The organism is Chryseobacterium sp. CS2K3 (genome assembly GCF_059515185.1).
Genome location: NZ_JCAKRW010000003.1, coordinates 346,029 through 448,327, shown reverse-complemented (window position 1 = coordinate 448,327; position 102,299 = coordinate 346,029). Strand labels below are relative to the sequence as shown.

General features: G+C 35.1%; 89 protein-coding genes and 5 tRNA genes. 59 read left to right on the top strand and 35 right to left on the bottom strand.

Features of this window, described 5'->3' with window-relative positions:
* Window positions 1–445: 445 nt before the first annotated feature.
* Window positions 446–1,666 carry a TCR/Tet family MFS transporter gene (locus tag AC5YGG_RS07355; protein WP_496143873.1) on the top strand — a complete coding sequence of 407 codons (1,221 nt, stop codon included), beginning with the start codon at window positions 446–448 and terminating at the stop codon, window positions 1,664–1,666.
* A 79-nt stretch (window positions 1,667–1,745) separates the two neighbouring features.
* Here AC5YGG_RS07355 and AC5YGG_RS07350 read toward each other — a convergent pair whose 3' ends face one another.
* On the bottom strand, window positions 1,746–2,696 hold the full coding sequence (locus AC5YGG_RS07350) for a hypothetical protein (RefSeq protein ID WP_496143872.1): 951 nt from the start codon (window positions 2,694–2,696) through the stop codon (window positions 1,746–1,748).
* Between the two features lie 340 nt (window positions 2,697–3,036).
* Here AC5YGG_RS07350 and AC5YGG_RS07345 point away from each other — a divergent pair, with 340 nt between their 5' ends.
* From AC5YGG_RS07345 to AC5YGG_RS07330, 4 genes are all read left to right on the top strand, one after another.
* The gene (locus AC5YGG_RS07345; RefSeq protein WP_065393969.1) at window positions 3,037–3,381 is read left to right on the top strand and encodes a Sec-independent protein translocase subunit TatA/TatB; all 345 of its coding nucleotides are present in this window, start codon (window positions 3,037–3,039) and stop codon (window positions 3,379–3,381) included.
* A gap of 1 nt (window position 3,382) precedes the next feature.
* Window positions 3,383–3,949 carry a phosphatase PAP2 family protein gene (locus AC5YGG_RS07340; RefSeq protein WP_496143869.1) on the top strand — a complete coding sequence of 189 codons (567 nt, stop codon included), beginning with the start codon at window positions 3,383–3,385 and terminating at the stop codon, window positions 3,947–3,949.
* Window positions 3,946–4,758, top strand: a complete 813-nt coding sequence (locus tag AC5YGG_RS07335) for a tetratricopeptide repeat protein (protein WP_496143867.1) — start codon at window positions 3,946–3,948, stop codon at window positions 4,756–4,758. The genes AC5YGG_RS07340 and AC5YGG_RS07335 overlap by 4 nt, the downstream gene beginning before the upstream one ends.
* Window positions 4,759–4,880: 122 nt before the next feature.
* Window positions 4,881–5,336, top strand: coding sequence for a tRNA (cytidine(34)-2'-O)-methyltransferase (locus AC5YGG_RS07330; RefSeq protein WP_496143865.1), 456 nt, complete (start codon window positions 4,881–4,883; stop codon window positions 5,334–5,336).
* Between the two features lie 58 nt (window positions 5,337–5,394).
* Here AC5YGG_RS07330 and AC5YGG_RS07325 read toward each other — a convergent pair whose 3' ends face one another.
* Window positions 5,395–5,868, bottom strand: coding sequence for a 23S rRNA (pseudouridine(1915)-N(3))-methyltransferase RlmH (locus AC5YGG_RS07325; RefSeq protein ID WP_496143864.1), 474 nt, complete (start codon window positions 5,866–5,868; stop codon window positions 5,395–5,397).
* A gap of 134 nt (window positions 5,869–6,002) precedes the next feature.
* Between AC5YGG_RS07325 and AC5YGG_RS07320 the strand changes: the two genes are divergently transcribed.
* Window positions 6,003–7,016, top strand: a complete 1,014-nt coding sequence (locus AC5YGG_RS07320; RefSeq protein WP_496143862.1) for a YihY/virulence factor BrkB family protein — start codon at window positions 6,003–6,005, stop codon at window positions 7,014–7,016.
* Window positions 7,017–7,113: 97 nt separating this feature from the next.
* Here the strand turns inward: AC5YGG_RS07320 and nhaA are convergent, their stop codons facing one another.
* The 12 genes from nhaA to AC5YGG_RS07260 all read right to left on the bottom strand — a co-directional run bounded on the left by nhaA (window position 7,114) and on the right by AC5YGG_RS07260 (window position 22,609).
* Window positions 7,114–8,292, bottom strand: coding sequence for a Na+/H+ antiporter NhaA (nhaA, locus tag AC5YGG_RS07315; RefSeq protein WP_496143860.1), 1,179 nt, complete (start codon window positions 8,290–8,292; stop codon window positions 7,114–7,116).
* 2 nt (window positions 8,293–8,294) lie between these two features.
* Window positions 8,295–10,505, bottom strand: a complete 2,211-nt coding sequence (locus AC5YGG_RS07310) for a RelA/SpoT family protein (RefSeq protein WP_496143859.1) — start codon at window positions 10,503–10,505, stop codon at window positions 8,295–8,297.
* Between the two features lie 107 nt (window positions 10,506–10,612).
* Entirely contained in the window at window positions 10,613–10,978 is a 366-nt protein-coding gene (locus tag AC5YGG_RS07305; RefSeq protein ID WP_496143858.1) for a hypothetical protein, read from the bottom strand.
* Window positions 10,979–11,358: 380 nt separating this feature from the next.
* Window positions 11,359–13,299 carry an acetate--CoA ligase gene (gene acs, locus AC5YGG_RS07300; RefSeq protein ID WP_496143882.1) on the bottom strand — a complete coding sequence of 647 codons (1,941 nt, stop codon included), beginning with the start codon at window positions 13,297–13,299 and terminating at the stop codon, window positions 11,359–11,361.
* A gap of 126 nt (window positions 13,300–13,425) precedes the next feature.
* Complete coding sequence (locus AC5YGG_RS07295) at window positions 13,426–15,312, bottom strand: AMP-binding protein (protein WP_496143856.1); 1,887 nt, start codon at window positions 15,310–15,312, stop codon at window positions 13,426–13,428.
* A 36-nt stretch (window positions 15,313–15,348) separates the two neighbouring features.
* On the bottom strand, window positions 15,349–15,708 hold the full coding sequence (locus AC5YGG_RS07290) for a response regulator transcription factor (protein ID WP_496143855.1): 360 nt from the start codon (window positions 15,706–15,708) through the stop codon (window positions 15,349–15,351).
* A 9-nt stretch (window positions 15,709–15,717) separates the two neighbouring features.
* Entirely contained in the window at window positions 15,718–18,420 is a 2,703-nt protein-coding gene (locus AC5YGG_RS07285; protein WP_496143880.1) for an ATP-binding protein, read from the bottom strand.
* Window positions 18,413–18,607 (bottom strand): hypothetical protein, encoded by a 195-nt coding sequence (locus tag AC5YGG_RS07280; RefSeq protein WP_496143854.1) that lies wholly within the window; start codon window positions 18,605–18,607, stop codon window positions 18,413–18,415. Before AC5YGG_RS07280 ends, AC5YGG_RS07285 begins: the two co-directional genes overlap by 8 nt.
* Before the next feature lie 73 nt (window positions 18,608–18,680).
* Window positions 18,681–18,908, bottom strand: a complete 228-nt coding sequence (locus tag AC5YGG_RS07275; protein ID WP_496143853.1) for a DUF6814 family protein — start codon at window positions 18,906–18,908, stop codon at window positions 18,681–18,683.
* 43 nt (window positions 18,909–18,951) lie between these two features.
* Window positions 18,952–20,532 carry an MFS transporter gene (locus AC5YGG_RS07270; RefSeq protein ID WP_496143852.1) on the bottom strand — a complete coding sequence of 527 codons (1,581 nt, stop codon included), beginning with the start codon at window positions 20,530–20,532 and terminating at the stop codon, window positions 18,952–18,954.
* A gap of 109 nt (window positions 20,533–20,641) precedes the next feature.
* A complete protein-coding gene (locus tag AC5YGG_RS07265) occupies window positions 20,642–22,021 on the bottom strand; it encodes a porin (protein WP_496143851.1) in 1,380 nt (459 codons plus the stop codon).
* 171 nt (window positions 22,022–22,192) lie between these two features.
* The gene (locus AC5YGG_RS07260; protein WP_496143850.1) at window positions 22,193–22,609 is read right to left on the bottom strand and encodes an IS1/IS1595 family N-terminal zinc-binding domain-containing protein; all 417 of its coding nucleotides are present in this window, start codon (window positions 22,607–22,609) and stop codon (window positions 22,193–22,195) included.
* Between the two features lie 160 nt (window positions 22,610–22,769).
* Here AC5YGG_RS07260 and AC5YGG_RS07255 point away from each other — a divergent pair, with 160 nt between their 5' ends.
* The 8 genes from AC5YGG_RS07255 (at window position 22,770) to argH (ending at window position 31,598) form a co-directional block, all read left to right on the top strand.
* On the top strand, window positions 22,770–23,366 hold the full coding sequence (locus AC5YGG_RS07255; RefSeq protein WP_496143848.1) for a GNAT family N-acetyltransferase: 597 nt from the start codon (window positions 22,770–22,772) through the stop codon (window positions 23,364–23,366).
* On the top strand, window positions 23,338–24,534 hold the full coding sequence (locus tag AC5YGG_RS07250; protein WP_496143846.1) for an argininosuccinate synthase: 1,197 nt from the start codon (window positions 23,338–23,340) through the stop codon (window positions 24,532–24,534). Before AC5YGG_RS07255 ends, AC5YGG_RS07250 begins: the two co-directional genes overlap by 29 nt.
* Before the next feature lie 55 nt (window positions 24,535–24,589).
* Complete coding sequence (argC, locus tag AC5YGG_RS07245) at window positions 24,590–25,555, top strand: N-acetyl-gamma-glutamyl-phosphate reductase (protein WP_496143844.1); 966 nt, start codon at window positions 24,590–24,592, stop codon at window positions 25,553–25,555.
* A gap of 84 nt (window positions 25,556–25,639) precedes the next feature.
* The gene (locus AC5YGG_RS07240; protein WP_496143842.1) at window positions 25,640–26,779 is read left to right on the top strand and encodes an aspartate aminotransferase family protein; all 1,140 of its coding nucleotides are present in this window, start codon (window positions 25,640–25,642) and stop codon (window positions 26,777–26,779) included.
* A gap of 263 nt (window positions 26,780–27,042) precedes the next feature.
* Entirely contained in the window at window positions 27,043–28,002 is a 960-nt protein-coding gene (locus AC5YGG_RS07235) for an N-acetylornithine carbamoyltransferase (protein ID WP_496143840.1), read from the top strand.
* 119 nt (window positions 28,003–28,121) lie between these two features.
* Window positions 28,122–28,916, top strand: a complete 795-nt coding sequence (argB, locus tag AC5YGG_RS07230; RefSeq protein ID WP_496143839.1) for an acetylglutamate kinase — start codon at window positions 28,122–28,124, stop codon at window positions 28,914–28,916.
* On the top strand, window positions 28,891–29,973 hold the full coding sequence (locus tag AC5YGG_RS07225) for a M20 family metallo-hydrolase (RefSeq protein ID WP_496143838.1): 1,083 nt from the start codon (window positions 28,891–28,893) through the stop codon (window positions 29,971–29,973). The genes argB and AC5YGG_RS07225 overlap by 26 nt, the downstream gene beginning before the upstream one ends.
* 320 nt (window positions 29,974–30,293) lie before the next feature.
* Window positions 30,294–31,598, top strand: coding sequence for an argininosuccinate lyase (gene argH / locus AC5YGG_RS07220; protein ID WP_496143836.1), 1,305 nt, complete (start codon window positions 30,294–30,296; stop codon window positions 31,596–31,598).
* A gap of 299 nt (window positions 31,599–31,897) precedes the next feature.
* Here argH and AC5YGG_RS07215 read toward each other — a convergent pair whose 3' ends face one another.
* Entirely contained in the window at window positions 31,898–32,359 is a 462-nt protein-coding gene (locus AC5YGG_RS07215; protein ID WP_065393995.1) for an Lrp/AsnC family transcriptional regulator, read from the bottom strand.
* Between the two features lie 239 nt (window positions 32,360–32,598).
* Between AC5YGG_RS07215 and AC5YGG_RS07210 the strand changes: the two genes are divergently transcribed.
* The 10 genes from AC5YGG_RS07210 to AC5YGG_RS07165 all read left to right on the top strand — a co-directional run bounded on the left by AC5YGG_RS07210 (window position 32,599) and on the right by AC5YGG_RS07165 (window position 45,639).
* A complete protein-coding gene (locus AC5YGG_RS07210; RefSeq protein WP_496143835.1) occupies window positions 32,599–33,489 on the top strand; it encodes an aspartate carbamoyltransferase catalytic subunit in 891 nt (296 codons plus the stop codon).
* A 189-nt stretch (window positions 33,490–33,678) separates the two neighbouring features.
* Window positions 33,679–34,752, top strand: a complete 1,074-nt coding sequence (locus AC5YGG_RS07205) for a carbamoyl phosphate synthase small subunit (protein WP_496143834.1) — start codon at window positions 33,679–33,681, stop codon at window positions 34,750–34,752.
* 54 nt (window positions 34,753–34,806) lie between these two features.
* Window positions 34,807–35,157 (top strand): four helix bundle protein, encoded by a 351-nt coding sequence (locus AC5YGG_RS07200; protein ID WP_496143833.1) that lies wholly within the window; start codon window positions 34,807–34,809, stop codon window positions 35,155–35,157.
* 54 nt (window positions 35,158–35,211) lie between these two features.
* Window positions 35,212–38,394: a carbamoyl-phosphate synthase large subunit gene (carB, locus tag AC5YGG_RS07195; protein ID WP_496143832.1), complete on the top strand. Its 3,183-nt coding sequence runs from the start codon at window positions 35,212–35,214 to the stop codon at window positions 38,392–38,394.
* A 117-nt stretch (window positions 38,395–38,511) separates the two neighbouring features.
* Window positions 38,512–38,955 carry a hypothetical protein gene (locus tag AC5YGG_RS07190; RefSeq protein ID WP_496143831.1) on the top strand — a complete coding sequence of 148 codons (444 nt, stop codon included), beginning with the start codon at window positions 38,512–38,514 and terminating at the stop codon, window positions 38,953–38,955.
* Window positions 38,956–39,042: 87 nt separating this feature from the next.
* Window positions 39,043–39,879 carry a hypothetical protein gene (locus tag AC5YGG_RS07185; RefSeq protein WP_496143830.1) on the top strand — a complete coding sequence of 279 codons (837 nt, stop codon included), beginning with the start codon at window positions 39,043–39,045 and terminating at the stop codon, window positions 39,877–39,879.
* Between the two features lie 112 nt (window positions 39,880–39,991).
* Window positions 39,992–40,486, top strand: a complete 495-nt coding sequence (locus AC5YGG_RS07180) for a hypothetical protein (protein ID WP_496143828.1) — start codon at window positions 39,992–39,994, stop codon at window positions 40,484–40,486.
* A 212-nt stretch (window positions 40,487–40,698) separates the two neighbouring features.
* On the top strand, window positions 40,699–42,873 hold the full coding sequence (locus tag AC5YGG_RS07175) for a TonB-dependent siderophore receptor (RefSeq protein ID WP_496143826.1): 2,175 nt from the start codon (window positions 40,699–40,701) through the stop codon (window positions 42,871–42,873).
* 452 nt (window positions 42,874–43,325) lie between these two features.
* A complete protein-coding gene (locus AC5YGG_RS07170) occupies window positions 43,326–44,600 on the top strand; it encodes a PepSY-associated TM helix domain-containing protein (RefSeq protein WP_496143825.1) in 1,275 nt (424 codons plus the stop codon).
* On the top strand, window positions 44,584–45,639 hold the full coding sequence (locus tag AC5YGG_RS07165; RefSeq protein ID WP_496143823.1) for an alpha/beta hydrolase: 1,056 nt from the start codon (window positions 44,584–44,586) through the stop codon (window positions 45,637–45,639). Before AC5YGG_RS07170 ends, AC5YGG_RS07165 begins: the two co-directional genes overlap by 17 nt.
* 152 nt (window positions 45,640–45,791) lie before the next feature.
* Here AC5YGG_RS07165 and AC5YGG_RS07160 read toward each other — a convergent pair whose 3' ends face one another.
* Both AC5YGG_RS07160 and AC5YGG_RS07155 read right to left on the bottom strand, forming a co-directional pair.
* Window positions 45,792–46,796, bottom strand: a complete 1,005-nt coding sequence (locus AC5YGG_RS07160; protein ID WP_496143822.1) for a hypothetical protein — start codon at window positions 46,794–46,796, stop codon at window positions 45,792–45,794.
* Between the two features lie 31 nt (window positions 46,797–46,827).
* Window positions 46,828–47,682 carry a hypothetical protein gene (locus AC5YGG_RS07155; protein ID WP_496143821.1) on the bottom strand — a complete coding sequence of 285 codons (855 nt, stop codon included), beginning with the start codon at window positions 47,680–47,682 and terminating at the stop codon, window positions 46,828–46,830.
* A gap of 66 nt (window positions 47,683–47,748) precedes the next feature.
* On the opposite strand from AC5YGG_RS07155, the gene AC5YGG_RS07150 reads away from it, so the two are divergent.
* From AC5YGG_RS07150 to AC5YGG_RS07120, 7 genes are all read left to right on the top strand, one after another.
* Window positions 47,749–48,267, top strand: a complete 519-nt coding sequence (locus tag AC5YGG_RS07150; RefSeq protein WP_496143820.1) for a Crp/Fnr family transcriptional regulator — start codon at window positions 47,749–47,751, stop codon at window positions 48,265–48,267.
* Window positions 48,268–48,320: 53 nt separating this feature from the next.
* Complete coding sequence (locus AC5YGG_RS07145; protein WP_496143819.1) at window positions 48,321–48,869, top strand: DinB family protein; 549 nt, start codon at window positions 48,321–48,323, stop codon at window positions 48,867–48,869.
* A gap of 42 nt (window positions 48,870–48,911) precedes the next feature.
* Window positions 48,912–49,424, top strand: coding sequence for a methylated-DNA--[protein]-cysteine S-methyltransferase (locus AC5YGG_RS07140; RefSeq protein ID WP_496143817.1), 513 nt, complete (start codon window positions 48,912–48,914; stop codon window positions 49,422–49,424).
* Between the two features lie 29 nt (window positions 49,425–49,453).
* Window positions 49,454–50,056 (top strand): DUF2911 domain-containing protein, encoded by a 603-nt coding sequence (locus AC5YGG_RS07135; RefSeq protein WP_496143815.1) that lies wholly within the window; start codon window positions 49,454–49,456, stop codon window positions 50,054–50,056.
* Window positions 50,057–50,059: 3 nt separating this feature from the next.
* Entirely contained in the window at window positions 50,060–50,587 is a 528-nt protein-coding gene (locus AC5YGG_RS07130) for a GNAT family N-acetyltransferase (RefSeq protein ID WP_496143814.1), read from the top strand.
* On the top strand, window positions 50,584–50,955 hold the full coding sequence (locus AC5YGG_RS07125; protein WP_496143813.1) for a cupin domain-containing protein: 372 nt from the start codon (window positions 50,584–50,586) through the stop codon (window positions 50,953–50,955). Before AC5YGG_RS07130 ends, AC5YGG_RS07125 begins: the two co-directional genes overlap by 4 nt.
* Before the next feature lie 234 nt (window positions 50,956–51,189).
* Window positions 51,190–51,567, top strand: coding sequence for a PEGA domain-containing protein (locus AC5YGG_RS07120; RefSeq protein WP_496143812.1), 378 nt, complete (start codon window positions 51,190–51,192; stop codon window positions 51,565–51,567).
* A gap of 90 nt (window positions 51,568–51,657) precedes the next feature.
* Here AC5YGG_RS07120 and AC5YGG_RS07115 read toward each other — a convergent pair whose 3' ends face one another.
* The 4 genes from AC5YGG_RS07115 to AC5YGG_RS07100 all read right to left on the bottom strand — a co-directional run bounded on the left by AC5YGG_RS07115 (window position 51,658) and on the right by AC5YGG_RS07100 (window position 54,413).
* Window positions 51,658–52,443 carry a dienelactone hydrolase family protein gene (locus AC5YGG_RS07115; protein WP_496143810.1) on the bottom strand — a complete coding sequence of 262 codons (786 nt, stop codon included), beginning with the start codon at window positions 52,441–52,443 and terminating at the stop codon, window positions 51,658–51,660.
* Window positions 52,406–53,269 (bottom strand): thrombospondin type 3 repeat-containing protein, encoded by an 864-nt coding sequence (locus tag AC5YGG_RS07110; protein WP_496143809.1) that lies wholly within the window; start codon window positions 53,267–53,269, stop codon window positions 52,406–52,408. The genes AC5YGG_RS07115 and AC5YGG_RS07110 overlap by 38 nt, the downstream gene beginning before the upstream one ends.
* Window positions 53,270–53,343: 74 nt before the next feature.
* Window positions 53,344–53,955, bottom strand: coding sequence for an HAD family hydrolase (locus AC5YGG_RS07105; RefSeq protein ID WP_496143807.1), 612 nt, complete (start codon window positions 53,953–53,955; stop codon window positions 53,344–53,346).
* Window positions 53,956–53,981: 26 nt separating this feature from the next.
* Entirely contained in the window at window positions 53,982–54,413 is a 432-nt protein-coding gene (locus AC5YGG_RS07100) for a type I restriction enzyme HsdR N-terminal domain-containing protein (RefSeq protein WP_496143806.1), read from the bottom strand.
* A gap of 7 nt (window positions 54,414–54,420) precedes the next feature.
* Here AC5YGG_RS07100 and holA point away from each other — a divergent pair, with 7 nt between their 5' ends.
* The 4 genes from holA (at window position 54,421) to AC5YGG_RS07080 (ending at window position 60,445) form a co-directional block, all read left to right on the top strand.
* Complete coding sequence (holA, locus tag AC5YGG_RS07095; protein WP_496143805.1) at window positions 54,421–55,458, top strand: DNA polymerase III subunit delta; 1,038 nt, start codon at window positions 54,421–54,423, stop codon at window positions 55,456–55,458.
* A 306-nt stretch (window positions 55,459–55,764) separates the two neighbouring features.
* Window positions 55,765–56,706 carry a thioredoxin-disulfide reductase gene (gene trxB, locus AC5YGG_RS07090; RefSeq protein WP_065394018.1) on the top strand — a complete coding sequence of 314 codons (942 nt, stop codon included), beginning with the start codon at window positions 55,765–55,767 and terminating at the stop codon, window positions 56,704–56,706.
* A gap of 1,559 nt (window positions 56,707–58,265) precedes the next feature.
* A complete protein-coding gene (locus AC5YGG_RS07085; protein WP_496143804.1) occupies window positions 58,266–58,643 on the top strand; it encodes a VOC family protein in 378 nt (125 codons plus the stop codon).
* Window positions 58,644–58,771: 128 nt separating this feature from the next.
* The gene (locus AC5YGG_RS07080; protein WP_496143803.1) at window positions 58,772–60,445 is read left to right on the top strand and encodes an alpha/beta hydrolase-fold protein; all 1,674 of its coding nucleotides are present in this window, start codon (window positions 58,772–58,774) and stop codon (window positions 60,443–60,445) included.
* A gap of 80 nt (window positions 60,446–60,525) precedes the next feature.
* Here the strand turns inward: AC5YGG_RS07080 and AC5YGG_RS07075 are convergent, their stop codons facing one another.
* Window positions 60,526–61,374 carry a pepsin/retropepsin-like aspartic protease family protein gene (locus tag AC5YGG_RS07075; protein WP_496143802.1) on the bottom strand — a complete coding sequence of 283 codons (849 nt, stop codon included), beginning with the start codon at window positions 61,372–61,374 and terminating at the stop codon, window positions 60,526–60,528.
* 402 nt (window positions 61,375–61,776) lie between these two features.
* A complete protein-coding gene (locus AC5YGG_RS07070; protein WP_496143800.1) occupies window positions 61,777–62,151 on the bottom strand; it encodes a helix-turn-helix domain-containing protein in 375 nt (124 codons plus the stop codon).
* Between the two features lie 223 nt (window positions 62,152–62,374).
* Between AC5YGG_RS07070 and AC5YGG_RS07065 the strand changes: the two genes are divergently transcribed.
* Window positions 62,375–62,593, top strand: coding sequence for a glyceraldehyde-3-phosphate dehydrogenase (locus AC5YGG_RS07065; RefSeq protein ID WP_496143799.1), 219 nt, complete (start codon window positions 62,375–62,377; stop codon window positions 62,591–62,593).
* A 137-nt stretch (window positions 62,594–62,730) separates the two neighbouring features.
* Window positions 62,731–62,815: transfer RNA gene (locus AC5YGG_RS07060), tRNA-Ser, on the top strand.
* 587 nt (window positions 62,816–63,402) lie between these two features.
* On the opposite strand, the gene AC5YGG_RS07055 is transcribed toward AC5YGG_RS07060, so the two are convergent.
* From AC5YGG_RS07055 to AC5YGG_RS07025, 7 genes are all read right to left on the bottom strand, one after another.
* The gene (locus AC5YGG_RS07055) at window positions 63,403–63,765 is read right to left on the bottom strand and encodes a hypothetical protein (protein ID WP_496143798.1); all 363 of its coding nucleotides are present in this window, start codon (window positions 63,763–63,765) and stop codon (window positions 63,403–63,405) included.
* 232 nt (window positions 63,766–63,997) lie between these two features.
* On the bottom strand, window positions 63,998–64,516 hold the full coding sequence (locus tag AC5YGG_RS07050) for a hypothetical protein (protein WP_496143797.1): 519 nt from the start codon (window positions 64,514–64,516) through the stop codon (window positions 63,998–64,000).
* Between the two features lie 32 nt (window positions 64,517–64,548).
* Entirely contained in the window at window positions 64,549–64,833 is a 285-nt protein-coding gene (locus AC5YGG_RS07045; protein ID WP_496143796.1) for a hypothetical protein, read from the bottom strand.
* Between the two features lie 306 nt (window positions 64,834–65,139).
* Entirely contained in the window at window positions 65,140–65,697 is a 558-nt protein-coding gene (locus AC5YGG_RS07040) for a DUF6705 family protein (RefSeq protein ID WP_496143795.1), read from the bottom strand.
* A 20-nt stretch (window positions 65,698–65,717) separates the two neighbouring features.
* Window positions 65,718–66,818 carry a hypothetical protein gene (locus tag AC5YGG_RS07035; RefSeq protein ID WP_496143794.1) on the bottom strand — a complete coding sequence of 367 codons (1,101 nt, stop codon included), beginning with the start codon at window positions 66,816–66,818 and terminating at the stop codon, window positions 65,718–65,720.
* A 20-nt stretch (window positions 66,819–66,838) separates the two neighbouring features.
* Window positions 66,839–67,015, bottom strand: coding sequence for a hypothetical protein (locus AC5YGG_RS07030; protein ID WP_496143792.1), 177 nt, complete (start codon window positions 67,013–67,015; stop codon window positions 66,839–66,841).
* A gap of 364 nt (window positions 67,016–67,379) precedes the next feature.
* Window positions 67,380–68,867, bottom strand: coding sequence for a serine hydrolase (locus AC5YGG_RS07025; protein ID WP_496143790.1), 1,488 nt, complete (start codon window positions 68,865–68,867; stop codon window positions 67,380–67,382).
* 635 nt (window positions 68,868–69,502) lie between these two features.
* On the opposite strand from AC5YGG_RS07025, the gene AC5YGG_RS07020 reads away from it, so the two are divergent.
* The 8 genes from AC5YGG_RS07020 (at window position 69,503) to AC5YGG_RS06985 (ending at window position 80,924) form a co-directional block, all read left to right on the top strand.
* A complete protein-coding gene (locus AC5YGG_RS07020; protein WP_496143789.1) occupies window positions 69,503–70,342 on the top strand; it encodes a hypothetical protein in 840 nt (279 codons plus the stop codon).
* 13 nt (window positions 70,343–70,355) lie between these two features.
* Window positions 70,356–71,375: a hypothetical protein gene (locus AC5YGG_RS07015; protein ID WP_496143788.1), complete on the top strand. Its 1,020-nt coding sequence runs from the start codon at window positions 70,356–70,358 to the stop codon at window positions 71,373–71,375.
* On the top strand, window positions 71,375–75,715 hold the full coding sequence (locus AC5YGG_RS07010) for a hypothetical protein (RefSeq protein ID WP_496143786.1): 4,341 nt from the start codon (window positions 71,375–71,377) through the stop codon (window positions 75,713–75,715). The genes AC5YGG_RS07015 and AC5YGG_RS07010 overlap by 1 nt, the downstream gene beginning before the upstream one ends.
* A 354-nt stretch (window positions 75,716–76,069) precedes the next feature.
* Window positions 76,070–76,154 (top strand) — tRNA-Ser (locus AC5YGG_RS07005).
* Window positions 76,155–76,212: 58 nt separating this feature from the next.
* Window positions 76,213–77,157, top strand: coding sequence for a 3',5'-cyclic-nucleotide phosphodiesterase (locus AC5YGG_RS07000; RefSeq protein WP_496143785.1), 945 nt, complete (start codon window positions 76,213–76,215; stop codon window positions 77,155–77,157).
* 212 nt (window positions 77,158–77,369) lie between these two features.
* Complete coding sequence (locus tag AC5YGG_RS06995; protein WP_496143784.1) at window positions 77,370–77,954, top strand: YdeI/OmpD-associated family protein; 585 nt, start codon at window positions 77,370–77,372, stop codon at window positions 77,952–77,954.
* Window positions 77,955–78,633: 679 nt separating this feature from the next.
* Window positions 78,634–80,271 carry a sensor histidine kinase gene (locus AC5YGG_RS06990; protein WP_496143783.1) on the top strand — a complete coding sequence of 546 codons (1,638 nt, stop codon included), beginning with the start codon at window positions 78,634–78,636 and terminating at the stop codon, window positions 80,269–80,271.
* Entirely contained in the window at window positions 80,271–80,924 is a 654-nt protein-coding gene (locus tag AC5YGG_RS06985; protein ID WP_496143782.1) for a response regulator, read from the top strand. Before AC5YGG_RS06990 ends, AC5YGG_RS06985 begins: the two co-directional genes overlap by 1 nt.
* Before the next feature lie 756 nt (window positions 80,925–81,680).
* Here AC5YGG_RS06985 and AC5YGG_RS06980 read toward each other — a convergent pair.
* The 3 genes from AC5YGG_RS06980 to AC5YGG_RS06970 form a co-directional block, all read right to left on the bottom strand.
* Entirely contained in the window at window positions 81,681–82,079 is a 399-nt protein-coding gene (locus AC5YGG_RS06980) for a VOC family protein (RefSeq protein WP_496143781.1), read from the bottom strand.
* 124 nt (window positions 82,080–82,203) lie between these two features.
* Window positions 82,204–83,016, bottom strand: a complete 813-nt coding sequence (locus AC5YGG_RS06975; protein ID WP_496143780.1) for a DUF4249 domain-containing protein — start codon at window positions 83,014–83,016, stop codon at window positions 82,204–82,206.
* 3 nt (window positions 83,017–83,019) lie between these two features.
* Window positions 83,020–85,350 (bottom strand): TonB-dependent receptor, encoded by a 2,331-nt coding sequence (locus AC5YGG_RS06970; RefSeq protein WP_496143779.1) that lies wholly within the window; start codon window positions 85,348–85,350, stop codon window positions 83,020–83,022.
* A gap of 283 nt (window positions 85,351–85,633) precedes the next feature.
* Here AC5YGG_RS06970 and AC5YGG_RS06965 point away from each other — a divergent pair, with 283 nt between their 5' ends.
* The 6 genes from AC5YGG_RS06965 (at window position 85,634) to AC5YGG_RS06940 (ending at window position 92,889) form a co-directional block, all read left to right on the top strand.
* Window positions 85,634–86,215: a TlpA family protein disulfide reductase gene (locus tag AC5YGG_RS06965; RefSeq protein WP_496143778.1), complete on the top strand. Its 582-nt coding sequence runs from the start codon at window positions 85,634–85,636 to the stop codon at window positions 86,213–86,215.
* 25 nt (window positions 86,216–86,240) lie between these two features.
* The gene (locus AC5YGG_RS06960) at window positions 86,241–86,789 is read left to right on the top strand and encodes a hypothetical protein (protein ID WP_496143777.1); all 549 of its coding nucleotides are present in this window, start codon (window positions 86,241–86,243) and stop codon (window positions 86,787–86,789) included.
* Between the two features lie 63 nt (window positions 86,790–86,852).
* Complete coding sequence (locus AC5YGG_RS06955; RefSeq protein WP_496143776.1) at window positions 86,853–87,341, top strand: SMI1/KNR4 family protein; 489 nt, start codon at window positions 86,853–86,855, stop codon at window positions 87,339–87,341.
* Between the two features lie 236 nt (window positions 87,342–87,577).
* Complete coding sequence (locus AC5YGG_RS06950; protein WP_496143775.1) at window positions 87,578–88,291, top strand: SMI1/KNR4 family protein; 714 nt, start codon at window positions 87,578–87,580, stop codon at window positions 88,289–88,291.
* A 103-nt stretch (window positions 88,292–88,394) separates the two neighbouring features.
* Window positions 88,395–89,183, top strand: a complete 789-nt coding sequence (locus tag AC5YGG_RS06945) for an SDR family oxidoreductase (RefSeq protein WP_496143774.1) — start codon at window positions 88,395–88,397, stop codon at window positions 89,181–89,183.
* A 220-nt stretch (window positions 89,184–89,403) separates the two neighbouring features.
* Window positions 89,404–92,889, top strand: coding sequence for a glycosyltransferase family 117 protein (locus AC5YGG_RS06940; protein WP_496143773.1), 3,486 nt, complete (start codon window positions 89,404–89,406; stop codon window positions 92,887–92,889).
* Between the two features lie 306 nt (window positions 92,890–93,195).
* Here AC5YGG_RS06940 and AC5YGG_RS06935 read toward each other — a convergent pair whose 3' ends face one another.
* The gene (locus tag AC5YGG_RS06935; RefSeq protein WP_496143772.1) at window positions 93,196–94,008 is read right to left on the bottom strand and encodes an AraC family transcriptional regulator; all 813 of its coding nucleotides are present in this window, start codon (window positions 94,006–94,008) and stop codon (window positions 93,196–93,198) included.
* Window positions 94,009–94,139: 131 nt separating this feature from the next.
* Here AC5YGG_RS06935 and AC5YGG_RS06930 point away from each other — a divergent pair, with 131 nt between their 5' ends.
* From AC5YGG_RS06930 to AC5YGG_RS06910, 5 genes are all read left to right on the top strand, one after another.
* On the top strand, window positions 94,140–95,462 hold the full coding sequence (locus AC5YGG_RS06930) for a TolC family protein (protein ID WP_496143771.1): 1,323 nt from the start codon (window positions 94,140–94,142) through the stop codon (window positions 95,460–95,462).
* A gap of 4 nt (window positions 95,463–95,466) precedes the next feature.
* Window positions 95,467–96,525: an HlyD family secretion protein gene (locus AC5YGG_RS06925; protein ID WP_496143770.1), complete on the top strand. Its 1,059-nt coding sequence runs from the start codon at window positions 95,467–95,469 to the stop codon at window positions 96,523–96,525.
* Complete coding sequence (locus tag AC5YGG_RS06920; RefSeq protein WP_496143769.1) at window positions 96,525–98,117, top strand: MFS transporter; 1,593 nt, start codon at window positions 96,525–96,527, stop codon at window positions 98,115–98,117. Before AC5YGG_RS06925 ends, AC5YGG_RS06920 begins: the two co-directional genes overlap by 1 nt.
* Before the next feature lie 215 nt (window positions 98,118–98,332).
* Entirely contained in the window at window positions 98,333–99,319 is a 987-nt protein-coding gene (locus AC5YGG_RS06915) for a GlxA family transcriptional regulator (protein ID WP_496143767.1), read from the top strand.
* A gap of 96 nt (window positions 99,320–99,415) precedes the next feature.
* The gene (locus AC5YGG_RS06910) at window positions 99,416–100,042 is read left to right on the top strand and encodes a DJ-1/PfpI family protein (protein ID WP_496143766.1); all 627 of its coding nucleotides are present in this window, start codon (window positions 99,416–99,418) and stop codon (window positions 100,040–100,042) included.
* Between the two features lie 146 nt (window positions 100,043–100,188).
* Here the strand turns inward: AC5YGG_RS06910 and AC5YGG_RS06905 are convergent, their stop codons facing one another.
* On the bottom strand, window positions 100,189–101,223 hold the full coding sequence (locus AC5YGG_RS06905; RefSeq protein WP_496143764.1) for a S66 family peptidase: 1,035 nt from the start codon (window positions 101,221–101,223) through the stop codon (window positions 100,189–100,191).
* A 411-nt stretch (window positions 101,224–101,634) separates the two neighbouring features.
* Here AC5YGG_RS06905 and AC5YGG_RS06900 point away from each other — a divergent pair.
* The 3 genes from AC5YGG_RS06900 (at window position 101,635) to AC5YGG_RS06890 (ending at window position 101,998) form a co-directional block, all read left to right on the top strand.
* Window positions 101,635–101,707: transfer RNA gene (locus AC5YGG_RS06900), tRNA-Lys, on the top strand.
* A gap of 76 nt (window positions 101,708–101,783) precedes the next feature.
* Window positions 101,784–101,856 (top strand) — tRNA-Lys (locus AC5YGG_RS06895).
* Window positions 101,857–101,925: 69 nt separating this feature from the next.
* Window positions 101,926–101,998: transfer RNA gene (locus AC5YGG_RS06890), tRNA-Lys, on the top strand.
* The last annotated feature ends 301 nt before the right edge of the window (window positions 101,999–102,299 follow it).

Sequence of the window (102,299 nt, the reverse complement as noted above, 5' to 3'; positions counted from 1 at the left end):
TTGATGATGGAATATACAATTTCATTCCCTGAACAATATCTCCCTCAAAACGTTCAGACAAAGAGCAATTTTGATTATGATACTCTTTTAAATACTCAGGGTTTTCAAGCTGTATTTCATTACAGAGATCAGCAAGGGATTGCCCTGATTTGGTGTAATAAATTATCATTGAATTTGTGTTTTTTATGATTACAAGTATACTTAAAATTGTTTAAAAGTTATATAGGTATTTTCCCCATATTTTGAATTATGTTTACAGTAATATATCCGTAAAGCAATAAAACCTATTGTATTATAACTTTTTGTCCACAATTAATTGGATGAATTGTTTTAAATATATAAAAAGAACATCTTTTATTATGAATCTGTTGCTCAATATTATATATGTTTAATGTAATAAAATTTAGAACCATTATTTTTAAGATTTGATTAATTTTGTACCATCATGGAAAATTCAAAGAAAAAAGCAGCTATAGGCTTTATATTTATTACCTTACTTATTGATATTACAGGGTGGGGAATCATTATCCCCGTTGTTCCTAAATTAATTGAAGAGTTGATTCATGCAGATATCAGTGAAGCTGCAAAATATGGCGGCTGGCTGGGATTTGCTTATGCATTTACTCAGTTTATCTTTTCTCCGCTTGTTGGAAACCTTAGTGATAAATACGGACGTAGACCCATTATTCTTATTTCTCTTTTCGGATTTGCTGTAGATTATATTTTTTTAGCATTGGCTCCCACGATCTGGTGGCTGTTCCTGGGAAGAGTTATAGCAGGAATTACCGGGGCGAGTGTCACCACTGCGAGTGCGTATATCGCTGATATTTCTACCGATGAAGACCGTGCTAAGAATTTTGGGCTGATTGGGGCTGCATTTGGTCTTGGATTCATTATTGGACCTGTTCTTGGTGGAGTTCTTGGGCATTATGGAGCAAGAGTGCCTTTCTATGCAGCAGCAGGGTTATGTTTGTTGAATTTCCTTTACGGGTACTTCATTCTTCCTGAAAGTTTGGATAAAGACAAAAGGAGAGAGTTTGACTGGAAACGTGCAAATCCTGTAGGTTCATTTAAATTTTTAGGAAAGCATCCGGAAATTTCAGGGCTTATTGTTTCTCTGATCCTGATTTATATTGCAGGGCACGCAGTACAAAGCAACTGGAGCTTCTTTACAATGTATAAATTCAACTGGTCAGAAAGAATGGTTGGAATCTCTTTAGGGGTCGTAGGATTATTGGTAGGATTGGTGCAGGGGCTTCTTATCAGATGGACAACTCCGAAATTGGGTGAGCAGAAAAGTATCTATTACGGGTTAGCTCTTTATGCAATAGGAATGCTGCTGTTTGCTTTTGCTTCTGAAGGATGGATGATGTTTGCCTTTTTGGTTCCTTACTGCTTAGGAGGAATCTGCGGTCCGGCTTTACAATCTGTAATCACTAAAAGCGTTCCTTCGAATGAGCAGGGAGAGCTTCAGGGAGCATTAACGAGTTTAATGAGTGCAACTTCCATTATCGGACCTCCGATGATGACGAATCTGTTTTACTTTTTCACGCATGATGAAGCGCCGTTTAAGTTCTCAGGAGCACCGTTCTTTCTTGCATTTATATTAATGTCATTAAGTGTGGTGATCACATATTCTGCATTTAAAAAGAAAGGAAAAATTTAAACAAATAATTACTCATACAATATATAAAGGGAAGCTACTAGCTTCCCTTTACTTCTTTGAAAAATCAATATTTAAAAAATTAAGGATACAATGATTTTACACCATTATTAACGATATTACTTCCTAATCCTGAAAATGATACAGAAAAATTGCTGGAATTAAAGCTTAGAGAACCTGTAGGAGTACAAAGCCCTAAAGCATATCGGCATTGCCCGTAAGCACCCGTTCTTTTTGTTATCTTACTTTCGCTTTTTGCTTTTCCAAGGCTGATATAAGCCCAGTCATTTACATCAGTATTGGAAACAGTAGACCCTGTATAATAAACTGTGATCTGGTATCCCATTTCACCTCTTTTAGAACCCCAAAGCCAGCTTGCAGTCCACCATTGTTTGTACCATTTAGAAGCTACTCTTGCAGCTGCCTGTCCTGATGAGGAATCTTCAGTAGCTCCTCTTATATCCATAATAACTAATCCTCCAAGAACGTTATCCCAAACAATCCCCGAGTCATTATAAAAACAAAGAGTGGTAAATTTTCCGGTTTTACTAGTCCAGATAATTTCCATTACATTGAGTCCGGTTTTGATTTCTTCCGTTGCCATTTCCTTTAGACCATTTTGTGCAAGGGTAAGGTCATCGCCTGTGTATACATCACCAATTCTTCCCATTTTTACGGATGAAGCCTCCGTTACATTTCCGGATGCAATAAACTGATCTTTATCTGTAATAAGGCTTTTGGAGATCTCAACCCCTTTTTGAGTAGAGATTTTTCCTATTACATTTACCCCTGAAATCTGTAAATCGCTTTTTAAATACTTTTCAAGACTTTTTTGAGATTCATCCAGTTGGGTCTGCACAATTCCCGGAACCGCCTGAGAGATAGGAGTTGTTTCTTTTTTCAGATCTGAAGTTGTAATTTTAGACTGAATAGTTTCCTGTTGAGAAAATTCATCGCTTTCATTACTACAGCTGTGGAATGTAAGTACCGATAGTACGGCTAGAACTTTAAAGCCGGTAATAAGTTTTTTCATAATAAATATTTTAATTAGGTTGTGTGTAGTAAATATACTTAATTGTTGTGTAATTCTCAATGTTTTGAATTAATTATTTGTTAATTAGTTTTTTAAGTGCTATATGTTTGTATTTAAGAATAGATAAAAACATAGGGATATACTAAGTTTTATATTGATAATTGTAATGAAAAAACTTCGGTTATAACATCCTTTGATGGGGTTCAATGTAAATCGTCAACTAGCTTATATTCATTGGGTTGATGCAATATATTGTGTTCTTACAACCATAAAATCTTAAAATTTGTTTAAATTTTTAGTTTACAGTAAATAAATGTATAATCTTTCGTAATTTTACAGCATGGAATTAAGCATTGGAGAAATGGCATTGATTGCAGTGGCAATCGTTGTATTATTCGGTCCGGATAAATTACCTCAGATAGCACGTGACTTAGGCGCAGGTGTGAGAAAAATGCGTGGGGCAGTAGAGGACATTAAAACTGAAATCATGAAAGAAACAGATAATCCTGTTTCCGAGATTAAGCGCGAGATTGAAAAGGTAAAGGATGCAGCCAAAGACTTTAATCCAATGAAGGACATCGAAAAAGATATTCTTACAGAACCTAATAACTCTGTGGCTTCTAACGAACCTCCTAAACCAAAACCTGTAGATGACGAAACCTACGAGGGACCTGTAAGCAGATAATATGGAGGAGATCATTCAGGAAGATAAACAGGTATTTCTGTACCTGAACAATTTAGGGGATCCAACTTTTGATCAGCTATGGATGCTAATTTCCAGTACCTGGATCTGGGTTCCTCTTTATATTATATTCCTTTATTTTTTATACAAAAATTATAAACTAAGATCTTTAGTTTTTATTCTTATATTTATTGCACTTGGAGCAACGGTTTCAGATCAGCTGGCTAGTGTTTTCAAATATGGGGTGGCAAGATTACGACCTTGTCATGATCCTACCTTGGAGCATCATATGAGAATTGTGAAATGTGGCGGGCAATTCGGATTTTATTCCGCTCATGCTTCCAATACATTCTTTTTAGCAGCCTTTTTAAGTATCGTACTGAAAAATAAGGTTAAATGGTTTCCATATGCTATATTTGTGTGGGCTATAGTGGTTTCCTACAGCCGAATATATTTAGGAGTGCATTTCCCGATTGATATTTTGGTGGGGGCGTTTGTTGGATCTTTATTGGGAGTGATATTTGGTGCACTCGCCAAAAAAGTAATCAACAAACAAAATATACCTTCATGAAAAAATCTTTATTACTTTTAGTTTCCCTTGGATTTTCGCTAAACATTTACGCTCAGGATAAAATAAAAGCAGAAGAATGCTTTAAAAAAGCCGATTATAAATGTGCAGAAGAACAATATTCCAAATTGGCGGAAAAAGAACAGATTCAGAAATTTCAATCTGAATATTATAACAATCTGGGAACAGCGCAAAGAAGATTAGGAAAAACAGAACTTGCCTTTAAATCCTATGAATCAGCTTTAAAAGCAAACCCTTTATCAGCTCCTGTATATGCAAATATTGCCTCATTACACAGTCAAAAAGGGAATAAAGTAAAAGCGCTGGAGTATATTGAAAAAGGACTTCAGGTTGATGATAAAAATCCTGATTTCTATCTTACCCGTTCCAAAATCTATGACAGTCAAGGAAAAAAAGACCTTGCAATTAAAGACCTCAATCAGATTCTGACCTTTGCGCCGGATCATTTATTTGCACAAACCGGATTGGCAAATCTGAAAAAAAATAACGGGGATCTTGAAGGTGCTTTGAAAGATTATAATCGACTTATTGCTGAGAAGCCAGAGTCATTGCTGTACAATGGTCGTGCTGATGTTTATCTGAAAATGAAAAAATATAAAGAAGCACTTACAGATGTCAATAAAGCCATATCGATTGATGCAAAGTTTTCCCAATCTTATGTAACCAAAGCATTGATTTTATTTGATACCGCCAAACCTAAAGAAGCTTGTGAATATTTAGATAAAGCAGTCGGATTAGGCTATGAAAAAGCCGTGCTTGCTAACTTTTATGCTAAATGTACCAAGAAGTAATAAATAAATGACAGAAGGAAATTTACTTCCTTAAAAGTCATTTTTTAACCATCAATAAAAGCAGCTGAATAAGACAGATCGTTACATTCTGCTGTTTTTTTAATTCAGTAAAGTAAATAGACATGTTGAATATTGTTCTTGTAGAACCTGAAATTCCTAACAATACGGGAAATATTGGAAGATTATGTGTAGGAACTGAGAGTAAGTTACATTTAATTCATCCGTTTGGATTTGTGATTAATGATAAAAATCTAAAGCGGTCCGGATTAGATTATTGGGTGCATCTTGATGTCACTGAATATGCCAATGTAGAGGAGTGGGTGAAAAGTATTCCTGATCCGTCACGTGTTTTCCTGATGAGTTCTCATGCAGAAAAGTCTTATCTTGAAAATAATTTTCAGGAAGGTGACTGGCTGGTATTTGGAAAGGAAAGTGTAGGATTGAGCAAAGAAGTGCTGGATCAGTTTGAAAATCATTTAACCATTCCGATGTCTAACCTTATCAGAAGTTTTAATATTGCAAACTCTGTCGCTTTTGTAGTGGGAGAAGCAAAAAGACAAATAGGTTTAAAGAACTAATTTTAATACCATTATCCTGTGAATTTTAGTCAATTAAGCCGGATAATGGTATTTCCTGTTAATCATTATGGTATGGTTTCCCCTGTAGAATCTGATCCGCTCTGTAAAGTTGTTCAACGATAAATAATCTGATCATCTGATGAGTGAATGTCATTTTAGAGAGCGACATCTTTTCATTAGCTCTGCTGTACATATCCTCTGAAAAGCCGTAAGCTCCACCGATAAGAATGTGTATTTTTTTTACAGAAGAATTCATCCAGGTATCTATTTTCTGAGAGAATTCACGGCTGGTAAACTGTTTCCCTTTTTCATCAAGAATGACCACAAGGTCGTTTTTATCAATGTGATTCATAAATAACTTAGCCTCCTCTTTTTTGAGAAGGTCCGGAGACAGATTTTTAGCATTTTTTACATCAGGAATTTCCGTAATTTCAAAATTCCAGTGTTTGGGAAGACGGTTAAGGTAATAATTGATCAAAGATGTAATTTCCTTATCATCTGTTTTGCCGATACAAAGTAAACTGATTCGCATTGTGAAAAATTTCAGGTGGCAAAGATAAGGGTTTTAAAGTTTAATATTCCCATTCAATCCCTGCTACCTATCATTGGTAATCTGTGGTCTATTTAATTTAATTCCCCTACCTTTGTAAAAAGACAAGCAAATAGATGGGTGTAAAGGTTCCTAATTTTATTTTGAAGATTCAAGATTTTTTTGATGACATTCATATTCCTGTATTGGGGATATCGCTTTGGCAGATGTTTCAAATCTATATTTCGGGTATTTTCAAAGGGAAAATCGGTAGAAAGGCAGCGGCTATTTCATGGAGCTTTACCATAAGTTTATTCCCTTTTCTTCTTTTCCTTCTTTCCGTATTGCCATATATGCCTCACTATGACAAGTTGCAGTTTTATATCTTTGATGTATTGATGCATAATGTATTCCCATCCAATATGGAAGGGGATGTAAGAGGGTATATTGAGACCAATATCATCCCGAATATGAAGGGGATCAGTAATCTTACCATTGTTTTGGCGCTTATATTTGCGACAAACGGTACTTTTTCTTTAATTAATGGGTTCAATGAAAATACAGAAGAAAAGCTGAGTGATGTAAAGGAATTTATTCTTTCATTCTTTATTACTATAGGATTTATTACGATTGTATTTCTGGCGCTTTTCGGCATCTATTATTCTGAGGTGGTAATGAAGCTATTTACCCCTGCTTATGATGTTTCATGGCTGGTAGACAACCTTTCCAGTATTATTGGATTTGTATCCTTTCCGTTGTTTTATTTCATTCTTTTGACCTTATTTTATTGGCTGGGAACCGTGAAGATTATCAGATTCAGACAAGCTATTCCGGGCGCTATACTTACCACGATATTATTTGTGGTTACTACCTATATTTTTGCAATTTATGTAAAAGATATTGCCCGATATAACGTTCTTTACGGGTCTATTGGAAGTATGATCCTGTTGATGGTTTGGGTGAATGTCAATGTGTATCTTCTGTTATTTGGAAACGAATTGAATATGGCGATCCGAAAGCTCAGAATAGAGAAATTACTTTCAGATGAGATTCAAAAGGAAACAACAGGGTATCATGCTCAAATCACGGAACCTGATTTTAACAGTGGTGAAGAGCACCAAAGAAAACTTGAAAACAATAAAAAAGATTAGTCTTAATAATAGATTATTGTTAAAAATAAATCGGGGAATCAATACAATTGATTCCCCGATTCTTATGTTATTCTTTAAGTTTAAAATTAAATGGACCTTAGTCCTCTTCTGGTTCAGCATTTCCTTTTGAGCTTACACTTAAGATGCTATATCCTAAAATAGCTGCAATAAAAGAGGCGATCAGAATAGCAAATTTAGCTTCATCCTGAATAAGAATTTCTCCTTTAAAGGAAAGTAATGCGATGAAAATAGACATGGTAAATCCAATCCCGGCAAGTAAACCTACACCAATCATTTGAGTCCAGTTACTGTTTTGGGGTAAAGAACTAAGCTTTAATTTAATAGCAATTAAAGAGAATAAATTAATTCCGATAAGTTTTCCGAGAACTAGCCCGCAGATGATTCCCAATCCTAATGTGCTTGTAATTCCCGCCGCCATTTCACCTGAAAAAGTAATGTTGGTATTCGTTAAAGCAAAAATAGGCATGATTAAAAAGCTTACAGGAATATGAAGCTGATGTTCCAGTTTTTCCAATGGTGAAACTTCTACATTAGAGGTATTTGTCGGAATGGAAAAAGCAAGTAAAACACCTGCTATTGTCGCATGAATACCTGAATGATGCAGAAAATACCATAGGAATAGCCCCGGGATAATGTAAAATATTGTTTTGGTTACTTTTAAAAAGTTTAAAATAAACAGAAGTGCTGTTACTGCAAAAGATAATAAAAGATAGGTCCAATGGATCTGATCTGTATAAAAAATCGCAATTACAAGAATAGCTCCTAAATCATCTACAATAGCTAAGGCAGCAAGGAATATTTTAATGGAGTTAGGGATTTTCTTTCCCAGCATGGAAATGATCGCCAGTGAGAAGGCGATATCTGTCGCCATAGGAATCCCCCAGCCATTGCTGTATTCTGTTCCTGTGTTGAAAATACTGTAAATTACTGCAGGAACAAGCATTCCGCCCACTGCTGCAAAAATAGGTAAGGAAGCATTTTTAAAAGATGAAAGCTCACCTTCTACAAGCTCTCTTTTAATCTCAAGACCCACCAGAAGAAAGAATACTGCCATAAGACCATCATTGATCCAGATGCTGACAGGATATTCAAGTCCAAACAGATGGGTTCCAACTTCTTTATCTAAAAAGTGCTGAAAGCTTTCTGCGGCTGATGAGTTTGCAATAAGTAATGAAATAAGCACACAGAAAATAAGTATGATTCCTGATGCCTGACTGTTATTGAAAAAATTTTTAAAATATTGTGATAAATTCATATTTATGATTGTACTCGTCTCACCCTGGAGACTCCATTAATACTTTTAAGTTTTTTAAAGGTTTCTTCTAACTGACCTTTATTTTTAACTTCAAGATTGATGTTTCCGGTGAAAACGCCATTATTGGATTCTATGGACATGCTTTTCATATCCATTCCCATACTTCCGCTGATGACGGTGGTAATATCATTGATCATACCCATTCTGTCAAGCCCCTCAATTTCAATTTTTACTCTGTTTTTGAAGCTTTCTGCGTTGACCCATTTTGCAGGAATGACACGATAGTCATACTGTGCTCTAAGGTTGATGGCATTAGGGCAGTTGTCGCTGTGAACTTTAATTCCGTCAGAAATAGTAATGAATCCGAAGATTTTATCTCCGGGAATTACAGTACAGCATTTTGCATATGTATAATTCAGCTTTTCCTCATCTTTCCCAAAGACAATCATGTCTAGGTTTTGTTCCTTCGGTTCCTCGAATTGAACATTTTTGGAAGGAGATTTTCTGAATCTTGAAAGTAAATTGTTGAATACGTTCTTACTTTCAATGTATTTTCTTAAACTGCTTGCATCCAGTTCATTACTTTGGAATTTCAGGAATAGTTCCTGTGATGATTTTAAATTGAAGAACTTCTGTAATTTATTGATCTCTTCATCATTGAAATTGATTTTCGCATGACGAAGCTTTCTTTGTAAAGTTTCTTTTCCTTCTTCTACCAGCTGGTTTTTCTGTGAATTCAGGTAACTTTTAATCTTAGACTTTGCTTTTGAAGTAACAACAAATTCAAGCCAGTCGGACTTAGGTTTTTGATTCTGAGAAGAAAGAATGTCTATCTGATCTCCATTCTGAAGAACATAAGAAATAGGAACCAGTTTTCCATTGATTTTAGCTCCTAAACACTTCATTCCCAAATCGGAGTGAACGGAGAAGGCGAAATCTAAAGCGGTTGCATTGGTTGGTAAAATTTTAATTTCTCCCTTCGGCGTAAATACAAATACTTCTTTTGAATAAAGATTAAGCTTAATATTATCCAAAAGTTCAGATGTAGAAAGATTCTGCTGCTGTTCTAATACTTCACGGATTTCCGTAACCCATTTTTCAAAATTACGGTCATCGGAACTTTGTTTGTAGCCTTCTTTATATTTATAATGTGCTGCAACTCCTTTTTCAGCAATCTCATCCATTCGTTCTGAACGAATCTGTACCTCAATCCACTTTTTATCAGGACCTAAAACCGTTAAATGTAAACTCTCATATCCTGTAGAACGAGGTTGGGTGATCCAGTCACGCATTCTGGATGGGTTACTGTGATAAACATCTGTAACTATGGAGTAGATCTTCCACGCCAGAAATTTTTCATTTTTAGCATCAGATTTATAAATAATTCTGATCGCATAGTTGTCAAAGACTTCTTCAAATGAAACTCCCTGTTTAAGCATTTTCCTGTAAATGGAAGAAATAGCCTTAGCACGACCTTTGATTTTAAAGTTTAATCCTTCTTCACGAAGTCTCTCAGAAACTTCTGTTTTGAATTCTTCGATATATCTTTCACGGCTTTCCTTGGCGAGTTCCAATTTCTCCGTGATCTCATTATAAACTTCGGGATTATTATACTTTAGAGAAAGGTCTTCAAGCTCAGATTTGATATTATACAACCCAAGACGGTGCGCCATTGGAGCATAGATATACACCGTTTCTGAAGCAATTTTTTTCTGCTTGTCCGGAGCCATGCTTTCCAGCGTTCTCATATTGTGAAGACGGTCTGCAATTTTGATCAGAATCACTCTGAAATCTTCAGATAATGTCAATAACAGTTTTCTGTAATTTTCAGACTGAACAGAAATATTCTGATGATTCATGATGGAGATTTTCGTCAATCCATTCACAATATTGGCAATCTTATCCCCGAAGATTTTTTTAAGATCTTCGTACGTATAATCGGAGTCTTCAATAACATCGTGCAAAAGTGCACAGGCAATGGAAGTAGCACCCAAGCCAATTTCTGTCGCTACAATTTTGGCTACAGCGATAGGGTGGTAGATGTAAGGTTCTCCAGACTTTCTCCTTTGATCTTTATGAGCATCCAACGCAATGTCAAATGCTTTTCGGATGAGCTTATTGTTTTCCTCATCCAAAGTCCTGTATGTATTAGAAATCAGATCCTTATATCTGGCAAGGATCTCCTTGTTTTCTTGTTCTAAATCGTAACTCATTTGTGCAGATGCCTATATTTAGACGAAAATACGAAATTTTTTGCTTTTTTCAAACATAAAAATCCGTAGCGCCCGCTACGGATTTCGGTTATCAGATTTTATATCGATTAGAATTTTACCTCTGAATTCATACCATCACTTGAAGTTTTAATCTTAATATCCGGGCTGTTGTGGATTTCAGCCCTGTTTCTGGCATCAATGTACTTTTTAAGAGTGTCATAATTTGCCTGATCGATACTCATATTTTCAAATAGATAGGTTTTTATTACCGTATTCTGCAAAAAAATGCTCCGGGCACTTTCTGCCTGGCTATTATCTTTTACTGCAACGCTAGCCAGGTACTGAGCGTTGTGTGGGTCACTGCTAAGGTATATAATATAATCTGAACTTGGGAATCCTGAGTTTTCCAGATCATTTTCCAGCTTTTTGTAATCGCTATGGTGCTCAAATAGCCCAGCTAATATATTTGACATAATTAATGGGTTTTAAAGTTCTGATTAAAGTTAGTAATAATTTTTCTATTTTTTAGTATTAATCTAATAAAATTCACTTATTGATGTTTTATCTATAAAGTAATGTTAAAGTGTTTAATAATATCTATTGAACGTGTGTTTGATTTTGAAAATTAAATAATTTTAATGTGTTTTTGATGGCTTTGTAAATTGTCTCTAATGAACGTAGAATGAAAGCAATTACTGTCTGTTAACTCTAATTTGGCTTCATAATTTTAGAGCTTAATTGCGTATTTCTTTAGGATTATTTTTGATTATAATGTCATAGAATTTAATTTCCCAAAAAAATAAAAAGACCGTTTCTATTGTGAAACGGTCTTTATTTACTATTTAATTTTTAATTAAATTCTTTCGTTTTTAATTTCTTCTACAATTTCCGGGTTCAATAATGTACTGATGTCTCCAAAGTTACTGAAATCACCTTCAGCAATTTTTCTCAGGATTCTACGCATAATTTTACCTGAACGTGTTTTCGGAAGCCCTGAAACAAACTGTATTTTGTCGAGTTTCGCAATAGGACCTATCTGGTCGGAAATCAATTGATTGATCTCTTTTTTAAGATTTTCCTTATCACGCCCTTCTCCGGTTTCTTTAAGCATTACGTAACCATACAATGCATTTCCTTTAATGTCATGCGGATATCCTACGATTGCAGATTCTGCTACGGCAGGGTGTTGGTTGATACTATCTTCAATAGGTGCAGTTCCTAAATTGTGTCCGGAAACGATAATTACATCATCCACACGTCCGGTAATTCTATAATAGCCTACCTCATCTCTTAAAGCTCCGTCGCCGGTAAAATATTTACCCGGGAAAGCTGTAAAGTAAGTTTCTTTGTATCTCTGATGGTCGCCCCAGATTGTTCTTGCAATTCCTGGCCATGGAAAACGGATGCATAGGTTTCCTGTTACCTGATTTCCTGTAATTTCATTGCGTTTATCATCCATTAAAACAGGTTGTATTCCTGGTAAAGGTAATGTAGCGTAGGTTGGTTTTGTTGGAGTAACAAAAGGGAGAGGGGAGATCATAATTCCTCCGGTTTCGGTTTGCCACCATGTATCTACAATCGGGCATTTTTTCTTTCCTACATGATCATTGAACCAGTGCCATGCCTCATCATTGATGGGTTCTCCTACAGATCCAATGACCTTTAGTGAGCTCAGATCGTGCTTGTCTACCCATTCTGCGCTTTCCTTTGCTAAAGAACGTATCGCAGTTGGTGCAGTATAGAACTGAGTAATTTTATGTTTTTCGATTACTTCCCAGAAACGATCCGGCTCCGGATAAGTAGGTACACCTTCGAAGATTACTGTGGTAGCACCATTCAACAATGGACCGTAAAGAATGTAGGAGTGTCCTGTGATCCATCCGATGTCTGCAGTACACCAGTAAATGTCATTTTCTTTATAATTGAATACGTTTTTAAAAGTATACGCAGTGTAAACCATGTAGCCTGCGCAGGTGTGAAGCATCCCTTTAGGCTTTCCGGTAGAACCTGAAGTATAAAGGATGAAAAGAGGATCTTCAGAATCCATGATTACCGTAACGAAATCCGGTGAAGCTTTTTCGTAAAGGTCGGCTAGCCAGTAGTCTCTTCCTTCTTTCATTTTAATTTCGTTGTGAGTTCTCTTTACAACAAGCACTTTTTCAACAGTAGGTGTTTTTTCCAGGGCTTCATCTACGATACTTTTTAAGTCTAAAACTTTACTTCCTCTGTAGCTTCCATCTGAGGTAATAACCATTTTAGCTTCACAGTCATTCACTCTTGAAGAAACGGCAGAAGCTGAGAATCCTGCGAAAATAACAGAATGTACAGCTCCTAATTTAGCACAGGCAAGCATAGTAACTGCCAATTCAGGAATCATAGGAAGGTAAATACACACTCTGTCTCCTTTTTCGATTCCCATATCGCGTAGAACATTGGCTGTTTTGTTGACACGGGTATATAATTCGTTGTAGGAAATATGTTGTGCTTCTTCTTTCGGATCGTTCGGTTCCCAAATAATGGCTGTTTTTTCTCCTCTTACGGTAAGGTGTCTATCGATACAGTTTTTGGTGATATTAAGCTTGGCGTTTTTGAACCAGGTGATCTTTGCTTCATTCATGTCATACTTAACGACCTTACTCCATCTCTGGTACCACACAAAGTTTTGATCTGCTACTTTATCCCAGAATTTCTTCGGGTTTTTAATAGACTTTTTATATTCTTCAAAATAATGCGGTAAATCTTCTATTAAGTAATTTCTCATATCCTTTTTCGTTTTTTGAAATTTGAATTGTATTGTTAATTTGTTAATCTTTTGCTTGATTTTAATTTTCAGACATTCTTTTAACAGTAGGTCTCAAAATTTTAGATTGGTAATCTTTAAGCTCAGAAATGATACTTAAATATATGTTTAATTTTTTGGTTAACCCCTATATTCCCTGATTTTCTCTTGAATTTCTTCAATGATTTTTTCATCATCAATAGTGGACGGAACCTGAAAATCTTTACCGTCCAGTAATGTTCTGATAAGTTTACGGAGTATCTTTCCCGATCTTGTTTTAGGTAAGCGTTTGACAACCATTGCGTTTTTAAGAAAAGCTACCGCGCCTATCTTTTCACGAACCATCTGAATAATTTCCTTTTCAACATCTGCTTCCGAAATAGTGGTTCCGTTTTTTAAAACAATGGCTGCAAAAGGTACTTGTCCTTTCAGCTCATCGTCAATACCTACAACAGCGCATTCTGCAACATCAGGATGTGATGAAACGATTTCTTCCATCTCAGAAGTAGAGAGTCTGTGTCCTGCAACATTAATGACATCATCCACTCGTCCCGTAATGAAAATATAGCCGTCTTCATCCTGTATCGCACCGTCGCCGGAGAAGTAATATCCTTTGTATTGGGATAGGTAACTCTTTTCAAAACGGTCATAGTCTTTCCAGATTCCAAGCAAGGCACCTGGGGGAAGAGGAAGTTTGATCACTAAATAACCTTCATGATGCGGATCAAGTTCCAGCCCGTTTTCGTCAAAGATTTTAATGTCATATCCCGGAATTGGTTTTCCGGCAGAGGCTCTTTTAATGATATAATTTTCATCAAAGGTCAATAATCCCAGCATAGGCGATCCCGATTCTGTCTGCCACCAGTGATCAATAGCAGGAACTCCGATGTGTTCTGCAAACCAATCCAAAGTAGCAACATCACATCGTTCACCTGCTAAAAACTGTTTTTTGAAATGTGACAGATCATATTTTTTAACCAATTCTCCATGAGGATCTTCTTTCTTTATTGCTCTTATGGCGGTAGGAGCCGTAAACATGGCAGACACTTTATATTCCGAGATTATTCTCCAGAAAGTTCCTGCATCTGGTGTCATAATGGGTTTTCCTTCAAATACTATAGTTGTATTTCTGTTGAGTAAAGGTCCGTAGACAGAATAACTATGTCCCACTGCCCATCCGAAATCAGAAGCCGCCCAATAGGTTTCACCAGGCTCAATACCATACATGTATTTCATAGAGAACTTTAAAGCGGTTGCATAACCACCTGTATCACGTACGATGCCTTTTGGTTTTCCGGTAGTTTCCGAAGTATAAAGCAAATAGAGCGGGTGAGTGGATTCTACGGGTATGAAGTCGGCAGGTTCGGAATTTTGAACCAGTTCTTCGTAATCGAGAAGTCCTTCAAACATTTCATGTTGATTATCTACCAGTTTTCTGTTGTAAACAATGATATTGTCTACTTTATCCTGTGCCAGCTCAATCGCTTTTTCTACTAATGGGAGGTAGGGAATCCTTTTGGCGATTTCTATTCCTGCCGTTGCAGTGATTAAAACCTTAGGCTTACAGTCATCAATTCTTACTACCAATTCATGAGGGGCAAAACCTCCAAACACCACATTATGGATAACTCCAATTCTTGCACAGGCTAGCATAGCAAAAAGCGTCTGCGGAATCATTGGCATGTAAATAACAGCGGTATCGCCTTTTTTCAACCCTAGGGAAGCTAATCCTCCTGCAAATCTGGCAATTTCCTCTTTTGCCTGGTGGAATGTATAGCTTTTCTTTTGTCCGGTAACCGGGGAATCATACACAACGGCAACCTGATCTCCAAATCCGTCTTCAATATGTTTGTCAATGCATAAGTAGCACATGTTCAACTTGCCATCAGAAAACCATTGAGGGTAATCATTATCATCTTTTGAAAGGATCTTTTGTGGGAATTCAAACCAGTGGATTGCTTCAGCCTGTTCCTTCCAGAAATTTTCTTTGTTTTCTATGCTCTGTTTAAATAAAATATCGGTTTTCATATCAATAATTGTGTATTTGGAGGGTAACGTTTTCATTTAAAACATCTCTTCAATCTGCTGCATCAGCTTTTTAATTGAGTAAGGTTTAGTTACATAAGCATCAGCGCCCATTTCTATTCCTTTTTCAATATCTCTGGGATTATTTTTGGCACTCAGGAAAATTACTTTAGTATCTTTCAGTTTATCATTTTGTCTGATGATATCTAAAGTGCTGTATCCATCCAGATTAGGCATCATGATATCCAGAAGTATAACATCAGGAATCATGGTCTTTAAGAATTCAAGAACTTCTGTTCCGTCGCGGGCAATGAAAACATCATAGCCGTTTTTCCTGAAGCTGTATTCCAGCGACATTAGTATTTTATGCTCATCATCTGCAATAATTATCTTTTTCATAAAGGCTTTTTAAAGGTGTTCAACTTCATTTTTACTCTCGTGTATTATCTTTTCAGGAAGGCTGATGGTAAAGGTGACTCCAAGTCCGCTGTTTTCAGCTTTTATACTTCCCTGGTGTGCCTGTACTATTTTTTTTGAAATGGCTAATCCAAGTCCGCTTCCTGTTGGTTTTAAAATGTTTTGATTTTTAGACTGATAAAACTTATCAAAAATCATTTCAAGATCCTCTTCGGGAATATGTTTTCCCGTATTGAAAATAGTGATCATTAGCTGATGGTCTTTTTCAAACAGCTTAGTCTGTATTGTTCCTTGCTCATCTGTGAATTTTAGAGCATTTCCCCAAATATTCTGAAATAACTGGATCATTCTTGCTTCATCATATTCAAATATAAAATGATTCAAAAGATTAACCTCACTTAAATGAATGTTTTTCTGCTGTATCAGATGGAGTAGAGGATTTAAAGCCTTTTTGTAGGTTTCAATAATATTATTCTGTTGAATATGTAATGAAATCTCACCGTGTTGCAGCTTATCAAGATAAAGAATGTCGTTAATAATTTCACTCAGCCTATCAGATTCTGTAATAATATTATTTAAAAACTCTCTTTTGATATCCAATGGAATATCGTCATCATCTGCTAATATTTCCCCTGCCGAACGAATCGCCGTAATGGGAGTTCTCAATTCATGAGCAACAGAATCTAGGAAATCGTCTTTCTGACGGTCTTTCACAATAAGGTTTTCATTGGCTGTTCTCAGGTCATCTGATAGTTTTTGTAATTCTTCAGATTGTTCCGTAAGTCTTTTGTTTAAGCTGATGTTTTCTTTTGATTCTTCCAGGATATTTAAAACTTCTTTTAAAGATATTTTATCTTCTTTCGTTACCCCTTCGATTAGAATTTTGGCAGATGCCGTTCCGATTCTTCCTGCTAACAGATTTTCTGAGAATTTAATAAACCTCGAATCAGCAGTTTCGGTTTTAGAATCAATATTATATTTTAAATTAAAAATCCTGAGTGCCTGCTCAGTTTTATTTTTACCTAAAAAACGTTCCAGGATGTTCTGAATATCAGAAATATAAGCGGTTCCTCTCCAGATAAATGCATTCTCATGATTTTGAATATATTTGTCAATGTCTACATAAAGCTCGGCAAAGTTTCTTTCACGGTAATTTCCTTTAGTACTTACAGAAATAATCGTAAACAAACCCGTATTCACTAAAAGTGACCAGAAGAAAATCTGTGGAATCCTTGCCAGATAAGGAATGGTAAAGAAATCAAAAGAATCATACATATCTCTTAATACCCCTTTGAATTCTTGGTTGTAAGAGAAATAATACTGTGGAATAATCAATCCGAAATAACAGATGGCAAGTCCTGCTGCCAGTCCGATCACGGCACCTTTATAACTTCCTCTTCTCCAGAATAAGGCTCCGAAAAATGCTGGTGCCAATTGGGCAATTACCACAAAAGACATTAATCCTACAGAGTCCAGCGATTTTCTGATGATAAAGTATTTATAGAAAACAAAAGCCATGATGATCAAAGCGAAAATACTGAACTTTCTGATATTGGTAATGCTTCTTGTATTTTGTTCCTCATTCTCGGATTTAAACTTTCCAAGCAATCCGTATGGAATGATCAGGTTGTTGGAAAGCATGATAGATAGAGTGATGGCAGAAATAATAATCATGGAAATACACGAACTCAGCCCACCAAGAAAAACCAAAACCGTGATTAATGTATTATCAAAATGCTGAGGGATTAAAATAGAGTAGAATTCAGGATTGACTTTTTGTCCGTCAAAAATTAATCTTCCACCCCACGCAATCGGAAATATAAATATCGTGAAAATCAATAAATAAAGCGGAAAAAACCAGATCGCTGTTTTAATGTGTTTCTCCTGTCTGTTTTCAACAATCGCAGTATGGAATTGTCGCGGAAGAATACAGATTGCAGTGGCAGAGATCATACATAAAACCATCCAGTTCATGGCTCCTTCAATACCGTTGAAAGTGTTTTTTTCTTTAAAATCTTCAAACTGGCTCGCCTTCTGGTAAATGTCTGTGAATCCGTCAAAAACATAATAGATCACAAATAACCCAAGAATAATAATGAAAAACAGTTTCAAAAAACTTTCCAGCGCAATGGCTGAAATGATTCCCAAACGCTTTTCCGAAGCATCTACATAACGTGTTCCGTAATAAGATGAAAAAAGAGCAATAAGAATAACAACGAAAGTCGCATTATCCGTCAGAATATCCTGTGACATTGGAGTTTCCGTTACCAAATGAAAGGTTTCAGAAATTGCTTTGATCTGTAACCCAATGTAAGGAACTATAGCAAGAAGGCAGACAATTGTAATGATAGCACTGAATTTTCTGCTGTTTCCGTATCGTAAGGATATAAAATCCGCAAGACTACTGATTTTATTGACTCTGGAAATCCTTACAATTCTCGTATTTATATAAATCCATGCAGGAATAATCATGATGGGACCAATGTAGATAGGAAGGTAATTTAATCCACTGGTAGCCGCTACGCCAATGCTTCCGTAATACGTCCATGCCGTACAATACACAGCTAATGACAGTGCATAAATATAAGGATTGTTGATCCAAAGCTTACTTCTTTTCTTCTCTGCCAGGTGAGCAACTAAGAAAAGGAGAGCCAGATAAAACAGAACCACGAAAAATAAAGCGAAACTACTCATCATGTTTTTTTACGATTACAAAGGAAATCACGATGGAAATCATCCAGACAACGAACAGATAAATCAGAATCATAGGATAGCCTAAAACTTCCCGGTCACTATTGAAAAGGAGCGAAATAGGAATGCTGAAGGCAATCATCAGTCCGATGCTCAGAATAATCAGCTTTTGTTCGTGTCTTTTTTTCATAAATGATGATTCGTAAAAGATAATTGATGAACAAGCATCTTTGCCGTTCATCAATTATCCTGTAGCTTTTTAATTAAATTTTGTCGTCAGAATATTCCCCCGTTATAGCATAATATCCGAAAACAGCCATTCCGCCAGAGATAATCGGCATCAGTACAAATAAGATAATAATACCGAAAACCAGATCTTCCTGTTTTCCCGAAGCTATCTTGGGGATTCCCATTACAGTAATTCCGAAATATCCCACGATCACTGCTATTGCGATCCAGAGAATACCTAATATTTTTTTTAGTCCGTTCATTTTAGTAGTTTTAAAATTAATAAAAATTTGAGTGAATCAGTGATTAATCGTGAAGATTATTGTTCTTATTTTTAAGATAAATTAATCCGATGATGAAACATACCGCTGCAACCCCAATCGGATACCAAAGCCCTTCCAGATACCAGGTAGCATGTCCCGCATCTTTTCCTGTGGTAACCAGATAAGTTGCTACAGCCGGTAGAAGTCCCCCGAATACCCCGTTTCCAATATGGTAAGGTAAAGACATTGAAGTGTATCGGATTCTTACCGGGAACATTTCAACAAGGAATGCAGCAATAGGACCGTAAACCATTGTTACAAATATCACCTGTACAAATACCAGGAAGACTAAGTACCATTTTGTGTCATCACTTACTTTTACAGATTGAGAAACCTTTGCTTCTTCAGCCTTTCCGTCTTTTATTACCGGACCGCTTGGAGACCAGTGAACAATACTGTCTTTCTTGATTAAAGTTCCGTCCGTGAAAAGAGTTTCTTTGTGGAAAGTAACAAGGCTGTCTGTTGCAATATTATTGTGAATTTTGGCTGTTCTTTTTTCTGTAATTCCGTTGGATGCAATCACTTTATTTTCAAGATTTACACTTTTGAACATGCTGTCATAAATAGGTCTGTATGCTAAAATTGCAATAAGCATTCCCGTCATCATTACAGCTTTTCTACCGATTTTATCAGAAAGCCAACCGAAAAACACAAAGAAAGGAGTTCCTAAAAACAAAGCTGTAGCCATCAGATAATCTACCTGGGTAGAATCTATGTTCATTACTTTTTGCATGAAACTCATCGCATAAAACTGTCCTGTATACCAGATTACCCCTTGTCCCATTGCCGCTCCGAAAAGAGCAAGAAGAACAAATTTGAAGTTATATTTATTTCCGAAACTTTCCTTTAATGGATTTTTGGAAGTTTTTCCCTCACTCTTAGCTTTAGCGAAAAGCGGAGATTCTTTCATATTCTTTCTGATGATATAAGATACAGCAACCATTAAAATTGAGATCCAGAACGGAATTCTCCATCCCCAGCCATCAAACTCTTCAGGAGAAAGTGTGGTTTTGGTAATTAAAATAACAATTAGTGAAATGAAAAGCCCTGCTGTAGCAGTAGTTTGAATCCATGAAGTCCAGTAGCCTCTTCGATGAGGTTGTGCGTATTCAGCAACATAGGTTGCGGCACCTCCGTATTCCCCACCAAGTGCTAAACCTTGTAATAGTCTAAGAATTAAAACGAGCACAGGAGCCATAAATCCAATCGTTTCATAGCTTGGGATACATCCTATCAGAAACGTAGAAAATCCCATGATCAGTAAAGTAACAAGGAAAGTGTATTTTCTCCCGATAAGGTCTCCCAGTCTTCCAAAGAATAGAGCTCCGAAAGGTCTTACTACAAATCCTGCCGCAAAAGTAGCAAGCGTAGATAAAAATGCAGCTGTAGGATTATCCGCAGGGAAAAATTTAGTTGCTAAAACAACCGCTAAACTTCCGAAAATGTAGAAGTCATACCATTCTATAAGTGTTCCGAGAGAAGACGCAGTGATCACGCTCCATATGGTGCGGTTTTTCTGCTTATCAGTCATATTCTCGTAGCTTTCGTGATGATTTTCGCTCATATTGATTCGTTTTTGATGTTATTGGAATAGGATTTTGATTTGAATTTTTTTGAACTGTTAAGAGGTTTTAAGTAATTAAAATTCTTCATTATTCTTAATGGTTCAGATTTTACAGGTAGATTTGGAACTGTACAATGAATTCTCCTTTAGAAGATGGTTTTTCAGTAGGATTAGTATAAACAGGTCTCGTTGAATATTGTGTGGTAATTTTTGCATGATGCCCATCAATAAACCAATTGGCTCCTACATCAAACTGGGATGAAGATTTTTCGAATGCTTCAAAATTTTTGTGAGTATAAGCCGCGAAAGGCTGTATTCTGATTTTGGGCTTTTCTGCCTGACTTGGTAATAGTAAACCAGCTTGTGCGTAGATAATATTACCTGTTCCGATAGTCGGCTGTAGATTTCCCGGACCAGCAATGGCTTTATTACCTATGAAATTAGGATCTGTAGCCGCAATATTCATTGTTCCGAGATTTCTTACATAATTAGGACCAAAATTATAATTGTAATATCCGGCATACGCTGAAACTGCCATTTTGTTTTTAGCCTCTCCTAAAGGAATATCTGCAAATGCATCTACGGCAAAAAGGCTGATGTCATGCTTTTCAATATTAGAATTAACAGAAGTTCTCGTTCCGTCTTTCTGGTGATAAAAACCTGCGCCTACATTGAAAACTTTCTTCGTTCCCAGATACGAACCTACTTTGAAAGGTAATGTATTGGATTCTTCATCAAGGAATTGATATTCAACATAACCAGCCTTTGAAAAATTAGGGTTTCCGTTGTTATCTACTGCTACAGCCTTTGAAGGATCTGTTGTATTTACCGGAGTAAGATCTGTTGCAAAAGGTTTATTTAAGCTAAAACGATATTCAAGCTTGCCGTATTTTCCTTTGGCAAACATTCCGATTTGTCTTGCAAACTGATCCGAATTGTCAATTAATGGCCACGAGAAAACGGGTGAGTCAACGGTAAGGAAATTCAAAGTAGAAGCCATTGTCATACGGGAAAGTCCCATGTAATAATGAAGTCCCGCCCCTAAAGATAAACTGAATTTTCCTGCTTCTCCAGGTAAAATAACTGCGTACTCATTCCAGGCATCATGAAAAAATAACTGTGTTTTCTTTCCGTTTCCATAACCTCCTGTACCTGTGGTTCCTGTAGCGCCGCCATTAATGAAGGTTTGGTTATTGATCCCGAAATGTAAGAGGATCATATATCTTTTAGAGATTTGTGCGTATGTTAAAGCACGTAATCGCCTGTTTCCCATGTTCCAGGTATTGTCTGTAGCTTCACCACCAACCATACTTCCTGGATTCATCTGGCTGTTTCTCAACCAAAGCTGATCCCATAAAATAAATCTGATGAATTTGTCTCCCTCAGGATTGAGGTTTACTTTGAGTCCACTGCCATAATCAGGAGAGCCTTGTGAATATACAGAACTGCTGATTAAGGCTATTCCAATGAATGTAAGTAATTTCTTCATAAATTATTAATTTTTGGCGTTGTTTTTTGTGAAAGCCAAATTGGAATTAATAATTTATTTACGAAAATTTAATATATATTACTGCTAATAATATAGTTATATAAGGAAAAATAAAATTAAATACTCTGCAAAGTCTATTATCTGTCTGTCTATTATCTATTTATATATCTCTTATTTCTTAAACCTTTCCCACTTAATCAACATATATTTATCTGCAAACTGAGTGATAATAATACCCGAATTTTTAATATTCTCTTCCTTTGCAATGTATTCTATTAATTCATTTTGTTTCAGGATTTTATATACAGGATGAAATTCTGAATGAGGGGGACGGGTAATATTATATTTTTTGATCCATGCGCTGATGGTTACATGAGAAACACCGATAATTCTCTCGATTTCGCGATAGCTTAAGCCTTCCAGATAAAGTTGTAAAGCTTTAGTGACATAATAATCATCAATCTGTTTTCCAAGTTTTTTAACCGTAAAATAATAGTTGCAATTCTTACAATGAAACCTTTGCTTCTCATTGATAATTCCGCTTTTAACGATCTTATTGCTCTTGCATTTTGGACAGGTATTTTCCATAGCTATATTATTTTAGCAAATATATAATAAATTAGCAAAAATATATTTTCGAATAAAGATAATTTTACCTGTTTAAATTTTTAAAACAAAAAAAATATCTTTTTAATTTGGTTTTTATAGAAATTATATTTTAAATTTGCCAAAAAATTTAGATAAATAAATGGAAATAGAAATTTCCTCATGCGAACATCTAGTGTATGTGAGTGAAATACAGCAGGAAATGTATGATTCTGCACAGCGTAGAGGAACGGGAATCGCAAAACGTTCCATAGAATATTTGAGTAAAAAGATTTCAGAAGGCAATGCTGTGGTTGCTACTGAAAACGGTGAGTGGGTAGGCTTCTGCTATATAGAAACCTGGTCACATGGGAAATTTGTGGCAAATTCGGGATTGATTGTATCTCCCAAATTCAGGAACGGTGGAGTAGCGACTCAGATCAAACATAAAGTTTTCCAATTATCTAGAGAAAAATATCCTGAAGCGAAAGTATTTGGGTTAACAACAGGTCTTGCGGTAATGAAAATAAACAGTGATCTGGGATATAAACCGGTGATCTATTCTGAACTGACTCAGGATGAAGAGTTCTGGAACGGTTGTAAGAACTGTGTGAACTATGATATATTAATGAAAAAGGAACGCAAAAACTGTCTTTGTACAGCAATGTTATTTGTTCCTGAAAATGAAAAAAAAAATGAGGTTGTAAACAATCAGCCTGAAAATAAATATTATGAAGAAAAAAGTCATCTTAGCGTTTAGTGGAGGTTTAGATACTTCTTACTGTGCTAAATATCTTAGTGAAACACTGGGGTATGATGTGTATGCAGTCACTGTAAATACCGGAGGTTTTTCTAAGGAAGAGGAGAAAGAGTTGGAAAGAAAAGCTTTAAATCTTGGGGTAAAAGAATACAGGTGCGTAGACGCTCAGGAAGATTATTATAATTCTTGCGTGAAGTATTTGATTTTCGGGAATGTATTGAAAAATAATACCTATCCTCTTTCTGTGAGCGCTGAACGTACAATTCAGGCACAGGAAATTGCAAAATATGCAATTGAAGTATCAGCAGATGCCATTGCTCACGGAAGTACGGGAGCAGGGAATGATCAGGTTCGTTTTGATTTGATTTTCCAGGTGATGTGTCCGAATATTGAGATCATCACGCCAATCCGCGATATGGCTTTGTCTCGTGAAGAAGAAATTGATTTTCTAAAAGCACATGGCTATGAAATGGAATTCCATAAAGCACAATATTCAGTGAATAAAGGACTTTGGGGAACCTCTGTAGGAGGAAAAGAAACTTTAACATCGAGAAATTATCTTCCGGAAGAAGCATTTCCATCCCAAGTTCAGGAAACTCAACCTTCAGAATTGGAGATCGAATTTAAAAATGGAGAAGTAATAGCAGTGAATGGAGAAAACTTTGAACATTCTGTATATGCTATTCAAAAGATAGAAAAACTGGCTTCTGCTTACGGAATTGGACGTGATATTCATGTGGGAGACACAATTGTAGGAATTAAAGGAAGAGTTGGATTTGAGGCAGCGGCAGCATCAGTAATTATTAAAGCGCACCATTTATTGGAAAAACATACGCTTTCAAAATATCAGCAAATGATGAAGTCTCAATTGTCTGACTGGTATGGAAACTGGCTGCATGAAGCGCTTTTCTTAGATCCTGTGATGAGAAATATTGAATCTTTCTTAACGGACTCTCAGAAAACGGTAAGTGGAAAAGTATTTGTAACCCTTCATCCTTACAGATTTGTTTTAAACGGAATTGAATCCGATCATGATTTAATGTCTGATAAATTCGGAAGCTATGGAGAAGCAAACAGAGCCTGGACGGGAGATGATGTAAAAGGATACACAAAAATTGTGAGCAATTCCCTAAACATTTATCACCAGATCAATAAAAATATCAACTAAAGTTCCGAAGGAACGATTTAATACCAAGATAGGACGCAGTCCTATTAGTTTAAATATGAAAAAAACAGTAGGAATAGTTGGTGCCAACGGTTATACAGGAAGTGAGTTAATACGCTTACTGGCTTTTCATCCCCATGTGACATTGAGTTTTTTATATAGTCGTTCGAATTCGGGGACAAAAATTTCGGATCTGTACCCGGATTTAACGACGGTTTGTGAAATGGTTCTGACCAACCAGACAGAAGAAGTAGATATTATTTTTCTATGTCTTCCTCATAAAGAAAGTCAGAATTGGTTAACTCAAAATTCGGTACATGAAGAAACGCTGGTAATTGATTTGGGAAATGATTTCCGTCTGGATGGAAATTTTGGAAACAGAAATTTTATCTACGGCTTACCGGAAATCAATAAAAAACAACTTTCGGGTTCAAAAAGTATTGCCAATCCGGGATGTTTTGCCACTGCGATTCAATTGGCATTATTACCATTATCAGAAAAAGGATTGTTGAGCGATGTTTTTACCACAGGAATTACAGGTTCCACGGGAGCCGGACAATCTTTGCAGGCAACAACTCATTTTACATGGAGAAATGATAATGTATCAGCCTATAAAACTTTGACGCATCAGCATGTAGATGAGATTTTACAACAGTTGATTTCATTTAATAATAAAGAAGTAAACCTGAATTTTGTTCCATGGAGAGGAGATTTCGCGAGAGGGATTTTTACAAGTTCTACCGTGAAAACTGATTTGGAATTGAAAGAGATAGAGCAATTATATCAGGATTTTTATGCAGAGGAGCCTTTTGTTACAGTAAGTGAAAGGGCGATTGATTTAAAGCAGGTTGTCAATACCAATCGCTGTGTGATTCAGATTGAGAAGAATGGGACTGTTGCCGTTATTCATTCAGCGATTGACAATTTGTTAAAAGGAGCTTCAGGACAGGCGGTGCAAAATATGAATATTGCGATGGGCTGGGAAGAAAATATAGGTTTGAATTTAAAGCCAATAGCATTTTAATACAGTAATGTACCAACTGATATTACGGGGAAAACTCGAAACTCGAATCCCGTATCATTAATCAATTATCATTTATAAAAAGACATGAATTTATTCAACGTATATCCATTATTTAATATAAACCCGGTTAAAGCTCAGGGATCTTTTCTTTGGGATGATAAAGGCGAAAAATATCTTGACTTCTACGGAGGGCATGCAGTAATTTCTATTGGTCACAATCATCCGCATTATCAGAGCAAATTAAAAGAGCAATTAGAAAAAATTTCTTTCTATTCAAACTCTGTTCAGAATGAATTGCAGGTGGAGCTGGCTGATAAACTGGGAAAACTTTCAGGATATGAAGATTACAATCTTTTCTTATGTAATTCAGGAGCAGAAGCGAATGAGAACGCATTAAAACTGGCTTCTTTTCACAATGGAAAAAGCAAAGTGCTTTATTTTTCAGGATCATTTCACGGAAGAACTTCTGCAGCGGTTTCTGTAACGGATAACCCTAAAATTGTTGCTCCGGTAAACTTTTCAGAGCGATTCATTAAATCGGAATGGAATAATATCCAGCAGCTTGAGGAAACTTTTGCGGTACACGGAAATGAAATTTCTTCCGTAATTATTGAAGGAATCCAAGGAGTAGGAGGGATTATGATTCCAACAGCAGAATTTTTATCTAAAATTAAAGAACTGTGTGAGAAATATGATGCTGTTTTAATTCTGGATGAAGTACAATCAGGATATGGAAGAAGCGGATACTTCTTTGCGCATCAGGAATTTGGAATTCAAGCAGATATTATTACTACAGCGAAAGGAATGGGAAATGGATTTCCGGTTGGCGGAGTCTTAATCAGTCCTAAGTTTCAGGCGAGTAATGGATTGCTGGGAACAACATTTGGGGGAAATCACTTAGCTTGTGTCGCTTCAATTGCCGTTCTGGATGTAATGAAAGATGAAAATCTTATCGAAAATACTCAGCAAATGGGCGAGTATATTGAAAATGAAATTAAAGATTTACCACATATTAAAGCAATCCGAAGGAAAGGATTGATGATCGGAATAGAATTCGACAGAGACTGTTCAGAAGTAAGGAAAAGCTTACTTTTTGATCATCACATCTTCACCGGAAACTCTAATGATAAAAGTGTTTTAAGGATTCTTCCGGCACTCAATATCAAAAAAGAGGAAACGGATCTTTTTATCAATGCCTTGAAAGAGGTATTAGAAGGTATCTAAATAAAGTAGTTGACCTTCAAAATTTTTAAACCACAAAAGTCACAAAAGATTTTAAACACTTAAGTGATTGTAAGAGACTACTAAACGTTTAAGAAGTACACTTAAGTTTTCGAAAATATTTGATTTTCTTCTTATGTGAACTTTGATATGCTGTTTCATTTTAAACTAGCTTAAGTGTTCTAAAGTGTTTAAATAAAAACTTTTTCCCTTTGTGGTTGAATTAACAATTAATAGGTAAAGGAAATCTTTAAAATCAATACAAAATGAAAAAATTCACAGCTGTAAGTGATGTAGAAAACTTACAGGAAATCATAAAAAAGGCTTTAGAAATAAAAGCAGAACCACTTTCTGAAACAGAAAAGGGAAAAGGAAAAACAATTGGTCTTGTCTTTTTAAATTCAAGCTTAAGAACCCGTTTAAGCAGCCAGATTGCAGCACAGAACCTTGGTTTGAACGTTTTAACACTAAATGCAGCACAGGAAGCATGGAATCTAGAATTTTCCGATGGAGCAGTGATGAACGGAGACACCGTAGAGCACATCAAGGATGCTATTGAAGTGTTAAACCAATATTGCGATATCATTGCTGTGCGTTGTTTTGCAGGAATGAAAAGTAAGGAAGACGACGTGAATGAAAGTATACTGAGTCAATTTGAGCAGCATGCAAAAGTTCCTGTTGTTTCATTGGAATCGGCTACCCGTCACCCATTACAAAGTCTGGCAGACTGTATTACGATTACAGAAAACTGGAAAAAAGATCATAAGCCAAAAGTTGTATTAACCTGGGCGCCGCACATCAAACCGATTGCTCATGCTGTAGGAAATTCTTTTGCAGAATGGATGCAGGAAATGGATGTAGAGCTGGTAATCACTAATCCGGAAGGATATGATTTAGATCCTGCTTTCACAAAAAATACAACAGTTATTCATGATCAGGAGGAAGCATTGAAGGATGCTGATTTTATCTATGTGAAAAACTGGTCTTCGTTTGATGATTATGCAGCAATGCCAGAAGTAAAAGAAGATTGGATGCTTACAAACGAAAAGCTGGCAAATACTAATAATGCTAAAGTAATGCATTGTCTTCCTGTTCGTCGTAATGTTGAATTGAGTGATGAAGTAATGGACGGAGAAAACTCTATCATTTATCAGCAGGCAAAGAATCGTATTTTCTCAGCACAAGCAGTATTCAGTGAGATTTTAAATGAATTAAATGCTGACTAGCTGTTCCTGAACCATTTGACAGGGATAGAAAACCCAACCAGATAAAATAAATCCAATGAGTCCTAAAGGGACGATTTAACCTAAGATAGGAATTCATTCCTAACAATTAAATGAAAAAAATGAAACAGAAAATATACATCATAAAAATAGGCGGTGCGCTCATTGATGATGAACGATTGCTGGATCAGTTTTTAGATCAGTTTTCCGATATTAAAGAAAAAAAGATCCTTGTGCATGGCGGAGGTAAGTTAGCAAATACGCTCGCAGATAAACTCGGCATAGAGCAGAAGATGGTCAATGGAAGGCGGATTACAGATAAAGAAACATTGGATATTGTAACGATGGTATATGCGGGGGGAATCAATAAAAATATCGTTGAGAAATTACAGCAGAAAAAATGTAATGCTATTGGATTTTCCGGAGCTGACGGAAATCTGATTAAAGCTAAGAAAAGAGAACATCCTGAAATCGACTTTGGATTTGTGGGGGATATCACTAAGAAAAGTGTGAATAAAAAGCTGGTTTCAAAATTGATAAAGCTAGATCTTATTCCTGTGTTTTCTGCAATCACTCACGATAGAAAAGGAAATCTTTTCAATACCAATGCAGATACGATTGCTTCTGTGATTGCTCAGGCTTTGTCTGAAAAATATGAAGTGGAATTACTGTATTGTTTTGATAAACAGGGAGTGTTGGAAAATGTAGATGATCCGGATTCTCTTATCAAAAGCATTTCTGAAGAAGATTTTACAACATTGAAAGAAGAAGGAAAGCTTCATAAAGGGATTTTGCCCAAACTAGAAAACGCTCTCGGAGCAATAAAAAATAATGTAAATAAGGTATTTCTGATTAAAGAAACCGAATTAAAAAATCATATAGAGAATCATCATGCAGGAACTGAAATCTGTTTATAATAAAGAAGAATTGTTGAATAACGCAGTCGGATTGCTTAAGAATTTGATTGAAATTCCTTCATTCAGTAAAGATGAATTCAATACGTCGGTAGAGATTGAAAACTTTTTCAAGAAACATCAGATTCCTACAAAACGTTTTAAGAACAATATCTGGGCGGTGAATAAGCATTTTGATGTATTCAAACCATCTGTATTGCTGAATACCCATCATGATACTGTAAAACCCAATAAAGCTTATACGCTTGATCCGTTTGTACCCATTGAAAAAGATGGAAAGCTTTTCGGATTGGGAAGCAATGATGCCGGAGCGTCTCTGGTTTCCATGGCACAGGTTTTTTTGCATTTTTATGAAAAAGAAGATTTAAAATATAATTTAGTGATTGCATTGACAGCGGAGGAGGAGATTTCAGGTTTTGACGGAGTCGAGGCTCTGTTTCCACAGTTACCCAATATCGAATTTGCCATTGTAGGAGAGCCCACGCAGATGAACCTGGCAATTGCCGAAAAAGGACTGTTGGTAATTGACGGAGAGATGAAAGGAACTCCTTCTCATGCTGCTCATCCCAATGATGATAACTCGATTGTGAAATGTATGCAGGATCTGCAGGGAATTTTAAACTTTAAATTTCCCAAAGTATCAGATTATCTGGGAGAGGTTAAGGTAACCCTGTCGGGAATCCATGCCGGAGTACAGCATAATGTAGTACCAGAGTCCTGTAATTTCACACTGGATGTAAGGGTTACAGATGAATATTCCAATAAAGAAGCCTTCGAAATCATCCAGTCACAGATGAAATCAACACTTACGGCAAGATCATTCAGATTGAATTCTTCAAAAATTGAAATGGATCATCCGTTCGTAAAAGCAGGGATAGAAATAGGAAGGACAACCTATGGATCACCCACCTCATCAGATCAGGCAATTATTCCATGCACTTCTGTGAAAATGGGACCTGGTGACAGTAGGCGCTCACACACAGCGGATGAATTTATCTATATCAGTGAAATTGAAGAAGGAATTGATATTTACATCCAGGTTTTGGAAAAAGTGTTATAAGAAGGGATGGGAGAAGGATGGATGAAAGGAAGTTATTATTGTTTACAATTAACTTCCAGCCTTTAGTTTCATGCTTCCAGCTTACAATATATTTTGACTAACGCTCAGCAGGCATTTAAAGTTTACGTTTTTAATAAGGATTTATGCAAACAATACGATTAAAAATAGTGGCTTTATATAATAAGGAAATGTTTTTTTATAGTTAATAGTAATTTAAGGAAAGTCTTGCTGGGCTTGTCAAAATCAATCAAATATTTTAAATCAGATCATTTTAGAATCGGGTCACGATAATATATGATCGTAGAAAACCAATACTCATTATGAAAAAGATATGGCAAAAGGACGACCTCGCCACCAATATATTAGTCAATAATTTTACCGTAGGAAAAGACCTTGACTTTGATGAACGTTTAGCGAAATATGATGTTAAAGGTTCTATGGCACACTGTAAGATGCTTGCAGAAACAGGAATTATTTCCAACGAAGAATCAGTACAGATGCTTTCCGTATTGAACGATATTTTAAATAAAATAGAAGATGGAAGTTTTGAAATTGATAAAGATGCTGAGGATATCCATTCTCAGGTAGAAGCGATCCTGATTGCAGAATTAGGCGATACAGGAAAGAAAATCCATACGGCACGATCAAGAAATGATCAGGTTTTACTGGATATTAAACTGTATTTATTGGACGAAATTCGTGAGATTACGGCACTTACTGATGATTTTTTCCAGATTTTAATTCAGCTGGCAGATCAGCATAAAAATATTCTGCTTCCGGGGTATACCCATTTACAGATAGCAATGCCCTCATCATTCGGACTATGGTTTGGTGCGTATGCAGAAGCACTTTTGGATGATGTTGAGATGTTGTTTTCAGTAAAAAATATCATTAATAAAAACCCATTAGGTTCAGCAGCTGGTTATGGTTCTTCATTCCCGATTAATCGTGAGAGTACAACTTATAATTTAGGATTTCAATCAATGAATTATAACTCTGTATATGCTCAGATGACTCGTGGAAAGTCGGAAAAATTATTGGCAATGTCAATGGCTACTTTAGCAGGAACCCTTGGGAAGTTTGCGTATGATGTTTGTCTCTATTTAAATCAGAACTTTGATTTTATCAGCTTTCCTAAAGAATTTACGACAGGCAGCAGCATTATGCCTCATAAAAAGAACCCGGATATCTTTGAGCTGGTTCGTGCACGATGTAACAGAATTCAATCATTACCTAATGAACTGATTCTGTTGACTAATAATCTTCCATCCGGATATCATCGAGATGTACAGCTAACAAAGGAAATTCTTTTCCCTGCAATTGATTCCTTGAAAGAATGTCTGGAGATCTTAAGCTATACTTTACCGAATATTCAGGTTAAAGATGGGATTTTGGAAGATGAAAAATATAAATATCTTTTCAGTGTAGAAAAGATTAATGAAGAAGTAAAAAGTGGCGGCTCTTTCCGAGATGCCTATGTAAAAGTGGGGCAGGAGATTGAAAATAATGAATTTGATTTTGAAATCGGAGATTTGGATCATACCCATCAGGGAAGTATTGGCAATCTTTGTCTTGATAAAATAGAATACCAGTTCAATAAACTGAAGAATAAATTATTGGGTTAAATCTGAACCATTAAGATCATAAAACTTAAGCTGACATAAAAATCTAAAATTACTTTTAGAATACGCCTTATGTTTTATCGTTTGTAAATCCTTAAATCTTATTTGCTTAAGTGGTCTTAATGGTTGGATTTTACTTCGTTCTTTGAATTTGATGATTGATTTTTTGAAAACTACTCAGTTGTAAATTTATCGAAGATAAAATCTTTGCGCCTTTATAACAAAACAAGCTATTTGAAAACGCAAAGGCGCAAAATGATAATGATATATATTATTTTCAGCAAGTTTAAAATAAAAAAGACCTATTCCAGATCAATTTTAAACTTGGTAGATTTTTTTACCTCATGGAGAACGATGGAGCTGTGGTATTGCCCAATATTGGGAAGGTTTGAAATAACGCTTACCGCAAAGTCATTATAAGAATTAATATCTTTTGCGATAATTTTCAACATATAATCATATTCTCCGGAAAGACTGATGATCTCCTGTACCTCGTCATATTTTATGATGTTCTTCTCAAAGGTTTCCAATACTTTCTTGGATTGCTCCTTAAGACGAACATTACAGTAAACGACGATATTTAAACCCAATTTTTCACGGTTTAAGAGACCTACATACTTTTCAATGATCCCCTGTTTCTCCAATTGTTTGATTCTTTCGTACGTTGGAGTAAAGGTAAGACCTATCTTTTCCGAAATTTCTTTAACAGATAAGGTGGAGTCTTCCTGTATTATGCTGAGAATCATTTTGTCTTTTAAATCCATAAACTAAATTTGAGTTTTAACAAAAATATTAATTTTAAATGAGAATAAGGAATTCGTAAGTTTTTAATTTATTTTAAACTTTATTTTTGTGGGTTCATAAAATTGTTGTATCTTTGCACCTAATGAATAAAAAAGCATTTATATCATTAGATTTACCGGGCGAAAGCGCCCTTTACGATATTTATTGTTATTAGCGAAGATTGTTGTCTTCGCTTTTTTTATGCCCAAAAATAAGAATTATGTTTACGATTACAGAACTAAGTACCGAGAGAATCAACAGTATACTGACAGAAGCAATGGCTTTTGCAAATGGTAAAACTGCCAAAATTGAAGGAGAAGTTTTTTGCTCAAACCTTTTCTTCGAAGATAGTACAAGAACAAAAACAAGTTTTGATATTGCAGAAAGAAAATTAGGACTTCAGGTTGTTCCTTTTGATGCTTCACACAGCTCAGTCAATAAAGGAGAGAGTCTTTATGACACGGTAAAGACCATTGAAAGTCTGGGAGTAAATTTAGTTGTGATCCGTGACAAGAAAGACCGATATTTTGAGGAATTAAAAAATATTAAAATCCCTGTGATCAATGGGGGAGACGGAACAGGAAACCACCCGTCACAATGTATGCTGGACCTATTAACAATCTATCAGGAGTTTGGGAAATTTGAAGGGTTAAAAGTAGGAATTGTAGGAGATGTAAAACACAGTCGTGTGGCAAATTCAAATGCCGAAGCTTTAAGAAGATTAGGAGCTAAGGTATACTTCTCAGGACCAGAGCAATGGTTTGATGAAGGAGCATTAATCAATGGAACCTATCTTTCAGTAGATGAGCTGATCGCTGAAGTAGATGTGCTGATGTTATTAAGAATACAACACGAAAGACACGACGCAGCTATGAGTTTCTCTGCTTCGGAATATCATAAAAGATATGGTTTGACCAAAGAAAGAGAACAAGCAATGAAAAAACAAGCAATCATCATGCATCCTGCACCAATTAACAGAGGAGTAGAGATAGATTCAGACCTTGTAGAATGTGAACGCTCAAGAGTCTTTAAACAAATGCAGAATGGTGTCTTCGCAAGAATGGCAATCCTAAAAGAAGCATTAGAAGAAAAAGGGTTTACCTTTAAATAAAAGAGCCAAGGTAAAAGTAAAAAGTATCGAGGGCTCCGTAGGAGCGACCTGATAATAGCCATGGATGAAACCCATGGAAAATAAAGAACATAACAATTGTGAGCCCTGTAAGGGCGACCTATTAATAACCAAGGGTGCAACCCTTGGGATATAAAAAAGGTAAAAAAATAGAAAATCTAAATAGAAAAAATGAAGAAAAAATTAATACTGGAGTCCGGTGAAGTGTTTCATGGAGAAGGTTTCGGAGCAGAATTGGAAACTGCAGGTGAAGTAGTTTTCAATACCGGAATGACAGGGTATCAGGAATTGATCTCTGACCCATCATATTGCGGTCAGATAGTTTGTATGACCTATCCGCTTATCGGGAATTATGGTATTAACCGTGATGATTATGAAAGTATTGAGCCGGCAATTAAAGGACTTATCGTAAAAGAACTTTGCGATCTTCCTTCCAACTTCCGTACTCAGATTACTTTAGATGAATTATTTAAGAAGAAAAACCTTTCAGGAATTTCAGGAATTGACACAAGAAGACTGACAAGAATTCTTCGTAATTCCGGTGTAGTGAAAGGAAAAATCGTGAATGCTGATGCTAATGAAGCAGCAGTTGCAACAGAATTGAAAGAAACTAACTTCCCAACTAATCAGGTGGAAGAGGTTTCTACAAAAACGCCTTACGCAAACCCTAACAGAGGTTTCAAAGTAGTATTGGTAGACTTCGGTGCAAAATTAGGAATCATCAGAGAATTATCTCAAAGAAACTGTGACATCATCGTAGTTTCTCAGGATACCACTGCTGAAGAAATCTTATTGATGAATCCGGACGGAATCATGCTTTCCAACGGTCCTGGTGACCCGGAAGATGTACCACACGCTTTAGATATGATCCGCGGATTACTCGGAAAAGTTCCAATCTTCGGAATCTGTTTAGGACACCAATTAATTGGACTTGCTTGTGGAGCAAAAACATTTAAATTAAAATTCGGACACAGAGGAGGTAACCACCCGGTATTGGATTTAGCGAAAAACACGGTAGCAATTACTTCTCAGAATCATGGATATGCAGTAGATCAGGAAAGTTTAAAAGGAACAGACCTTATCGAAACGCACATTGCACTAAACGACAGAACCAACGAAGGATTAAAACACAAAATCCACCCTTGTTTCTCCGTTCAGTATCACCCTGAAGCAAGCCCTGGTCCGGAAGATGCAAACTACCTGTTTGATGAGTTCATTCAAATGATGGAAGACTTTAAGAAGTAAGATCTAAGAGCCAAGAACCAAGAGGCAGGAACCAAGATTTAAGATAGAAAATATATGCACAACTTTGAAAACTTACTTTTCTGGCAAAAATCTATTGCGTTGGCAAAAAATATATACATTATTTGTCAGGAAATCAATAGTGATGAAAAGTATGGTTTAATTTCACAGATTAAAAGATGCACTATCTCTATCCCGTCTAATATTGCTGAAGGTTCTGGAAGAAATAGTAATAAAGAATTTAATCATTTTCTTGCTATTGCTTTAGGCTCTGCATTTGAATTACAAACTCAATTAATTTTGGTTAAAGAGTTAAATCTTTTAACAGAAGAAAAAGTAAACATCTTATTAAAGGAAGTTTCCGAAATTCAAAAAATGATTTACTCATTTAAAAATAATTTAAAATAAAGTCCGGTAATCTTGGCTCTTGGTTCTAGATTCTTGACTCTAATAAAAAGAAAAATGGCAAAACGTACAGATATAAAAACAATTTTAGTAATCGGATCAGGACCTATCATCATTGGTCAGGCAGCTGAATTTGATTACGCAGGAACGCAGGCTTGTCTGTCTTTAAAAGAAGAAGGCTACAAGGTAATTTTGATTAATTCAAACCCTGCAACAATTATGACAGATGTGGAAATCGCTGATAAAGTATATATCGAGCCGATTTCATTACAGTTTGTAAGTCACATCATCAGAAAAGAGCGCCCGGATGCATTGCTGCCAACTCTTGGAGGGCAGACTGGTCTTAATATGGCTGTTGAATTGGAAAAATCCGGAATTCTTGAAGAATGCAAAGTGGAAGTATTGGGAACTAAGCTTTCTGCGATCAACAGAGCAGAAGACAGAGACCTTTTCCGTGAATTGATGAGAGAATTGAACGAGCCGGTTCCGGAATCTGACATTGTAAATACAGTAGAAGGTGCATTAGCTTTTGCAGATGCAATTGGTTACCCTGTAATTGTTCGTCCTGCCTTTACGATGGGAGGAACAGGTGGAGGTATCGCAGCCACTGAAGCAGAATTAAAAGAGATTGCTGAATTAGGACTAAAACACAGCCCGGTTACACAGTGCCTTATCGAGAAATCAATCGCAGGTTTCAAAGAAATTGAGTACGAAGTAATGCGTGATGCAAACGACAACGCGATTGTGGTTTGTAACATGGAAAATATTGACCCGGTAGGAGTTCACACAGGAGACTCTATCGTAGTAGCGCCTTCTCAGACCCTTTCAGACAGAGAGTATCAGTTGCTGAGAAACGCTTCTTTAAAAATCATCAGAGCCTTAGGAATTGAAGGTGGATGTAACGTACAGTTAGCATTAGACCCGCATTCATTCGATTATTATATCATTGAAGTAAACCCTAGAGTATCCCGTTCATCAGCGTTAGCAAGTAAGGCAACAGGATATCCGATTGCAAAGATCGCTGCAAAAATTGCAGTAGGATTAACACTGGATGAAATCATGAACCCGGTAACAGGAAAAACATACGCATGTTTCGAACCTGCTTTGGATTATGTGGTGACTAAATTCCCAAGATTCCCATTCGATAAATTCGAAACTGCGGACAGAAGACTTTCAACTCAAATGAAAGCAACTGGTGAAGTAATGGCAATCGGAAGAAACCTTGAAGAATCTCTACAGAAAGCGATCCGTTCATTAGAAACAGGAATCAAGCACTTAGGATTAAAAACAAAACAAGCGCAGGCACTTACGGCTGAGGAAATCGAAAGAAGAATCAGAGTGTGTGATGACGAAAGATTATTCATCATCGGAGATGCTTTAAGAAGAGGATACGATTGGGAGCAAATCGTAGAATGGAGCAAAATTGATAAATTCTTCATCTGGAAACTTAAAAAATTAGTTGACTTCGAAAAAGTAATCGCGGCTAACAAATTTGACAAAGAAACATTAATCGAAGCTAAAAGATTAGGCTTTGCAGATATCAATATCGCAGTTCTTTGGGATGTAAAAGAGCGTGAAGTTTTCAATTTCAGAAAAGAAAACGGAATAATGCCGGTATACAAGATGGTAGACACTTGCGCCGCTGAGTTCGAAAGTGAAACGCCATACTTCTACGGAACTTACGAAGAAGAAAACGAAAGTGTAGTTTCTGATAAAGAAAAGATCATTGTTTTAGGTTCAGGACCTATCAGAATCGGACAAGGTGTTGAGTTTGATTACGCAACCGTTCACTCTGTTTGGGCAATCAAAGAGATGGGTTACGAAGCAATCATCATCAACAACAACCCTGAAACAGTTTCTACAGACTTCTCAATCTCTGATAAATTATACTTCGAGCCGCTAACGGAAGAAGATGTAATGAACATTATCGAGCTTGAAAAACCTAAAGGAGTAGTAGTACAGTTCGGAGGACAAACAGCAATCAACCTTGCAGATAAATTAGCTTCTCACGGAGTACAGATTTTAGGAACTTCACTGGAAGATCTTGACAGAGCTGAAAACAGAGATAAATTCGAGAAAGCTTTACAGGAAATGGGAATTCCTCAGCCAAAAGGAAGAACTTCCACTTCAAAAGAAGAAGCCATCAAAATTGCTAACGAAATCGGGTACCCGGTATTGGTTCGTCCAAGCTACGTTTTAGGAGGTAGAGCAATGGAAATTGTATATGCAGAAGCTGAATTAGCTCACTATATGGAGCATGCGGTAGATGCTAGCCCTGAACACCCAGTTTTGGTTGACAAATACATGGTTGGAAAAGAAATCGAAGTAGATGCCATCTGTGACGGTGAAACAGTAGTGATTCCAGGGATTATGGAGCACATCGAAAGAGCAGGAGTTCACTCCGGAGACTCTATCGCGGTATATCCACCACAAAATATCTCTCAAAGTGAAATCGATACTTTAGTAGACTACACCAAGAGATTGGCAAAAGGATTGAATGTTATCGGATTAATGAATATCCAGTACGTTCTTTTTGAAGGAAATGTATATGTAATCGAAGTAAACCCACGTTCTTCAAGAACAGTTCCTTTCTTATCTAAAATCACTGAAGTTCCAATGGCTAACCTTGCTACAAAAGCAATTTTAGGACAAAAACTGAAAGATCTTGGATATGAAAACGGATTAGTTCCAAACAAAGAAGGTGTATTTGTAAAAGTACCTGTATTCTCTTTCTCTAAACTGACAAAAGTTGATATCTCTCTAGGACCTGAAATGAAGTCTACAGGAGAAGTAATGGGGAAAGATACCACTCTTGAAAAAGCTCTTTACAAAGGATTGGTAGCAGCAGGAAGAAAAGTTCCGATGCATGGCTCCATCTTATTCACAGTAGCAGATAAGCATAAAGAAGAAGCTGCTGATCTGGCTGCAAGATTCCATGAAGTAGGTTTCAGAATCTGGGCTACAGAAGGTACAGCGAAATTCTTCGAACAAAAAGGAATTCCTTGCAAAATAGGATACAAAATCGGAGAAGAAAACGTAAACCTTATCGACCTGATCCAGAAAGGAAAAGTTCAGTATGTGGTAAACACTACTACAAAAGGGAAACAAGCAGAAAGAGACGGATTCCAGATCAGAAGAATGAGTGTGGAAAACGGAGTTCCTTGTTTAACTTCAATGGATACTGTAGAAGCGATTCTAAAAGTAATCGAAAGCATGAGTTTCAAAATGGAGACGATGTAATTTCGAAACATAAATATTTTAATCCCGTAAGTTTTCTTACGGGATTTTTTATTGGGAAAAATTCATCAATTAAAGTAATCTGTTTATTTTTACAAAAACCATCTAAATTTCAGTAGAATGAGTATAAAGTCAATTACGATAATATTCTTAAGTTTTATTCTTGTAACGGTCCTTTCAGGGTGTTCTTATTTAACTGAATTTTATATTCAAAACCGAACCGGAAGCAAAAAAATAATAAAGATCAATTATAATTATTCAATCTCAAAATCAATTAATAAAGATCCTGATAACTTTAGATTTAATTATGAAATAGGAATATTATCTCCACGAGCTTTTCGAAAAGTCAAGAATCTGAAGTCGCTTGAAAAAATAGAAGTGAAAGATTCTGCTATTGTTCTGGAAATTCCGCCAAATTCAACAATAAGAATTGATAAAAGCCATAACGGAAGATGGAGGTATATGATAAAAAGTATTGAGGTTGACAGAATGGTTTTTAGTCTTACAGAATTGCAGAAGAAAACTAAATTTATTAGTAATGATTATGTTTATAAAATTGAATAATACAGATATATTAAACCTCATAGGTTTTTAAAACCTACGAGGTTTGGAATTTTAGCATCAAATTATTATCAAAAACAGTCAACCTAAATGGACAAAAAAGCAATACAAATTTTACTCAAAACTATAAAAACCTCTCAGGATGAAAGCTTAGGAGATTGGTTTTATTGGGATTCTTATATGAAGTATATTACAAAAGAGGATTTTGAATATGCCAAGAAGAATTCTGTAATGTACGATCAGGAAGATATAAGCCATGATGAAATTGGAAGAAGAATAAAAACAGCAGTTGCCAAAATTAAAAAAGAAGAAGTTGTAGACGCCTTTCTTTACAGCTTAAGTACAAGACAGTTGGAGTATCGTTCGTTTTTATCAAGTTACTGCATTGGCAAATCATTGGTAGAACATAGTTTTATACCAAGTCCGGAGCCTAATGAAGGTATTTGTACCATTTGTGAACTTCATACTTATGAATTTGAAGATCCTATTGAGTTTAACACCATCAATTATTTCAAATATAAAGATGGAGCTTGCTTTGATAACTTAATTCAGGTCCTATTTGATCTGGAACAATTCCCGAAACTCCCTGTTGTAAAACCTGTTGAGAATGACTATGAAATACTAGCGGATTTGAAAAAAATAATTGAAGCATCTGAACCCAACGATAGAATTTCTCAGCTTAAGAAGAAAATTTCTAAAACATTCAAATCTAATGATGAAGAACGATTAGGAGTCCTGGAAATTTTAGGAGTAATTGGCATTTTACATGATGACATACACTTTGGGTATGACAAACAATTCGTTACTTATCCCGAGAGAGAACACAGACCTGTAAGAAATGATGATGTAGGCTATCCTGCACGATGGTGGCAAGGAAAATTCGGAATTGATCATGAAAAATGGGAATATTGGTTTGGAAGAAAATAATGCGTTTATTTTTCTTGTTGATTTATCTAAGAGGTTGTAAATTAGAGGGTCATAATATAAATAACCAAATACTCTAAAAAACTAATTAAATCCCACCAAATTCAAAATAACCATGGCAGAATATCAAGCAAAATCCAGCAATTCTTTATCATTTGAAATAACAAAAGAAGATCAGCTAACAGGAAAAATTATCTATAGCAGCTGGTTTAAGTTCAATGCTGTGATTGAAATGGCAGATCATAAAAACTATCAGATAGAGCCAAAGGGATTTTGGGGAACAACCATTGAATTAAAAGACGGAAACAGAGTTCTTTTGAAATTCAGAATGAATTGGAATGGTGAAATAGTAGTACAAACCTATTTTGAGGGAATAAAAGACAGTTTTGTATTCAAGCACAGAGGTATTTTTAAAGATTCATTTGTACTCACAGATAAAATAGGAACTGAACTTTTAGTGATGAAGCCCCATTTTAAATGGAACTCAATGAACTATGAATACCAGATATCAACCTCCGAAAGTTTTGAAAATTATACTCATAAAGAAATACTTTTACTCACCTCATTACACTGTGCCAATTATTATATGTCTACAATGGTAGTTGTATAGGAAATAGTGCTAAATTTTATCAAAAATATAAAGTGTAGATCAAAAATAACATGCTATAATATCATACAGTATTGAAATAAAGGGTTTGTGAATTTTCATAAACCCTTTATTTATGGGCTTTTTTATTAATGTAATTTTATGATTTGTGTCATATTTTTATTTAGAATCGATAAAAATAAAGTACTTTTGTGACACTAAGCTTAATTATAAAAATGAAAAAAACTATTATTTCTGCATCTTTTTTAGCAGTAACCATGTTGAGTGCACAGCAAAGTGACACCCTCAAAGTAGCTGAGATCCAATCCGTATCCCTACAAGGAACTCACAATTACAGAACTAAGAAATCCGAATCAGTAGCAAGACTTCCCTTGGAAAATCTTGAAAACCCGACGGTTTACAATCTTGTTCCCAAAGAAATCATCAGTGAAATGGGAGCTGTTGACTTCAATACAGCAATGGCATCAGCGCCTGGAGTCGTAGTTAACAATAGTGTCAACGACAGTGGAAATGATATTTTTCTGAGAGGATTCAGTTCCAATGCAAGTTTCAGAAACGGGTTGACCCAAAACCCAAGAGTACAGTCGGAAATTGCTAATATTGAAAGAATAGAAGTAATCAAAGGACCGTCCGGAACTCTATTTGGTGGAACTTTGGCAAACTATGGTGGAGTGGTGAATGTAATAACCAAGAAACCACAGGAAAACTTCGGTGGAATTATCAATTATACTACCGGAAGCTGGGGAATGAGCAGAATTACAGCCGATGTGAATACTCCTTTAAACAAAGAAAAAACTGCGCTGGCAAGATTCAATGTAGCTGCCTATTCCCAAGACTCGTTTCAGGATGCAGGATACAGTAAAGGACTGTTTTTTTCAGGAAGTATTTTGTATAAAGTAAGTGATAAAACGACAGTAACATTAGACACAGAATTCCATGCTCCGGAGAAAACATTGAACGCTTATGTAAGAAAGTCTGATAACCTGACCTTCCATTCTATGAAAGATCTTTCAGCCATTCACGGGAGATCTTTTACAAGTAATGATATCGGTTCCAAAAGAACCAATTTTGTAACCATGGCGGAAGTTACCCATAAATTTAATGATCAATGGATTTCCAGAACATCTTACCAAAGAGGAGAAGCCAATGAAAATGAATCTATATTCCTTGTTTTAACCTATCTGGATAATAATACGGTGAGTAGAGGAATTCGTCCGTTTGATAGTTATAAGATTACCACAGACAATATTCAGCAGAACTTTATTGGCGACTTTAAAATAGGAAAATTGAGAAACCGTTTGGTTGTGGGATTAGATTATTATCAGCAGACTTCTAAAAATCAGTATGGAATGTTTAAAACATCAAAAGAAGATACAAAAGGCTCTGCTTTTGCTCCATATGATGTCATTAAGCTGGATGAATCTTCAGCATGGCAGCCTATCTCCAGAAGCATGGTGGAAAACCTGGAAAGAATCCCCAATAATCCCAATAGTAATGTAAAACCAACCAACTTTGATGTTACACAATCAAGAACATTCAGTGTGTATGCATCTGATGTACTTAATATTACGGATAATCTATTAGTAATGGCAAGTTTAAGAATGGACCATTATAAAAATGACAATATTGTAACCAATGGTGTAGAAGGAAAAGGTGAATATTCCCAGACTCAGTTTGCCCCAAAATTCGGCTTGGTTTATGAAATTGTTAAAAACGAAGTTTCATTCTTTGCCAATTATGTAAATGGTTTCAAAAATGTAGCTCCAACAAGAGATCCTAGAGATAAGAATGGAAATACTTTTATTGAATATAAGCCTGAACAGGGAAATCAGTTTGAAGCCGGGTTTAAATTAGATTTACTGAATAAAAAATTACTAACCACAGTAAGCTATTACAATATGAAAATTAAAAACCGTTTAATGGCTGATCCGTCAGGAATTACCGGGCTTTATATTCAGGATGGTAATATTAAAAATCAGGGTTTCGAGGTTGATATTGTTGCAAACCCGGTTAAAGGTTGGAATATCGTTGCCGGATACGGTTATAATGATAATAAATTTGATGACAGAAGTATAGATGCAGGAAAAAGAAGTGCCTGGACTCCAAAGCATGTGGCAAATTTCTGGACAAGTTATAAGATCATGAATGGCACTTATGAAGGAATTGGTTTCGGAGCTGGATTCAATTTTGTGGATAAAGCATATATCAATATTATCAACCATTTCTTAGCACCTGCCTATACCTCTGTGGGAGCTACCATTTTCTACGATAAGAAAAAATACAGAATAGGTCTGAAAATGAATAATGCTTTGAATCAAACCTATTGGAACTTCTACGGACAGCCACAGAAACCAAGAGAAATTCTTGCAAATTTTGCATTTAAATTCTAATAACCTTAAAAACAAAAAATAGCTGTTGGAAAACATAAAGACAGAGAATATAATGTAACAAGCTATTTTTTGCCACGAATTCACGAATTATTTATTAGTGCATTCGTGGCAAAAAAAAAAATCATTCACGTTGAAATCAAAGGTTACGCAGATAATTGAGAAATTTAATTTTATTAAAAATCAAGATCAGTAGCAATTTCTAATAACCTTAAAAACAAAAATAGCTGTTGGAAAACATAAAGACAGAGAATATAATGTAACAAGCTATTTTTAGCCACGAATTCACGAATTATTTATTAGTGCATTAGGCAAAAAAACAGATGATTGTGTAGAACTTGAATCTTATAAAAAAAAATCTTTGATTTGCTAGCGCCTTAAAACAGCATGTTATTTTTATTTCTTCGCGCCTTTGCGTTTTCCAACAATCATAAAAGCAATCTTCAGATTCAGATATGGAAAATAAAAAAACTAACCCCAAGAAAAAACAGGGAAAATCCCTGACCAAAAGAATTACAGGCTGGCTCCATCTATGGCTGGGACTTGTCTCAGGAATCATTGTACTTACCGTAACCCTTTCAGGAACCGTGTTTGTGTTTTGTGACGAGATTGTAGACCTCTGTGCAGGAAATGCAAAATATATTCAGGTTCCGTTGCATGCAAAAAAAATGACGCCTGAAGAATTACTTGTTAAATTTCATGAACAGGTTCCGGATAGAAAAGCTTTTTATTTTGATACCTACAAAGAAGCAAATAGAACTTTCCGTGTAGCATCAGCAAGCCAGCCTCCCAAAGATAAAAATGCAGAGAAAGCAGAAAAACCGAAAGGAAAAGGTCGTGGTCCAAGAGGCGTTTTTGCCTATCATTATCTTGATCCTTATACCGGAACAATAACCGGATCTACAAAGAGCTATGAATTCTTTTATGTTGTTGCACATATTCATGCTCAATTGCTGGCAGGTAAATTCGGGAAAACAGTGGTGGGAATAGCATCCATTATCTTTTTTATTCAATTAATTGGGGGATTGATTCTTTGGTGGCCCAAGAAATGGAACAAAACAACAAGAACTACTGCATTTAAAATCAAATCCGGAACAAAATGGAGAAGAAAAAATTACGATTTTCATAATGTCTTTGGGTTTTATTCATTGCTTCCGGCTGTCTTTATTACCATTACAGGATTAATCATGGCATATAAGGTATTAACAGATCTTACCCAGACTGCGTTTGGAGGAGTTCCGGATGCCCATAAGATCGCTGAGAAATATGATCCAAAATATGATCCCGATAAAAAAGCACTATCCTTTACAGACTTTATTGATAGAGGGTTTAAAGAAATTCCAGAGGCTAAACAGATTAGAATGAGCATTCCTAGGAAAGATTCTGCGACGGTTTACAATGTAGTGGCTGCCAAATTTATCGGATTGAAAAGTATTATTGACGGGAAAAGTAAAGAAGTCAATAAATATACCGGTGATGAGATCAATTATCCAAAAGAAGTCCTGATGCACGAAGTGATTGAACATATGAACTTTGACCTGCACGTGGGATATTGGGGCGGAATGTTCGGGAAAATTTTCACTTTCATAATCGGAATTATCTGTACCAGTTTACCAGTTACCGGATTTTTGATCTGGTGGGGAAGAAAAAATAAATCACCAAAAAAGAACAGAGAAATTAAAAATATTCATCAACATAGAAAAGAATCACACCATGAAGAATTGGTTTAAAATTGTACTTTTATCAGCATTTTCATTTTTTACTCCTGGAAAAGCTCAGGAAAAAGTAACCATAGGAGAGAAGCATAATGTATTTTCTAAAGTTTTACACGAAAACAGAGAAATATGGGTCCATCTTCCGAAAACCTATAACGATCAGGAAATCAACCCTGCAAAATATCCGGTAATTTATCTTTTAGACGGAGAAATCAACTTTGAATATTATACAGGACTGTGTGATTTTATCGCCAGAACTCCTTATGCAGACATCCCGGAATGCATTGTTGTAGGTATTAAGAATACAGAACGAACAAGAGATCTAACCCCTACAAAGTCACAAAAGAAAAGCCCTGTAAATCCCGAAGTAACCCTTTTTTCTGATAGCGGAGGCAGTGAAAACTTTGTGAAATTTTTACAGGAAGAACTGAAACCTTTTATCAATAAAAACTACAGAACTCAGGATTATTCAGTATTGGTAGGACACTCTTTCGGAGGATTATTTGCCATTAACACTTTTCTGATGCATCCGGATTACTTCAATGCCTATGTTGCAAATGACCCAAGCTTATGGTGGGATAATAAATTGACCATTACAAGAACTAAGGAATATCTGGAAAAAAATAAAAAATTTCCGGCGAATAAAATGTTGTATGTTTCCCAGGCAGATAACGAAGAAAAGCAGAAAAACTGGAATTCAGACATGACACAGGCAATAGAAGAATTCAAAGGAATAGTAGAAAAAAACGGTTCCCTGAATTACAAACACACCTTTTTCCCAGGAGAAGTTCACGGAACAGTATCTTATCCGGGAAATTATGAAGCTTTAAAATTTATATTCAAAGGTTTTAGAACAGATATTAAGCAACTGGCAAAAAATCCAGGGCTGTTGGAAGAAGATTACAAGCAATTTTCCAGGAAAATGGGAAAAGAATTCTTGCCATCAGAATCCTATCTGAATGTAGTGCTTAAGTTTATGAAAGGCAATGATTTCAAAGAACCTGAAGCTTATTTCTTGAATCTGAAAAATAAACTGTATCCTAAGGTTAAATAATTGATATATAATAAAAAGGATGAAAATAGGGGTGTTGATGAATGTTCAATGCCCCGTTTTTTATCTGATCTCAAAAATTGTCCTTATAAAAATAAAAAGCAAACCTATACAATCACAGGCTTGCTTTTTAATATTTAAAATATCTACTGATTTTAATGTCTGTTATCACACTTTATTTCAAGTTCCGTTTTATCCTTATCTATAAAGGTAATCATTGGGCAGCCAAAAGACGGAGATGAAAAATTAAAAACCACAGGAGCCTTTCCTTTAAATAGAATACCTGTCCATTGGGCATAATTATGAGCATCATCATTTTCCGTTTTTTCAAGCGGATAAAATTCTATGCCATCATCATTTACAAATGTTTTTTCAAATACTTTTTCATTGCGATCATTAATGACCACCAATTTACGTTCCTGTGTTCCGTATTCTTCAAGAAGATCCTGTACATAGTAGGTCAGATTATCATATTTGGATTGATAGATGCCGCCATATTTAAGCTTTGATCCTGAGAAATATTTTTTCTGAACATCAATACCTGCTTTTTCCCATTTGATCATTTTCATTTTGTTTTCTACAAAAGGGTTTTTATTTCCAAAATAGGCTAAAGCATTTGAATATTTGTCGAAAATATCCATACTTTTCTGATTATCAATCTGGAATCCTACCATATAAGAATCAGAATCAATTTCTTCTCCTTCTGTAGTGTATGGGGAAAGATAAGCCACCGTTTTCAGTTTATTGACGGGGATTTTTTGCAGCTTATTCGCGCCGTAGTTGTAAAGATATAATGTGTCACTTTCAGCAATATGGCTTCCGCTAAGCACTTTTTTTCTGTATTGATTATCCAGTTCTACATATCCCATATTGGAAAAAGGAACTTCCTTCTGTTTTTTTAGAAATTCTGTCGGAATAGCCTGTTCATCACGATAAACATCAGATACAGAGATGAAAGAATCCATAAGTTCGTTACGCTGTATCGTAGAAATGTTGAAAACATTGAAATTCTTAAAATCTATTTCCTCTTCCGTTTTTACCGTCTGTACAGAATCTTTTGTAATTGTTGGCTGATCCTGAACCGGTTTTTTTTCATCTTTTTTACAACTGATAATTACCAGCGGCAAAAATAAAAGCGCTATGGCTGTATTAATCTTCATTATTTAAGAATATTTGAATTTTGCTGTTGAATTATATTTTATAATAAGGTTCCGAATAGTATTTACTGGGCTTAATGTACGCTATATTTCTTTTAGAATCAAAGATCCAGATGAATCTGCGAAGCATGTCTGCCCCAAAATAACTTACATTCTGAGTTTTAAGATCGCCTGCAAAAAATCCTATGGAAAGATCCTTAAAAACAAAACGATCAAGCTTGAAAAAAGGAAGAACAGCCTGCTTCGTAATCAGACTTTCGCCTCTTGAATTTTTAAGTGTTTTTTCTCCCAGAACTTTTAATTTCTTATCCAATTGTTGCTTTTCCGTAAAATCATTACTGTATAAAATTCCTCCTGAATAACCGGATTGAAGAGCAAAATAAGCTTCCTGCTGCCGAACGCCGTCTACCACATTATCTGCCGAAATATAAAAAGCCTCATGACTCATTATAATATGAATCGGTTGGAATCCTTTTAAATCCGGCTGCTTTTCATCATAGATCACAAATTGATTGTTGTCATAATCAATTTTAAAAGTTTTACCTTCAAAAAGTACTGTTCCGATTTTGCCGTCTGCCTCAGGTCCTGCCAACTGATGATCTGTAAAACTGATATTTTTCCAGCTCAGGTTTCCAATATCAATCGTGTTATCATTACTTATTTCCTCTTTATTAAAGATTATATGATCTGTATTGCGCTGTTTGTCAGGTGAAATAGCACCATCTTTCATTGCAATCTGAAACATGAGATGCAATGAATCTTTTTTGTTGACAAGCGTTTTTACAATGATATTATTAGATTTTGTAACCCGAAAAGGAATGGTTTGCTGAGACTTTGCAATGAAGAATCCTGCAGACAGCAGATATATGAAAATGATTTTTTTGAGCATTATTCGTGATTGGTGTTTAAACCTTTAAAATTACCCATTATCTTTGGAACACCAAAAAAAAATGAAATGGTTGAAAATTTACTTCAAAGCAGAATCTCTTGGGAAGAAAAAGAATTCAGCCGAAATGAATTTCTGAAGATTCCGGGAAGTACAGATACTCATATCTATTTTATAGAAAAAGGAAGTGTAAGAATTTTCATGACCGATGAGAGTGAAGAAAGAATCATTCGTTTTGGCTACACGGGAAATATTATCGTTTCTCTGGACTCATTTCTCTCCGGAAAACCTTCCGATCTTTCCATTCAGGCGATTAAAAAGACTAAAGTGAAAACAGCCGAAAAAAAAGATTTCTATGAATTTATCAATGCCAGTGAAGAAAACATGAAATTCTGGATGAAGATTCTGGAAGATTTGGTATTACAGCAATTGGAAAGAGAAAAAGACTTATTGATCAATGCCCCTTCAGAGCGTTTTGAACGTGTATTGAAACGAAGTCCGAAGCTATTTCAGGAAGTTCCCAATAAATATATTGCCAATTATCTGAGAATGTCACCAGAAACCCTTTCAAGACTTAAAAAATCTTGAGTTCAATCAATATTTAAGAACAAAATGATTCGGAAATTTGTCAAAAAACAGCAATGAAAATTTCAACCATACAATTGTTAAATGACTTAAAAAACAGAACTGGAAATCATTTACAATATGCCGGAACACTTTTGCTCAAACCTGAAAATGAATTGAATTTCAGACCTTCCGCAGACAGTTGGAGTGTATTGGAATGTCTCGAACATTTGAATCGCTACGGAGACTTTTACATTCCGGAAATTACCCAAAGAATCTCTTCCTCCAAAACTTCATTCAAATCAGATTTCAAACCCGGAATTCTGGGGAACTATTTTGCAAAAAGTATGCTTCCAAAAGAGAAACTCAATAAAATGAAAACTCTTAAAGCAATGAATCCCATCCATAGCCAATTGGATAAAGAAATAGTGAAAAAATTTATTCAGCAGCAGAATCAATGGCTTGAATTATTAAATAAAGCAGAACAAATTGATCTCGAAAAAACAAAAACATCAATCAGTATCTCAAAACTGATCACTTTAAAGCTGGGAGATACCTTTCGGTTTGTGATTTATCATAATGAGAGACATATCGTTCAGGCTGATCAGGTTTTAAAGAATATATAAAATTCAATACATGAATTCCAAAAAAAGAGTAATTTTAAACTAATGGAAATCATCTACCAAAAAACAATACAAACTCCATTGGGAGAAATGATAGCATGCGCTGTAGACCAGGGAATCTGTCTGCTTGAATTTACAGACAGGAAGAATATTGAAAAACAATTCAAAACGTTGTCAAAAGCTTTAAAAGCTGAAATAGTAGAAAAAGAACACATTCATTTTCAGCAATTAGAAGAAGAACTGAGAGAATACTTCGATGGAACAAGAATGCAGTTTGATATTCCTTTATTTACAACCGGAACAGAATTCCAGGAAAAAGTATGGCAGCTGCTCCGTGAAATTCCCATGGGAGAAACCAGAACCTATAAACAACAGTCCGAATTTTTAGGAAATCCAAAAGCTATAAGAGCTGTAGGAACGGCTAATGGAATCAATAAAATTGCTATTCTGATTCCTTGTCATCGTGTTATTGGCTCCAGTGGAGAATTGGTGGGCTATGCAGGAGGAATCTGGAGAAAACAAAAATTATTGGAGCTAGAGAAAGCTATTTTATTTTGATTTTCGTAATTTTAAACAAAAATTTACACGTGAAAAAGTTATTAATAGCAGTTTGCATTTCAGTTTCAGGGTTTGCTTTAGCACAGGATTATTCCGTACCGGCTGTGAGCCCGCGTCAGAAAGTAGAGCAGCAGTTTTCTATGTCTAAAATTTCCATTGACTACGGAAGACCTGGAGTAAAAGGACGTAAGATTTTTGGAGAACTGGTTCCTTACGGTCAGGTTTGGAGAGCAGGAGCTAACTCTTCTACAAAAATTACATTCGGACAGACCGTTAATTTTGGCGGGAAAAATGTTCCGGCAGGTACTTATGGATTATTTATCGTTCCTACAGAAAAAGAATGGAAAATTATTCTGAATAAAGATTTCCAACAGTGGGGAGCTTATACCTATGATCCTAAACAAGATGTTGTTGATGTTACTGTGCCGGTAAATAAACTGGCAGACAAACAGGAATGGTTTGAAATCACCCTTAACCCAACAGATGAAAACACAGGAAATCTTGTGATCAAATGGGATATGAATCAGGCTGAGATTCCGTTGAAACCAGCAAAATTAGATACCGTAATCAAGATTTCTGATAAGCTGAAAGAAATCCAGAGAATAGAATCAGATTCTAACAAAAAGGGCTAAGAAATGAATTTCTCTGTTCAACCTGTTTTAGAAAATGAAGAATTTCAATTAATCCCCTTACAGCAAGGGGATTTTGAATCTTTATATGAAGTGGCTTCCGATCCTAAGGTATGGGAGCAGCATCCTAACAAAGACCGTTATCAAAGAGAAATTTTTGAAAACTTTTTCAGAGGTGCTATAGAAAGCAAAGGCGCTTTTAAAATCATTGAAAAATCTACCGGTGATGTATTGGGAAGCAGCCGTTATTACGACTTTGATCAGGATGATAACCATATTTTCATAGGATATACTTTCTACGGAACAAAGTCCTGGGGCAAAGGAATTAATCCCCAAGTAAAAAAACTGATGCTGGATTATATCTTTCAGTTTGTAGATAAGGTTCACTTTCATATCGGGAAAGAAAACTTTCGTTCCCAGAAGGCGTTAGAAAGATTAGGAGGTGAAAAAATAGCAGAAGAGGAAGTTGCCTATTTTGCAGAACCTACCAGAACAAATTTTGTATACGAGATCAAAAAAGAAAATTGGATATGAAAAAATATAAAATTCAGCAATCTCCGTTCGTAGTTCCTACTACTGATGGGAAACTGATTGAAGAACATTGGGGAAACTCTACAGGGAATTCAAATGTTTCCATTGCTCATATGGTAGCACCTCCGGATTGGAGTGAGCCGCATCAGACACCGGAATTTGATGAATTCACTTATATTATTTCAGGTAAAAAACAGTTTGAAATAGACGGGGAGATTGTGGTTTTAGAGAAAGGACAAAGTATTCTTATCGAAAAAGGAGCAAGAATCCGTTACAGCAACCCGTTTTCGGAAGCTTGTGAATACCTTGCGATCTGTCTTCCTGCATTTTCAATGGAATTAGTGAACAGAGAAGTGGAAGGAGTGGACTAGAGGCTCCAATTATGGATAATACTTTAACGATATAAATAAAAAATAATCTTAGAAATAAGGTTATTTTTTGTTTTTAAAATAAAATGGTTATAAAATCTTTAAAAAATAAGATTGGAGAATCAGCCAGTTAAATATTACGCATGATAATATCAGAAAAGATTGTCTTTCGTTTTTAAATTATTTTGTAAGTTCGCGCGCTGAAAACTATTACCGTTTGAACTTTTATTAAAATATATGAAAAACAAGTTATCAATTGTATTATTAATTGGAATCACACTTTCTACAACCTCGTGTGCTACTATTTTTACAGGAACCAGTGATAAGATCACTTTCAACTCAACTCCGGAAGGAGCTACAGTATTTCACAAAGGAATTGAAAAATGTGTTACTCCTTGTGTTACTCCTATTTCAAGATCACTGAGCAAACAGACCGTAACTTTTAAGAAAGAAGGTTTTAACGATCAGGAGGTGAAACTTACTAAGAACTTCAATCCGGTGACATTGCTGAATATCCTTCTGGGAGGGGCTATCGGTGTAGGAATTGATGCTGCTACAGGTTCTTTAACTAAATATTCTCCAAAAGCATATAATGCTGAACTGGAAGCAAAATAATTCTGATTAATGATCAAAATAACAATGTACCAATAATTGATTGAAATTGGTACATTGTTAAACTGTTAGATTGTTTCATTAAATAAAACATTATTTCAATATTTCTTTCAGGAACATCAATGTATGATTCCAGGCTCTTTTTGCCATTACTTCATTATAATCCGGTGATTTAGGATCTGTAAAGGTATGCTTTGAATGAGCATAAGTGATGATTTGCCAGTCTGCATTTCCATCATTCATTTCTTTGATGAGGTTACTGTAGTCTTCCGGTGTTACACTCTTGTCATCAGCCGGGTTTTCAACCAGAATTTTAGGACTCAATTTTTCATTTTTTCTGCTTTGATCTCTTCCCAGACTTCCATGAATAGAAACCACCCCTGCAACAGGTAAATTCCCTCTTGCTGACTCTAAAGCTCCTGTTCCGCCAAAGCAATATCCGATAACGGCTGTTTTACCGGGAACTGCACCATTTTTCTTCAATTGTTCCAAAGCAAGAGAAATTCGTTGTTGATATTCCTTATAATTCTGTTTGTAGTATCCTGAACTCTTGGCTGCTTCTTCATTATTGGCAGGAATCTTTCCTTCACCGTAAATGTCTGCAATAAAAGCAATATATCCCTGTTTTTCAAGTTCAAGAGCTGCGGTTTTAGCTTCCTCATCAATACCTTTCCAGGCGGGAAGAATCAAAACTCCGGGAAGCTTTTTTCCTGCATTGGAAGTTACTAAGCCATTCAGTTTCTGGGAACCGTCCTGATAGGAAACTGTTTTAAGATTTTGACTGAAAAATGTGCCTGAAGCCATGAGAAATGTGGTTAATAAGCTTGATTTAAGAAAATGCTTATTGAGTAAGTTCCCATTTTTGATTGTTGTATTCATATTTTTTTATTTTGTCGAGGTATTCAATTTTTATTTGGTGATGTTTGGGAAAAGTGACCCGTATAATAACAGGAGAGGTTTCTTTTTCTCTCTTTGCTGATTTTAGTTTTATTCTTCCCCGGCTGTCTTCATAATCATAGTGGCTCATCAGGTAGGAGAACAATTCAGGAGCAAGTACCGCTTCATAATCCTTGACCATTGATTTGGGTATTTTTGAAGAAATATATACACTACTTTTATACTTTTCGAAAAGATTTTCAATTGCACTTTTGTTCCAGAATCTGGTAATGAGAAAGTTGTATTCATTCACGCTGAAATCACTGGAACATCCTTTGGTTACAACTTCATCCATTGGACCATTATCTATAAAATAAACATAGAGAAAACTTTTATACAATTGTTCTTTGGATACATCATTTAAAATGTTCTTATTGATAAGGTTATAAATGTTTTCAATATTTTCGTTGTCAACCTTAAACTTTTCAAAAGCTTCTTCATCTTTTTTCCTGAAATAAGCACAATTTTTTTTGATTGTTTCAGGGCAGCCGTAGTTTTCCTCTATGCCTGCAATTTCAGGACACTGATCTTCATAATCCGGTACGCCGTCTTTGTCTTTATCCGGAAATGGGCAGCCATGATTTTCTGTAGAACCAGCCTCTGTAGGGCATTGATCAAGATAAAATAATACATGGTCCTTATCCTCATCCGAAAGACAGGTTTTTTTATTGAATTCTTTACGGCATTTCTTGTATGCTTCCTGATTTTCAATTTTTTGAGCTTGGAGATAAACTGTCGTAAAGAATAATAACAATAAGGCTTTTTTCATATTCATAGAAAATCCTCAACTAAATTAATGAAAATAACTTAATTGAGGATTTTAAATATATTATTAGGAAATATTTAGATTTCTACTCCCAGATTTGCAAGTTCCTGCTTCAGATCAGTATCCTGTAAAACATGAATTGTATTGAACCCAAGTGATTTTGCCATTTCAATATTCTTCGAATTATCATCGATGAAAACAGATTCGTTTGCCTGAATATTATATCTTTCTAATAAAACATGCCATATTTTAGGATCTGGCTTAATCAGTTTTTCTACTCCTGAAACCACAATTTTTCCATCAAAAATCTGAAAGAAATCATAATTTTCTAAGGCATAAGGGAAAGTTTCCGCAGACCAGTTGGTTAATCCAAATAAGTGATAATCAGTATTTTTTAATTTTCTGAGAATTTCAACATTCTGAGGAATATCGCTTTTCAGCATTACAGTCCAGTTATCATAGAAAGCTCTGATCTCTTTTTCCCACTCCGGAAATTTCTTCACCTGAATTTCTGTTCCTTCTGCAAGACTTCTTCCACGATCCTGTTCAATATTCCATTCATCCTGAGCGATATTTTCAAGAAAATATTCCATTTTTTCATCATCTTTGAAATAATCTTTAAAGAAATATCTTGGATTCCAGTCCATTAAAACTCCACCGAAATCGAATATAATATTTTTAATTTTCATATGTATTATTGTATCTGTTTCATTCCTTATTGCGGTCTGTAAAACACATATTTTTCATCCTCATAATAGGCATTAATATGCTGAAGACCATTTGTGAGAATAATTTCTCTGGCTCCGATAATAGAATTGTATCGGGCGGTCTGTTCAAATGTTTTTTCCGTAAGTTTTATCTGAGGTGCTTTACATTCAATCAAAATTACAGGTTCTGTTTTTTCGGTAACTAAAAGATCAACTCTTTTGGTTAATCCGTTGAGAACGATCTTTTTTTCAGTGATCAGTGCCGATGTGGAGTAGGATTTTACAGTAAGATAATAGTGTATCCAATGTTGTCTTACCCATTCCTCAGGAGTGAGCAGAAGATAAGTTTTGCGAACCAAATCATAAATAAAAAACTTATCTTTGTCTTTCTTGAATTTAAAATCAAAAGTTTCCTGAAAATTCAGTTTTGGAAGTTCCATTAATAAGATGAAAGAATTAGATTTAATCCTCAAAAATATTAAAAATAAAGAAGTTTTACCTATTTATTTTTTCCACGGAGAAGAAGCCTACTTTATTGATGTCGCTGTAAAAGCCCTTGAGCATAACTTTTTGGAGGAGGATGAAAAAGCCTTTAACCAAACCGTTACTTACGGAAAAGATACTTCATATCAGGAAGTTCTTTCTCTGGCGAGACAGTTTCCGATGATGGGAGATAAGCAGGTGATTATTGTAAAAGAAGCTCAGGATCTGAAATTCAATGAGGATGAAAACAGAATTCTTGAAGCTTACGTAGAAAACCCGATTCCATCCACAGTACTGGTGTTTGCTCATAAACATAAAAAGCTGGATAGCAGAAAAAAAGCAGCAAAAGCACTGGATAAGGCAAAGTTACTTTTCCTTAGTGAATCCGTAAAAGAAAGTAATCTTCCGAAATGGATCTCTGATGAATGTATCAAGCTTAATATCAAAACAGCTCCCAATATCTCTCACCTTTTAGCAGAATATCTTGGGAACGATCTTTCAAGAATTGCTAATGAACTGAATAAACTGAAGATTATCCTTAAAGAAGGAGAAGTTCTGGACGGAACCATCGTTGAAAATCATATCGGAATCAGTAAGGAATACAATATTTTTGAACTTCAGAAAGCTTTGGGAACCAAGAATGCCAATGCAGCTTTTAAGATTGCTCATTTTATGGGGAAAAATCCAAAGAATAATCCTTTTGTAATGATGCTGGCAAGTCTTTACAACTACTTTTCCAATGTCATTATTTATCAGACCATGCCAGGGCAATCACCACAAACTATTGCTTCACAAATGGGGGTAAATCCATATTTCGTTAAAGACTATGCAGAAAGTGCGAGGTTGTATCCTTTAAAACATGCTACAAGAGTCATTTCTATTTTAAGAGAATTTGATATGAAAGGAAAAGGGCTTGGTGCTGTGAATATGGGAGAAGCTGAACTGATAAAGGAATTAGTATATAAAATTATCAACGTAGATAAAATTAAAATGAAGGTTTGATTTTATGTTTGAGAGTAGGAGAGTATTAGGCTTTAGGGTTTAGAGTGGAAAGGTAGTGAATACTGAATTTAAGACAGATAGATAATAGACAGATAGATGATAGACAAGGGATATAGGTCTTACATATAAAGAAGCAGTTCTAAACCTGAACACGCATCCCGTACCTCGAAACCCGCATCTCGTACCCTCATTGACAATCCGCATATCTCTTATTGACAACTATCATTAAAATAACTTTAAAAAGATGGCAAAAATTACGAAATTAGCGGTCTTAATTTAATTAAATCTTTTTTGAACAAATAGATTATGGAGCAAAACATTTTAGATTGTGTGATCGTTGGATCCGGACCTTCTGGTTTCACAGCTGCTATTTATGCAGCAAGAGCAGACTTAAAACCTGAATTGTATACAGGTTTGGAGCCAGGTGGACAATTAACTACAACTACTGAGGTAGATAACTTTCCAGGGTATCCAGCCGGGATTACAGGTCCTGAAATGATGATGGATCTGCAAAAACAGGCAGAAAGATTTGAAACTAAAGTTCATTACGAAATGATCACTAAGGCTGAATTCTCTAAAGAAGTAGGCGGTGTTCACAAATTGTATGCAGGTAACAAAGAGATCCTTGCCAAATCGGTTATTATTTCTACAGGAGCTACAGCAAAATATTTAGGTCTTGAAGACGAAAAAAAATACGCAGGAGGCGGAGTTTCTGCTTGTGCTACCTGTGACGGGTTTTTCTACAGAGGAAAAGATGTTGTCGTAGTAGGAGCGGGAGATACAGCTGCTGAAGAAGCTACTTATCTTGCAAAATTATGCAGAAAAGTAACATTATTAGTAAGAAAAGATGTATTCAGAGCTTCAAAAGCAATGGTTCACAGAGTAGAAAGTACCCCTAATATTGAAGTGAAATTCCACCATGAGTTAATCGGGATTGAAGGAGAAAACAGCTTGGTAGAAAGAGCTGTGATTATCAACAACCAAACTCAGGAAACCTCTACAGTAGATGTTGAAGGGATCTTCATCGCTATCGGACACAAACCGAACACTGATATCTTCGTTGGTCAGGTAGATCTTGATGAGAACGGATATATCTTGACAGAAAAAGGTTCTTCAAGAACGAATCTTCCGGGAGTTTTTGCTGCTGGTGATGTTCAGGATCATATCTACAGACAGGCTATTACCGCTGCAGGAAGCGGATGTATGGCAGCAATGGATGCAGAAAAATACTTAGCTGAATTACATTAATATTCAGTTTTTCGATACAGCGAAAGCGTGCCTGAGGGTGCGCTTTTTTATTTTGAGCTGAGGCTGGGTGGATACTTGTGAATATTATGGGCAAACTATAAAGACACAAGAATATTTTGAGTTTGCTTCATAGATGATTTTAACAATGTTTTACTATGTTTTTTGCTACTAATGCACGAATTTTAAAATATTGGTTCGTCTTTTAAACGCTTGCTATAGAGATACTATTCTATGCTTAAATAAGGCTATTTGATATTTTATGTGCAGGAATAATAATTTAAAAATATATTTAGCAGTATATAATTTTATCGGAGATAAAATCTTAGCGTCTTAAAAACAGTATCAAAAGTAAAAATAGCGCCCTTGCGATTTCCAACACCACTTCTTTAATCATTATCATATTGTTGGAAAACGCAAAGGCGCGAGGATTTATCTACATGGCATATATTTTAAGGCGCAAGAAGATTAAAGATCTTCAGCAAGAATAATGCTGATTTGTTTGCCATGAATGCTTAATGAATTTATTATTCGTGCATCCGTGGCAATTATTAGCAGTATAGAATTTTATCGTAGATAAAATCTTAGCGCCTTAAAACGGTGTGTATCTAATATTCTCTTGCGCCTTTGCGATTTTCCAATATATTTCATTACTGATTGCTTTGCTTATAATGAGATATTTGTAAAATATATTTTTAGCAGTATATAATTTTTATGGTAGATAAAATCTTTGTGCCTTAAAAACAGTGTCTAAAGGAAAAAATAGCACCCTTGCGATTCCCAATATCATTTCTTTAATCATTATCATATTGTTGGAAAACGCAAAGGCGCAAGGAATTTATCTACATTGCATATATTTTAAGGCGCAAGAAGATCAAAGATCTTCAGCAAGAATAATGCTGATTTGTTTGCCACGAATGCTTAATGAATTTATTATTCGTGCATCCGTGGCAATTATTAACAGTATACAATTTTATCGTAGATAAAATCTTAGCGCCTTAAAACGGTGTGTATCTAATATTCTCTTGCGCCTTTGCGATTTTCCAATATATTTCATTACTGATTGCTTTGCTTATAATGAGATATTTGTAAAATATATTTTTAGCAGTATATAATTTTATAGTATATAAAATCTTTGTACCTTAGAAACAGTGTCTAAAGGAAAAATAGCACCCTTGCGCTTCCCAGTATCACTTCTTTAATCATTATCATATTGTTGGAAAACGCAAAGGCGCGAGGAATTATCTACATGGCGTATATTTTAAGGCGCAAGAAGATCAAAGATCTTCATCAAGAATAATGCTGAATTGTTTGCCATGAATGCTTAATGAATTTATTATTCGTGCATCCGTGGCAATTATTATTAGCAGTATACAATTTTATCGTAGATAAAATCTTAGCGCCTTAAGACGGTTTGTATCTAATATTCTCTTGCGCCTTTGCGATTTCCAACAAAATTTGCATTAACATTATGGAAGCGTAGTTAAAACATTAATATATTTGTGAAATTTCAAAATGATTTGAAATTATATTCCATTAATACAACTTAATAAGCAATAGACATGAAAAAAGTAACGGCAATAGGAGGTATCTTCTTTAAGTGCAAAGATCCGGAGCAAGTAAATGATTGGTACAAAACCCATCTTGGCGTAGAAACCAGCCCATACGGAGCAAAATTCGATTGGAAAGATATGGATTCCGATAAAAAAGGATACACATTATGGAGCCCTTTTAAAGAATCTACCCAATATTTCGAACCTTCTGAAAAAGACTTTATGATCAATTATCATGTGGAGAATATTGAAGCATTGGTAGAAGAACTAAAAAAAGAAGGAGTAACGATTCTGGATGAGATTGCTACCTATGAATATGGGAAGTTTGTGCATATTATGGACCCTGAAGGCAATAAGATAGAATTGTTTGAGCCGGCAGGAGAATAGCCTGTTTGAATATAATCAATAAAAAACTGTTTCTAAGCGAAGCAGTTTTTTTGTTATTAATGGTCATGTCCCATTTTTACAAGTTTTTTTGAAGCGTTGTTTGTAGCTTTGTAGTATAAATTGTATTGATGAGATATTGTATAACTATGTTGTTGATCTTGTTTGGTTATTTTGCAGAGGCGCAGAATTATGCAGCATTAGCAGATAAAGCGGCAGAGATAATGGATGATGCTAAAGATGAAGCAGGATACAAAAAAGCACTTGATCTATATGAAGAAGCATTCAGAATGTATCCGGGAAATAAGGAGGGAGAAGGACTGTATAACGCATCAATTCTCGCTTCAAAACTTAAAAATAATAATAAGGCTTTTGAATACCTTACATTGCTTTCCCCAATAAAAGGAGAGGGATACAGTTTTCCAGGCTGGAATTATATTCTTGAAGAGGATGCAGAGAAGGAATATAAAAATTTACTGTCAGATCCAAGATGGAAGGTCTTGAAGCAGAAGGCTAAAGAATATAAAGAACAGTTCTATAATGAATTGCAGAAAAAAGAAAACGAATTTTTCAGTATCAATAAAAAACCACTGAAAAACAAAGGAAAAGCAGAAGATCTGTATCAGGAAATAAGAAATTTTAACCCATATCAATCTAAAAAAGATCGTGATTATTCTATAGCATTCAAGGTCAATGATTCGGCTAAGACTTCTTTTTTTATTCATCTTCCGCAGCATTATAATCCTCAAAAGAAGTATACATTACTCTTTTTTCTTCATGGGGCGGTAAGAAATAATGAGCTGATAGATTATCAGTTGGCTGACTGGAACTTAGGCGGATGGAACAGGTATTACACAAAATATGCAGATCAAAATGATGTGATTCTGGTTTTTCCAAGAGCGAATAAACAATACAACTGGATGCTGTCTGATGATGGATTTTTTATGATTCCGGAAATGCTTAAGCAGATAAAAAGGACAATTAATATTGATGATAATAAAGTTTTTGTAGCGGGGCATTCTAATGGGGCAACAGGTTCTTTTTCTTATCTCATGAAACAATCCACACCGTTTGCAGGATTTTATGGATTTAATGCCTATCCAAAAGTATTTACCGGAGGAACGTTTGTGGAGAATATTAAAAACAGATCTTTTATCAATTTTTCTACAGATGAAGATTATTATTATCCGCCAAATGCCAATGATGATTTTACAAAATTGATGAAGAGTATAGCTGCCGATTACCAGGAATACCGTTATAATGGATTTCCACACTGGTTTCCGCAGTTCGATGAATCGGAGCCTGCCTATCAGATTCTTTTTAAAGATTTGAAAAACAGAAAAAGAAATCCGTTTCCAAAAGAAATTTCATGGGAATTTGATGATGAAAGATACGGAAATGCAGACTGGATTACCAATATAAAATTAGATACCCTAAGCAAGGACTATAAAACGCATAAAGAGTTGAACTTTAAGATCAATAAATGGCTGGCTTATGATGATAATGACAGTTTGAAGGTAAAAGATGTAGATAAAAATGCATTTGATTTTCCAAGGAAATCCGGTAAAATAAAAGCAGAATACAGAAATAATGTTTTCCGTGCTGAAACTTCCAATATTCAATCTTTTTCAATCAATATTTCACCGGAAGCAGTGGATTTGAAAAAGAAAGTAAAAGTATATATCAACGGGAAGCTCTATTTCGACGAAAAAATAAACTATAACCATGAATACTTACTTGAGAATTTCAACAAAACTCAAGATCGGGAGCAAGTCTGGATCAATCACATTGATGTGAAAGTATAAGATCTTACTGACTTCCGGTAAAGTAAAAAACCTGTCTCTTTTTTGGGGACAGGTTTTGTTTTTATATAATTGAAAAATAATTAATCCAAAATATAAATTTTCTTTTCCTTTAAATTAAAACCAAGCTTTTTACCGAGCCAATTGATGCTGGTTTTACCTTCATAGATTAACCCTTCCACAAAAAATACGTTCGGATCATCTACTTTCGCAAATGAATTGGAAACAGAATTTACACTTCCTTTATAGAATTTACTGGTAATGGCAGGATTAAATTCACTTTTCTTCTCCATAAGTTGTAACCCTTCTTTTTTTATGCCTAAAGTACTCATCAGCCTTTCACTCAGCCAGAAAGAATCATTACCCGCACCGGAATCCAGCAGTACATTGATCTTGATATCATTTACCTGAATATATGTGGTAATATCCAGTGATTGATCTGCGTTCGTTGAAAGCTGAATATCTACCACTTTCTTTCCGCTTAATTTTTCTTTTGGAAATACAATTTCCTTGGTAGTGTAATCTATAATAAACTCTGTATCATAAAGCATTGGTAGAGAAATAAGTCCGTCTATTCCCTTAATCTCCATATTGTGGGTAGCATACCAGATGTCTTTGAACTTTTTACCATTAAAAGTGATCTCTTTTGATTTAAACATGGGTACCGTGATTTCTTCGCCAGTAGCACGGAAGGATGTGAGGAAATTATACGATTCCTTTTGGCTGAGGTCTTTGGAGAAGTTATTCAGGAAAAGATTAACTCCGCCGCCGGTATCAAAAATAAAGTTTCCTTTTTTACCTTCCACTTCAGCCTGTACAATAAGATGTCCGGATGGTAGTATGTTAACAGACGATTTTTGTGCAAACGCAGTAGCAGAATAAAGAAATGCAGATGCAACAAGGGCTGATTTTTTGAATGATTGATTGAACATAGATAATAGGGTTATTGTTTTTATACTCTCCATCATTAATTGATGAATATTGCAAATATAGCATATTCTTAAAGTGGAAAATCTAAAGTCTATAAGTGCTTTTTAGCTCTCTTTGGTACTTTATGGAGGGACTGGCGGCACTTACGAAACGGTCTTTAGGCACTTATTGAAGCCTCTGAAGGTAGTCTTTATACTTGCTTCAGCCATTTCAGAAGTGGAAATTGCCCCTTGTTGAAGTGGTTTTACCCCCTTGGGTAAGGGGGTATCGGGGGTTATTAAACTGCCTTCAGATACTTATGGAAGTGGTGGGAGATAGTTATGGAAAAGGGTAGTGGCTTTTTAGTTGTATTAAACGAAGAACGGCTGCCATTTGGCAGCCGTTTCTGTATATTTTTGTAAAGACTATTTCTTTTTTAATTTAGCATTTTCAGCTTTTAAAATCTCAATTTGTTCCTTTAAAAGTTTGATATATTCCTGCTGATTTTCTAATAGATAATTTGGAATATTGCAAAACTGATTATAATTTATACTTGCATTATCATTAAAGCTTGAGCTATCGTTAAGGGTAGTATTCTGATTATTTTGAGCATTTCTTTCCTCTTTAATATCATCCACTGAAACCTCTAATGCTTTAGCCAATTTTTCCCACTCATCATCATATATTCTTACATCTCCATTCTCTTTTCTGCTGTAGTTGGAGACATCTGTTGCAATAATATCAGCAATCTGTTGCGGTGTATAGCCTTTCTGCTTTCTTAGAGTTCTTAGTTTTTCCATTGTCATAGGATGCCTGTGTTTTTACAAATATAGAAAAAATGTATGGTCTGTGAGGAGCAAAAATTATAAAATGTAAAATTGATTACAGCAAATCGAATAGTTTTATTATTGATGATCTGTTATAATGTTTCTTGAATCCTTTCTAAAAGGTTTCCGGTCATGATAATAAATGTCTTCATACTTAAAGTAAAATCCCTACATTTAGCAACTAATCAAAAAGAATATGGAAATAAAAAAAGTCATCAAAATAACACACGTTACCGGAACCTACACCATTGAGGTTCCCGATGGAAAACTTAATGATATGAAAACCCAGCTGGACAGATGCCTGAACGATGAGCAAGGGGCTATTGTGGTAAAGGGAGAAGATGGTGATCAGTTTGTATATCCGTCTGATCTTTTAAAAAACAGCTTCATTACAATTACAGACAGAGATAAGTGATGTACTTTGGGAAAATAATTCCCTTGATTTCTAGTCTATTATTAAGTTTTGTTAAAATTTATGTTACTAAAGTTTTGCAGGAATTAAAAATCGTTCTATATTTGCACCACTGAAAACGACGGTATAGTCGCACTTGAGGAGAGTTGGCAGAGTGGTCGATTGCGGCAGTCTTGAAAACTGTTGACTGTAACAGGTCCGGGGGTTCGAATCCCTCACTCTCCGCAATAGTTAAATATAAACCTACTGATAATCAGTGGGTTTTGTTTTTTATTAAAGTTTTTCTTCTCCACATTTTCCCCACATTTCTTATATAACAAAGATAGTGATTTCTTATCTCAGTAAATTTTCAGGAACAAAACTAACTGCTGTATCTCTCGAAAAATCCCCAAACTAAAAATATTTTATCTTTTTTCGGAAAAACAAAGATAAGCCCGATTTCAAAAAGAGGGGGTAATACCAAAACTAAAACAAAGGGAGGGGCTTGTTGTTCATATAGGTAGTTAAACTATGTATAAAGAGTTAACTCATGTATTAAAAACGGGTTTTCACATTCTGGATAAAACCAGAGTTCTATTGGTGTCTTTTTGGCTCCATTCTTAATAGCCATTTTTTCCAGATTCTCCACTGAAAATATGTAGTCTATAGTAAAAGAATTGTTTTTGAGCCATTCTGAGGGTGTTTTTATAGAGTTTTAAGCTTGACTATGGTTTAATACTGATGAATCCCTAAAAGTGGCTTAAAATAAAAATGATTGGCTTTACCTGTCTGCGGTAGAGCCAATCATTTTAAGTTGAAGATATTGAGTGTAATTACTGTTTAGTAAAAATCAAATCTTTTGTTTCAGGAAGATAAATGTTAATGTCTGTTCCTTGTGGGCATTTACTGTTATCAAGAATCATATCGTTAGGTCGATATTCCCATGAAATTTGTGTAGAGCTTATTTTTTTTAATTCGATAGCTCCCCAACCTACTTTACAGTTCGTTCCTCCATAATTAAACCATACGACATTTTTAGTTGGATATGTCCCACGACTATAAATCGAATGTAATAATTGGTTAGGTTGAAAAGTCATATTTTGTGTATCTTGAAGAATGTTTCCTACAGAATTTTTTACAATATATCTTATAGATAATACATCTTGATAAATCTTTAATGATTTAATATATTTCATAGTTTCTTTACTTATGAATAATTTAATTTCATTTCCTTGAAAGTTAGCCTTGTATTCTCCTATGTAAGGATTTAATTCATTGTTTAAATCTTTTATATATGAACCTTGTGGTATTTCTTCAAAATTGGTGTTAAAAGGCTAGGTCTGTTGTGCTCTGCAGGAAATTGAAATGATTAATAGAATTAAGTATGCTATATTTTTCATATTTTTTATTTTTTTAATTATTTTAATTTTAGGAACAAGATGTAGCAGTTGTTGTTCCATCAGTATTTTTAATTACCATTTTTACAGTTCCATCATTTTCTGTTCTTTGTAAATTAACTTTTCCATCTAATCCCATATCTTTGAGAGCTTTGAAAAAGAATTTCTCAATTGCTTCATTACTCATATCTCCAGAAGAGGGTTTGTACATTCCATATCTAGTTTGATATCTATCGGTGTATTCATCCAATTGCTCTTGAGAAAAATTAGTCAATGCATCCTGATAAGTTCCATTAAACCAAATAACATAATGCATGCCATTTGGAGCAACCATTCCAACAAATGCATTATTTACGTTTAAAGGATTGGAAGTCGGCTGTGCCCTTGCAAAACTTAATAATTGGTCTATATCTGGTGGTGATAACATGGGTATTCCTGTTGGAGTATGGTTGTGATAACCTCCTGCATATCCTGTCTTATCTCCAAAATTTACACTGTGGGCACCACCGCTTATTGTTGATGAGGGAGTACCATCAATTTTGAATTTCACACCTTTTTCTCCACCTATAGTAGATTGCGCTTTCAGTTCATCAATTTTCGGCTGTACTCTGTTTTCATCAGCATATTTTGAGTTCTTTCACAAGGATTGTGAGATTCCTGAGGATAAGGGTATCCACCAGGATTTCCTCCTCCTCCGCTAGGCATACCACCTCCAGTGGAGCCTCCACAATTATCACCTACTTCTACGCTAAGACAGGGTAAATAAGGACCTGTACCTTTACATCTTGTTTCATTATAAGAAAAGGATTCTCCTGCACTCCCATCATCATTAGTCCATGTCCATGTGACTTCTACAGTATAGCACAAAAGCCCTTTAGCATTTTGATAAGTATTGTCTATAATTTTTCCTTTTAATTTAAATTCTGATAATACTGTAGAGGATACATGATTCTTTCTGTACTGCAGAGAGTTGGTTTTCTATTGTGGAATAGATGGTTCAGGAACTATTTTTAAGCTATCCTCTGGGTGTTTATCAAAATTTAGTTGAACTATGATAAAATACTGATGAGTGCCTTAAAGTGGCTTAAAATAAAAATGATTAGCTTTACCTGTCTGCGGCAGAACCAATCATTTTATCTTTTATTTCAGAAAACTTCTGATGATTCAATTTGATTATTGTCTAGTTAAATGTATAATCTCATTATTAGGTAATGTAGTTTTGAAATTACTACAATCCTGTTTAACTATATCATTGTCTGGATGGAAATTAATTCCCATTAGATTTGGAGTCTCAGGTTTTATCCACATATAAACATATCCATAATCAATACATCCGATTTTACCACCTCCAAAACGCATTAAATAGACTTTTAAATCTTTTTGTAACTTATGTCCGTAAAAGCTTGTGTTATCATCTTGTTGAATAAAATTATTAAACTCAATGAGACCATTAGAATTAGTAATTTTTAATCTACCTATAAGTCTATCTTCTTTTAGACTATCTTCAAAACCAAAGTTTTCTTTTTTAACAAAATTGAATTCATAATTTTTACCTTCACGTGTGCCTTTCCACGTTCCTACATATTTGTTCAATAAATTATTAATATCTTTCACATATGTTGCTGTTGGGCAGCTTCCTGGTTCGCATTGCGCCATTGTTTCAAGTGAAACAGTCTGTCCTATACACGACGTGAAAATTGCAAAGCAAATAATACTTAATATATTTTTCATAATTTTTTATTTTTTAATTATTAACCTGGGCATCCAGTAGTTACTTTAGCTTTTTCGGCAGTTAGTTTTATTTCATAATTTGTGCCATTGGAATCCATTTTGTAAAGGTTCGTCGCCTTTACATTCATTTTTTCACTAATAAAATTCAAAAATCCAGTTTCTAAATCATTGTTATATTTAGCCATATAAGTAGGAAAATCTTCAGTAAATTTATTTATTTGTTGTTTTGTGAAGCTTTTAATCTGATACTGATTTCCTGTAAATCGAATTTGGTAATTTCCTTTGCTTGTTACCATTACAGCATATACATCAGATAATGGTCTTCCTTGTTCTTGAGCATTTCTAAGCATATTCATAAAATAGGCTATATCAGCAGGGGAAAACATTTTTATTCCTATTCTTGTTTCTTCAATTCCATCAGAATTTACATATGTATAGTCATTAATATGTGTATGGAGATATGCCATTATATTTTTATTTTCTGGTGAATCTGGGTCTGGGAGCGAAAGAGTATTGGAAGTTTCACTTTGTCCTGCTGTATCTTTGTAAGTATAATTTCCATCAGCTCTTTGGATATAACCAGTTTCTCCTTTTAGACTTGTTTTCCCTTCTAAATTGATAATATTACTTTTAAATGTTGTATTATTTCTTAGCGTTTTTACTTTTGCACAATTGTCGGTAAATTCTTTAAATTCAGGAGTGTACGGGTATCCACCAGGATTTCCTCCTCCTCCGCTAGGCATACCACCTCCAGTGGAGCCTCCACAATTATCACCTACTTCTACGCTAAGACAGGGTAAATAAGGACCTGTACCTTTACATCTTGTTTCATTATAAGAAAAGGATTCTCCTGCACTCCCATCATCATTAGTCCATGTCCATGTGACTTCTACAGTATAGCACAAAAGCCCTTTAGCATTTTGATAAGTATTGTCTATAATTTTTCCTTTTAATTCTTTTCTTTCTTTAAAAACCAAAGTATTGAAAAACTCGTTTGAACCCCTATCTTCTTTTCTTTTAAAAAAGACTCTATCGCCCTCTCTATAAGCCACAAGAACAAAACTTACTTTTCCATTTTTAATAACGGGAGCTTCTAAAAAACTTTCATCAAATGTTCCCATTGTGAGTGCGTAATCCCAGTTTACAGTCCAAAGTTTGTTGTAAAGTAACTTTTATTTGCATACTCATCGAAAACAGCTTTTACATTTTTGATATACTTTTCATCTTCTTTCCAAAGGCTTTTAGAAGTGTATTCTTGGTTTGGGGTTTCTGTGGTTACAGAAGATATATCATCATGAATACAGGAGTGCATTGACATTGTGAAAGCTATTATAAAAAATAGCCTCAAAATAATTTTCTTTCTCATAGTTTTTTTTGATTTTGTAAATTAAATAAATTTTTCTTAGGTGTGTTTTCATTATTAATAATTGTTTTTCATATTGTTATGTTTTAAATTAGTGAAGTGAATTTTCAGCTTGCAATTTAAAAAAATCTTTAATTCAAGGAGTAAGTATTTTCCCCATATTTTGAATTAATACCTTTCTTTTTTACAAATCTATATCTGCTTAGAATGAAAATTCTAAGGCTTTTTTATTGTTTTTTTGCCTTATATTTTCTCATAGAAATGTTCTATCTTTCATTCCTCTGAGCCGCATTCTGAAGTTTTAAATGTATGTTTCTTTTCATAATTTACTATTGATTTTGGTCATCATTTCCTTCGCATTTGTATTTTGTGGATTTAATTCTAAAGATTTCTGATACATCTTAATCGCATCTTCCTTTTTACCAGATTGTAATAAAGCTTCTCCATAACTGTCATATACATTCCAGCTTGTTGGAAATAATAATGTAGCTACATGAAATGTTTTCAATGAATTCTCCAGTTTCTGAAGTCGAAGAAACTGATATCCCAACCTGTTAAAGTCTCTTTCAGTAGCTTCATAGCTTCCTGGATCTTTCAAGTATTCCTGAATCAGCCGATCTGCTTTTTCTTCGCTTCCATTTTCAATAAAACTTCCATAAATTCTCGAAAGGCTTTGACCGGGAATACGATAAGGTTTATTGTTAATTAAATTAAAAATAGCACTAGAAATAGGTAAAACAGGAGTGTTTCCAAAATTAGAAAGTAAAATTACACTTTGATTTTTAGTGATATTATACAACAAAATACTCGTTAACCCAGTGATAGAACCATCGTGAAAAACTATTTTTCCTTCGCTTTCATCCGTATACATTGCCCATCCTAAGCCATAGCTTAATTCTTTGCCATCAATAGTATAAGAAACAGTTGTTCCATTATTCAATTTTGTGGGAGTCAAGGCTTCTTCAAGTTCTTTTTTACCCAAAATCCGGTTATCGAATAATGCCTTTTGAAATTTTTGTAAGTCCAAAGCAGTACTTACAATTCCTCCATTTCCATAAAAATTACTTTTTTCTACAATGAGAAAAGTTTCTTTTAACGTGTTTGTATTAACTAATTCTGTCGAATAAAAGGTAGGATATAAATATGACTCAACTTGATTGGGACTTTTAATCTTTCTGTTCAGCGGAACAAATGAATGGTTCATTTTTGCAGGGTGGAAGATGTTTTTCTGCACATAATCAGCATAGCTGGTTCCTGTGACTTTTTCAAGGATCAAAGCAGCGATGCAAAAATTGATATTGTTATAATCCCACTTACTTCCCGGCTGAAATGACAGAGGTGTTTTAAAACGGATAAAAGTCGGAATAATATCCTGATTCGAAATGATTTTTTCAGGCTGTTCTTTAATGATCGTATCAAACAAATTGTATTCTTGCGCTAATCCTGAAGTGTTGTTCATGAGATGTTTGATTGTAATGTTGGGATAGGGGAAATCAGGCAGATATTTTTGAACAGGTTCGTTAATATTCAGTTTTCCCTTTTGCTGAAGCTGTAGTATTGCTGTTGACGTAAATGTTTTTGTGATGGAGGCAATCGGAAATTGAGATTGGTCGGTGATCCTTTCTTTTTTTTCTATATCTAAAAACCCATAATTGCTATTTAAAATAGTTTTTCCTGAATTGGAAATGACAGCACTCCCATTAAAGATCTTTTTTTCAGAAAGTGTGGTAAAGAAATGATTTAATTCCTGACCGGAAAGTGTATTGGTAAAAGCGGTTATCAGTAGTAAAAAGAATAGGTTTTTCATTTTAATTAGTTTTTAGAAGATAGATTTTGATTGATAGTATGACAACTGGGAAAATGAGATTATTACATTGATATTTTTTAGCCGCTATATTTTTTGATGTATGATATACTTACTGCAACTACAGAATCGAAGGGGCTAAAAACTTTCATAAGAACTGAAAAAAAGAGAATTTTGAACCTTGAAATTACAAAGTAATATCATCTGATTTTCACAAGTATAAAGGTTACTGCAACTACAGACTAGAGAGCGTAAAAAATTTTTATAGGAGCTAAGGAAAGATGAATTTTGAACTGTAAAAAAACAAGCAGGCTGAATATGTTTTCAACCAAGGTTAGGGAGGGGAAAGGTGATTGAAAGTCATCTCAATTTGAAAAGGAGGCTGTAAATGGTAAAACTTGATAGCAGAACCAAAGAATAACAGGATGGTGTGATCTGATAAAGAAGTCTGGATTATCATACTCAATTCTTACATCAATCCAGGTATTTCTTAAGTAATGACCCAATAAGAAATGCGCTTAGCTCATAATAGGATAAAAAGGGGTATCAAAAACGCTAGAAGCATCCGATTGTAAGGCGATCAGCTTATAAACTTTCCCCGAATTATCAATTTATCAAAACTAATTATCAATAATCAAATGAATACACCATTAAATACAATTTTCAGTTGGTTTGAGACTGGAGATTTTCCAACAGAAGCGCAGTTTAAAGCAACGTTTTTATCTTTTTATCATAAGGATGACATTATCCCTATTAAAAGTATTGAGGGATTTGAGGACCTTTCTCACTTATTTGCCAGTGCTGAGGATTTTAAAAAGCATTTAGCAGATCCGGCAGCTCATTCTGGATATTTGGCTTTACTAAATGCCAGTAATCTAACGGCAGCCCATGTTAATAACTGGAAAAGCAAGCTGGGAATTAGCAACGTAGCCACCATTGACGGTTCTGATCAACAAGGTAATGTATACACAAAAATACAGATCGATGGCTTCGTTAATGGATTCAAAGACGCAGATAAAGGCTTAGCATTAGAGATAGAAAAAATTAAAAAGCTACTATCCTCAAATGACCTGTCGCTAGATGAACTTCAGGAAATTGTCAACTTTATTAAAAAAAATCGGGATGATATTGAAGCCCTAAAAGCTATTTCCGGAGAATCAAGGGAAGATAAAGTAAAGCTGATACTTGACTACAATGGGCTGGGCAGCCCGAAAAATCAACAGGAATTTAATAAGCAGGTCTATGATAAGATTTTACTGATATCAAATACACCTACCAGTGCAGTAGTGCAGATTACAGAAAGTACCGTTTTCCCTAATCCTCTTGAAACAGAAAATGTGATCATTCAGGCTCGGGACAGTGTTACGGGTAAGAAGATAAATGTCGATGATTATGCAACCAACCAAATCATAGAAATTAAGATGTTTGGCGAAATTGTCAACCCTATTAATATTCTCATTTTAAAAGTTAAACCATAAAAAATAAAAAGCTATGAATAATAACGCAATAATAAGTAACAACGCACATCAGGATAATTTTTTTGGGGAACTGCAACGTACCCGTTTTCAATATTTTGATACATTTCCCAATACGGATAAAGCGCTTCCGGGTTGGGTAATTGATTATAGAAATGAGCTGCATCAGTGGAATGGAACCCAATGGATTAATCTGGCTCAAAACTACGTGCACCCAGATTATCCGCTTACCAATAACCCGTTTCAGACAGATCAGACAAGCGGTCTTCTGTTGCTAAGTCAGCTTTTGACCAATAGTTCAGGACATGTTATTAAAGTAGCAGGCAGAAATCTTACCAATGCAGATATTGTCTCTATTTTCCTGAATGATGCAACACAATCAGGTACTTATACATGGTCGTCTAATAAGATTAAAAGTTATATTGAAAACTTAGTAGGACAAAGCCTTACAGGGGCATTGATTTATCAGCCGGGAGGGTATACTCCTTCTGATACTAAAGGTTCAATGGCAGCTCCGTCTCCAGTTACTTCAGCTGGTATCAAAACGGGAATGGTATGGGTGATTACATCCAATGGATGGGTAGGTAATGAGCCTGTTTCTGTGGGTGATCATCTTATTGCCAATACTGATAATGCTTCCAATATTCCTAAAAATTATCAGATTATAGAAAAAGGTATTCCTGATATTGTAGATGCTACAGAAGCAGTAAAAGGAATTATTCAATTGGCTACAAATGATGAAGCCATTGCGGGAGTTGATACCACTAAAGCGATGACACCAAGCTCAACAAAAGCTGCTTTGGATGCAAAAATTAGATCCAAAACAATTGAAATTGGAGACGGTCTTTCAACAAGCTTTACAATTACTCATGATTGGAATACCTTAAATATTGATTATATCTGCTATCGTATTGCTGATAACAGAAAAATAAATGTAAGCTGTATGCCTGTAGCTAAAGATAAAGTACAGATAGATGTTTTGGCACCGCTTACCCTGAATGAATATAGAATTACCTTAACCGCAAGACTTGACTAATGGCATCACTAATAGCGCCCGAATATTTTAATAATCATATCGCCGTAGAGGGTGAGATTATTGTAAAAACAGTTTCAAATGATAAGGGCTTTGTTTTGGTATGGAACCCCATAACAAAAAAAATATCGCAAAGAACAAATTCAGAGATTATTGCAGATCTGAATTTGGTAACAGGTTCCAACGAAAATTTTTTCAGCAATAATAATATCTTTTCCCGTTCAATCGGAAGTGTAGCAACCACGTTAGATGCCGAATTGCCAAACGGAGGTTTCGTTTCATCTTATAATACCATTGGCTGGGGTGGAGCAGACAGACCAGATGGCGCTTCTTATGGAGGTTATATCAAATTTAAAGGGTATTGGCAGGATACCAATAACTTAGACTTATATTATAATAACGGACATGACGGAACTGATCCAAGGCTTTGGTTCAGAACTAAAGAAGGCATCAATGGGGTAAGAGAATGGTCAGAACTATTACATACTGGAAACATTGATTCTGTCAACTTAATTACGAATGACCAGACCCCGACAGATTTGTATGCCAAAGAAAATAAATTTGGATGGATAAATGGAGCCTTAACCGGAGCTGGAGGGATCAATTCATGGGTAGGTAATTATCTGTCAATAGGTGGAAATAACCAGGCGCATAAATCTCAGTTGCTTATTTCTAAATCTCAGTTGCTGTTTAGAGGTAATCATGGAAATGATGATTCTTCTTTTAATGAAGTCTATCATACCGGTAATTTTAATCCTGCTAGCTACTCACAAACCAATCATAGCCATCAGTCTTTACAAAGTCCTGAAATGGGTACTGTAGATGCAGATTCGTTATTTGAAGAAAATAAATTAAAATTTAGCCAAAAAATAGATAACGACTCCACTCATATGTTTTCGATGACTGATAATGCAAATTCTATTGTCAGTATTGCATCGCATCCAGGCGGATATGGGGTTCAGCTAGGATTTAATGGTGATGAAGGATCTTTTATCAGGAATGTTTCGGCTGGAAAATTCAAAGGCTGGAAACAGTTTGCATACAGAGATTGGGTTATGGCTCAGGTTAATAACCAATCACAAAATTTCGTTCCTTATTCAGGGGCAACACAGAATGTCAATCTTGGAACAAAAGATTTGGAATTTAATGATGGTGGAGCGATAAGTAAACGTCAAAATGATGTAAGAGTATTTAATAAAGTTTACCAGGGCTACTATGATTTTGGAGGGCATACAGGGATCTTAGCTCTTAAAATGCCACAAGTTTCGTCAGAACAAACGATGTTTAGTATTGACATTAATATTTATGGGTACGAAAATAAATATCTAGGGAAAGTAAACGTAGCCTTTTACAAATATATATCGGGTACTTTGGTTACTGATGGATCAAAGGCAATATGGGAAGTAACAGATAATTTCCCCACAACTACAGCAAGAGTTGGAATTGGAACAGATGGTTATGTCAGTATTTTATTAGGTGAAGCAGATACATTCTGGAATGGATATTTATCATTTGAAGTAGCCCGAGTTGAAACTAAATATGGGTATTATAATTTAAACTGGGATACAGGATGGTCTCATGCCTTAGAAACGAACTTTGATCTATACAATTCCAATATGATTGTTCTGCCTTCTGATGTAGTTGCTACAAGAAGCTGGCTGACTAATTTTGCGAATAATAACTACATCCCTAGAACGGTTCAACCGAATGATAATTTCAATAGTCTAGGAGGAAATTCCACTTCTGGAGTTTATAAAGCAGATAATGATGGAGGAGGAGTAAAGTATTTAAAAAGTACAATGTTACATCTGGGGGCACAGGAAGCCACATCACAATTACAGATAAAACATAATGATGGTAGTGCTGCTGCAGGAGAATTAGCCTATCGAGGAGGATATCTGGGGAATTGGACCAATTGGAGGGTAGCTTGGGATAATGTAAATTTCAAACCCGGTGATTATCAGACAAGAAATACGGAGGAAATTATATCCGCAGCCAAATCCTATTACAACAGAATACCTTTTAAATTCAAAAATAGTTCATATAAATCCTGGGCAATTCAAAAACCTACCAATAACGGATTAGTATTTGTACCATCTGTTACAAAAAATGCAGAAGATTGGGATTTTAATAACAGTGTACAATTCACAGATGCTGGTCAGGTTTCATCAAAAGGATTTAATAAAATCGGTTCTAGTGACAGCTATCTTTTAACCGGCGGCGGTGGTCATAGATTAGCTTCGGATTTTGTGTCATCTTCCGCGTTAGGAAATTATGTTGATTTAGATACTGAGCAGACTATTGGTGCTAAAAAGTATTTCTCGCAAGGACTGACTGTAAATACAAACTATGGTGGTTTGCCAGTAATAGGACAAAAGGATAATATACCATCTAAAGTTTCGTCAATTGATGAAACTTACGGAATGGGTATGGGAGTATTAAGTTCAGGAAAAGGTTATATACAACAGCAAAGATTTGATGGTACTCCTCATGCTTACGATTTGCTTTTACAGCCAAGTGGGGGTAATGTAGTTATTGGTCATAATCAAATGGATTATCACAGTGAAAAATTACAGACAGTTGGTAGAATTGTATCCACAGGTAATGAGATGAACTCTGTTAAAACTTATGTCTCTGTTCAGAATGTTGATGAAATAGTGGCAGGTCATACTCTTAATTGGTACAACACTTCCTGGAAAGTCGGTAATATGAGAGGCGGAAGTGATGATTCAAGAGGATACAATTTTGAATTTTCTACAGATGGAGGAGCTACATATCGAGAAAAGGTAAGAATACATACAGATAGTAATATTACTACACAAAATTATGGTAATTCTCAAGAGTGGAATCAGGCATATCAATGGGGAAATCATGCAAATGGCGGTTATCTTGAAGCAATGGAAAATGCTACAGGAGTAGGTTTCTTTAGTGGGAATTTTGATTCAGGTCCGTATGTTTATCATAAAACAGCTGGTTATCTGGCATTGGCAACACAAAATTGGGCAACTGGTAGATTTATTAATGTTGATGGTCAGCAAGATATTACCGGTCTTAAGATTATTAAAGATAGAGCAAGAAATACAGGCACAGGTTGGGGAAATACAAGTGTATCAACTGATTATTCTTTTCTGGTAGAAACTAAAAGTGGCTCAAATCCTGATAATCAATATACAGGATCCATTGGGTTTTTCTCTAATAGCGGAGCACAGGCTGGTATATACGTAAGAAGTAATGATGAGACTGGTACCTCTATGGCTTTTGCAACCACCAGTTTATTTTCAGCAGGACCTCAGATTGCTATGACTATTAACAATTATGGTGCTGTTGACCATGTAAGATCAAGACCAACATTTCAAGGGAATGTAATTTGGGATGCCGGTAATCTTACTCCAGCTATGATCGGTAATTGGAATAATAAGTTTAAAGACTTAAAGTATGTTGATGATTTAAATGAAGTGTCCGAATCCGGAATTTATAGACAGGAAGTACCTTCTTCAAAATTTAATTATACGACTACCTTAAACTTAAATTCATCTGATGGAAGGCAACAGTTGACTATTGAAAGAGGGGGGAATGGTATGAAATTCAGAGGAAGCAATTTCAATGCCGGACAAGATTGGGGAGATTGGAGAACTGTTTGGAGTGATTTGGATTTTACCCAAAACAACATCAATCAATGGAATAATGCTATATCATTAAACAATGAATTTACTAATTATACCAATAATGGTTTAGCTGTTGTTGACGCTTATAATGGAGTAGCATCTGGTATATACAATGTAAATGAGGGGGTTTCCTTAGTGGGCTTAGAATCAGAATACTATAAATATTCAAGTACTTATGGAAAATGGGAAGGTATTAATTTCCATAGAGGAAGCCATAATATTGGTATAGGTACAGAAGCTAATGATGCAGACAAAATAAATGTTTCAGGCTCAGTAAAGGCTGAAGGAAACTTTAAATCAATAGATGAAGATCCTAACACTTTATTTATTCCAAATGGAGAATTGGCAAGTCTTAAGGATGAAATTATCAATGAAAAGAGGAGAATAAGGCTGTCTCATGGAATGATTGAGCAAGATTCAAACCCAAATAACTGGGAATATGAATCTGAGAACAGAATGCTGGTTATCAGATGCAGATATGGTATACCTTTTCATTTAAAAAAATGTTATCGAGGGCAGCGAATATTGGTAATGAATGCTAATGATAGTATGGAACAAGAATTTATAATAAGACAGGCTGGTTTTAAATATAATATACCACCATATACTTCTATTCAATTATTTGTCTGGGATGATAAAACTGTTTATAAATATGCAGAAAATAAAATGTGGATATAAAAAACAGAAGAATATATAAAAATGTGGAATATAAAATGTAAGGACTTTTTTAAAACATAAACAGTTCATATTTTTCACTTTTTGCAAGCTTAGAAAGCATCATTAATTACAATGATGCTTTCTTTAATGCTGGACCCCATTTAAAAAAATAACTTCTTCTACTTTTAATTTATGTCTGGAAAATATGAATTTCAACCTTAAAATTTAACTGATTGTAAAGGATTCCATAAATTTATTTTTGTGTAGGACAATTACTTGGCTTTAAAATTTATAAAATAGTTTGAAAAGTTTGGCAGAAATTAAAAATCGCTTTATATTTGCACCACTGAAAACAACGATACATTCGGAGTTTCGGGAGAGTTGGCAGAGTGGTCGATTGCGGCAGTCTTGAAAACTGTTGACTGTAACAGGTCCGGGGGTTCGAATCCCTCACTCTCCGCTAAGAGAATCTTCAACAGAAGATTCTCTTTTTTTATTTATAAGTAATCTTTTTCATCATGAAAAAAATAGCACTTTCCTTATTTGCCCTTTGTCTATACACAGTTTCACAGGCGCAAAGTTTTGATCTTATTCCACTGGGAATTTATGGCGGCGAGCATGAAGATAATCTATCTGCCTATCTGGTGGGAGCTCCTAATGAAAATACATTCTTTTGCCTTGATGCAGGAACCGTAAATGCCGGAATCAGAAAAGCAATTGAATTAAAAAGTCTTAACGGTTCAGCAGAGGAAGTTCTGAAAGATCAAATAAAAGGATATTTTGTTTCCCATGGTCACCTGGATCATCTCGCTGGCTTGATCATCAATTCTCCAGCAGATTCTAAAAAAGATATCTTTGGGATCGCACCGGTACTTCAAATCCTGCAAAACCATTACTTTATCACGGATACATGGATTAATTTTGCCGATCAGGGACAAAAGCCAATCTTAGGAAAATATCATTATAACGAACTTAAAGAAGGAATAGAAACTCCGATACAAAACACCACCATGTTTGTAAGCGGTTACGAGCTAAGCCATGTAAATCCTTATAAAAGCAGTGCCGCATTGGTAAGAAAAGGCAACGATTATCTGCTTTATCTGGGAGATACTGGCGCTGACAGAGTAGAAAAATCTGATAAACTTGATCTTCTTTGGAAAAACATTGCTCCACTCATTAAGAAAAAGCAATTAAAAACAATACTGATAGAGGTTTCCTTCCCCAACAGTCAGTCCGAAAAGCTGTTATTTGGTCACCTCACTCCAAATCTTCTGACAGAAGAGCTTACCAAATTGAAAGAAAAAACAGGACAGAAAAATCTGGAAGGTCTTAATATTGTTGTGACACACAGAAAACCTACCGGAGATAATCCTGAGATCATTAAAGATGAACTGCTGAAAAATAATCCTTTAAAAGTAAATTATATTTTCCCGGAACAAGGTAAAAAAATTACTTTACCTTAATAATATATAAAAGATGAGACAGAGAATGTTTCATCTTTTTTTATTCTCTTTTGTTTTTACCACTCACATACTTTATACAGTTCAAAATTCTAAACCGCATAATAAAATAGGCGTGTAGCCTAATGTATAATCAATTTATTCTTGCATCCGTGGCAAGCTACTGACAAACTATTGTCACTCATTTTTCATAATTTTACGTAAAACAAAGACACATGGCACCCATAAACGAAAGAAAAACAATATCCGTCAATTCCAGTTTAGAATGGAGAATGTGGTTGGAAGAAAATCATGATAAAGAACAATCGATCTGGATTATTTGTAATACGGTGAAATCAAACCTACCTGTCGCCACCTGGAGTGATCTTGTGGATGAATCTCTTTGTTTTGGCTGGATAGACAGTACAAGAAAACCTATAGATCAGTATTCTTTCATGCAATTGTTCAGCAAACGAAAACCTAACAGTACCTGGTCAAAGATCAATAAGGAAAAAACTGAAAGACTTATAAAAGATAACCTGATGCAGCAAGCCGGATATGAAACCATCAGAATAGCAAAGGAAAATGGTTCCTGGAATATCTTGGATAGTGTAGAAGATCTTACTATTCCTGATGATTTAGAAGAGGCATTTAAAATTAATGTGGGTGCAAAAGATTATTTTTTAAGTTTGAGCAAATCAATGAAAAAAATGATGTTGCAATGGATTATACTTGCCAAAAGACCCGAAACCAGGCAGAAAAGAATAGATGAAATAGCATTACATGCAGCAAGAAAAGAAAAACCGAAACATTTCCAGTAGATTTCATTCTTACATCAGTTTTTCGAAAGTAACGGAATTGAATATCTTCTAAAATCATTTTCAGAGAAACGCTTTACAAAAGCATGAAAAAAAACTTTTACTTAGAAATTCTTTAACAGATCAGAATTCTTTAGAATCAACACCAGTGAAATTATTCATAAAAATACGTTGAGAGGATAGAGCGTTACAACAAAAATACTTATCCATTAAGGTAAAAGGAGCTAATGATCATCTTATCACCAGCCAAAGTAATACAGCAGCCTTCCGAAAATGGATTGAAGAATGAAAAAACATATGAATTTATTGATGATTTTAAAATAAAAGAGTTTTTGCATTATCCTCAATTTTTACATCTAATCCAAAAAAATATATTTACTTTAATGAAAAGCTAAGGTTTTATAGCTGTTTTAATGTAAAGTAGGATTCTATTTCGACAATTTTATCGGGAATTTACTATTATCAAGAAGACAAAATTTACTTTAACTTTGCCAATTGAACCGTATATGCCGATTATTATATTTTTGGCAATAATATTATATGGGTTAAGACTAATGATAAATAAGAACTTAAAAGAATTAGAGTATTAATTTAGCTAGTTGATATGGGTTATAAATTCTTAAATTTTAGATTAAGGAAAGTTGTTCACTATTCGTTAATTATCTGCATTTTATTGATACAGGTGATTATCGGAATATTTTTTTATAACGAGGTCGTTAATGAAAAGAAACTGCAGTTTATTAAAACTCAATTGGAGGAAAGCAGAGCTTTAGGTGGCTTAACGGATAATTCAAGGAAAGATTTTATGGATGCGCAGGGGCATCTTCAGACGTATATGGTCACTCAGGACAATAAAGATCTGCAGTTATATTTTGAATCCCTCAAAAAACTTAAGCTGAATTTTGATAAAATCGGTGAGTATGAAAATACAAGTCCGAGACTAAAAAAGAATCTGGCACTTCATAAGCAGGATACAGTGAAGGTAAATAAGCTGAAAACACTGATTGATTCCGTATACCAAACCTCTTTGAATCAACCTGCAAAGATAGAGGAGAAGCAATATGAACCACAGAAGTATAAAAATGACTTCGATGATTTCAATATTCAGACCCGTACCTATGCGGATACTATTAAGAAGAAAGGCTTTTTTGGTCGTTTAAAGGATGCTGTAACAGGAAAAGTAGATGTTCAGAAAGAAAGTACGGTAATTACCTTAACGAATAATAAAACTATAGATATTTCCCAGGTAAAATCCAAAATGGATAATACCCTGAAATCTATGGACAAGCATTATGCTGCTGAGGTAAAAAAAGTTCAGCAGGATGCGGCAAGAAAACAACGAGACAATCTGCAGTTTTACAGTAACTTTAATAAATTGCTGGTTTACAGTAACGGGCTTATCGATGTGTATGAGCGTGCTATTAAAGATTTTAAGTCTGAGCTTGAAAAGGAGTACAGTAAACAAAGCTCTAATAATAATAAAATCAGAAGATACCTCGTATTAGGGCTGATGGTTTTAATGTTTATCGTATCAATTCTGATCATGTACTTTACCAGAGTAGCATTTATCTATGAAAGAAGACTGGATGCAGCGAATAAAGAAATTAAAAACAACCTGAATTTCAAAAACAGAATTTTAGGAATGCTGAGCCACGATCTGAGGTCACCATTAAAAATTATTAATATCTTTATTGATAAGATCCACAGGACAACAGAAGATGAAACCATTAAGGATTATCTGAAGTCTATTAAGTTTACGAACAGTACATTGCTACTGCAGTCTAATCAGATTTTAGAATATACAAAGAATCAGGATGCGGAAAAGAAACTGATTAAGTCGGTTTTTAACCTTAAAGATGAGATCAGTTCTATTGTAAAAGTAATAACGCCCTATCTGGAGACAAGAAATAATAAGTTTGCAGTGACGGACAGAATTCCTGAAGATGTAGTTGTATTTTCAGATAATATAAGAATCAATCAGATCTTTATGAATATCCTGGGAAATGCCAATAAATTTACAGAAAACGGACAGATTGATCTTGTGATGTTTACCGAACCTGCCGGTAAGGATAAAATAACGCTGATCACAACGGTAGGAGATACTGGAGTAGGAATCTCAGAATCTGATCTGAAAAAGATTTTTGACCCATATTACCAAGGAACAGTTTCTGATGAAGTAGATAATCTTGGTGCCGGACTTGGGCTGAACCTGGTTAAAGAAATCGTAGAGCTTTTCGATGGTAATATCTCCGTTGAAAGTAAGCTACACAAAGGAACAAAAGTAACATTCAGGATAAATTTAAATATTAATAATAAATAATGGAAATGCCAATTGAAAACAGAGAGATCACATTCCTTTTAGCAGATGATCACAGCATTGTAAGACAGGGAATGGAGATTGTCATTACCGATATTGTTCCCAATGCTAAAATTTATCATACTTCATCTTTACAACAGGCTGTAGAGTTGGTAGAGTCTAAGGGAATAGAAATGGCAATCATTGATGCTCACTTCCCGGAAGGAAACAGTCTGCATGTTTTACCACAGCTTAAAAATGCCAACCCTGATATTAAAATTCTGATCTTTACAGGTCTTGAAGAAGATTTGTATGCGCTTAAATTCATTAAGGCTGGTGCTAATGGATATTTAAGTAAATTAAGTGAAGAAGAAGAAGTAAGAGAAGCTATCATCAATTTTATACAGAAAGGAGAGTATCTTTCTGATGTTGCCAGAAACTTACTGGTACAGTTTGTTTATAATCCGTCTCTTATAAGCCCGTTGAGCGGCTTGACCAAAAGAGAGCTTCAGATTGCTGAATTATATGCAGAAGGGCTTGGTAACCTTGAAATTGCAAACAATCTGGATATAAAACAAAATACAGTAAGCACCATTAAAAAAAATATCTTCGAAAAATTAAAAATAGATAACCTGGTTGAACTGATTGATCTTATCAAAACACATCATAAAATATAACGTTTTTTTAAGGACTGTTTCTCGCTTTTTAAAATATTGAAAGAATTTTATCGATAAATATCTACAATGCATCCGATTTGTATCTATGGGGTTTATAGATGATAATATTGCTCAATGTCGTTACTTTGTACTATAAAATTTACCAATGAAATGGAATTACTTTTTAAGCTTTTTCACTTCAGAATAGGTAAATCATAAAACTATACAAATAATAAACTATAGTTATATAAAAACGCAAGTGATGAAAATAAAATAAGAAGTGTATGAATACCTTTAGCGAGAACTTCTTGAAAAACCAAATGATCGATAAGAAAAAAAAACACAAATTACTATAAGGAAGTTCAATTGGTAGGTTATTAGTACAAAATAAAAAGGAGGCAGTTGACCTCCTTTTTTATTGTTTTATGTATTGCTTTTCAATATTTTATATGTTTTTTTGCCACGAATTCACGAATAAATTGATTATACATTAGTCTATATTGCTATGTGTTTTAAGAATTTTAAAGCAGAAAGGAAACATAGAATTACAAGAACGACAAAATTATTATTTTTAACTCTGCTGATTTTTACTAATAACGCGGAATTGCAAAAATATTCGTGCATCCTTGGCAAAAATATTTTATAGCCAAGGATGCACGAATGAATCGATTATAATGTAGTTAAAAACAATTCTATCTATAGCCTAAGCAAAGCTAGTTTTCACTTTTTCATATTATAAATTTTAATGGTTTAGATCTATGCTTTTGTTTAGAAGAATTAGCCAAACTTTTGAATAGCCTCCGTACTTACAGGAGTAAAGAAATTGATCATATTACCATCCGGATCGCAAAATAGGAGAGAACGGTTGCCCCAAGGCATGGTTGTAGGTTCCTGAATAATATGATTCGTTAAGCCTTTGATTTTTTCAAATTCAGTATCTACATTAGAAACTAAGAACTCTATAATGATGCTTATATGATTCTGGGTTTCTGACAATTGTTCTGCACCAAATAATTTCATCGTTCGCGTACTTCCTATCGCAAGCGTAATTGTATCCGTTGTAAGCTCTGCAAAATCCTCTGTATACCATTGTGCTGTGAAGCCTGTTACTTTTTCATAAAACTCTACAGACTGTTTGATGTCTTTGGTAATGATTCTTAATGATGCTAGTTTCATATAATTTTATATTTATAATTAATGCAAAACTAAGCCCAAGCTATGACAACAGAATGTCAGTAGTATTTAAATAATATGAAAAATAAAAGGATATTCCAACATGCTGAAATATCCTTTTTAAGTTTTATTGATTGTTATCTTCCTGAATCACAATGCTCTTATTTCTTTGGGTATGAGCAGAAAAATATCCCAAAGCTCCATTGCTGATGTTGCTTGGTGGATTGGATGGAGTAACTCCGCTGCCATTCGAAAGATCCAGAAGAGAGCTGTAATAGGTAAATACATTGGTATCTATACACTGCATTTCCACGTAGATTGTATCTTCGGCTACAACCTGGTGATCAGCACCCTTATTATCATCATTTGGAAGCATTATCGGGCGTTGATTAGGCAATCCGTTATTGATGTTATCTGAAAATGCATCAATATATTTTTTGCTAAGATTATTGATCGTAAAAGTAAACAGGTATCGGTTACCCAATGCCACAGGATCCGTAAATACCGGTAAAAGCGTATAGCTGGTTCTGTCTCCAAATTTGAATGAATCCTGTTCCAGACCTTCAAAATCCACAGCTTGGGGCATTGTGCTTTGAGCCGTATATTGCTGTCCTGCTACAAGTACCTTCATGGTATATGTTCTTCCAGGTACTCCAGTAAATGTCGTTGTCTGATATTTGCCATTGCCTATGTATTGCAAGGTTTCTGTCTGCCCCGTATTATCACTTAAAATAACCTGTGCATCGGCAACTTCCGGATATATATTAGGATTGGAAACAGCTACAGTTTTTGTAATTCTGACGGTGTAAGGTCCTGCCTGATCCGTAATATTGCCCTCAATAACGATCTTTCCGCTTTGATCAGCCAGATCCAGGTCTATTTCCTTTTGACATGAAGTGATCAGAAGCAGAGATAATATGATTAAAAAAGTATTTTTCATGATTTAAAATTTGAAATTATAGGTGATATTAGGAACCCAACGGAATAAAGAAGTCTGCATGGCGCGGGTAGTTCCCGGATTATTTGGATTATCTTCAAATGTGATAGTATACGCATTTTCGCGCCCATAGATATTGTAAATCCCGAAAGTCCATGATCCGCGGAAACGTTTATTGGATTCCGGTTCATAAGTGGCACTGAAATCCATTCTGTGATATGCAGGCATTCTGTCAGCATTTCTGTTACTGTATTGGAAAACTGTTTGTCCGTTCAGCTCATACTTTCCGGTAGGGAATGTCACTGCATTCCCGGTACTATAAACAAATAATCCCGATAAAGACCATTTAGTGTTCAGCTGATAGGTTGCAACCACAGAAAGATCATGCGTTTTGTCCATTCTGGCGTTGTACCATTCATTATTATTGATTCCATCGATTTTGCGTTCAGTTTTAGATAAAGTATAAGAAATCCATCCTGTAAGCTTTCCGCTTTTCTTTTTAGCAATAAGTTCAAGTCCGTAAGCCCTTCCTTTCCCAAATAAAAGCTCACTTTCTACATCAGCAGCAGTGTCAAAACTAATCTGGGCTCCGTTTTTAAAATCGATCTGATTCTGCATACATTTATAATAGATCTCAGCATTCAGCTCATAATTGTTGTTATTGAAATTCCTGCTATAACCTAAACTAATCTGGTCAGCAATCTCAGGTTTCACTGTATAACTGCTTCCAATCCACTGATCTGTAGGATTACCACTGTTAGAATTGCTTAAAAGATGCAGGTTTTGAGTATTTCTGGAATAGGCACCCTTCACACTGCTTACTTCATTGATACGATAGTTTGCAGAAATTCTTGGCTCGATATTCACATATGTTTTCCCGAACTTTCCTTTCTCAAGAAACTGGCTGTCGGTAAGAACTCCATTTTCATACGTATTAAATGTGTCGCCCCCTAAAACACTAAACATGGAAAGCCTTGCCCCATAATTGATGGTAAGAGCTTCCGAAGCTTTAAAATCATCGTTGATGTATAGAGCATTCTCCCATGATTTTCTCGGATTTCTTGGAAAGCTGCTCACACTTGTACCGGATGCACTGCTTGGTGTAATCGTATGGTAAATAGACTGTAGCCCAAAGCGAACCGAATGCTTATTTCCGGCAAACCATGTAAAATCCTGTTTAAGGTTCCAGTCCTGGATCTTAGAATTTAGCCCAAAAGTATTATCATTGCTTCTCAGACTGATTTTATAATCATAATTACTGTAGATAAATGAAGTATTGGAAAACAATTTACTGTTAATAATACTGTTCCATCTCAATGTAGCTGTGGTATTTCCCCAATCAGTTGAAAATGTATTTCCTAATCCCAAAACATCTCTTCCGAAATATCCTGAAAGATATAAGCGGTTATTATCATTGATCTGATAATTTGCTTTTAGATTCAAATCATAGAAATACAATTTATTGTCTTTGTATTCCGGAGAAGTTTTCAGAAACAAATCTGCGTATGTTCTCCTTCCTGAAACAATGAATGACGATTTTTCCTTTTGAATAGGTCCTTCCACACTTAGCCTGCTGCTGATGAGTCCGATACCTCCGTTGATATTATAATCCTTATTATTTCCATCCTTCATTTTCACATCCATTACAGAAGAAAGTCTTCCTCCGTACTGTGCAGGGCTGTTTCCTTTAATAATGCTGGCATCCTTCAATGCATCACTGTTGAAAGTACTGAAAAATCCCAGTAGGTGAGATGCATTATACACAGGAGCTTCATCCAACAGTATAAGGTTCTGGTCTGTAGCACCGCCTCTCACACTGAATCCGCTGCTACCTTCACCATTACTCTTAATCCCCGGTAACAGCTGGATTGTTTTCATGACATCTTTTTCTCCAAACAGAACCGGAAGCTTTTCTATATTTTTAATATTTAACGTTTCCGAACCCATTTGAGCTGACGTTAAATTTTTATCCTTTTTAATGCCCGTAATAATAACTTCATCAATAGCTTTTGAAACCTGTTCCTGCTGGCTAAGAGGAAGATCTAGCTTTATATTTTGGTTAACGGTTATTTGCTGTTCAAAATCTTTATATCCCGGATAAGAAATAACTACTTTATAATTTCCTTCAGGTAATGAAAGAGAATAAAACCCATATTCATTCGCGATTACATTGATGGAGGGATCCTCAGCTACTTTTACATTGACTCCGATCAGTAATTCGCCGTTCTTCTGATCTTTTACGGTACCACTTACCTGATATTTCTGCTGTGCCATAGTCCAACTGCTGATGCAGAGTGCAGCCGAGGCAGTAGCAATTTTTAAAAAAGATGTTTGCATTAAGTTTATTTTTTAAAGTAGTAAAACTCTTTGTATAGATTATTGTTTTGTTGGATTAGTTGAATAGAAAGGAAATTAGTTACATACTAAAGCCTGAATTATTTTATATAGCCACGGATGCACGAATTTTTATTAGCTGTAAGGATAAATATGTCTGAGAAAATAGAATATTATTCGTGCATTGGTGGCAATACAAGACCTATAAAGCTTGTGGTTTGATTCAATTTGCCATCGATTTAAATAATTCGACTTATATTGCTATAAAGAATTATTAGGAAGAAATATGGAACAGTTGAAAAAATGGTTCAGAAACAATTGGTCTACAGCGATTTTAGCTATTCTATTCATTATATTGCTTGTCAATCCGGACGCTAAAGCTTGGCTTATGAGACAGGTGGCTTCTACAGGATTGCTAAATTCAGGTATATCAGAACCGGAAACTCAGGAAACTGTTACCTATAGCAATTTTACTTTAAAAGACGAATCCGGAAGGCTTATTAATGTATCAGAATTAAAAGGGAAGGTAGTATTCATGAACTTTTGGGCATCATGGTGTCCTCCGTGCCGTGCTGAATTTCCTTCCGTTCAGAAGTTTTATGAAAAATACAAATCCAATCCTGATATTGCTTTTTTGACCATAAATCTGGATGATGATTCTGCGGCAGGAAAAGCATATTTGAAGCAAAAAGGTTTTACAGTTCCTTTCATAACTCCTGCAAGCTCTATTCCAAGGGAAATCTATGACGGCTCATTGCCTACTACCATTGTATTGGATAAAAGAGGAGCAATCCGTCTTCGACATACAGGATTAGCAGACTATAGCAAAGATTCTTTTTATAATGATATGGATGCATTATTGAAATAAATATAACCTATGAACGATTGGATGAATGAAGAATACCATAATGAATTTATATACCTTATTTTCTTTCCATGAACGAGAAGACTATTATTTTACTGTGATTGACAGGAAAGGAGAAATTTTTGATAAATTTAAACTGCCCGAATGCAGAGACTTTCCACTTAAGAATAATAGTATTCCCCTTAAAGAAGAATTTATAGAAAAGTATCAGCTGAATCTGGATACTTTTTTAAAAGATTATGATTTATATACCTGTTATACCGGCGGAGTAGGAGAACTCTTTTCACAAAAAGCCGTATCGGTCCTGAAAGAAGAGCTTAAGAATGAAATAGAATTTATACCCTGCATGTTGAAAGGGCAACCTATTCCTGTATATGCTGCATTGTTTCTAAAAACAGCATCTATTGTAAAGGATTTTGACGGAATGAGCTTTAAGTTTGAAAACAAAGTATCCTTCAATGCAAAATATGCTGTTCAGGATGAAAATAAAGGGATTGACTTTGTTACTCAGGCATTTGTAGAGCTGGTAGAAAAAAATAATCTTATTATAGAATGTAGATTACAATTCAATGGATAGAGAATTGGAAGATGGAGATCAAATATTTACTTTAAATATGAATAGAAAAACAGAATTAGGGGAATGATTTTATTTAAAATAGTATCTGTTGAAGCTATAGAAGCAGAGATATTACAGCAAAAGAAAGATATTCAAAATTTTCCAAAGACTATCAGCTTTCCTTTTTCGGAACAATATAAAAAGCTGGTAACTTCAATAAAAACTATTGAAATTTCTTCAGAAACCATTCTGTACAACACTGCTGAAGCGGTTAATGAAAACAGAGAATTTAAAATGCCGGATTATTGGTGCTTTGCCAGAAACGGACAGGGAGATCTATGGTTTTTAGATAAAAATGAAAATGTTTTGTTCTATGATCATGATTATGACGAAAAACTGCAACCCATGTACCTTAATTTCGGGCAATGGCTGCAAATGGCGTTTCTCATTCGGCAATTAGACGAGTATTTTGATGAGCATGACACGATTCCAGATTCCGTAAAACAATGTTTTTGTGATGCATTGAATACTATAGAATCTACATTGAGTCAGAATTATCCTTTTACCTTTTGAACACAAAGGATTGAAGAGAAGGATATTTTTGAGGTCTTTCTTGGGTTGAAACGATTGTAAACTCCGATAAAATAGACTATTTTTGAGTTAAATGAATAAAATACAAACACAGAATGAGCCATTTGTAGAAGTGTTTATAATAAAAAAGTAAATACCTACATCTGTATGGTGCGTAATACATAAATCAAAGAAATATCAAAATTTAATTAATATCAAATACTGAAACCATAACAATAATGAATATATCAGCATTAGAAAAGAAATATAACTTTCAATACCCGGAAATTTACAGACAGTTAAATGAAAATAATATGTTGGATTGGGGAGAAGCAGAAAGTGAATGGTATGCTACAACCTTTCCAAAATTAAAAGAAAATCCACCATTGCTTCTGTTTGGATATGATATTGAAATATGGAATGATGAAGAGCTCGTAGATACTTCCATTGAAGAAATGAAAGATGTTGAAGACTACAGAAATATTCATCCAAAGTATCAATTTGTTCCGTTTGCGGCTAATGGAGCAGGAGATTTATATGCATTTCAGTTTGATCTGGAGAAGAATGGTGAAGTTCCTGTGACGATTATTCCGCATGATGATGAAGAAGCTGAAGTGCTTGCCGGAAATTTTAAGGATTTTATATTTCGTCAGCTATTGGAAGCAGTCACAGAAGTAGATGAAGAATCCATGTTCTTTGAAGAAGATGAAGAGGAAATGAAAAATAATCTTCTCAATCAATTGAAAACCCATGAACCTTATTTAACTCCAAAACAGGTGGACATTCTCAAGAATATCTATCAGCGTGATATTTTTGAATATACCTATGAAGTATCTGCAGGTAATTCCTTTGAAACCGAAGGTCTGGTGACGTTTGATGAGGTAAAAGAAATTCTCGGCAAAGAAATAGCTTTTGATCAGCTTGATAAAACATTTAATTATACAGAATATTAATTTTATAAATTAAAACTCCTGCCAATCAGTATTGACAGGAGTTTTTTTATTCATGTTATCTTATTTTCTTACCTTTAATAGGTAAAACCATTATCAGTATATTATGAATATTCAGCTTTTTTCAAAAAATGCTTTAGTAGGAGGTGCTACTCAGGGAATAGGAGCCGGAATCGCTCTTGAGTTGGCAAAATGTGGTGCCAATGTCACTTTAATGGCTCGTAATGAAACCAAACTAAAAGATTTCATGGCTACATTGCCGGTGATAAATCCAGATCAGAAACATGAATATCTTGTGGCAGATTTTTCAGACTTTGAAAGCTATCGATTAATCATTACAAAATATTTTAGTACACATTCCATAGATATTCTGGTGAATAATACCAATGGTCCGGAACCGGGACTTTCCGTTGACAAGAATGTAGAAGATTATCAGAAAGCCTTTGATCTGCTATTTAAAACGGTTTGTGAAACCACTTTATTAGCTTTGCCATACATGATAAAACAAAAGAATGGTCGCATCATCAATGTTTCCTCACTCTCTGTAAAAGAACCTATTGGAAATCTGGCGCTTTCCAATTCTATCCGTTCAGCAGTTATGGCTTGGGCAAAAACCTTATCTAATGAAGTCGCTCAGCATAATATTACCGTGAATAATATTTTAACCGGATATTTTGATACCGAACGTATTAAAAAGCTCGTGAATAGTGAGTCTCAGCAAGCAGGTATTTCTGAAGAAGATATCAGAAAAGCCCGCGAAAATAAAATCCCGATGAAGCGTTTCGGAACCCCTGAAGAATATGGTCATCTTGTAGCTTTTCTTGCTTCAGAATACTCATCTTATCTTACAGGAACAAGTATTCCTCTAGATGGAGGATTGAATAATACATATTGATAAATTGAAGGAAAAGAAGATGTAGGCTGAAAGTAAAACGTAATTGAAATATAATCAATAGCTCAGTATTTTTACTGCTAATGATAATTTATATTAGATATTTAGGCTGACAGCGGCTTCCATCTTCTGGCTCTATTTATAAATTTATTAAAAAAAACACCTTTTCATGTAATAAATCTTTTCTATCAGTTGTCTTACTGATATTATTGGAAAATATTATATGAAAAATTGGTCTTTTAAACAATGGAACACCATTCTTGGTTGGTTCCTTTTTGCGATTGCATTCATTACCTATCTCTCAACGATAGAACATTTTTTGAGCTTTTGGGATTGTGGCGAATATATTTCTTCAGCAAGCAAACTTGAAGTAACACACGCTCCCGGAGCTGCCTTATTTCAGATTGTAGGGGCAGTAGCAAGCATATTTGCATTGGGAAACAGCAGTAATTATTCTATAGTGATCAATGCTATGTCTGCGTTGTTCAGTGCACTTACGATTTTATTTTTATTCTGGACCATTACTCATCTTTTCAGAAGGCTTTTAAATAAAAATTCAGAAGAGATTACCAGGCATCAGGAAATTTCCATTTTGTTTGCCGGAGCTATTGGTGCCCTATGTTTTACATTTTCGGATACCTTCTGGTTTTCGGCGGTAGAAGGAGAAGTATATTCAATGGCATCTTTGTTTATTGCACTTTTACTCTGGCTGATTACCAAATGGGAAAATGAATATCAGGCTGCAGATAACGAAAGATGGATTATTCTTATTTTCTTTATTATAGGGCTTTCTGTAGGAGTTCATATGATGTGTATGCTGGCGATTCCGGCAATATGCCTGATATATTATGCAAGAAATTATTCATTTACGTGGAAGAATTTTATTGTCGCCAATCTTATAACACTGGGAGTTCTGGCATTTGTGTTTAAAATTATTTTTCCTTTGATCATGACGATGTTCGGAAGACTGGAAATTTTCTTTGTCAACGGATTGGGAATGCCTTTCCATTCAGGAACGGTAGTCGCATTTATTCTGATGGTAATGATTAGTTTCTTTCTCATTAAATATGCCAGAAAAACAAAAAAGAATGTTTACCAGACCATCGTTTTATCTGTCGTATATATGATTATTGGCTTTTCATGCTGGATGGTGATCCCGATCAGAGCAAACGCAAATCCGCCAATGAACCTTAACGATCCTGATACGGCAATCGGGATGAAAGATTACTACAATAGAGAACAGTACGGAGACTGGCCTACAATCTACGGACAAAATTATACAGCCGCTCTTGATAGAAAAGGCTTGGAAAAAAATGAAGACGGCAGCTATAAAAGACAAGTAACCGGAGATATGTATGAGAAGGATGAAAAAACCAAAACATACAGAAAAACGGGAGAAAGATTCAATTATGTCTACAATAAATCTCACATAAGCTTTATGCCTAGAATGTTCAGTGAGGATAAAGATGTAATGGCTAACTATATTTCAATGTACGGAGCGCCGGATTTTACATTCAACTATGATAATGAAGATATAGCTGATAACCCACAGGCAAAACAGATTTTTGATGAGCTAAGAGCAAAATATGAAGATGACTCTATCACCGTGGATGATTATATGAAAGTGAAGCCCTATGATCTTATCAACGTCCAAAGACCTTCATTTGCACAGAATATGGACTACTTTTTTTCCTTTCAGAACGGATATTATTTTGTAAGATATCTGATGTGGAATTTTGTAGGAAGACAGAACGATCTTCAGGGACATATGGAAAATACGAATGGAAACTGGATTTCAGGATTTTCATTTATTGATGATGCTTTATGGGGAAATCAGGATCATATGCCGGCTAAATTTAAGAATGAAAGTACAGTGAAATTCTTCTTTTTGCCTCTTATTTTAGGGCTTATAGGCTTCTTTTTCCAATTGAACAGAGATTTTGGGAGATTCTATGCACTATTATCATTATTTATTGTAACAAGTGTGGGAATTGTTTTCTACACAGGAGTAAAACCATTTGAAGTAAGAGAAAGAGATTATGCAATGGTAGGATCGTTCTATGCGTTTGCCATTTGGATCGGACTGGGAGCAGGGAGTATTCTATGGGTTGTTCAATCTAAAGTAAAATCCAATACTGCCAATATTATGCTTGGGGTAATTTTGCTGGGAATCCCTTTTATGATGGGTTTCCAGAATTATGTTTCACATGACAGAAGTAAAAAATCTGCAGCTTATGACTCTGCCTACTCATTTCTTGCTTCCTTACCTAAAAATGGTATTATTTTCACTTATGCCGACAATGATACCTATCCGGTTTGGGGTCTCCAGGAAACTGAAAGATTCCGGGATGATGTGAAAACAGTGAACTTCACACTGCTTGCCACTCCATGGAATGTAGATCAGGTAAAAAGAAAAACTTACAATGCGGCGGCAGTTCCCGGTGGGTTAACCCACGAAGAATACAGAGATGGAGTAAACGATCAGGTATATCTTATGAAAAAGGAAGACTGGGAAGGAATGTTTGCTATGCTAAAAGATCAGGGAGCTCCGGATGCAGAGTTTCAGGAATTCAAAAAATTTCTTACTCAGGATTCAATGACGGTAAAAGAAGCTCTTCAATTTTTAAAACATAAATCTCCGGCTAAAGATGAGCTGTTGAAAATGTATTTTGGGGAGAAAGAATACGAAAAATATAACATCATTCCGGTACATAAATTTGTTCTTCCTGTGAATAAAGAGAATGCCGTGAAATCAGGAATTATTAATCCGTCTGATCTTCAGCATGCAGTGGATCAGATTACCATTAATTATGAAGCAAATACGCTCTATAAAAGTCATCTTATCATGATGGATATATTGGCAAACTTTGACTGGAAACGCCCTATAAACTTCTCTTCAGCAGGAATGTATGACAGCCAGAATTTATTTTACCTTGATGATTTTCTGCAGTTTGACGGATTCAGTTACAGGCTCATTCCTATTCGTACTCCTCAAAGTCCGGAAGGTGATAAAGGTAGGGTAGATGCTATTTCACTTTACAATGTTGTAAAAAACTATAAATGGGGGAATTTTAAGGATTTAAGCATTTATTATGACGAAACCGCTACTTCCAATATTATAAACTACAGAATGTCGGTAAGCAGAGCCGTTTCTGCGCTTGTTCTCAAAGGAGAAAAGGCAAAAGCAAAGGAACTATTGGATCTTATTGCAAAAGAAATTCCTGCTGAAAAATACAATGATCCCCGTTCATTAAGCTCCATTGTAACAGGATATATTGTCGCAGGAGAAGAACAAAAAGGACTTCAGTTGGCGGAAAATTTAAAGAAATCAATATTTGAAGAGTATGATTATTACCTTAAACTTTCTCCGGAATTTCAGGCAACAGCCAGAAGACAGATGAGACCAAAACCTATGGAGTATGCCCTTGTTGTTTCTGCTGTAACAGATGCTTACAAGATATTAGGACAGAATGATAAAGCAAAAACATACCTGTTGAAATCCATTGAACCGATAGACGAAAAATTCAATATACTAGTCAAAGGGCTTCAGAAAATGGACAAAGAAAAAGCTACAAAAGAATCAGAAAAAGTTCAGAGAATCACTACTTTCTATCAATATTTATTCAATGTAATGGAGCCTTTTGATTCTGCCTATTCAAAAAAGAAAGAAGAGCAGATTACCAGCGCCATTATGAAAGCCGTACAATAATTAAAAAAATAAGTCATTAAAGCAGACTGGTGATAAAAAGAGGATTTGTTTTATATAGTTTCGTCATAAAATCACGTGATTTTACCTCATTTTATCCCTTTCTGCTTAATGATTTTCATCAAGCATTCTGCAAAACCATATACCATTAATATTCTCAAAAAAAAATCATGAATTCATGGCAAAAAATACTACAGATCCTTCTATTTCCTCAAGCATTCGGGAAAACTATATATCATTAATATTCTCAAAAAAAAATTCGTGAATTCGTGGCAAAAAAATACCCACAGCAATAAAACACAAGCCCCATCAAATAGAAGGTGCACGAAAAGCCTTACTACTTTTCCTTAAATCTGAAGGTCTAGACTGCGTAAACTCATGAAAAGTATCACTAAACGCACTGATCGAGCTGTACCCAACATCATCCGCAATTTCATTAATCGCCTTATCAGTATTCAGAAGCAGCTCAATAGCTTTAATGATTCTTAATGTTTTTAAATACTGAAGAAACGAAATATTCATATCTGTTTTAAAAAGGCGTGACATCGAGCGTTCACTCAACCCAAATCTCGCACTTACATTGGTAAGCGTAAGCTTTTCCCCGATATTCCATTCCAGATAAGAAACAATTCTCATCATTTGTTTGTTGTGGGTTGCAGGAAGAATGATTGGTAAAGGTTGCTTATGGGTTTTAGGCAGAATCTTTTTTAGGGCGATCAGAAATTCAAAATTCTCATCCTTTTCCGTCACATGCTTTTCATCCCACATTTCCGTGTATTTAATCATTTGGATTAAAAGTTCTGATGCCGGATAAATTCCAAGTTTACCATAAAAAGGATCTGACGAATCATCATGAGCATAAAAATAAAGAGAACGAAGAACGGTAGCGGTGTGTCCGATCTCTAAGATATGTTCCATACCTTGGGGTATCCAGAAGAAATGTCTGGCTGGGACTACGTATGTCCGGTTATCTATTGTAATATAAGCAATACCGCCTTCTACATAGCTTAACTGCCCTTTCGTATGTTTATGAAAAGGAATCAGTTTCTCTGATTTTTCGTGCATCACAAATACACTTTTGTCGTGTTTATCGATATCCGGAAGTGCTGCTATTAACCCCATAAAAACTTTGTTAATTTATGAAAATGCAAATATAATCATTTGGCTGGAATCATGTAAAAGTTGACTATTTTAGATAAAGATAATATCAGGATTGAGAATAAATTTGCAGTGCAATAATTCGAAAAATTCAAATGAAAATTTATGTCACCGGACTGCTGATGCTGGGAGCTTCCTACGCCATATCAGCCCAGACAGGCAGTCCAAGCAATGATACCATCCGAATCTCCCTAAAAGATGCATGGCAAAGAGCTGAAGAAAACAGCCGTCATATTAAGATCAAAACTATTAATGTAGACATCGCAGAAGCAGAAGTAAAAGACGCCAAAAGAGAACGTCTTCCGGAAATAGAAGTAAAAGGTTCTGCAGAAAAAGCGTCCAACATTCCCATCTATGAAAATGGTATCTTTTCCAAACCTACCCAACATGAAGTAATCCACACCCTTTACAGAGCCGGAGCCGATTTTTATCTTAATATTTACAACGGGAATAAATTAAATCTTAAAATCAAGGAAAACCAGACCCTTCAAAAGATAAAAAATATTCAAAAGGAGCAATCCGTTTCTGATATCCATTACAAAACAGCTGCACTTTATCTTGAATTACAGAAAACATTAATCTTCAGAGACCTTATTAAACAGGATATTGAAGATCAGAAGACACAGCTTAAAGAAATACAAGCCTTATATAAAAACGGAGTAGTACTTAAAAGTGATGTGTTAAGAATAGATCTTGAGCTTTCCAAACGTAAAATGACTTTGGTTACTATTGAAAATGATATTCTTATCGCAACTCAAAAATTAAACATTATTCTTGGGGTGCCCGATGAACAGATAGTAATTCCAGAAACTCCTTTGAATCAGTGGGATGAAAGTACAACGTATGCAGAATATTTGAAACTGGCGCTGGATCACTCTTTCGATTATCATGTTTCCGAACAGCAAACGGAGCTGAGTATGATCAAACTGAAACAGGTAAAAGCCAACGTACGCCCTAAAGTCGGTATGTACGGAGAATTTTATTATGCCAATCCGCAGATATTCCTATATCCTTATAACCCTTATTGGTATTCATTAGGAATTGTAGGAATTAAAGCTTCATTTTCTATTTCCTCACTCTACCACAATACCCAGAAAGTAAAAGCCGCAGCGCTGGAATTTGAAAAAGAAGAAGAAGTACACAAGGATACGGAAGATAAAATAAGACAACAGGTAAAAGAAGCCTATCTGAGGTATCAGGAAGCTCTTGAGCAGATAAAAGTGGCAGAATCCAATGTTGCTCAGGCAAAAGAAAATGCAAGGATCATTAAAAATACTTATTTCAGCCAGACCTCTCTTATAACAGAATTACTGGATGCTGATATACAGTTTCTTCAGACGAAATTCGAATTGGAGGCTGCAAAGATCATGGCACAAAACAATTATTATTTACTACAAAATATCACAGGCGTTTTATAATACAATGAAAAAAAAATATACTCCCACCGACAGACTGATCACAAAGATTACAGGATGGATTTCAGTTTTAATCGTTGCCGCACTTGCTGTCTGGGGCGGTTTTACCTTAAAGAATTATTACCGATATGAACAAACCAATGATGCTCAGGTACAGGAATATGTAAACCCTGTGATTTCAAGAGCAGGAGGTTTCATTGTTGCCGTAAAATTTGAGGAAAACCAGGAAGTAAAAAAAGGAGATACCCTTTTGCTTATTGATAATCGGGAATATGTTCTCCAGCAGAAACAAACTCAGGCGGCACTTCAGAAAGCGCGTGCTGAACTGAAAGTGTTAGAAAGTAATACCGGAACCACAGAAAAAGAAGCCGCAGCAGCTCAGGCACAGGTAGATGCCAATAAAGCAAAAGTATGGAAACAACAGCTTGATTATAACCGTTATAAAAAACTTTACGACGAAGAATCTGCTACAAAACAAAGACTTGAAGATGTAAAAGCAACGTTGGATGTCAATGAAAGTGACTATCAGTCTTCTCAGGACAAATATGCCGCTTCTGTATCTAAAATAAGTGATATCCAGGCAGAAAAAACTGTAGTGCGTGCTGAAATTGCAAGACTTGAAGCTTTACTGGACCGTCACAAGCTGGACGTTAGTTATACCGCTGTAGTAGCATCTTACGATGGAAGAATGGGGCGAAGAACCGTTGAGGTAGGACAAATGATTGATGCCGGAGAAACTCTTGCCTTTATCGTTAACAACGAAACAGACAAATGGGTGGTTGCCAATTATAAAGAAACCCAGATCAAAGATATGCATGTAGGAGATCGAGTAAAAATTGTGGCAGATTCTTATCCCGACAGAGAATTTCAGGGAACCATCATTTCGCTATCACCAGCTACAGGTTCCAGTTTCTCATTATTGCCTCCCGATAACTCTACCGGAAACTACGTGAAAATTGTACAACGTATTCCTGTGAGAATCAAAGTGGAAGGAAAAAGAAAAGACATCGACGTTCTGAAAATGGGAATGAACGTCAATGTATATGCCAATAAAAAACACTCCTAATGGCTAAAAGACAAATGCCTTACTTCAAAAGATGGGCTCCGGAATGGCTGGTGAAAATTATTCTTTTCTCCATGACCCTGCCCGGAATCATCATATTTTTTCTGCCGTTATCCAATGTGAATGCAGCAGCAGGATATTATGGAAGTGAGCCGGCGGATATCCAGTTTTCTGTAGCGTTATTTTATGCAGGATATGTGGGATTTTACAGCCTGGAAAGAAGATTTTTCAGTTTTCTTGCAGCTAAAGAATACTTTCTATTATTTACAACATTACAGATTGTAGCGTGTCTGATATGTTATTTAACCCATGAGATCTACGTCCTCTTTCCGATACGTTTCCTTCAGGGAATGTTATTTGCAGGAAATGTCAACCTTTCACTTACTTTGATTTTTACCCGCTTGAGCAGCGAAAGAGGACGAGAGATCAGTTTTTCAGTGTTTTTTGGTATACTCATCTGTGCATTACCTTTTAATAACCTGATTACAGCAGATCTCATAGACTCATATAATTTTAATATTGTCTATAAAACAGCGATCTTTTCATATCTGCCGGGGCTTATTTTTCTTACCCTGGCGATGACGAATTACAGACCCAACGTGAGATTCCATTTGTACAAATTAGATTGGCAAAGTTTTGCAGTTTTCAGTACAATTCTCGTCTTAGTAGGATATATTACTATTTTCGGACAGGAATATTATTGGCTGGAAGATCCTCGTATTTTAGGAAGTGTGATCGGAATTCTTGCGTTGGGAGCAATATCTGTTTTCCGTCAGAAGTCAATTAAACGATCTTATATTGATTTAAGAGTTTTCAGATACAGAAACTTTAAGATTGGTCTGCTGGTTCTCTTTGTAATGTATATCTGTCGTTTTGCTTCAGGAATTACCAATGCTTTTTTTGCGACAGAACTTCATCTCGATCCGTTTTATATTTCTTATATCAACATCTTTAACCTTTCTGGATTAATTGTCGGAGTTATCATAGCCTGCTGTATGGTTTTACAGAAGAAAAGAATACAGTATGTCTGGGTTCCTGGCTTTTTAATGTTGCTTTTGTTTCATGCGCTGATGTATTATTCCTTTGATATACAAGCGAATGAATTCAATTATTATATTCCTTTATTTCTTCAGGGATTAGGCGTAGGATTAATCATGGTGCCGACGATTATTTTCATTATATCATCAGTTCCGGCTTCTATAGGTCCATCAGCGGCAGCAACAGCACTGGCAATACGGTACCTGGGATTCTGCGTCAGCATAGCTTTGATTAATTTTTTTGAACTTTATGAAAAAAGTCGTCATTATAATGCTTTTCAGGATCATCTAAGTGCAGTAGATCCTTTTGTTAAAGACTTTCTTCATAAGCAAACCTCTAAGCTGACTGCACGCGGAATGCTCGAAGACCACGCTGTAAAAGCTTCAAATAAACTCTTAGTAAGCAGAATGAATGTTCAGGATCACGTGCGTTTTGCAATGGATTATTACGAAATAATGGTTTGGCTGCTTGCCGCTTTCCTTTTATTGATCATCCTTTTACCCTATCTGAATCGTACAGCATTGTACTTAAAATCCCGCAGCTTATCACCTGCATAAACGAATTCAGAGTATTTCCGGAATTGCAGCCACTTGCAGAAGTTTTTTCAGTTCCTATACAAACAAAAAGTATAGCTTTATAGCTAATTTTATAGTGAGAGTGGAAAGACTGTCTTTTTAAGGCAGTCTTTTTTGTGTCCGAAAATGTTCTTTTTTTGTCATTGCAGCCATAAGGCATTCTGGATACCTTTGCATTATACAATTGAGAAACGGACATGCAGGAAAAAAATAAGCAAAAGAAAAATATAGTACTTTTAATATTGCCGGAGGTGCAGCTATTGGATGTTGCCGGTCCCTGTGATGTTTTTACAGCTGCCAATTTCTTTAATACTGCTGATATTGGATATCAGGTTTATATCGTATCTGGTACTTCTGATAAGATGATACACTCAAGTTCAGGAATGCCTTTAATTTGCAGCCACACAATTTATGATATTGATTTTCCAATAGATACTTTATTAGTGGCGGGAACAGAACTTAAAGTATTAGACCAGATCACCTCCGATTTTTACAATTATTTGCAAAATATAATTACACAGGTAAGGCGCATCGGATCGGTATGTGTTGGAGCATTTGTATTAGCAAAAGCAGGACTTTTAAAAGGAAAACAGGTAACAACTCATTGGAAATATGCCGATATTTTACAAAAAAACTATCCTGATCTGAACGTAAATATCAATCCGTTTTTTATAAAAGATCAGCAAATATATACATCGGGAGGAGTTTCTTCAGGGATGGATCTTGCATTGGCGTTATTAGAAGAAGACTTTGGAAAACCATTGGCTTCCGAAGTTGCCAAGCATCTTGTGCTTCATTTAAAAAGACCCGGAGTACAATCCCAATTTGGAAATGCTTTACCCGATTATGAAATGCTTTCTTCCTTTACAAAACAAGTGCGAGATTGGCTTAAAGACAAACTTGAACAGTCAATAAACATAGAAAATATCGCTGAATTCATGAATATGAGTGTCAGGAATTTCTCAAGAGTATTTCTAAAAGAATCAGGAATGACACCCGGTAAGTTCCTTGAAAAAATGAGACTTGATCAGGCTAGAAATATGTTGGAATATACCGATATGAGCATCGATCTGATTGCTGAAAAATCCGGTTTGGGGAGCGTTGTTTCCCTTCGGAGATTATTTCTGAAATATCTGTCACTTTCTCCTGCACAATATCGCAAAAACTCTAAGAGCACAGAATAATTCTTTCATCTGACGAGTTTCAAAAAGGCTGATGAATATTCATTAGCAGGGAATTATATGCCCTTACATTAAATATTAATCTTTAAAAATAGAATTATGAAGCAAGAACAAAATGAAAAAACTATTAATGTCGCATTTTTAATTTATGATCAGGTAGAAGTCCTGGATTTAAACGGTCCTTTGGATGTTTTTGTGAAAGCAAATGTAATTCGCCCGGGAAGTTACAATTGCTACACCGTTGGAGAATCTGAAGAAGCAGTATTTACAGAAGCCAATACCATGAAAATTATTCCAACTTATAGTGTGAAAACTGCACTTAGACCTGATATGATCGTCATTCCCGGAGCCAATCCGGAGCAGGTGATGAAATGTTTGCAGAATGATGATTTTCAGAAAACTGTAATGGGTTGGGTAAAAAGTTGTTATAATGATGATACAGTTGTTTTTACAATTTGCACGGGAAGTATGCATTTATCCCGTACAGGTATTTTGGATCATTATGAAATTACAACCCATTCAATGCTGCTAGACGTTTTAGAAGAACACAATCCAAAAAGTATAGTCAACAAAAATACTCGTTTTGTTGATCAGGAAAAATTGATTACTACCGCTGGAATAACGGCTGGAATAGATGCCGCGCTTTATCTGGTCGGGAAACATTACGGGAAAGAGCTGGAAAATACTATTATTGAGCTTTTTGAATATCAGCAGAAAATTGGGTAAGGATTGCATGTTCAAAAAGATTTCATGTTGAAAAATTGCTCTTGTATAGATTGATTAAATGTTTTAATCCACAAAATCATCGTGATACAATATATATCTTAATAATTCGCGGGCTTCAGCCCGCGAATTGATTAATATAAAGAGAGTTATAAAACGCCGCTTTCCAATATTGAAAATGTCTTATCAATACAATTAATTTCAGCAAGTTTCCCATAAGGAAGTGTGAAAGTAGGGCAGGTATGACCAAAATCCATCTGAGTGATCACAGGAAGATCATATAAACCTTCTTCATCCAGAACTTTCAGTAATTCGGCTTCATATTCTTCAGCATATAAATTATTATAAGGTCTTCCAAAAATAATTCCTTTAGCATATTTCAGAATTCCCATGGTAGCATAATTTCTCAGCCACCATCGTACATATTCAGGCTTAGGCATATCTTCTGATGTCTCAAAAAAAAGAATGCAATCTTTCCATGTTTCCAGATCTGGCCAGTAATCGGTTCCTTTAAGCATTTCCAATACTTCCATACAACCTCCTATTAATGGTCCCTGCGCAATAGAATTCCCTCTTATAAAACGCCATCCCGTAGATGGAGTCAGTTTTCTTTTGATATCCTGTAGTGAAACATCAAACCAATCAAGAAATTCAGTGGTCCAGCCTTCTTCATTAGGGTGAATCTGTCCAATGATGTTAGAAGAGAACAGCGTTTTTTTAATATCATTGATCTGATAATCATGCATTCCTCCGTTTTCTGCAAATCCTACCAATAGGGAAGTACCGTAAAAAGAGCTTAAACCAGCTTTAAGACAGATAAAATGAGTTACTGTACTATCGGAAAATCCTAGAAATATCTTAGGATTTTTTTTAATTACTTCCCAATCAATATACTTTAACATTCGTACACTATCGTCTCCGCCAATATTTGAAATAACAGCCTTTACAGAAGAATCTGAAAAAGCTTCCATAAGATCATTTGCCCTTGCTTCCGGATTATTGTAGATCCATTCTGCTGATTGTAAGGCATGCTTTGTTTCGGTAACTTCCAGATTGAAAATTTGATGTAAACGTTCCTTACCCTTTAAATATCGATGAGGTAAATCACCGGCAGCACCCCACGACATGGATATGGTTGCTATTTTATCACCGCTGACTAACTTTTTGGGAGTAATTAATTTCATAAATATTAAGTAATATAAAAAGAAAAAATTGTGATTTGAGATAACTTAACTCTTGAAAAGATAAGTCGGTAAGAGGCTATTATTGTCTCTTCTCTCTCAAAAATAGAACTTATTTCTAGTAAAAGCAAAAGGAATTCTAAAATGTTCAGTAAAAAGAAAAATATTTTCATTCATTCTGATGGGCGTGAACATGGATGTCAACAGTGATTTTGCTCGTCGAAGACAGGATTTGGCAGAAGTTTAAAATTTTAAGCGGAAAAAATAATATTCGTAAATTATTTATAAACAGATGTTTAATTATTTTGAATAAAATTTTATGATAAAAAGCTTGAAAAAATTTGGAATTTAAGAGGGTTTTCCTATCTTTGCAGTCCCTTAAACAAAGGGATTTACTTAAAAAAGTAAGTGACCGACTCGGTAGCTCAGCTGGTAGAGCAATACACTTTTAATGTATGGGTCCTGGGTTCGAATCCCAGCCGGGTCACAAATAAAAAAACTGCATTTCAGTAGTTATTTTTATCTCTCTTGAAAAAGAGATTTACTTTGTAAAATAAGTGACCGACTCGGTAGCTCAGCTGGTAGAGCAATACACTTTTAATGTATGGGTCCTGGGTTCGAATCCCAGCCGGGTCACAATAAAAACTGCATTCGTAGTTATTTACCGCTCTTGAAAAAGAGATTTACTTTAAAAAATAAGTGACCGACTCGGTAGCTCAGCTGGTAGAGCAATACACTTTTAATGTATGGGTCCTGGGTTCGAATCCCAGCCGGGTCACAAATAAAAAACGACTATTTCAGTCGTTTTTTTGTTTTATACTATACTTCAAACCAGTTACTTGGGATCAAGCGCAAAAGTTGTGGGGCTTAGAATATTTAGATCAGTTTAATTTTAAAATTTAACGCAAAGGATTTCTATTATCTGGAGTTGTATTTTAGGAAGCAAAGGATGGAATCAATACAATTGATTCCATCCTTTGCTTTCTTAGAATAGGAGATAAGGTTATAAAAACTTTGTGTCAAATAAATTCCATAAATCCTTACAATGTAATCCCCATTTTTTGAGACTGATTCAAAGT

Coding starts and splice junctions, on each gene's coding strand:
- AC5YGG_RS06965 (WP_496143778.1), top strand. CDS start 85,634: ATGGAACAGTTGAAAAAATGGTTCAGAAACAATTGGTCTACAGCGATT.
- AC5YGG_RS06940 (WP_496143773.1), top strand. CDS start 89,404: ATGAAAAATTGGTCTTTTAAACAATGGAACACCATTCTTGGTTGGTTC.
- AC5YGG_RS07165 (WP_496143823.1), top strand. CDS start 44,584: ATGAAGAATTGGTTTAAAATTGTACTTTTATCAGCATTTTCATTTTTT.
- holA (WP_496143805.1), top strand. CDS start 54,421: ATGAAAGAATTAGATTTAATCCTCAAAAATATTAAAAATAAAGAAGTT.
- AC5YGG_RS07180 (WP_496143828.1), top strand. CDS start 39,992: ATGGCAGAATATCAAGCAAAATCCAGCAATTCTTTATCATTTGAAATA.
- AC5YGG_RS07185 (WP_496143830.1), top strand. CDS start 39,043: ATGGACAAAAAAGCAATACAAATTTTACTCAAAACTATAAAAACCTCT.
- AC5YGG_RS06920 (WP_496143769.1), top strand. CDS start 96,525: ATGGCTAAAAGACAAATGCCTTACTTCAAAAGATGGGCTCCGGAATGG.
- AC5YGG_RS07065 (WP_496143799.1), top strand. CDS start 62,375: ATGGAAATAAAAAAAGTCATCAAAATAACACACGTTACCGGAACCTAC.
- AC5YGG_RS07010 (WP_496143786.1), top strand. CDS start 71,375: ATGGCATCACTAATAGCGCCCGAATATTTTAATAATCATATCGCCGTA.
- AC5YGG_RS07170 (WP_496143825.1), top strand. CDS start 43,326: ATGGAAAATAAAAAAACTAACCCCAAGAAAAAACAGGGAAAATCCCTG.
- argB (WP_496143839.1), top strand. CDS start 28,122: ATGAAACAGAAAATATACATCATAAAAATAGGCGGTGCGCTCATTGAT.
- AC5YGG_RS07025 (WP_496143790.1), bottom strand. CDS start 68,867: ATGAAAAACCTATTCTTTTTACTACTGATAACCGCTTTTACCAATACA.
- AC5YGG_RS06960 (WP_496143777.1), top strand. CDS start 86,241: ATGAAGAATACCATAATGAATTTATATACCTTATTTTCTTTCCATGAA.
- AC5YGG_RS06925 (WP_496143770.1), top strand. CDS start 95,467: ATGAAAAAAAAATATACTCCCACCGACAGACTGATCACAAAGATTACA.
- AC5YGG_RS07080 (WP_496143803.1), top strand. CDS start 58,772: ATGAGATATTGTATAACTATGTTGTTGATCTTGTTTGGTTATTTTGCA.
- AC5YGG_RS07070 (WP_496143800.1), bottom strand. CDS start 62,151: ATGGAAAAACTAAGAACTCTAAGAAAGCAGAAAGGCTATACACCGCAA.
- AC5YGG_RS07325 (WP_496143864.1), bottom strand. CDS start 5,868: ATGCGAATCAGTTTACTTTGTATCGGCAAAACAGATGATAAGGAAATT.
- AC5YGG_RS07330 (WP_496143865.1), top strand. CDS start 4,881: ATGTTGAATATTGTTCTTGTAGAACCTGAAATTCCTAACAATACGGGA.
- AC5YGG_RS07290 (WP_496143855.1), bottom strand. CDS start 15,708: ATGAAAAAGATAATTATTGCAGATGATGAGCATAAAATACTAATGTCG.
- AC5YGG_RS07295 (WP_496143856.1), bottom strand. CDS start 15,312: ATGAAAACCGATATTTTATTTAAACAGAGCATAGAAAACAAAGAAAAT.
- AC5YGG_RS07235 (WP_496143840.1), top strand. CDS start 27,043: ATGAAAAAATTCACAGCTGTAAGTGATGTAGAAAACTTACAGGAAATC.
- AC5YGG_RS06995 (WP_496143784.1), top strand. CDS start 77,370: ATGGCACCCATAAACGAAAGAAAAACAATATCCGTCAATTCCAGTTTA.
- AC5YGG_RS07335 (WP_496143867.1), top strand. CDS start 3,946: ATGAAAAAATCTTTATTACTTTTAGTTTCCCTTGGATTTTCGCTAAAC.
- AC5YGG_RS07280 (WP_496143854.1), bottom strand. CDS start 18,607: ATGAAAAAAAGACACGAACAAAAGCTGATTATTCTGAGCATCGGACTG.
- carB (WP_496143832.1), top strand. CDS start 35,212: ATGGCAAAACGTACAGATATAAAAACAATTTTAGTAATCGGATCAGGA.
- AC5YGG_RS07125 (WP_496143813.1), top strand. CDS start 50,584: ATGAAAAAATATAAAATTCAGCAATCTCCGTTCGTAGTTCCTACTACT.
- AC5YGG_RS07350 (WP_496143872.1), bottom strand. CDS start 2,696: ATGAAAAAACTTATTACCGGCTTTAAAGTTCTAGCCGTACTATCGGTA.
- AC5YGG_RS07255 (WP_496143848.1), top strand. CDS start 22,770: ATGGAAATAGAAATTTCCTCATGCGAACATCTAGTGTATGTGAGTGAA.
- AC5YGG_RS06950 (WP_496143775.1), top strand. CDS start 87,578: ATGAATATATCAGCATTAGAAAAGAAATATAACTTTCAATACCCGGAA.
- AC5YGG_RS06910 (WP_496143766.1), top strand. CDS start 99,416: ATGAAGCAAGAACAAAATGAAAAAACTATTAATGTCGCATTTTTAATT.
- AC5YGG_RS07075 (WP_496143802.1), bottom strand. CDS start 61,374: ATGTTCAATCAATCATTCAAAAAATCAGCCCTTGTTGCATCTGCATTT.
- AC5YGG_RS07040 (WP_496143795.1), bottom strand. CDS start 65,697: ATGAAAAATATATTAAGTATTATTTGCTTTGCAATTTTCACGTCGTGT.
- AC5YGG_RS06905 (WP_496143764.1), bottom strand. CDS start 101,223: ATGAAATTAATTACTCCCAAAAAGTTAGTCAGCGGTGATAAAATAGCA.
- AC5YGG_RS07115 (WP_496143810.1), bottom strand. CDS start 52,443: ATGAATACAACAATCAAAAATGGGAACTTACTCAATAAGCATTTTCTT.
- AC5YGG_RS07320 (WP_496143862.1), top strand. CDS start 6,003: ATGGGTGTAAAGGTTCCTAATTTTATTTTGAAGATTCAAGATTTTTTT.
- AC5YGG_RS07265 (WP_496143851.1), bottom strand. CDS start 22,021: ATGAAGAAATTACTTACATTCATTGGAATAGCCTTAATCAGCAGTTCT.
- AC5YGG_RS07035 (WP_496143794.1), bottom strand. CDS start 66,818: ATGGGAACATTTGATGAAAGTTTTTTAGAAGCTCCCGTTATTAAAAAT.
- AC5YGG_RS07175 (WP_496143826.1), top strand. CDS start 40,699: ATGAAAAAAACTATTATTTCTGCATCTTTTTTAGCAGTAACCATGTTG.
- AC5YGG_RS07030 (WP_496143792.1), bottom strand. CDS start 67,015: ATGTCAATGCACTCCTGTATTCATGATGATATATCTTCTGTAACCACA.
- AC5YGG_RS07110 (WP_496143809.1), bottom strand. CDS start 53,269: ATGAAAAAAGCCTTATTGTTATTATTCTTTACGACAGTTTATCTCCAA.
- AC5YGG_RS07155 (WP_496143821.1), bottom strand. CDS start 47,682: ATGCTCAAAAAAATCATTTTCATATATCTGCTGTCTGCAGGATTCTTC.
- AC5YGG_RS07205 (WP_496143834.1), top strand. CDS start 33,679: ATGAAGAAAAAATTAATACTGGAGTCCGGTGAAGTGTTTCATGGAGAA.
- AC5YGG_RS07210 (WP_496143835.1), top strand. CDS start 32,599: ATGTTTACGATTACAGAACTAAGTACCGAGAGAATCAACAGTATACTG.
- AC5YGG_RS07340 (WP_496143869.1), top strand. CDS start 3,383: ATGGAGGAGATCATTCAGGAAGATAAACAGGTATTTCTGTACCTGAAC.
- AC5YGG_RS07215 (WP_065393995.1), bottom strand. CDS start 32,359: ATGGATTTAAAAGACAAAATGATTCTCAGCATAATACAGGAAGACTCC.
- AC5YGG_RS07160 (WP_496143822.1), bottom strand. CDS start 46,796: ATGAAGATTAATACAGCCATAGCGCTTTTATTTTTGCCGCTGGTAATT.
- AC5YGG_RS07275 (WP_496143853.1), bottom strand. CDS start 18,908: ATGAACGGACTAAAAAAAATATTAGGTATTCTCTGGATCGCAATAGCA.
- AC5YGG_RS07100 (WP_496143806.1), bottom strand. CDS start 54,413: ATGGAACTTCCAAAACTGAATTTTCAGGAAACTTTTGATTTTAAATTC.
- AC5YGG_RS07305 (WP_496143858.1), bottom strand. CDS start 10,978: ATGTCAAATATATTAGCTGGGCTATTTGAGCACCATAGCGATTACAAA.
- AC5YGG_RS07270 (WP_496143852.1), bottom strand. CDS start 20,532: ATGAGCGAAAATCATCACGAAAGCTACGAGAATATGACTGATAAGCAG.
- AC5YGG_RS07250 (WP_496143846.1), top strand. CDS start 23,338: ATGAAGAAAAAAGTCATCTTAGCGTTTAGTGGAGGTTTAGATACTTCT.
- AC5YGG_RS06930 (WP_496143771.1), top strand. CDS start 94,140: ATGAAAATTTATGTCACCGGACTGCTGATGCTGGGAGCTTCCTACGCC.
- AC5YGG_RS07145 (WP_496143819.1), top strand. CDS start 48,321: ATGAAAATTTCAACCATACAATTGTTAAATGACTTAAAAAACAGAACT.
- AC5YGG_RS06970 (WP_496143779.1), bottom strand. CDS start 85,350: ATGCAAACATCTTTTTTAAAAATTGCTACTGCCTCGGCTGCACTCTGC.
- AC5YGG_RS07015 (WP_496143788.1), top strand. CDS start 70,356: ATGAATAATAACGCAATAATAAGTAACAACGCACATCAGGATAATTTT.
- AC5YGG_RS07190 (WP_496143831.1), top strand. CDS start 38,512: ATGAGTATAAAGTCAATTACGATAATATTCTTAAGTTTTATTCTTGTA.
- AC5YGG_RS07000 (WP_496143785.1), top strand. CDS start 76,213: ATGAAAAAAATAGCACTTTCCTTATTTGCCCTTTGTCTATACACAGTT.
- AC5YGG_RS07200 (WP_496143833.1), top strand. CDS start 34,807: ATGCACAACTTTGAAAACTTACTTTTCTGGCAAAAATCTATTGCGTTG.
- AC5YGG_RS06915 (WP_496143767.1), top strand. CDS start 98,333: ATGCAGGAAAAAAATAAGCAAAAGAAAAATATAGTACTTTTAATATTG.
- AC5YGG_RS06980 (WP_496143781.1), bottom strand. CDS start 82,079: ATGAAACTAGCATCATTAAGAATCATTACCAAAGACATCAAACAGTCT.
- trxB (WP_065394018.1), top strand. CDS start 55,765: ATGGAGCAAAACATTTTAGATTGTGTGATCGTTGGATCCGGACCTTCT.
- AC5YGG_RS07310 (WP_496143859.1), bottom strand. CDS start 10,505: ATGAGTTACGATTTAGAACAAGAAAACAAGGAGATCCTTGCCAGATAT.
- AC5YGG_RS06975 (WP_496143780.1), bottom strand. CDS start 83,016: ATGAAAAATACTTTTTTAATCATATTATCTCTGCTTCTGATCACTTCA.
- AC5YGG_RS07355 (WP_496143873.1), top strand. CDS start 446: ATGGAAAATTCAAAGAAAAAAGCAGCTATAGGCTTTATATTTATTACC.
- AC5YGG_RS07260 (WP_496143850.1), bottom strand. CDS start 22,609: ATGGAAAATACCTGTCCAAAATGCAAGAGCAATAAGATCGTTAAAAGC.
- AC5YGG_RS07085 (WP_496143804.1), top strand. CDS start 58,266: ATGAAAAAAGTAACGGCAATAGGAGGTATCTTCTTTAAGTGCAAAGAT.
- AC5YGG_RS07240 (WP_496143842.1), top strand. CDS start 25,640: ATGAATTTATTCAACGTATATCCATTATTTAATATAAACCCGGTTAAA.
- AC5YGG_RS07055 (WP_496143798.1), bottom strand. CDS start 63,765: ATGAAATATATTAAATCATTAAAGATTTATCAAGATGTATTATCTATA.
- argH (WP_496143836.1), top strand. CDS start 30,294: ATGAAAAAGATATGGCAAAAGGACGACCTCGCCACCAATATATTAGTC.
- AC5YGG_RS06985 (WP_496143782.1), top strand. CDS start 80,271: ATGGAAATGCCAATTGAAAACAGAGAGATCACATTCCTTTTAGCAGAT.
- AC5YGG_RS06945 (WP_496143774.1), top strand. CDS start 88,395: ATGAATATTCAGCTTTTTTCAAAAAATGCTTTAGTAGGAGGTGCTACT.
- AC5YGG_RS07130 (WP_496143814.1), top strand. CDS start 50,060: ATGAATTTCTCTGTTCAACCTGTTTTAGAAAATGAAGAATTTCAATTA.
- AC5YGG_RS07345 (WP_065393969.1), top strand. CDS start 3,037: ATGGAATTAAGCATTGGAGAAATGGCATTGATTGCAGTGGCAATCGTT.
- argC (WP_496143844.1), top strand. CDS start 24,590: ATGAAAAAAACAGTAGGAATAGTTGGTGCCAACGGTTATACAGGAAGT.
- AC5YGG_RS07140 (WP_496143817.1), top strand. CDS start 48,912: ATGGAAATCATCTACCAAAAAACAATACAAACTCCATTGGGAGAAATG.
- AC5YGG_RS07150 (WP_496143820.1), top strand. CDS start 47,749: ATGGTTGAAAATTTACTTCAAAGCAGAATCTCTTGGGAAGAAAAAGAA.
- AC5YGG_RS07120 (WP_496143812.1), top strand. CDS start 51,190: ATGAAAAACAAGTTATCAATTGTATTATTAATTGGAATCACACTTTCT.
- AC5YGG_RS07285 (WP_496143880.1), bottom strand. CDS start 18,420: ATGAGTAGTTTCGCTTTATTTTTCGTGGTTCTGTTTTATCTGGCTCTC.
- AC5YGG_RS06935 (WP_496143772.1), bottom strand. CDS start 94,008: ATGGGGTTAATAGCAGCACTTCCGGATATCGATAAACACGACAAAAGT.
- nhaA (WP_496143860.1), bottom strand. CDS start 8,292: ATGAATTTATCACAATATTTTAAAAATTTTTTCAATAACAGTCAGGCA.
- AC5YGG_RS07020 (WP_496143789.1), top strand. CDS start 69,503: ATGAATACACCATTAAATACAATTTTCAGTTGGTTTGAGACTGGAGAT.
- AC5YGG_RS07225 (WP_496143838.1), top strand. CDS start 28,891: ATGCAGGAACTGAAATCTGTTTATAATAAAGAAGAATTGTTGAATAAC.
- AC5YGG_RS06955 (WP_496143776.1), top strand. CDS start 86,853: ATGATTTTATTTAAAATAGTATCTGTTGAAGCTATAGAAGCAGAGATA.
- AC5YGG_RS07105 (WP_496143807.1), bottom strand. CDS start 53,955: ATGAAAATTAAAAATATTATATTCGATTTCGGTGGAGTTTTAATGGAC.